104 protein-coding genes, 3 tRNA genes, 1 pseudogene and 4 riboswitches (2 of these 112 running past the window's edge) are annotated in these 113955 nt (G+C 72.6%); of the genes and pseudogenes, 76 read left to right on the top strand and 32 right to left on the bottom strand.

The features are described 5' to 3' along the window. A protein-coding gene (locus JOD49_RS09030; RefSeq protein ID WP_307822462.1) for a phosphoribosylaminoimidazolesuccinocarboxamide synthase crosses the window boundary here: on the top strand, nt 1–713 show its 3' portion. The gene continues 247 nt to the left of window position 1, outside the view; only the last 713 of its 960 coding nucleotides appear in the window; its start codon lies off the left edge, out of view; it ends in the stop codon at nt 711–713. Here the strand turns inward: JOD49_RS09030 and JOD49_RS09025 are convergent. Then, entirely contained in the window at nt 691–1050 is a 360-nt protein-coding gene (locus tag JOD49_RS09025) for an HNH endonuclease signature motif containing protein (RefSeq protein ID WP_205306892.1), read from the bottom strand. The two genes, JOD49_RS09030 and JOD49_RS09025, sit on opposite strands and share 23 nt — an antisense overlap. Nucleotides 1051–1146: 96 nt before the next feature. On the opposite strand from JOD49_RS09025, the gene JOD49_RS09020 reads away from it, so the two are divergent. The 5 genes from JOD49_RS09020 (at nt 1147) to JOD49_RS09000 (ending at nt 3898) form a co-directional block, all read left to right on the top strand. Next, a complete protein-coding gene (locus JOD49_RS09020; RefSeq protein WP_239525180.1) occupies nt 1147–1545 on the top strand; it encodes a PadR family transcriptional regulator in 399 nt (132 codons plus the stop codon). Further along, nucleotides 1545–2168 carry a hypothetical protein gene (locus tag JOD49_RS09015; protein WP_205306891.1) on the top strand — a complete coding sequence of 208 codons (624 nt, stop codon included), beginning with the start codon at nt 1545–1547 and terminating at the stop codon, nt 2166–2168. Before JOD49_RS09020 ends, JOD49_RS09015 begins: the two co-directional genes overlap by 1 nt. Nucleotides 2169–2460: 292 nt before the next feature. Further along, a complete protein-coding gene (gene purS / locus JOD49_RS09010) occupies nt 2461–2733 on the top strand; it encodes a phosphoribosylformylglycinamidine synthase subunit PurS (RefSeq protein ID WP_030151045.1) in 273 nt (90 codons plus the stop codon). Then, complete coding sequence (gene purQ, locus JOD49_RS09005) at nt 2733–3461, top strand: phosphoribosylformylglycinamidine synthase subunit PurQ (protein ID WP_205306890.1); 729 nt, start codon at nt 2733–2735, stop codon at nt 3459–3461. Before purS ends, purQ begins: the two co-directional genes overlap by 1 nt. A 155-nt stretch (nt 3462–3616) precedes the next feature. Then, nucleotides 3617–3898 carry a hypothetical protein gene (locus JOD49_RS09000; protein ID WP_205306889.1) on the top strand — a complete coding sequence of 94 codons (282 nt, stop codon included), beginning with the start codon at nt 3617–3619 and terminating at the stop codon, nt 3896–3898. 24 nt (nt 3899–3922) lie between these two features. Here the strand turns inward: JOD49_RS09000 and JOD49_RS08995 are convergent, their stop codons facing one another. The 5 genes from JOD49_RS08995 to JOD49_RS08975 form a co-directional block, all read right to left on the bottom strand. After that, the gene (locus tag JOD49_RS08995; RefSeq protein WP_307822461.1) at nt 3923–4594 is read right to left on the bottom strand and encodes a DUF1345 domain-containing protein; all 672 of its coding nucleotides are present in this window, start codon (nt 4592–4594) and stop codon (nt 3923–3925) included. A 64-nt stretch (nt 4595–4658) separates the two neighbouring features. Next, complete coding sequence (locus JOD49_RS08990) at nt 4659–5447, bottom strand: MBL fold metallo-hydrolase (protein WP_307822683.1); 789 nt, start codon at nt 5445–5447, stop codon at nt 4659–4661. A 67-nt stretch (nt 5448–5514) separates the two neighbouring features. After that, nucleotides 5515–6564, bottom strand: coding sequence for an LLM class flavin-dependent oxidoreductase (locus JOD49_RS08985; RefSeq protein ID WP_205306888.1), 1050 nt, complete (start codon nt 6562–6564; stop codon nt 5515–5517). Nucleotides 6565–6681: 117 nt separating this feature from the next. Continuing rightward, nucleotides 6682–7938, bottom strand: a complete 1257-nt coding sequence (locus JOD49_RS08980) for an O-succinylhomoserine sulfhydrylase (protein WP_239526158.1) — start codon at nt 7936–7938, stop codon at nt 6682–6684. A gap of 23 nt (nt 7939–7961) precedes the next feature. Continuing rightward, nucleotides 7962–8426: a rhodanese-like domain-containing protein gene (locus JOD49_RS08975; RefSeq protein ID WP_205306887.1), complete on the bottom strand. Its 465-nt coding sequence runs from the start codon at nt 8424–8426 to the stop codon at nt 7962–7964. Nucleotides 8427–8432: 6 nt separating this feature from the next. Then, nucleotides 8433–8525, bottom strand: a riboswitch (SAM riboswitch). 73 nt (nt 8526–8598) lie between these two features. Here JOD49_RS08975 and JOD49_RS08970 point away from each other — a divergent pair. The 3 genes from JOD49_RS08970 (at nt 8599) to JOD49_RS08960 (ending at nt 12026) form a co-directional block, all read left to right on the top strand. Continuing rightward, entirely contained in the window at nt 8599–9468 is an 870-nt protein-coding gene (locus JOD49_RS08970; RefSeq protein ID WP_205306886.1) for a phosphotransferase enzyme family protein, read from the top strand. Nucleotides 9469–9572: 104 nt separating this feature from the next. Beyond that, a riboswitch (SAM riboswitch) is annotated at nt 9573–9687 on the top strand. 41 nt (nt 9688–9728) lie between these two features. Beyond that, nucleotides 9729–11129: an aminotransferase class V-fold PLP-dependent enzyme gene (locus JOD49_RS08965; RefSeq protein ID WP_205306885.1), complete on the top strand. Its 1401-nt coding sequence runs from the start codon at nt 9729–9731 to the stop codon at nt 11127–11129. Between the two features lie 81 nt (nt 11130–11210). Then, complete coding sequence (locus tag JOD49_RS08960; protein WP_307822460.1) at nt 11211–12026, top strand: GNAT family N-acetyltransferase; 816 nt, start codon at nt 11211–11213, stop codon at nt 12024–12026. A gap of 84 nt (nt 12027–12110) precedes the next feature. On the opposite strand, the gene JOD49_RS08955 is transcribed toward JOD49_RS08960, so the two are convergent. After that, complete coding sequence (locus tag JOD49_RS08955; RefSeq protein ID WP_205306883.1) at nt 12111–12287, bottom strand: CsbD family protein; 177 nt, start codon at nt 12285–12287, stop codon at nt 12111–12113. 124 nt (nt 12288–12411) lie between these two features. Between JOD49_RS08955 and JOD49_RS08950 the strand changes: the two genes are divergently transcribed. The 4 genes from JOD49_RS08950 (at nt 12412) to JOD49_RS08935 (ending at nt 17499) form a co-directional block, all read left to right on the top strand. Further along, the gene (locus tag JOD49_RS08950; RefSeq protein WP_205306882.1) at nt 12412–13017 is read left to right on the top strand and encodes a GNAT family N-acetyltransferase; all 606 of its coding nucleotides are present in this window, start codon (nt 12412–12414) and stop codon (nt 13015–13017) included. A 180-nt stretch (nt 13018–13197) separates the two neighbouring features. Then, nucleotides 13198–14691, top strand: a complete 1494-nt coding sequence (locus JOD49_RS08945) for a peptide MFS transporter (RefSeq protein WP_205306881.1) — start codon at nt 13198–13200, stop codon at nt 14689–14691. Nucleotides 14692–14779: 88 nt separating this feature from the next. Then, nucleotides 14780–16960 carry a CocE/NonD family hydrolase gene (locus JOD49_RS08940; protein ID WP_205306880.1) on the top strand — a complete coding sequence of 727 codons (2181 nt, stop codon included), beginning with the start codon at nt 14780–14782 and terminating at the stop codon, nt 16958–16960. Between the two features lie 92 nt (nt 16961–17052). Next, nucleotides 17053–17499 (top strand): hypothetical protein, encoded by a 447-nt coding sequence (locus JOD49_RS08935; protein WP_205306879.1) that lies wholly within the window; start codon nt 17053–17055, stop codon nt 17497–17499. A 98-nt stretch (nt 17500–17597) separates the two neighbouring features. On the opposite strand, the gene JOD49_RS08930 is transcribed toward JOD49_RS08935, so the two are convergent. From JOD49_RS08930 to JOD49_RS08920, 3 genes are read right to left on the bottom strand one after another with little or no spacing between them, the layout of a single operon-like run. Then, nucleotides 17598–18566 carry a MaoC/PaaZ C-terminal domain-containing protein gene (locus tag JOD49_RS08930; protein WP_205306878.1) on the bottom strand — a complete coding sequence of 323 codons (969 nt, stop codon included), beginning with the start codon at nt 18564–18566 and terminating at the stop codon, nt 17598–17600. Continuing rightward, nucleotides 18563–19915, bottom strand: a complete 1353-nt coding sequence (locus JOD49_RS08925) for a 3-oxoacyl-ACP reductase (RefSeq protein WP_205306877.1) — start codon at nt 19913–19915, stop codon at nt 18563–18565. The genes JOD49_RS08930 and JOD49_RS08925 overlap by 4 nt, the downstream gene beginning before the upstream one ends. An 11-nt stretch (nt 19916–19926) precedes the next feature. Further along, nucleotides 19927–21381 (bottom strand): acetyl-CoA C-acetyltransferase, encoded by a 1455-nt coding sequence (locus JOD49_RS08920; RefSeq protein ID WP_205306876.1) that lies wholly within the window; start codon nt 21379–21381, stop codon nt 19927–19929. Nucleotides 21382–21704: 323 nt separating this feature from the next. Between JOD49_RS08920 and JOD49_RS08915 the strand changes: the two genes are divergently transcribed. The 4 genes from JOD49_RS08915 (at nt 21705) to JOD49_RS08900 (ending at nt 27014) form a co-directional block, all read left to right on the top strand. Further along, nucleotides 21705–22391 (top strand): TetR/AcrR family transcriptional regulator, encoded by a 687-nt coding sequence (locus tag JOD49_RS08915; protein ID WP_307822459.1) that lies wholly within the window; start codon nt 21705–21707, stop codon nt 22389–22391. 38 nt (nt 22392–22429) lie between these two features. Then, nucleotides 22430–24613 carry an acyl-CoA dehydrogenase family protein gene (locus tag JOD49_RS08910; RefSeq protein ID WP_205306874.1) on the top strand — a complete coding sequence of 728 codons (2184 nt, stop codon included), beginning with the start codon at nt 22430–22432 and terminating at the stop codon, nt 24611–24613. A gap of 422 nt (nt 24614–25035) precedes the next feature. Next, complete coding sequence (locus JOD49_RS08905; protein ID WP_205306873.1) at nt 25036–25737, top strand: GNAT family N-acetyltransferase; 702 nt, start codon at nt 25036–25038, stop codon at nt 25735–25737. A gap of 287 nt (nt 25738–26024) precedes the next feature. Further along, complete coding sequence (locus JOD49_RS08900; protein ID WP_239525178.1) at nt 26025–27014, top strand: PLP-dependent cysteine synthase family protein; 990 nt, start codon at nt 26025–26027, stop codon at nt 27012–27014. Nucleotides 27015–27057: 43 nt separating this feature from the next. Here JOD49_RS08900 and JOD49_RS20715 read toward each other — a convergent pair whose 3' ends face one another. Continuing rightward, the gene (locus JOD49_RS20715; RefSeq protein ID WP_205306871.1) at nt 27058–28065 is read right to left on the bottom strand and encodes a DUF2599 domain-containing protein; all 1008 of its coding nucleotides are present in this window, start codon (nt 28063–28065) and stop codon (nt 27058–27060) included. A gap of 208 nt (nt 28066–28273) precedes the next feature. On the opposite strand from JOD49_RS20715, the gene purL reads away from it, so the two are divergent. The 5 genes from purL to JOD49_RS08870 all read left to right on the top strand — a co-directional run bounded on the left by purL (nt 28274) and on the right by JOD49_RS08870 (nt 34526). Next, nucleotides 28274–30649 (top strand): phosphoribosylformylglycinamidine synthase subunit PurL, encoded by a 2376-nt coding sequence (gene purL, locus JOD49_RS08890; RefSeq protein ID WP_205306870.1) that lies wholly within the window; start codon nt 28274–28276, stop codon nt 30647–30649. A gap of 351 nt (nt 30650–31000) precedes the next feature. Further along, nucleotides 31001–32086, top strand: a complete 1086-nt coding sequence (locus JOD49_RS08885; RefSeq protein WP_205306869.1) for an endonuclease/exonuclease/phosphatase family protein — start codon at nt 31001–31003, stop codon at nt 32084–32086. A gap of 11 nt (nt 32087–32097) precedes the next feature. Then, nucleotides 32098–33087, top strand: coding sequence for an endonuclease/exonuclease/phosphatase family protein (locus JOD49_RS08880; protein WP_205306868.1), 990 nt, complete (start codon nt 32098–32100; stop codon nt 33085–33087). A 9-nt stretch (nt 33088–33096) separates the two neighbouring features. Next, entirely contained in the window at nt 33097–33456 is a 360-nt protein-coding gene (locus JOD49_RS08875) for a hypothetical protein (protein WP_205306866.1), read from the top strand. Between the two features lie 65 nt (nt 33457–33521). Further along, nucleotides 33522–34526 carry a hypothetical protein gene (locus JOD49_RS08870; protein ID WP_205306864.1) on the top strand — a complete coding sequence of 335 codons (1005 nt, stop codon included), beginning with the start codon at nt 33522–33524 and terminating at the stop codon, nt 34524–34526. Between the two features lie 153 nt (nt 34527–34679). Here the strand turns inward: JOD49_RS08870 and JOD49_RS08865 are convergent, their stop codons facing one another. Continuing rightward, the gene (locus JOD49_RS08865; protein ID WP_205306863.1) at nt 34680–34895 is read right to left on the bottom strand and encodes a helix-hairpin-helix domain-containing protein; all 216 of its coding nucleotides are present in this window, start codon (nt 34893–34895) and stop codon (nt 34680–34682) included. 146 nt (nt 34896–35041) lie between these two features. Here JOD49_RS08865 and JOD49_RS08860 point away from each other — a divergent pair, with 146 nt between their 5' ends. Beyond that, nucleotides 35042–36022, top strand: coding sequence for a hypothetical protein (locus JOD49_RS08860; protein ID WP_205306861.1), 981 nt, complete (start codon nt 35042–35044; stop codon nt 36020–36022). Nucleotides 36023–36058: 36 nt separating this feature from the next. Here JOD49_RS08860 and JOD49_RS08855 read toward each other — a convergent pair whose 3' ends face one another. Beyond that, complete coding sequence (locus JOD49_RS08855) at nt 36059–37690, bottom strand: ATP-dependent DNA ligase (RefSeq protein ID WP_205306859.1); 1632 nt, start codon at nt 37688–37690, stop codon at nt 36059–36061. A gap of 119 nt (nt 37691–37809) precedes the next feature. Here JOD49_RS08855 and JOD49_RS08850 point away from each other — a divergent pair, with 119 nt between their 5' ends. From JOD49_RS08850 to JOD49_RS08755, 20 genes are all read left to right on the top strand, one after another. Beyond that, entirely contained in the window at nt 37810–38604 is a 795-nt protein-coding gene (locus tag JOD49_RS08850) for a 3-hydroxyacyl-CoA dehydrogenase (protein ID WP_205306857.1), read from the top strand. Between the two features lie 583 nt (nt 38605–39187). Next, entirely contained in the window at nt 39188–40468 is a 1281-nt protein-coding gene (locus JOD49_RS08845) for an LLM class flavin-dependent oxidoreductase (RefSeq protein WP_205306856.1), read from the top strand. 12 nt (nt 40469–40480) lie between these two features. Then, nucleotides 40481–41899, top strand: a complete 1419-nt coding sequence (locus JOD49_RS08840) for an NtaA/DmoA family FMN-dependent monooxygenase (protein WP_205306855.1) — start codon at nt 40481–40483, stop codon at nt 41897–41899. A 40-nt stretch (nt 41900–41939) separates the two neighbouring features. Further along, complete coding sequence (locus JOD49_RS08835) at nt 41940–42905, top strand: DUF1684 domain-containing protein (RefSeq protein ID WP_205306854.1); 966 nt, start codon at nt 41940–41942, stop codon at nt 42903–42905. Further along, nucleotides 42902–43513, top strand: a complete 612-nt coding sequence (locus JOD49_RS08830; protein WP_205306853.1) for a GNAT family N-acetyltransferase — start codon at nt 42902–42904, stop codon at nt 43511–43513. The genes JOD49_RS08835 and JOD49_RS08830 overlap by 4 nt, the downstream gene beginning before the upstream one ends. Before the next feature lie 75 nt (nt 43514–43588). Next, nucleotides 43589–44728 (top strand): amino acid ABC transporter permease, encoded by a 1140-nt coding sequence (locus JOD49_RS08825; protein WP_205306852.1) that lies wholly within the window; start codon nt 43589–43591, stop codon nt 44726–44728. Next, complete coding sequence (locus tag JOD49_RS08820) at nt 44725–45540, top strand: amino acid ABC transporter ATP-binding protein (RefSeq protein ID WP_205306851.1); 816 nt, start codon at nt 44725–44727, stop codon at nt 45538–45540. Before JOD49_RS08825 ends, JOD49_RS08820 begins: the two co-directional genes overlap by 4 nt. Before the next feature lie 74 nt (nt 45541–45614). Beyond that, nucleotides 45615–46676 carry an ABC transporter substrate-binding protein gene (locus tag JOD49_RS08815; RefSeq protein ID WP_205306849.1) on the top strand — a complete coding sequence of 354 codons (1062 nt, stop codon included), beginning with the start codon at nt 45615–45617 and terminating at the stop codon, nt 46674–46676. Nucleotides 46677–46766: 90 nt separating this feature from the next. Further along, the gene (locus tag JOD49_RS08810) at nt 46767–47960 is read left to right on the top strand and encodes an FAD-dependent oxidoreductase (RefSeq protein WP_205306847.1); all 1194 of its coding nucleotides are present in this window, start codon (nt 46767–46769) and stop codon (nt 47958–47960) included. A 61-nt stretch (nt 47961–48021) separates the two neighbouring features. Next, nucleotides 48022–48906, top strand: coding sequence for an NADPH-dependent oxidoreductase (locus JOD49_RS08805; protein ID WP_205306845.1), 885 nt, complete (start codon nt 48022–48024; stop codon nt 48904–48906). Between the two features lie 99 nt (nt 48907–49005). After that, nucleotides 49006–50280 carry an LLM class flavin-dependent oxidoreductase gene (locus JOD49_RS08800; RefSeq protein WP_205306843.1) on the top strand — a complete coding sequence of 425 codons (1275 nt, stop codon included), beginning with the start codon at nt 49006–49008 and terminating at the stop codon, nt 50278–50280. 92 nt (nt 50281–50372) lie between these two features. Then, the gene (locus JOD49_RS08795; RefSeq protein ID WP_205306842.1) at nt 50373–50762 is read left to right on the top strand and encodes a rhodanese-like domain-containing protein; all 390 of its coding nucleotides are present in this window, start codon (nt 50373–50375) and stop codon (nt 50760–50762) included. After that, nucleotides 50759–51409, top strand: coding sequence for a GNAT family N-acetyltransferase (locus tag JOD49_RS08790; protein ID WP_205306840.1), 651 nt, complete (start codon nt 50759–50761; stop codon nt 51407–51409). The genes JOD49_RS08795 and JOD49_RS08790 overlap by 4 nt, the downstream gene beginning before the upstream one ends. A gap of 32 nt (nt 51410–51441) precedes the next feature. Then, nucleotides 51442–52557: an LLM class flavin-dependent oxidoreductase gene (locus JOD49_RS08785; protein ID WP_205306838.1), complete on the top strand. Its 1116-nt coding sequence runs from the start codon at nt 51442–51444 to the stop codon at nt 52555–52557. A gap of 118 nt (nt 52558–52675) precedes the next feature. Next, nucleotides 52676–53773: an LLM class flavin-dependent oxidoreductase gene (locus tag JOD49_RS08780; RefSeq protein ID WP_205306837.1), complete on the top strand. Its 1098-nt coding sequence runs from the start codon at nt 52676–52678 to the stop codon at nt 53771–53773. 126 nt (nt 53774–53899) lie between these two features. Beyond that, entirely contained in the window at nt 53900–54316 is a 417-nt protein-coding gene (locus tag JOD49_RS08775) for a hypothetical protein (RefSeq protein WP_239525177.1), read from the top strand. A 93-nt stretch (nt 54317–54409) separates the two neighbouring features. Next, nucleotides 54410–54522, top strand: a riboswitch (SAM riboswitch). A gap of 37 nt (nt 54523–54559) precedes the next feature. After that, on the top strand, nt 54560–55447 hold the full coding sequence (locus JOD49_RS08770) for a MetQ/NlpA family ABC transporter substrate-binding protein (protein ID WP_205306836.1): 888 nt from the start codon (nt 54560–54562) through the stop codon (nt 55445–55447). Next, nucleotides 55447–56841, top strand: coding sequence for an NtaA/DmoA family FMN-dependent monooxygenase (locus tag JOD49_RS08765; RefSeq protein WP_205306835.1), 1395 nt, complete (start codon nt 55447–55449; stop codon nt 56839–56841). The genes JOD49_RS08770 and JOD49_RS08765 overlap by 1 nt, the downstream gene beginning before the upstream one ends. A gap of 10 nt (nt 56842–56851) precedes the next feature. After that, the gene (locus JOD49_RS08760) at nt 56852–57628 is read left to right on the top strand and encodes a methionine ABC transporter ATP-binding protein (protein WP_205306834.1); all 777 of its coding nucleotides are present in this window, start codon (nt 56852–56854) and stop codon (nt 57626–57628) included. Next, nucleotides 57628–58296, top strand: a complete 669-nt coding sequence (locus JOD49_RS08755; protein WP_205306833.1) for a methionine ABC transporter permease — start codon at nt 57628–57630, stop codon at nt 58294–58296. The genes JOD49_RS08760 and JOD49_RS08755 overlap by 1 nt, the downstream gene beginning before the upstream one ends. 102 nt (nt 58297–58398) lie before the next feature. On the opposite strand, the gene JOD49_RS08750 is transcribed toward JOD49_RS08755, so the two are convergent. Further along, nucleotides 58399–58965 carry a flavin reductase family protein gene (locus tag JOD49_RS08750; RefSeq protein WP_205306832.1) on the bottom strand — a complete coding sequence of 189 codons (567 nt, stop codon included), beginning with the start codon at nt 58963–58965 and terminating at the stop codon, nt 58399–58401. Further along, nucleotides 58962–59591 (bottom strand): NAD(P)H-dependent oxidoreductase, encoded by a 630-nt coding sequence (locus tag JOD49_RS08745; RefSeq protein ID WP_205306830.1) that lies wholly within the window; start codon nt 59589–59591, stop codon nt 58962–58964. Before JOD49_RS08745 ends, JOD49_RS08750 begins: the two co-directional genes overlap by 4 nt. A 20-nt stretch (nt 59592–59611) precedes the next feature. Next, a riboswitch (SAM riboswitch) is annotated at nt 59612–59721 on the bottom strand. A gap of 296 nt (nt 59722–60017) precedes the next feature. Between JOD49_RS08745 and gdhA the strand changes: the two genes are divergently transcribed. From gdhA to JOD49_RS08690, 12 genes and pseudogenes are all read left to right on the top strand, one after another. Next, nucleotides 60018–61355: an NADP-specific glutamate dehydrogenase gene (gdhA, locus tag JOD49_RS08740; RefSeq protein ID WP_205306828.1), complete on the top strand. Its 1338-nt coding sequence runs from the start codon at nt 60018–60020 to the stop codon at nt 61353–61355. A 385-nt stretch (nt 61356–61740) separates the two neighbouring features. Then, on the top strand, nt 61741–62499 hold the full coding sequence (locus JOD49_RS08735; RefSeq protein ID WP_205306826.1) for a copper homeostasis protein CutC: 759 nt from the start codon (nt 61741–61743) through the stop codon (nt 62497–62499). A 302-nt stretch (nt 62500–62801) separates the two neighbouring features. Further along, a complete protein-coding gene (locus JOD49_RS08730; protein WP_307822458.1) occupies nt 62802–64475 on the top strand; it encodes an ABC transporter substrate-binding protein in 1674 nt (557 codons plus the stop codon). Nucleotides 64476–64521: 46 nt separating this feature from the next. Further along, on the top strand, nt 64522–65514 hold the full coding sequence (locus JOD49_RS08725) for an ABC transporter permease (RefSeq protein WP_205306825.1): 993 nt from the start codon (nt 64522–64524) through the stop codon (nt 65512–65514). Then, the gene (locus tag JOD49_RS08720; RefSeq protein ID WP_205306823.1) at nt 65507–66655 is read left to right on the top strand and encodes an ABC transporter permease; all 1149 of its coding nucleotides are present in this window, start codon (nt 65507–65509) and stop codon (nt 66653–66655) included. The genes JOD49_RS08725 and JOD49_RS08720 overlap by 8 nt, the downstream gene beginning before the upstream one ends. Continuing rightward, nucleotides 66652–67563 (top strand): ABC transporter ATP-binding protein, encoded by a 912-nt coding sequence (locus JOD49_RS08715; RefSeq protein WP_205306821.1) that lies wholly within the window; start codon nt 66652–66654, stop codon nt 67561–67563. The genes JOD49_RS08720 and JOD49_RS08715 overlap by 4 nt, the downstream gene beginning before the upstream one ends. Nucleotides 67564–67646: 83 nt before the next feature. Further along, nucleotides 67647–68090: pseudogene (locus JOD49_RS20935) on the top strand (ATP-binding cassette domain-containing protein); the annotation flags it as partial. 15 nt (nt 68091–68105) lie between these two features. Next, complete coding sequence (locus JOD49_RS20930) at nt 68106–68450, top strand: ABC transporter ATP-binding protein (RefSeq protein ID WP_425566329.1); 345 nt, start codon at nt 68106–68108, stop codon at nt 68448–68450. 263 nt (nt 68451–68713) lie between these two features. Next, nucleotides 68714–70279, top strand: coding sequence for an RNB domain-containing ribonuclease (locus JOD49_RS08705; RefSeq protein ID WP_205306817.1), 1566 nt, complete (start codon nt 68714–68716; stop codon nt 70277–70279). Nucleotides 70280–70314: 35 nt separating this feature from the next. After that, entirely contained in the window at nt 70315–70692 is a 378-nt protein-coding gene (locus tag JOD49_RS08700) for a sterol carrier family protein (protein ID WP_205306815.1), read from the top strand. A 366-nt stretch (nt 70693–71058) separates the two neighbouring features. Then, entirely contained in the window at nt 71059–75765 is a 4707-nt protein-coding gene (locus JOD49_RS08695) for an ExeM/NucH family extracellular endonuclease (protein ID WP_205306813.1), read from the top strand. A 198-nt stretch (nt 75766–75963) separates the two neighbouring features. Then, nucleotides 75964–76407: a hypothetical protein gene (locus JOD49_RS08690; RefSeq protein WP_205306812.1), complete on the top strand. Its 444-nt coding sequence runs from the start codon at nt 75964–75966 to the stop codon at nt 76405–76407. Between the two features lie 27 nt (nt 76408–76434). Here the strand turns inward: JOD49_RS08690 and JOD49_RS08685 are convergent, their stop codons facing one another. Continuing rightward, nucleotides 76435–77793, bottom strand: coding sequence for a hypothetical protein (locus tag JOD49_RS08685; protein WP_205306811.1), 1359 nt, complete (start codon nt 77791–77793; stop codon nt 76435–76437). A 117-nt stretch (nt 77794–77910) separates the two neighbouring features. Here JOD49_RS08685 and purF point away from each other — a divergent pair, with 117 nt between their 5' ends. Then, nucleotides 77911–79458 carry an amidophosphoribosyltransferase gene (gene purF / locus JOD49_RS08680; protein ID WP_205306810.1) on the top strand — a complete coding sequence of 516 codons (1548 nt, stop codon included), beginning with the start codon at nt 77911–77913 and terminating at the stop codon, nt 79456–79458. Nucleotides 79459–79511: 53 nt separating this feature from the next. Continuing rightward, entirely contained in the window at nt 79512–80630 is a 1119-nt protein-coding gene (gene purM, locus JOD49_RS08675) for a phosphoribosylformylglycinamidine cyclo-ligase (RefSeq protein ID WP_205306809.1), read from the top strand. Nucleotides 80631–80799: 169 nt separating this feature from the next. Here purM and JOD49_RS08670 read toward each other — a convergent pair whose 3' ends face one another. Beyond that, complete coding sequence (locus tag JOD49_RS08670) at nt 80800–81012, bottom strand: DUF3073 domain-containing protein (protein ID WP_191792005.1); 213 nt, start codon at nt 81010–81012, stop codon at nt 80800–80802. Between the two features lie 446 nt (nt 81013–81458). On the opposite strand from JOD49_RS08670, the gene JOD49_RS08665 reads away from it, so the two are divergent. After that, on the top strand, nt 81459–81671 hold the full coding sequence (locus JOD49_RS08665) for a BldC family transcriptional regulator (protein ID WP_030151000.1): 213 nt from the start codon (nt 81459–81461) through the stop codon (nt 81669–81671). Nucleotides 81672–81933: 262 nt separating this feature from the next. Here JOD49_RS08665 and JOD49_RS08660 read toward each other — a convergent pair whose 3' ends face one another. The 5 genes from JOD49_RS08660 to JOD49_RS08640 form a co-directional block, all read right to left on the bottom strand. Beyond that, nucleotides 81934–82236, bottom strand: a complete 303-nt coding sequence (locus tag JOD49_RS08660; RefSeq protein WP_205306808.1) for a DUF3618 domain-containing protein — start codon at nt 82234–82236, stop codon at nt 81934–81936. Beyond that, nucleotides 82233–82655: a phage holin family protein gene (locus JOD49_RS08655; RefSeq protein WP_205306807.1), complete on the bottom strand. Its 423-nt coding sequence runs from the start codon at nt 82653–82655 to the stop codon at nt 82233–82235. The genes JOD49_RS08660 and JOD49_RS08655 overlap by 4 nt, the downstream gene beginning before the upstream one ends. A 382-nt stretch (nt 82656–83037) precedes the next feature. Further along, nucleotides 83038–83110, bottom strand: a tRNA-Phe gene (locus tag JOD49_RS08650). 45 nt (nt 83111–83155) lie between these two features. Further along, nucleotides 83156–83229, bottom strand: a tRNA-Asp gene (locus JOD49_RS08645). A gap of 88 nt (nt 83230–83317) precedes the next feature. Then, nucleotides 83318–83390, bottom strand: a tRNA-Glu gene (locus JOD49_RS08640). A 158-nt stretch (nt 83391–83548) separates the two neighbouring features. On the opposite strand from JOD49_RS08640, the gene JOD49_RS08635 reads away from it, so the two are divergent. The 9 genes from JOD49_RS08635 to JOD49_RS08595 all read left to right on the top strand — a co-directional run bounded on the left by JOD49_RS08635 (nt 83549) and on the right by JOD49_RS08595 (nt 90793). Beyond that, entirely contained in the window at nt 83549–83893 is a 345-nt protein-coding gene (locus JOD49_RS08635; RefSeq protein WP_191792004.1) for a metallopeptidase family protein, read from the top strand. A 32-nt stretch (nt 83894–83925) separates the two neighbouring features. Next, the gene (locus JOD49_RS08630) at nt 83926–84339 is read left to right on the top strand and encodes an ArsR/SmtB family transcription factor (protein WP_239525174.1); all 414 of its coding nucleotides are present in this window, start codon (nt 83926–83928) and stop codon (nt 84337–84339) included. Then, nucleotides 84336–85256: a cation diffusion facilitator family transporter gene (locus tag JOD49_RS08625; RefSeq protein ID WP_205306805.1), complete on the top strand. Its 921-nt coding sequence runs from the start codon at nt 84336–84338 to the stop codon at nt 85254–85256. Before JOD49_RS08630 ends, JOD49_RS08625 begins: the two co-directional genes overlap by 4 nt. Before the next feature lie 66 nt (nt 85257–85322). Next, nucleotides 85323–86306: a UDP-glucose 4-epimerase GalE gene (galE, locus tag JOD49_RS08620; RefSeq protein ID WP_205306804.1), complete on the top strand. Its 984-nt coding sequence runs from the start codon at nt 85323–85325 to the stop codon at nt 86304–86306. 177 nt (nt 86307–86483) lie between these two features. After that, complete coding sequence (locus tag JOD49_RS08615) at nt 86484–87413, top strand: phytoene/squalene synthase family protein (RefSeq protein WP_205306802.1); 930 nt, start codon at nt 86484–86486, stop codon at nt 87411–87413. A 17-nt stretch (nt 87414–87430) separates the two neighbouring features. Continuing rightward, the gene (crtI, locus tag JOD49_RS08610; RefSeq protein ID WP_205308889.1) at nt 87431–89164 is read left to right on the top strand and encodes a phytoene desaturase family protein; all 1734 of its coding nucleotides are present in this window, start codon (nt 87431–87433) and stop codon (nt 89162–89164) included. After that, on the top strand, nt 89161–89565 hold the full coding sequence (locus JOD49_RS08605; RefSeq protein ID WP_307822457.1) for a lycopene cyclase domain-containing protein: 405 nt from the start codon (nt 89161–89163) through the stop codon (nt 89563–89565). Before crtI ends, JOD49_RS08605 begins: the two co-directional genes overlap by 4 nt. Then, nucleotides 89562–89876: a lycopene cyclase domain-containing protein gene (locus JOD49_RS20510; protein ID WP_205306800.1), complete on the top strand. Its 315-nt coding sequence runs from the start codon at nt 89562–89564 to the stop codon at nt 89874–89876. The genes JOD49_RS08605 and JOD49_RS20510 overlap by 4 nt, the downstream gene beginning before the upstream one ends. After that, entirely contained in the window at nt 89873–90793 is a 921-nt protein-coding gene (locus JOD49_RS08595; RefSeq protein ID WP_307822456.1) for a prenyltransferase, read from the top strand. The genes JOD49_RS20510 and JOD49_RS08595 overlap by 4 nt, the downstream gene beginning before the upstream one ends. 102 nt (nt 90794–90895) lie before the next feature. Here the strand turns inward: JOD49_RS08595 and JOD49_RS20060 are convergent, their stop codons facing one another. The 3 genes from JOD49_RS20060 to JOD49_RS08580 form a co-directional block, all read right to left on the bottom strand. After that, nucleotides 90896–92224: a M15 family metallopeptidase gene (locus JOD49_RS20060; protein WP_239525173.1), complete on the bottom strand. Its 1329-nt coding sequence runs from the start codon at nt 92222–92224 to the stop codon at nt 90896–90898. 421 nt (nt 92225–92645) lie between these two features. After that, nucleotides 92646–93836, bottom strand: coding sequence for a threonine/serine exporter family protein (locus tag JOD49_RS08585; RefSeq protein WP_275589044.1), 1191 nt, complete (start codon nt 93834–93836; stop codon nt 92646–92648). A 278-nt stretch (nt 93837–94114) separates the two neighbouring features. After that, the gene (locus JOD49_RS08580; protein ID WP_205306798.1) at nt 94115–94594 is read right to left on the bottom strand and encodes a hypothetical protein; all 480 of its coding nucleotides are present in this window, start codon (nt 94592–94594) and stop codon (nt 94115–94117) included. A 155-nt stretch (nt 94595–94749) separates the two neighbouring features. Here JOD49_RS08580 and JOD49_RS08575 point away from each other — a divergent pair, with 155 nt between their 5' ends. From JOD49_RS08575 to JOD49_RS08560, 4 genes are all read left to right on the top strand, one after another. Then, nucleotides 94750–95109, top strand: coding sequence for an iron chaperone (locus JOD49_RS08575; RefSeq protein ID WP_205306797.1), 360 nt, complete (start codon nt 94750–94752; stop codon nt 95107–95109). Between the two features lie 140 nt (nt 95110–95249). After that, nucleotides 95250–95846 (top strand): antibiotic biosynthesis monooxygenase, encoded by a 597-nt coding sequence (locus tag JOD49_RS08570; RefSeq protein WP_205306796.1) that lies wholly within the window; start codon nt 95250–95252, stop codon nt 95844–95846. 104 nt (nt 95847–95950) lie between these two features. Next, nucleotides 95951–97630 carry a mechanosensitive ion channel domain-containing protein gene (locus JOD49_RS08565; protein WP_205306795.1) on the top strand — a complete coding sequence of 560 codons (1680 nt, stop codon included), beginning with the start codon at nt 95951–95953 and terminating at the stop codon, nt 97628–97630. Nucleotides 97631–97780: 150 nt separating this feature from the next. After that, the gene (locus tag JOD49_RS08560; protein ID WP_205306794.1) at nt 97781–98926 is read left to right on the top strand and encodes a VanZ family protein; all 1146 of its coding nucleotides are present in this window, start codon (nt 97781–97783) and stop codon (nt 98924–98926) included. 67 nt (nt 98927–98993) lie between these two features. Here JOD49_RS08560 and JOD49_RS08555 read toward each other — a convergent pair whose 3' ends face one another. The 5 genes from JOD49_RS08555 to JOD49_RS08535 form a co-directional block, all read right to left on the bottom strand. Next, a complete protein-coding gene (locus JOD49_RS08555) occupies nt 98994–102140 on the bottom strand; it encodes a right-handed parallel beta-helix repeat-containing protein (protein WP_205306793.1) in 3147 nt (1048 codons plus the stop codon). 256 nt (nt 102141–102396) lie between these two features. Continuing rightward, nucleotides 102397–103134, bottom strand: a complete 738-nt coding sequence (locus JOD49_RS08550; protein WP_205306792.1) for a glycerophosphodiester phosphodiesterase — start codon at nt 103132–103134, stop codon at nt 102397–102399. Continuing rightward, a complete protein-coding gene (locus tag JOD49_RS08545; protein WP_307822455.1) occupies nt 103131–104495 on the bottom strand; it encodes an ABC transporter substrate-binding protein in 1365 nt (454 codons plus the stop codon). The genes JOD49_RS08550 and JOD49_RS08545 overlap by 4 nt, the downstream gene beginning before the upstream one ends. A gap of 66 nt (nt 104496–104561) precedes the next feature. Beyond that, the gene (locus tag JOD49_RS08540) at nt 104562–105557 is read right to left on the bottom strand and encodes a carbohydrate ABC transporter permease (protein ID WP_205306791.1); all 996 of its coding nucleotides are present in this window, start codon (nt 105555–105557) and stop codon (nt 104562–104564) included. Then, on the bottom strand, nt 105554–106531 hold the full coding sequence (locus JOD49_RS08535; protein ID WP_205306790.1) for a carbohydrate ABC transporter permease: 978 nt from the start codon (nt 106529–106531) through the stop codon (nt 105554–105556). Before JOD49_RS08535 ends, JOD49_RS08540 begins: the two co-directional genes overlap by 4 nt. Nucleotides 106532–106987: 456 nt before the next feature. On the opposite strand from JOD49_RS08535, the gene JOD49_RS08530 reads away from it, so the two are divergent. After that, the gene (locus tag JOD49_RS08530; protein WP_205306789.1) at nt 106988–107752 is read left to right on the top strand and encodes a hypothetical protein; all 765 of its coding nucleotides are present in this window, start codon (nt 106988–106990) and stop codon (nt 107750–107752) included. Nucleotides 107753–108017: 265 nt separating this feature from the next. Continuing rightward, the gene (locus tag JOD49_RS08525; RefSeq protein WP_205308884.1) at nt 108018–109400 is read left to right on the top strand and encodes an FAD-dependent oxidoreductase; all 1383 of its coding nucleotides are present in this window, start codon (nt 108018–108020) and stop codon (nt 109398–109400) included. Nucleotides 109401–109500: 100 nt separating this feature from the next. Here JOD49_RS08525 and JOD49_RS08520 read toward each other — a convergent pair whose 3' ends face one another. Both JOD49_RS08520 and JOD49_RS08515 read right to left on the bottom strand, forming a co-directional pair. Then, entirely contained in the window at nt 109501–110088 is a 588-nt protein-coding gene (locus JOD49_RS08520) for a TIGR03086 family metal-binding protein (protein WP_205306788.1), read from the bottom strand. Further along, complete coding sequence (locus tag JOD49_RS08515) at nt 110085–110459, bottom strand: VOC family protein (RefSeq protein WP_205306787.1); 375 nt, start codon at nt 110457–110459, stop codon at nt 110085–110087. The genes JOD49_RS08520 and JOD49_RS08515 overlap by 4 nt, the downstream gene beginning before the upstream one ends. A gap of 224 nt (nt 110460–110683) precedes the next feature. On the opposite strand from JOD49_RS08515, the gene JOD49_RS08510 reads away from it, so the two are divergent. The 3 genes from JOD49_RS08510 to JOD49_RS08500 form a co-directional block, all read left to right on the top strand. After that, nucleotides 110684–112090 (top strand): FAD-binding oxidoreductase, encoded by a 1407-nt coding sequence (locus JOD49_RS08510; protein WP_205306786.1) that lies wholly within the window; start codon nt 110684–110686, stop codon nt 112088–112090. Between the two features lie 70 nt (nt 112091–112160). Further along, nucleotides 112161–113828, top strand: a complete 1668-nt coding sequence (locus tag JOD49_RS08505) for an ABC transporter substrate-binding protein (protein ID WP_307822454.1) — start codon at nt 112161–112163, stop codon at nt 113826–113828. Between the two features lie 76 nt (nt 113829–113904). After that, a protein-coding gene (locus JOD49_RS08500) for an ABC transporter permease (protein WP_205306785.1) crosses the window boundary here: on the top strand, nt 113905–113955 show its 5' end (the start). Its footprint extends 1020 nt past the window's final position; the window shows 51 of its 1071 coding nt (coding positions 1–51); it begins with the start codon at nt 113905–113907; its stop codon lies beyond the right edge, outside the window.

The raw sequence follows: 113955 nt of genomic DNA, 5'->3' as shown, positions 1-113955 counted from the left end.
ACAAGCTCGCGGACCTGGTCCCGAACCACGTCGTCAGCACCGAGGCCAGCGCGATGCCGGGCGACGGCCTGGTGCCCGACGTCGTCGCGGGCCGTGCCATGATCTGCCGCCGCCTCGAGATGTTCCCGGTCGAGTGCGTGGCCCGCGGGTACCTCACGGGCTCGGGTCTCGTCGAGTACCGCGTGGACCGTACGGTGTGCGGGGTTCCGCTGCCCGAGGGGCTCGTCGACGGGTCGCGCCTGCCCGAGGCGATCTTCACGCCCGCCGCCAAGGCCGAGGTGGGGGAGCACGACGAGAACGTGTCGTTCGAGGTCGTCGCGGGGACCATCGGGCTCGACGCCGCGACCCGCCTGCGCGACCTGACGCTCGCGGTCTACTCGCGCGCCGAGGAGATCGCGCGCGAGCGCGGCGTGATCCTCGCCGACACCAAGCTCGAGTTCGGGATCGACCCCGTCACGGGCGAGACCGTCCTGGGCGACGAGGTGCTGACCCCCGACTCCTCGCGCTTCTGGCCCGCCGACCAGTGGCAGCCCGGGCGCTCGCAGCCGAGCTTCGACAAGCAGTACGTCCGGGACTGGCTCGCCTCCGACACCTCGGGCTGGGACCGTGCGTCCGACGTGCCGCCGCCCTCGCTGCCCGTGGACGTCGTCGAGCGCACGCGCGACCGCTACCTCGAGGCCTACGAGCGGATCACGGGCGAGTCCCTGTTCTGAGCGCGGAGCTCGCTGGGGAGCCGAGGCGCTCGCGGACGTAGCGGTGGCCGGTCGGTGACGTCCAGCGGACCGTGCCGTCCACCGCGAGCTCCGGTCGCCAGCCGGAGCGTGCCCGGACCACGTGGTGGTGCCGGCACAGGGAGATGAGGTCCTCGGGCCGGACGTCGGGCTCGGGGGCGTCCGGCTCTCGCGGCGCAGGGCGGGCCACGTGGTCGAGGTCGCACCGGAAGGCGGGCACCGAGCACCCCGGGAACGTGCACGTGCGGTCCCGCGAGAGCACGGCGGCGATCACCAGGACCCCTGGCCCGGGGCGGGCTGCGAGCGACGGATCGAACATGTGTTCGATCGTAGGCGAGGCCTCCGACACGGCCTGCTTCGAGGGCTCCGGTGCGTCTCGGTTGCCCGATGGGTCGTTGCACGATATATATCGACCATGCCTACAGCGACGAGCGGCCCGGCCGGCGGGAAGTCCTTCCGTATGACCGAGCAGGCCTACCTGATCCTGCTGTCCCTCACCCCCGAGCCGCTGCACGGCTACGCCGTCATCCAGGCCGTCGCCGGGCTCTCCGACGGCGCCACGGCCCTCGGCGCCGGCACGCTGTACGGCAACCTCGACCGGCTCTCGGGTGCAGGCCTCGTCGAGCCCGCAGGTGAGGAGGTCGTCGACGGTCGCCTCCGGCGCTACTACCGGATCACCGACGACGGCCGCCACGCCGCCGAGCAGGAGACCGACAGGCTCCGCGCGCTCGCCGCTCGGGCGCAGAAGGCACTCGAGCAGCGCGGCACGGCGCCGCGCCCGACGTCGGGCAGGCTCGCCGGAGGGCTGGCCTGATGCGCCGCCGCGACCTGACGACCGACGAACGCTTCGAACGGTCGGCGCGCTTCTGGGCGCGCGCCTACCCCCGCCGCTGGCGCGAGGTCCACGGCGACGAGCTCCTCGCGGTCCAGCAGGACGTCGCGCTCGCAGTGGCCGAGGCGACCGGTGCGCCCGTGCCCGACCGGCTGAGCGCCGACGAGGTCCGTGGCCTGCTGCGCGCGGGGTGGGGACTGCGGTGGCGTGAGCGCCCGCCGCTGTGGCGGTGGGTGCTGTACCGGTTCGGCCTCAGGCTGCCCGCGGAGTACTGGTGGTGGGTCGCGGACGACATCCGGGGAGCGCTCTACTCGGTGCGGGACGCCGCGTGGACGCTGCTCCTGATCTACAGCCCTTTGCTCGCGGTGCTCACGGGGTACGCGTGGGTCACGGGACGGCCTCTTGCTGACCTCTGGCCCACGTTCCTCACGACGTGGTACTTCTGGGCCTTCGTCACCGCCGTCGTGGTCACGTCGGGGACGCTGTTCCGCGAGCGCCGGACTCGGACCGCCTGGTACCGCCACGTGGTCTACGGCAACGTGCCCGAGCCGATGCGGCTCACGCCCGGCTCACCCGACCCCCGGGCCGCCGAGCCCACCTCCTGAGGTGAGCTCCGCCGTCGGCCAGGAAGATCCCCGCGGTCGAGAACGAGGTTGCGGTCGTTCTGCACGTCAGAACGACCGCAACCTCGTTCTCGGCACCCAGGCGCTCAGGAAGCGCCGCACCGACCGACGCCTGAGACGCGGCCCGGGCCCGTGCGGGGCCCGGGTAAACTGGCCCCGGAATCCCCACCCACCGAGATCCGTGCGACCTCGTCGCCGCCCTCGCGGCGCGCCCCGAGCCTCGTGCGGACCTGTCCGAGCCGAGCCGGCCGGACCAACTTCCCGAGGAGCTCCTGTGGGACGCGTAGTCGTCGAGGTCATGCCCAAGCCCGAGATCCTGGACCCGCAGGGCAAGGCCGTCGTCGGGGCGCTCCCGCGCCTGGGCTTCACCCAGTTCACGGGCGTGCGCCAGGGCAAGCGGTTCGAGCTCGAGGTCGAGGGCGACGTCACGCCCGAGGTCCTCGCCGCTGCCCGCGAGGCCGGCGAGAAGGTCCTGTCGAACCCGGTCATCGAGGACGTCGTCCTCGTCGCCGAGCTCACGGCCGAGCTGGGCGGGGAGAGCGCCTGATGAGCGCCCCCGCAGCGACCGGCCTGGCCACGGCCCGGATCGGTGTCATCACGTTCCCCGGCACGCTCGACGACCGCGACGCGGCGCGCGCGGTGCGCCTGGCCGGCGGCGAGCCCGTGTCCCTGTGGCACGCGGACGCGGACCTGCACGGGGTCGACGCGGTCGTGCTCCCGGGCGGGTTCTCGTACGGCGACTACCTGCGCGCCGGGGCGATCAGCCGCTTCGCGCCCGTCATGGACTCGCTCGTCGACGCGGCCAAGGGCGGCCTGCCCGTCCTGGGCATCTGCAACGGCTTCCAGATCCTCACCGAGGCGCACCTGCTGCCCGGCTCGATGATCAAGAACGACCACCTCGCGTTTATCTGCCGCGAGCAGACCATGGTCGTCGAGAACGCCGACACCGCCTGGACGCGCGACTACACCGCGGGCCAGCGCATCACGGTGCCGCTCAAGAACCAGGACGGCCAGTTCGTCGCCGACGAGCGCACGCTCGACGAGCTCGAGGCCGAGGGTCGCGTCGTCTTCCGCTACGAGGGCTGGAACCCCAACGGTTCGCGCCGCAACATCGCGGGCATCTCGAACGCGGCGGGCAACGTCGTGGGCCTCATGCCGCACCCCGAGCACGCGGTCGAGGCCGGCTTCGGCCCCGCGAACGAGTCCGGCCCGCGCGCGGGCACGGACGGGCTGGGCTTCTTCACCTCGGTGCTCAGCACGCTCGTCCAGGGCTGAGCGCCCGTCGCCCCGCGCGACGCCCGCACTGCCCGAAGCACGTCACTGCCCGACGGCGGCGCTCACCTCCCGAGGTGAGCGCCGCCGTCGGGCAGTGACGTACCGGGCCCGGACATCACCCGCCGCCCGGAGGCCCGACCGGTTACCCTGGTCCGGTGCTCACCCTCTTGTCCGGTTCCTCCGTGTTCGGCGCCCACCTGATCGACTGCGTCGCCTGGATGACCGGGATGCTCGGCGCGGCGCCGGGTCGGGTGGGGGCCATCGGCTCGCGCGTCGAGGCCGTCGTCGCGGACTGGGGCTGGTTCGGCCCGACGGGCGAGATGACCGAGCGCATCGCGTACACCCCGCTGCGGGTCGTGCTCGCGCTCGTCCTCGTCCTGGCGGTCGCGGCGGTCGCAGCGCTCGTGTCGAGCCTCGTGACCCGCCGGAGCCGGTGACCCGGTACGCGTGAGGCGTGGCGCTCAGAGCCCCGCGACCAGGTTGACGACCGCGCCGATGATCACCGTCCCGAACAGGTAGGACAGCAGGGCGTGGGCCAGCGTCGTCCGGCGAATCTCGCCCGACGTCACGTTGGTGTCCGAGATCGCGAAGCTCATCCCGACCGTGAACGCCACGTACATGAAGTCGAGGTAGCGCGGTGGTTCGACCTGGTTGAAGTCGATGCCGCCGTCGGTGCCCGTGTAGTACTGCCGCGCGTACGCCAGCCCGAACAGGGTGTGGACCGCGGCCCACGAGATCGCGATGCTCGCCACGGCGAAGACCGCCGCGAGCGCCTGCTCCCGCTTGTCGTCGGGCGAGGCCAGCAGCAGCAGCCCGACCCCGACAAGGCTCACGACCGACGCCGCCAGGATGAACAGGTGCGTGACCCGACGTGAGGGTTCCTCGCGCGTGGCGTGGCTCGCGGTCACCCGGGCGTCCATGGGGGCGATGACGAGCCACGTCCACGCGATGAACAGCAGGGCCGCGACGCTCCACCCCGCGAGGAACGCGAACCTCGGGTAGCCCCGCGAGCCGAGCCAGCTCCCGACGGCCACCCCGACCAGCGCCCCGGCTCCCAGGCGCCACCCGGGGCCGGCGCCGAGCCGGTCGCGGGGGACGGGGCCGGTGGGGAGGTCCGGGTGGGAGGGCGTCACGCGGTCAGTCAACCACCGGCCGCGCGGCCCGGCGCGTCGGCCGGTCCCGTCCGGGACACGGCCGCTACCCGCCCGCGGCGAGGTACCGGAGCTGGGCCCGGACGCTCTGCCGGGCTGCGGGAAGCACACCGGGCGCGACGTCGCCGTAGACCGCAGCGGTCACGTCGTCGACGAGCTCCTCCGTCACGGGGACGACGGCCTGGTCCCCGAGCACCGCCCGCACCTGCGCGAGGCGGTCCAGCCGGTGCTCGCGGTACGCGCGCACCACGGCCGACAGGTCGCCCAGCTGCGGGCCGTGCGCGGGCAGGACCCTCGCGGCACCGAACGACTCGAGCACGTCGAGGGTCGTGAGGTAGTCGCGGAGCGATCCGTCGGGCTCGGAGAGGACAGTGGTGCCGCGGCCCAGGACGGTGTCTCCGGTGAGCACGCTGCCGTGCGGGCCGTCGTCGGGGAGGTGGAAGCTCGTCGAGTCGCCCGTGTGCCCGGGCGTCGCGAGCACCTCGATCCGCAGGCCGGCCGCGTGGATCGTCTCACCGCCGCGGAGCGGCGCTGCCTCGCGGGAGCCGGCCGGGTGGCAGTGGGCCGGGTCGGCGGCGCGGACCGGTGCCCCCGTGAGCTCGGCGAAGCGTGCCGCCCCTGCGATGTGGTCCGCGTGGCGGTGCGTGATCAGGACGAGCTCGACGCGCGGACCGGCGGCCAGCGCGGTGAGGTGAGCGACGTCGTCGGGCCCGGGGTCGACGACCACGCGCGTGCGCGCCCCCGGGGCGGCCAGGACGTAGGACCTGGTCCCGTCGAGCGTCATGGGACCGGGGTTGGGGGCGAGCAGCACCGAGGCCAGGTCCGTGACCCCCACGGGTACGCCCGACGGCGCCGCACCGGCGGGCGGGCCGGTGCGGTCGTGGCTCGGTGGGGTCACGGGATCAGTCGTCGAGCGCGGCTGCGAGCAGCTCGAGCGTCTGCGTGCGCCCGGGCGTCGCGTCGAGCGACTCGTCGGCCCGCGACGCCGCGACGGGCACGACCATGACCTCGTCGACGCCGTGCCGGGCGGCCAGCTCGCGCACGCGACGGGCCGCGGCCTGGGGCTCGTCGACGATCCAGCGGTCGAGCATCTCGTCGGCCATCTGGGACGTGAGCCCGTCGAGCGGCGTGGACGCCGCGTCCTCGACCGTCTCCTGGGCGCCCAGCGGCTTGCCCGAGCGCAGGCGGGCCATCATGCGCGCCTGCGGCAACGCCCGGGCGCGGGCCTCGTCGAGCGTCGGGGCGACCGACACGTTGACCGTCAGGAACGTCTCCGGCGCCGGGTGCTCGGGCGACGGGCGGTAGCCGTCGCGGTAGAGCGCGAGGATCTCGTCGATGCCGGCGCCCGAGAAGTGGTTGGCGAACACGTACGGCATCCCGAGCTCGGCCGCCAGGCGCGCCGAGTAGTCGCTCGACCCGAGCAGCCAGACGGTCGGCACGGACTCGGCGGCCGGGGTCGCGTGGACGTCGTAGACCTGACCGGTCGTGAGACGGACCGAGGCTCCCTCTGCACTCATGAGCGAGCGGATGTCCTGGACGTGCTGGGGGAAGCGGTCGACGTCGGACGTCGGGCCGCTGCTGCGCAGCAGGGCGGTGACGACCGGGTCGCTGCCGGGCGCGCGCCCGATGCCCAGGTCGATGCGCCCCGGGGCCATGGCCTCCAGGACCGCGAACTGCTCGGCGACCACGAGCGGCGCGTGGTTGGGCAGCATGACGCCTCCCGACCCGACACGGATCCGCTCGGTCACCGCGGCGGCCGCCGAGATCATGACGGGCGGTGCCGACGCCGCGACCGCGGGCATGTTGTGGTGCTCGGCGAACCAGTAGCGCGTGAAGCCGAGGCGGTCGGCGAGGCGCACGAGGTCCAGGGAGGCGGCGATGGCCTGGGCGGAGGACTGTCCCGAGCGGACGGGGACGAGGTCGAGGACGGAGAGGCGCGGCGAGGTAGTCATCGCCTGGTGCAACCCCGGGATACGCCCGGGGTATTCCTGGCCGTCGTGCCGCTGAGTGCGGAGTACTTGTCGTCGTCCGGCAGGTTTCACGACAAGTACTCCGCACTCAGCGGACGGTCAGTGGCGCAGCGCCTGCTCGACGTCCTCGATGAGGTCGAGCGGGTCCTCGAGGCCGATCGACAGGCGCACGGTCGTCTCCGCGATCCCGACGGCGGCACGCCCGTCCGGACCCAGCTTGCGGTGCGTCGTGGTCGCCGGGTGCGTGATGAGCGACTTGGCGTCGCCCAGGTTGTTCGAGATGTCCACGACCCGCAGGGCGTCGAGGAACTGGAACGTGCGCTTCTTGAGAAGCTCGGGGTCGGTGCGCGGGTCGTCGGCGCCCGGCACGTCGAGGTTGAACGTCACGACCGTCCCGCCACCGCTCTGCTGGGCCTTGGCGAGCTCGACCTGCGGGTGCGAGGCCAGGAACGGGTAGCGCACGGCCGTGACGCCGGGCAGGTCCTCGAGGGCGGTCGCGACCTGGAGGGCCGAGGCGTTCTGCGCCTTGACGCGCACCGAGAGGGTCTCGAGCCCCTTGACCAGGACCCACGCGTTGAACGCGCTGAGCGACGGGCCGGTGTTGCGGATGAAGGTCTGGACCGGTCCCTTGACGTACTCCTCGGAACCCAGGATCGCGCCGCCGAGCACGCGCCCCTGCCCGTCGATGTGCTTGGTCGCCGAGTACACGACGACGTCGGCGCCGAGCTCGAGCGGCTTCTGCAGCACGGGGGTCGCGAACACGTTGTCGAGCACGACGACCGCGCCTGCGGCGTGCGCGAGGTCGCTCACGCGGCGCACGTCGATCACGTCCTGCATGGGGTTGGACGGGGTCTCGAAGAAGACGACGTCCGCAGGGGTCGACAGCGCCTCCTCCCACTGCGACAGCACGTGGCCGTCGACGTAGTCGGTGCGCACGCCCCACTTGGCGAAGATCTCGTCGAAGATGACGAGCGACGAGCCGAAGAGCGCGCGGGCGGCGACGATGCGCGACCCGGCGCCGACCAGCGCCGCGAGCGAGGTGAAGACCGCCGACATGCCGGACGCCGTGGCGTAGCAGGCCTCGGCGCCCTCGATGAGGCGCAGCCGCTCCTCGAACGTGTGCACGGTCGGGTTGCCGTAGCGCGAGTAGATGAAGCGGTCGACCTCGCCCGTGAACGCGGCCTCCGCCTCCGCGGCGCTCCCGTAGACGTAGCCCTGCGTGAGGAAGAGCGCCTCGCTCGTCTCCTCGAAGTTGGAGCGGGCGTGGCCGCCGCGCACCGCGAGCGTGTCGGGACGGGCCGAGCGGGGCAGCGGGCCGCGGCCCGAGCCGCCAGGGACGCCGGCAGGGATGCGCAGGACGCCGTCCCCGTGCGCGGCGCTCACGACTGCTTCCAGGGGAGACCGGCTGCGCGCCAGCCGTCCGACCCGCGGTGGCCGGCGCCGTCGAGCGCTCCCTCGAAGCCCTCGAGGACGTTGTACGCGGGACCCAGCCCCGCGGCGGTGGCAGCCTTGGCGGCGCCGATCGAGCGGGCTCCCGAGCGGCACAGGAAGACGACCGGACGCTCAGGGCTCACCCCGGCCGCGGTGAGCTCCGCGACGAACGCCGGGTTGGGGCGGCCCGTGACGTCGACCCACTGGGCCAGGACGGGCTCGCGGCCGGTCGAGGCCAGGTCGGGGACCCCGACGAAGCGCCACTCGGCGTCGGTGCGCACGTCCACGAGGACGACGCTCGGGTCGCCCTGGAGAAGGGTCCACGCCTGCTGGGGCGTGATGTCGCCGGCGTAGCCGTCGGCGGGCCGGGCGTCGGGGACCGGGGCAGCGGTCGCGCGGTCAGGGACACTCATGGTGATCCTCCATCGGTCGTGGCGGTAGCACCCTCGCCCGTTGCCGGGGGGTTGCTGCGGCGTCATCGTGCCAAGTCACTCAGCCGCTCTGGATGGTTGCGTCGGATCGTACGCCACCGTGCCCACAAGATGGAACGGTCGTCTCGCAGGGTGGTCGGGTAGGTTCCTGCGCATGAGCCATCTCCCCGAACCGGACCGCGAGGTAGAGGACTCCCGTCGAGACGGAGGACCAGGGGCCTCTACCTCGACGCAAGCCCTCTACCCCGAGGCGCCCGACCAGGCCGAGGAGCCCCTGGCCGGGGGGAACTCGACGACGGTCGTGCGGCGCGGCGACACCGTCCGCCGGACCGCAGGTCCCTGGACGCCCACGATCCAGGCGCTCCTGCGGCACCTGCGAGCACAGGGCGTCACCGGGGTGCCCGAGCCGCTCGGGACGGACGAGCAGGGGCGCGAGGTGCTGTCCTTCCTCCCCGGTGACGTCGCGCACTACCCGCTGCCCGAGTGGGTCTGGGACGAGTCGGTGCTCCGGGACGCGGGCGCGCTGCTGCGGCGCGTGCACGACGCGAGCGTCGGGTTCCTCGACACACGCACCGCGGCGCCCGTCTGGCAGACCGCACCGCACGAGCCCGCCGAGGTCGTGTGCCACAACGACGTCGCCCCGTACAACATGGTCTTCCGCGACGGAACCCTCGTGGGGCTCATCGACTTCGACACCGCGAGCCCCGGCCCCCGGATCTGGGACCTGGCCTACCTCGGCTACCGGCTCGCGCCCCTCGTGGCGGACGCAGGGGACTCGGAGGGGAGCGACGTCGTCGGGCGGCTGGACTCGTTGGCACGACTCGACGTGCTGGTCGCCGCCTACGGGATGCCGTACTCGCGACGTGAGGTCCTGACCACCGTGGTCGCGCGGCTCCACGAGCTCGCGGCGTTCACGGACGAGCGGGCGTCCGTGACCGGACGCGACGACTTCCGGGAGCACGCCGCCATGTACCGGGCCGATGCGCGTTACATCGCGGCGCTCGCAGCGACCGCGCGCACCTGACCTCCTGACCTACCCGCGCTGCTGAGAGACCGCCGTGCCCATCATCCGAGACGCCGTGCCCACCGGTTGACATGCTCCGGGCGCCTCGACCATCCTGGACACCAGGTCATGAGTGCCAGCGCAAAGCCCCGGTTTGCTGGCCGGCAACCCTCCTCCGCGGTGGGGTGCCCCGGGTGACGACCAGGTCCCTCTCTACCTGGAGGGGGGCAAGCGCGGAGGGGCCGGCAGGGCGAACTCCGACGACCACCGGAGGACGTGCCATGAGCGCACACGCAGTCATCGAAGCCCCCATCTCGTGTGCCGTGCTGCCCGTCGTGGGCAGCGACACCCTGGTCCCCCTCGTCGACGGGCGCAGCGTCCCGTACGCGAACCTCGACGTCGCGGCCTCGGCCCCGGCGCTCCAGGTCGTGGCCGACCGGGTCAACGAGGTCCTGCCGCTGTACGCGAGCGTGCACCGCGGCGCGGGCTACCTCTCCCAGGTGTCGACGGCCCTCTACGAGGCCGCTCGCCAGACGATCGGCGCGTTCGTCGGCGCGCGCGAGGACGACGTCACGATCGTCACGCGCAACACCACGGACTCGCTCAACCTCCTCGCGGGCTGCGTCCCGGCCCAGGCCGACGGCTCGCCGGGCCGCGTGCTCGTCCTCGACGTCGAGCACCACGCGAACCTCCTGCCCTGGCAGCGCACGGGGGGCGCCACGGTCCTGGTCGGCGGTGCGACGGTCGCCGAGACCCTGTCCGGGCTGCGTGCCGAGCTGTCGCGCTTCCCGTACGCGCTCGTCGCGATCACGGGGGCCTCGAACGTCACGGGCGAGTCGCTGCCGCTCGCCGAGGTCGTGGCCGCGGCGCACGACGCCGGTGCGCGCGTCCTGCTCGACGGCGCCCAGCTCGTCCCGCACCGCGGCGTCTCGCTCGCCGCGAGCGACGTGGACTACGTCGCCTTCTCGGGGCACAAGACCTACGCGCCGTTCGGTGCGGGCGCTCTCGTGGGGCGCCGCGACTGGCTCGACTCCGGCACGCCCTACCTCGCCGGTGGCGGCGCGGTGCGCAACGTGACGCTCGACGGCACCACGTGGCAGAGCGCCCCGGCGCGGCACGAGGCCGGGTCGCCCAACGTGATCGGCGCGGTCGCGCTCGCCTCGGCGTGCGACGCGCTCGCGGCGCTCGAGCCCGGCGAGCTCGTCGCGCACGAGACCGAGCTGCGGGCCCGGCTCGTCGCGGGGCTCGAGGCGATCGACGGCGTGCGCGTCGTCCGCGCCTGGGCCGACGCCGTGGATCCTGTGGGGGTCGTGACCTTCTCGGTCGACGGCTCCGACGCGGGGCTCGTCGCGGCCTACCTGTCGGCCGAGCATGGCATCGGCGTGCGCGACGGCCGCTTCTGCGCGCACCCGCTCCTGGCCCGGCTGGGCTTCCCGGCCGGGGCGATCAGGGCGTCGATCGGGGTCGGCACGACGGGCGAGGAGATCGAGCGTCTCGTCACCGCGCTGCGCACCTGGGTGAGCGAGGGGGCCACGGCCCGGTACGAGGTCGTGGACGGCTGCTGGGTCGTGAGCGACGACCCGCGTCCGCTCCTGCAGGTCGCGGGCCTCTCGGGCCTGTTCGCGACGGCCGCGGCGGGCAACATCACGGCCGCCGTCGGCTGCGGACCCGCCCCCGCCTGAGTAGCCTCTGACCTGCGCAGACGCTGCCCGAACCCCAACGTTCACCAGCGCGTCACCCGCCCGTTCACAGTCGACCGCTCCGTGGTCTTGGCGGCGACGCCTGCGTGTGTTCTGATATGCGCTGTGCAGCACGATGTCCACCTAGAAGGCCACGGGTTCCGCCTCGAACCCCTGGCTGTCGCGCACGCCGGTGCGCTGGCCCAGATCGTCGATCCGTCGATGTGGGCAGGCATGAGTACGACCCTCCCCGAGGGGGAGGTCGGGATGGTGAACTTCATCGAGGACACCCGCGCCACCCGCGCCCTGACGGCCTTCGCGGTCGTCGACGCGGGCTCGGGTCTCGTGGTGGGGAGCACCGCTTTCCGTGACCTGTCGCTCGACGACAGGCGCGTGGAGATCGGGCGGACCTTCTACGCCCGCTCCACGTGGGGGAGCCTCGTCAACCCGGTCTCGAAATGGTTGCTGCTCCGACATGCGTTCGAGTCGTGGGACGTGCACCGCGTGGGGTTCCGGGTCGACGCGCGCAACGCGCGCTCGCTCGCCGCGATGCGTCGCCTCGGCGCGTACGAGGAGGGTGTCATGCGCGGCCATCGCACGGCTCCCGACGGGACGCGCGCGGACTCGGTGTGCTTCTCGATCCTGGCGCACGAGTGGGCGGGCGTCGAGCTCGGCCTGCTCGCGCGGATCACGAGCCCGCGCATCGTGCCCGTGATCGGTCTGGTCGAGCCCGCGGGGCCGCCCGCGGTCGGCGTGCCCGTGGGCCCGCCGTTCCTCACCGTGGTGCCACCGGTCGGTGAGGAGTCGTTCGCGGGGACCCTCGGCTTCGAGGCCACGGGTGCCGCCGGTCCGGCCGACCTCACCGCGGTCGCCGACCTGCCCCCGGTCATCGCGCTCTGACCTGCCCGCTCGTCGTCCACCCCGTCCACAGCACCGCCCCGGGACCCTGCAGGGTCCCGGGGCGGTCTTCGTCTGCGGGCGGACTCAGTCCTTCTTGAAGGCGTCCTTGACGTCGTCGCCGGCCTGCTTGACGTTGGCCTTCGCCTGGTCGGCGTGGCCCTCGGCCTCGAGGCGCTCGTTACCGGTCGCCTTGCCGGCACCTTCCTTGACCTTGCCCTTGGCCTCCTCGGCCGCGTGCTTCGCCTTGTCTCCCAGTCCCATGGGGGTTCCTCCCTCGGTGTTGGTGGGTGCTACCTGTCGACCGTAGGCAGGGCTCCCGGTGACTCGCATCTCGGAGGACGGGCGGTCCACGAGACCTTCACAACTGGTCGGGCAGGATGCCCGCATGGAGAACGACGTCGTCCTGGAAGGGTTCGGGCTGCGGCTCGAGCCGCTCGCCGAGGAGCACGCGCAGGCGCTCGGCGCGTTCGTCGACGACGCCCTGTGGGCGGGGATGTCGTCGCCCACGCCGCGCGGTACGCCCGCGATGTCCGCCTACGTGGGCGAGGCGGTGGCGGCGCCGGGGCGCCTGGCGTGGGCCGTCGTCGGGCCGGCTGCTCCCGGCGAGGGGCCCGACGGCGCCACGTCCGTCCGCGGCAGCACCTCGCTCTACGAGTGGTCGCCCGCGCAGCGGCGCGTCGAGCTGGGCTCGACCTTCTACGACCGGCCGTGGTGGGGCGGCGTGACCAACCCGGTGTGCAAGTACCTGCTGCTGCGGCACGCGTTCGAGGTGCTCGACGTCGAGCGCGTGGCGCTGCGTGCCGACGCGCGCAACGCGCGCTCGATCGCCGCGATCCAGCGGCTCGGTGCGGTGCCCGAGGGGGTGCTGCGCAGCCACCGGGTCGCGCCCGACGGCTCGCGCGGGGACACCGCCTACTTCTCGGTCCTGTCCGACGAGTGGCTGACCGTGCGGGACGGCCTGCTGACCCGGATCGCGGACCTGACGCGCTGACCCCGAGAACCCGGCGGTGTCGAACCCGGGGCTGGTCCGGCGACGTGGCCAGGTCGCCTGACCGACCTCGGGCTCGACATCCACGGGCCGGCGTCCCTGTGGCCACGTGACCCGATCCTCCTTAGGTTGGAAGGATGCCTGCGCGGACCTGCGACGGGCCGACCGATCGCTGGAGGGTTGTTGACGACCGAGGACGCACGACCGGCAGACCCCGCGGCAGACCCGGACGACCGGGCCTTCTTCGGGCACCCCCGAGGTCTGTCGACCCTGTTCGGCCTCGAGGTCTGGGAGCGGTTCTCCTTCCTCGGGATGCAGGCGATCCTCGTCCTGTTCTTCACCGCGTCGGTCGCCGACGACGGGCTCGGGATGGCGGCGGGCCCCGCGGCCTCGATCGCGGCCGGCTACGGGACCATGGTCTACCTGGTCTCGGTCGGCGGCGGGTGGATCGCTGACCGGGTCCTGGGCTCGTACCGCGCGGTCCTGTGGGGCGGGATCCTCATCGCGTGCGGGCACTACACCATGGCGGTCCCCGCCGAGCTCTCGACCTGGCTCGGGCTGGTCCTCATCAGCCTGGGCACGGGCCTGCTCAAGCCCAACGTGTCGACCCTCGTGGGCAAGCTCTACTCGACCACCGACGAGCGCCGCGACGCCGGGTTCGCGCTCTACTACATGGGCATCAACGTCGGGGCGTTCTTCGGTCCCCTCGTGACGGGCTGGCTCGGCGCCGACGTGGGGTGGCACTGGGGGTTCTCGGCCGCCGCGATCGGCATGACCGCGGGAGTGGTCCAGTACGTCGTGGGCCGCAAGCACGTCCCCGGGCACGGGCGCGGCCCCGAGGCGCCGCTGCCGCCGGCCGTGATGCGCCGGACCCTGTGGATCCTGGGAGGGGTCGCGGCCGGGGTGGTGCTCCTCGCCGTCGGGCTCGCGCTCGTGGGGCGGCTCAGCATCGCGGGCGTCGTCGACGTGCTGACGGTGATCGCGATGGCCGCGCCCATCGCCTACTTCACGGTCATGTTCCGCAGCCCTCGGGTCACGGGTGAGGAGCGCGGTCGGCTGCGACCGTTCCTCGTGCTGTGGTTCGCGTCGGTCGCGTTCAACTTCGTGCTCTTCCAGGCGTACAGCGTCCTGATCCTGCTGGCCGACCAGCACGTCGAGCGCACGATCTTCGGGTGGGAGGCACCGGCCGCCTGGTTCAGCTCGTTCCTCGGCGGCGTCGAGGTGCTCGTCGCGCCCGTGGTCGCGGCCCTGTGGACCTGGCTCGGCCCCCGGCAGCCGCACGCGTCCAAGAAGATCGCGATCGGCGCGCTCCTCGGCGGGCTGTCCTACCTGATCCTCGTGCCCGCGGTGACGGGGCAGAGCGGCGACTGGAAGATCGCCGTGTGGTGGCTCCTGGCCTCGCTCCTCCTGCTGGGCCTCGGTGACGTGCTGCTCCAGACGACGGGCCTGTCCGCGACGACCAAGCTCGCCCCCGCGGCCTTCTCGAGCCAGTCGATGGCCGTGTGGTTCCTGTCGATCGCGCTCGCGAACGGTATCCAGGCGCAGACCGTCCGGTTCTACGGCGAGATCCCCGACGGCCTCTACTTCACGCTCAACGGGGCCGTGGCCGTGCTCGTCGCGGTCGTCGTCCTGATCCTCTCGCCCTGGATGAAGCGGACCATGCATCCCGTCCACTGAGGGGCGCGACCCGCGCCACCGGCGTCGCCGGACGACCACCACCCGACCGATCGCACCACCCGCACCACCCAGCACCGGAGGAACGACCATGCGGTACGTGACCGAGCTCCCGTTCGAGACCACGGTCGAGGACCACTGGATACCCCTCGCCGACGGCACGCGCCTCGCCGCGCGCGTGTGGCGACCCGTCGACCCCGCGCCGGTCCCCGCGATCCTGGAGTACCTGCCCTACCGGCTGTCCGACTGGACCGCCCCGCGCGACGCGCAGCGCCACCCGTACTACGCGGGCCACGGGTACGCGTCGGTGCGCGTCGACCTCCGCGGCAGCGGGAACTCGGACGGCCACCAGGACGACGAGTACTCGCCGACCGAGCTCGCCGACGGTGTCGCGGTCGTCGAGTGGCTCGCGGCGCAGGAGTGGTGCAGCGGCAGGGTCGGGATGTTCGGCATCTCGTGGGGCGGGTTCAACGCCCTGCAGGTCGCGGCCCTCGCGCCCGAGGCGCTGCGCGCGATCGTCACGGTCTGCTCGACCGACGACCGGTACGACAACGACGTGCACTACACGGGCGGATCGGTCCTCGCCGTCGACATGCACGCGTGGGCCGCGACCATGCTCGCGTTCTGCTCCCGGCCCCCGGACCCGGCCGTCGTGGGCGACCGGTGGAAGGAGCAGTGGCTCGACCGCCTCGAGCACACCGAGCCGTTCGTCCACACCTGGCTCGACCACCAGACGCGCGACGACTACTGGCGCCACGGCAGCGTGATCGAGGACTACTCGGCGATCAAGGCCGCGGTGCTCGCGGTCGGCGGGTGGAACGACCCCTACCGCGACACGGTCCTGCGGCTCGTCGCCGCGGGGGACCAGGCGGCCGACGGCGACCGTGCTCTGGGTGGTCCGGTCCGGGGCATCGTCGGTCCCTGGTCGCACCAGTACCCCGACCGGGGCCTGCCGCCCGGCCCCTCGATCGGCTTCCTGCAGGAGACCCTGCGCTGGTGGGACCACTTCCTCAAGGACGAGGACACGGGCGCGCTCGACGAACCGGCGCTGCGCGCCTGGGTCACCGAGTCCGTGCCGCCCGCCACGGTCTACGACGAGCTGCCCGGCCGCTGGGTCGGGGAGGAGCGGTGGCCGTCTCCGCACGTCCGGCCGACGGTCCTCCCGCTCGCGGGAGCGCCGGGTGGAACGGACGACACCGACACCGACGACGCAGCGGTCGCCCCCGTGCTGCGCACGACCGCCCCGCTCGTCACGCACCTGCCCGCCCACCCGGGCCCAGCGAGCGGTGGGCCGGCCGCCCCCGCGGACGTGCCGCCGTCGTGCCTCGTGGCCTCTCCCCAGCACACCGGGATCGACGCGGGCCGCTTCTTCCCGTTCGGCAACGACGCGGACCTGCCGCCCGACCAGCGCGAGGAGGACGGGCGGTCCGTGTGCTTCGACTCGGCCCCGCTCACCCAGCGGCTCGAGATCCTGGGGCGAGCACGGGTCCGCCTGCGCCTGTCGTGCGCGGGCGACAAGGGCCAGGTCGTGGCGCGGCTGTGCGACGTGGGTCCTGACGGCTCCTCGACGCTCGTGACCCGTGGCGTGGTCAACCTGTCGGCCCGCGAGGGACGCGACCGCGTGGTCCCCTGGGAACCCGGCACGACGCACGACGTGACGTTCGAGCTCAGCGGCGTGGGGTACGCGCTCGCGCCGGGGCACCGGCTCCGGCTCGCGCTCTCGTCGGCCTACTGGCCGTGGGTGTGGCCGCAGCCGGGCGGTGCGGCGCTCGCGGTCGCGCCCGCGGGCAGCTCGCTCGAGCTTCCCGTGCACGACGGCGCAGCTCCCGGCGGGCACCCGGTCGTCACCTTCGAGGAGCCCGAGCAGGCGCCCCCGCTCGGTGTCGTCTACCCGGAGGCCGCGGACCAGCGGCCCGAGCGGCGCGTCGTGCGCGACGTCGCGGCCGACGAGTGGCTCCTGGAGGTCGACCCGAGGTACGGCGGGACGCGCATCTACCCCGACGGCCTCGAGTTCACCGAGGACGCGCTCGAGCGCTACTGGATCGGGCGCGACCCGCTGAGCGCGCGCACGCGCTCCGACTGGAGCGTGCGGCTGCGTCGGCCCGGGGCGACGCCGGCCGACCTCGCGTGGGACGCGAGCATCGTGACGCGCTCGGAGATCACGTGCGACGCCGAGTTCTTCCACACCGACGACGAGGTCGTGGCGCGCGACGGCGAGGACGTGGTGTTCGAACGTCGGTGGCGGCGCAGCATCCGCCGCACGGCAGGCTGACCACGGGCACCTTGGCGGCGAGATGCCCGAGGCACTAGGTTCATCGTCGCCGACCCCGACGTGGGGGTCGCCGGACGAGAGCAGGACCCGCCGTGTACGACTACCCGCCCACCCAGGACGCACCCGTCAAGCGCATCATCCCGGACGACTTCCGCAAGGCCGCCACGTCGCTCAGGACCTTGGGATGGCTAGGGATCGTCGGCGGTGTGCTGAGCGTGCTGCTGCTGTTCTCCCTGCTCGGTGACTCGCCGGACGCGATGCTCCTCCTCGCGGTCTCGATCGGAGTCGTGACCGTCGGTCTCGCCTTCTCGGCGGTGTACCTCGTCCTGGCGCCCAAGGTGGCCGCAGGCAGCGCGACGGCGCGGACGGTCGCGCTCTGGGTCGCCGGGATCGGCATCGGGTTGCGCGTCCTGGGGATGTTCGACGGGAGCTTCGCGCTCCTGCCGTTCCTGGTCGACGTCCTGGTCCTCGGGCTGGGGATCAAGGTGCTCGTGCAGCTCTGCTCGGCCGACGTGCGGTCGTTCCTCGCGGGACGCTGAGGCGTTCGTCGCCGAGAAGTGAGTAGATGCCCCTGATCCGACCCGATCAGGGGCATCTACTCACTTCTCGGCGTCGGCGTCGGCGGCGTCAGCCAGACTCAGCGCGGCGTGACCGTCCCGCTGAAGTGCCGCTTGCCGCTCTTCCCGTGCCACCCCACGTACGTGAACCCGCCCGGGTGGGCGCCGTCGTCGGGCGTGCGGGTGATCGCGACCTGGACCGTGCCCGGGATCAGGACCGGCTTCTCGAACTCGACCGTCCAGTCGTAGACGTCGCCGCGCGCGGCGCCGACCTCGGCCAGCGCGCGGGCCGCCGTGTACATGCCGTGCGCGATGGTCCGCGGGAAGCCGAACGCCTTGGCGCCCAGGGGCGAGGTGTGGATGGGGTTGCGGTCGCCGGAGACCGCACCGTAGGCGCGCCCGGTCCCGCCGCCGAGCTCCCAGCGCGCGGTCGGGAGCGGTGGCACGAAGTCCTCGCGGGGGGCCTCGTCGGTCCGCTGGGCGGGTGCCCCCTGCGCCGGCGGCAGCCGGAACCCCTTGGCCAGGTACGTCGAGACGCCGCGGTACGCGAGCTCGCCGCCCGTGCTCACCTCGGTCACGAGGTCCACCTGGACCCCGCGCCGGTGCGCGCGCAGGTTCTGGGCCGTGGCCCGTACCTCGAGCACGTCGCCGACCCGCACGGGCCGGTGCACCGAGACCGCGTTCGACACGTGCACCAGGCCGAGCAGCGGCAGCGGGAAGTCGCGGCGGACCATGAGCGCGGTCGCGAGCGGGAACGCGAGCACGTGCAGGTAGCCCGCGGGCAGGGTGTCGTCGACGCGCTCGCCGACCAGCCGCTGGTACGCGGTCAGGTGCTCGGTCACGCCTGCGGTCGGGACGTCGGCGACGCGGTAGACGACGTCCGGCAGGACGACGTCGCGCGGCCCGGGCAGGACGCGCCCCACGGGGGAGCGCGTCACGGCGATCCGGCCCGACGACGCCACGCCCCTCGCGTAGAGGCCGCCGAGCCCCGGCAGCGCGGGGAGCGTGACGAGACGCGGGTTGGTGCCCTCGTGCGCGGCGGCCGTCACGCGCCCACCAGGCTCTGGCCGCACACGCGCAGCACCTGGCCGTTGACGCCGGCCGCGGCGGGGGACGCGAGGAACGAGATCGCCTCGGCGACGTCGATCGGCTGGCCGCCCTGCTGGAGCGAGGAGACGCGGCGGGCCATCTCGCGCTGGACGAGCGGGATGGACGCCGTCATGTCGGTCTCGATGAACCCCGGCGCGACCGCGTTGGCCGACCCGCCCAGCGGGGCCAGGAGGCGGGCGGTCGCGCGCGTGTGCCCGATGACCCCGGCCTTGGAGGCGCCGTAGTTCGTCTGGCCGCGGTTGCCCGCGATGCCGCTCGTCGAGGCGAGCGAGACGATGTGCGGGGCCTCGGAGAAGCCGTTCGCGCCCAGCAGGTACTCGTTGATCCGCAGCTGCGAGAGCAGGTTGACCGCGATCACGGCGTCCCACTTGTCGGGGGACATGTTGGCGAGGAGCTTGTCACGCAGGATCCCGGCGTTGTGGACCAGGATGTGCAGGCCGCCGTGGCGGGTCCGGGCGTGCTCGAGGATGCGGGCTCCTGCGTCCTCGGCCGTCACGTCGAGCTGCAGGGCCGTGCCCTTGATCTCGTTGGCGACCTTCGCGAGGGACTCGCCCGCGGCGGGGACGTCGACCACGACGACCGTCGCGCCGTCGCGTGCGAGCGTGCGGGCGATGGCCGCGCCGATCCCCCGCGCGGCCCCCGTCACGACCGCGACGCGGCCAGCGAGGGGACGGTCCCAGTCGGTCGTGGTCTCGGTCGCCGCCGGGCCCACGTGCAGGAGCTGCCCGTCGACGAACGCCGAGCTGCCCGAGAGGAAGAACCGCAGCGTGGCCAGGGCCGACGTGGAGTCGGGAGCCGCGCCCTGCGTGAGCTGGACGCCGTTGGCCGTGGCGCCTGCGCGCAGCTCCTTGGCGAGCGAGCGCAGGAACCCGTCGACGCCCTGGCGGGTCGCCGCGAGCAGCGGGGTGTCGTCGTCGGCCGGCGCGCGCGAGATCGTCACGACGCGCCCGCCCGGCGCGAGGCGGCGCAGGTTCGCGCCGAGCTCGAGCACGGGGGCCGAGAAGTCCGCCGGGCTGGTGGCGCCCGTCAGGACGACCACGATCGCGCCCCAGCGGGTCTCCCCGTCGCCGGCGTTCTGCCGGACGTCGAGGTCCCACCCGAGCAGGGCCTGCGCGACGGCGTTCGTGTCCTGGGCCGAGCCGGGCTCGCCGATCACGAGCACCGGGCCCGGTACGAGCGGGTCGCCCGGGCGGTAGCGGCGCAGGACCGCGGGCCGGGGCAGACCGAGCTTCTTCGCGAGGGTCTTGGTGAAGCCGGAGTTCACGGCGGACAGGTACTTGTCGGTCATGGTGGGCTCCCTCAGCTCTCGGTGGTGGTCGTGGCCGGGCTCGCGGCGCTCTCGAGGATCGCGGCGAGGCCCAGGCCGCCGGCCGCGCAGATCGAGATGAGCGCACGGGCCGGGCGGCCCGTCTCGCGCGCCTTGTCGGCCACGAGCTTCGCAGCCGTCGCGACGATGCGCCCGCCGGTCGCGGCGAACGGGTGCCCCGCGGCGAGCGACGAGCCGTGGACGTTCAGACGAGAGCGGTCGATCGACCCGAACGCGCCGTCGAGGCCGAGCTCGGTGCGGCAGTAGTCGTCGTCCTCCCACGCGGCGAGCGTCGTCAGGACGGTCGAGGCGAAGGCCTCGTGGATCTCGTAGAAGTCGAAGTCCTCGAGCGCCAGGCCGTTGCGGGCGAGCAGGCGGGGGACCGCGTGCGCCGGAGCCATGAGCAGACCCTCGTGGCCGTGCACGAAGTCGACCGCGGCGGACTCCGCGTCGACCACGCGGGCGAGGACGGGCAGGTCGTGCTCGGCGGCCCACTCGCGCGAGCCGAGCAGGACCACCGAGGCGCCGTCGGTCAGGGGGGTCGAGTTGCCGGCGGTCATGGTAGGCAGGGCGGGGCCTGCCGCCGCCGCCCCGTGCGTGGGCGCGCTCGGCGTGAGGTGCTTGCCGAAGACGGGCTTGAGCGACGCGAGCTTCTCGGCCGACGAGTCGGCGCGCATGTTCTGGTCCTGCGTGAGGCCGCGGAACGGCGTCACGAGGTCGTCGAAGAACCCTGCCTTCCACGCGGCGGCGAGGTTCAGGTGGCTGTTCAGGGCGACCTCGTCCTGCGCTTCGCGGGCGATGCCCCAGGCCGCTGTCGTGATCGCCTGGTGCTCGCCCATCGACAGCCCCGTGCGGGGCTCGCCCGTGCTGGGCGTCGACGGCGCCAGGTCACCCGGGCGCACGGCGGCGAAGGCCTTGAGGCGAGCGCCCAGGGTCTTGGCGTGGCTGGCCTTGAGGAGCGCCTTGCGCAGCCCTTCGCTCACGGCGATGGGCGCGTCGGACACGGTGTCGGAGCCGCCCGCGACGCCCGACTCGATCTGGCCGAGCCGGATCTTGTTGGACACGGTCACCACGGCCTCGAGGCCTGTCGCGCACGCCTGCTGGAGGTCGAACGCGGGGGTCTGCGGCGAGAGCGACGAGCCGAGGACGGACTCGCGGACCAGGTTGAAGTCGCGCGAGTGCTTGAGCACCGCGCCGCCGACGACCTCGCCCAGCCGCTCGCCCTGGAGCCCGTAGCGCGCGACGAGCCCTTCGAGGGCGGCCGTGAACATGTCCTGGTTGCTGGCGCCCGTGTACTTCCCGCCCGCGCGGGCGAACGGGATGCGGTTGCCGCCCAGGACGTAGGCGTCGCGGAGGGCGGGAGTGCGCCCGGGCTGCTCGACGGTCTGCGCGTCCGGCCGCTCGTCGGTTCCGGGGGTGGTGGTCTGGGGTGTCTTCGGGGTGGCCACTTCGCCTGCTCTCTCTCGCGTCGTTGCTGAGGGTGGGGACCGCGGGCGCGATCCACGCGGTGTCCAAGACCCACAGTACCTGATACTCTCAGTACCGTGAGGTGGGTCACACCCCTCGCTCCCTGCGCCCCGGCGGTCCCCGCCTCGAGGGGGCGCCGCCCGGCCGGCCACTCGCGGACCGCCGGACGGACGACCAGGGACGACACCGACGTCGGGCACCACTGGAGGACTGCGTGATCAACGGCGACACGAACGGACGAGCCGGGAGACCCCGCACTGCCGTGCTCTCTCGCGACCCCGGACGCACCGCACCCCCCGCCCCCGTGACCGACGGACGCTCGACCCGCTGGGACGACCACCGCGCCCTCCGTCGCGCCGAGCTCGTGCACGCGGCCCGCAAGGCCGTCCACAAGGGCGGCCCCGGAGTGTCCATGGACGAGATCGCGGCGGCCTCCGGCACGTCCAAGTCGATCATCTACCGCTACTTCGAGGACAAGACGGGGCTGCAGATCGCGATCGGCGCCTCGGTCGTCGGGCAGATGCACGACGCGCTGACCCAGGCCGCGGAGTCCGCCGAGACCCCGCGCCGCGCGCTGCGCGCCATGGTCGGTGTCTACCTCGAGATGATCGCGAGCTCGCCCAACGTCTACTACTTCGTGACCCGCACGGGCGCGATCGCGGGCACCGACGGCACGGCCCGCACCGCCTCCGCGCCCCTCGCGGCGTTCCTCGACTCCGTGACCCAGCTCGTCGCCCAGCCCTTCACGCGCGCGACCGACGTGAGCCCCGCCGACGCCGCCGCGTGGGCCGCGGGCGCCGTCGGGTTCGTGCGCGGCGCCGGCGAGTGGTGGCTCGGCAACCACGACGGCCCCGACGCGCCCGACCGCGACGAGCTCACCGAGCGCGTCGCCGCCTGGCTGTGGGGCGGCCCCGTCGGGGTCATGGCCCGCAGCCGGGGCGCGGCGACGGCCTCGGACGACACCGCCACCCCCTCGACCGACGACCTCTGAACCTCTCTCATGGCTACCACCGGCACACAGGAGTCCCGATGACCACCACCTCAGACCGCACCACCGCCCGCGACACCCGCGGCGACGGCGCAGCCACCTCCACGTCGATCCCCGCCGCAGGCGTCACACCCCCGATGCCCGCGGACGAGGTCCGCATCGACGTGGCCGACCTCTCCCACCAGCTCCTGGGCCGCTGGGCGGACCTGCGCGCCAAGGCTCGCGCGACCGCGGGCGAGGAACGCTTCCACCGCATCGAGGGACTCTCGCTCACCGAGCACCGCGAGCGCGTCATGGACCAGGTCAAGGCGCTCGTCGAGATCGGGCAGGTGCACCGCGGGTTCCCCACGCGGCTCGGCGGGCAGGACGACGCGGGCGGCAACCTCGCCGGGTTCGAGGAGCTCGTCGCCGCCGACCCCTCGCTCCAGATCAAGGCGGGCGTCCAGTGGGGGCTGTTCGCGTCGGCGATCCTGCACCTCGGCACGCCCGAGCAGCAGGACCGCCTGCTGCCGGGCGCGATGGACGCCTCCGTCCCCGGCGCGTTCGCCATGACCGAGACGGGCCACGGCTCGGACGTCGCCTCGATCGCGACGACCGCGACCTACGACGTCGCGACGCAGGAGTTCGTCGTCCACACCCCGTTCCGCGGGGCGTGGAAGGACTACCTCGGCAACGCGGCCGTCAACGGGACCGCGGCGGTCATCTTCGCGCAGCTCGTGACGAACGGCGTCAACCACGGCGTCCACGCGTTCTACGCGCCCATCCGGGAGACCGCTGCTGACGGAGGGGCCGGTGCTTTTCTGCCCGGCGTCGGCGGGGAGGACGACGGGCTCAAGGGCGGGCTCAACGGCATCGACAACGGCCGCCTGCACTTCACGCACGTGCGCGTCCCGCGCGAGAACCTCCTGGCCCGCTACGGCCAGGTCGCCGAGGACGGCACGTACACCTCGCCGATCGACAGCCCCGGGCGCCGCTTCTTCACGATGCTCGGCTCGCTCGTCCAGGGGCGCGTATCGCTCGACGGCGCCGCGATCACCGCGTCGAAGCTGGGCCTCGCCACGGCCGTCACCTACGGCAACCAGCGCCGCCAGTTCAACGGCGCCTCGGCCGTCGAGGAGGTCGTGATCCTCGACTACGGCACGCACCAGCGCCGCCTGATCCCGCGCATCGCGCAGACGTACGCGATGCACTTCGCGCACGACCGCCTGCTCGACCTGTTCGACACCGTGTTCTCGGGCGAGAACGACACCCCCGAGTCGCGCGAGGACCTCGAGACCATGGCGGCCTCGCTCAAGCCGATGAGCACGTGGTTCGCGCTCGACACGCTCCAGGAGGCACGCGAGGCCTGCGGCGGCGCCGGGTTCCTCACCGAGAACCGGCTCACGAGCCTGCGCGCCGACCTGGACGTGTACGTGACGTTCGAGGGCGACAACACGGTCCTGCTCCAGCTCGTCGCCAAGCGGCTCCTGGCCGACTACGGCAAGGAGTTCAAGGACATCACGCCCGGGCAGATGGCCCGGTTCGTCGTCGAGCAGGCAGCAAGCGCCGCACTGCACCGCACGCCGCTCAAGCGCGCCGCGCAGACCCTCGCGGACGTGGGCGACCCGCGCCGCGCCGTCGGGCACCTCAAGGACGTCGGCAACCAGCGCGACCTGCTGACCGACCGCGTCGAGACCATGGTCGCCGAGGTCGCCGCGGCCCTGCGCCCGGCGCAGAAGGCCACTCCCGAGAAGGCCGCCGAGCTCTTCAACGCGCACCAGCACGAGCTCATCGAGATGGCCAGGGCGCACGCCGACCTGCTGCACTGGGAGGCGTTCACGCAGGCCCTCGACACGATCGAGGACGCGGGCACGCGACAGGTCCTCACGTGGGTGCGCGACCTGTTCGGGCTCACGACCATCGAGCGCAACCTCGCGTGGTACCTCATCAACGGGCGCCTGTCGGCGCAGCGCGCGCGCACCGTCAGCGGGTACGTGGACCGCCTCGTCGCCCGCCTGCGCCCGCACGCGCAGGACCTCGTCGACGCCTGGGGCTACGGCCCCGAGCACCTGCGCGCCAAGATCGCGTCGGGCGCCGAGCAGGTCCGTCAGGACGAGGCCCGCGAGTACTACCGGCAGCTGCGCGCGAGCGGCGACGAGCCCGTGAGCGAGAAGTCGATCAAGGCCCGCGAGAAGGCCGCGGCGAAGGCGGCGGCCCGCGGCGGTTCGAAGATCGCGAGGCGCTGACGCCGTCTCGGTGCCGTCTCGGCGCCGAGCATGCGGTTGGCGTCGGAATCGCGGTGATTCCGGACGACAACCGCATGGTCAAGCAACGACAACCGCATGTTCGGCCCGGCTACGGGCGCACGAACGACCTCGGACCGACGGCGGAGCGGTACCGCCACCGAGGGAACCCGGGACCCGCCCGCCCGACCTGACGACCACCAGCCGTCAGGTCGGGCCGGCGGGTCCTGTCGTACGTCCGGGCGCTCGGCCCGTCCCGTCGCACCGGTCGCGGCGCGTCGTGCGTCGTCGGCCCGACGGCGGGCCCCACCCGCGTGCGCCGGTCGCCCTGGTCGGCGCCCGCGCGACCGCCCGCGTCTGCGGGGTGGCGCGGGCAGGGGGGCACACCTGTTGACGCACCCCGGCCACCCGGCCAGGATGCTCCGATGGCACCCGACCCCGACGCCCCGGCAGGACCCGCCCTCGCACACCCGACGCGCACCGAGCTCTGGCCTCCGTCCGGCCTGCGCGTCGTCTCGGGGGACCTCGAGCTGCGTCACCTCGACGAGGACCTCCTGTACCGGCTCGCGGCAGTGGGCGGCGAGGGCATCCACGACGAGGGGTTCATGCCCTTCGCGTTCCCGTGGTCGCGCGGTTCGGCGGTCGAGGTCGGCCGCAGCATCCTGGCCTACCAGTGGGGTGCGGCGTCGCGGATCGCGCCCGCGTCCTGGGCGATCGAGCTGGCCGTGGTCCGCGACGGCGAGGTGCTGGGCGTGCAGGCGCTCACGGCGTCGGACTTCGTGGTGACCCGCACGGCGGAGTCGGGCTCGTGGCTGGGCCGCCGGTTCCAGGGGGCCGGCGTCGGCACGCTCGCGCGGCTCATGATCCTCGAGCTCCTCTTCACGGGACTCGACGCCCGGACGGCCACGACGTCGGCCTGGGAGGACAACGCTCCCTCCCACGGTGTCACTCGCAAGCTCGGCTACCGGCGCAACGGCGCGGAGACGCTCGCCCGAGAGGGCAAGCCGGCGGTCAACGTCCGGTACCGCCTCGACCGGGAGGACTGGGACGAGCGCCCGGAGGCGTTGCGCCCCGAGGTGACGCTCCACGGCGTCGGACCGGTCAGGGAGATGCTGGGCCTCCACTAGGGCCCGTCTCCCAACCCTTGGCTGAGGCAGGGCGGCAGACTCGTGGCCGTGGGTCGGTCCCGGGTGACACGTCCTAGGAGCCACCGGGGCACGCGGTCGGACCCGGCCGATCCCCGACGCCGACCGTAGGTCTGGCACCATGCCCGGCACCGAGGCCGGGGCGTCACATCCGCCCGCATCGCGAGACGTCCGACCCCAGGTCTCGACGCCGGGTCGTGCGGGGTGTGTGGTGCGGTTCCGACATGGTGCGCGACCCGCGTGCCGCACCGCCCGCGAAGGAGCCGCACATGCCCGCCCTCGTCAGCACCTTGACCGACCTCATCGGAGACACGCCCCTGCTCGAGCTCGCCCGCTACGGCCGCAACCGCGGTCTCGGCGCCCGCATCCTCGGCAAGATCGAGCTCCTCAACCCGGTCGGCAGCGTCAAGGACCGCATCGCCTGGGGGATCGTCCGTGACGCCGAGGAACGTGGCCTGCTGGGTCCCGGAGGCTCGATCGTCGACCTCACGAGCGGCAACACGGGGATCGCGCTCGCGGCCATCGCGGCGTCCCGGGGGTATCGGAGCACGTTCTACGTCGGTGACAACGTGAGCCCCGACAAGCTCGCGCTGATCCACGCGTTCGGCGCCGAGATCGTCCTCGTGGAGAACGAGTTCTTCCTGGATCCCGAGGCGCTGGACACGTTGCGCGAGCGCGCGGCGACCGAGCACCCCGAGGCGTACTTCACCGACCAGCTCGCGAACCCGGCCAACCCGCGCGTGCACTACGCGACCACGGGTCCGGAGATCTGGGCCGCGACGGGCGGCGAGGTCGACGTCCTGGTGGGCGGAGTGGGGACGGGTGGGACGCTGTCGGGGGCGGGGCGCTACCTCAAGGAGCGTCGGCCGGGGCTGCGGGTCGTGGTCGCCGAGCCGGGGCTCGGGTCGATCCCGTCGGAGGAGAACCTGTACCCGCGCGAGATCGACGGTGTCCACAAGATCACCGAGGCCGAGCCGCAGCAGATCCCCGCGAACTTCGACCAGAGCATCGCGGACGAGTTCATCGCGGTCGAGACCGAGGACGCGTTCGCCACGAGCCGTGCGCTCGCGCGCGAGGAGGGGCTGCTCGCGGGCACGTCGTCCGGGGCCATCGTGCTGGCCGCGACGCGAGTTGCCGAGCGTCCCGAGAACGCGGGCAGGACGATCGTGGCGATCCTGCCGGACTCGGCCGAGCGGTACCTGTCGGCGGGCATCTTCGACGCACCCTTGGGAACGCCGGAGGCCGCGTTGATCGGTTGAGCAGGTCCCGTCGGGGGTGGGCGCCGAGGGGTGGGCCTGCGGGTCAGGTCGGGTTGCAGCGCGCAGCGGCCGTCGCGAGGAACCCGACGTCGGGGCGCCACGGCTCCAGGTTCCACGTCTTCTTGTCCGTCGCGCCCAGGGTGTGGCAGTCGAACTGGTCGCGCATCGTCGTGGAGTCCGCCTCGGGCTCGTCCGTGACGAGCTGCGCCCACGCGGTCGCCTCGCCCACGAGGCCCGACTGCCGCGCCCACGGCGTCGGGTCCACGGCGAGCGAGCGCCCGCCCTCACGGTTCCCCCAGGTCGCGCTGCGCACGCCCTGTGCGCCGAGCCACGTGGTCACGGTCCAGGTCTCCGTGGCCGCGACCGGGCTGCCCGACGGCGTCGCCCCCGTGGCCTGCACGCGTACCTCCGCGCGGGTCGGCACCACGACGACGACCCCCGAACGGCCGGCCGCCCCGGACGCGTCCGTCGCCTGCGGCGCCGAGAAGCCGCCGAGCGGTGCACCTGCGGCGTCGAGGACGCTGACGCTCCCGTCGCTGTTGCGGACCAGGGAGCCGTCGGCGGGGGAGACGAGGTCGATCGTCGCCGGGGCCGAGGCGGCCGCCACGTCCGTGCCGTCGGCCGGGGCGTCGGTCGTGCCGTCGCCGGCCGACGTCGGCTCGGCACGGACCACGAACGCGACCCGGCTCGATCCGTCCTCGTCCGGGGTGACCGTGACCGGCGTCGTGGGGGAGGACCCGCCGCCAGGGCCACCGACCGCACCACCCTCGTCGCCGACCCCGTTCCCGGCCGCGGCCGTGTCGTCACCCGCGGCCGCCACCGGCACCGACAGCACCAGCTCGATCCCGTCGGCCGTGAGCGTCTGCGTCGTCACGGGCTGCTCGGTCGGGGTCGCCGGGCCGCCCGACGCGGCCCCCTCGGAAGCCGCGGACGTGGGCTGGACGGGGGCGACGCCGTCGGGCAGGGAACACCCCGTCAGCAGGACGGCCAGGACCGTGCCCACCACCGCGAGGGTCGCGCGCGGGCGAGGGAGACGAACGAGGGAGGTCACCGAGCGAGGCTATCGCCGCTCGCCGAGGGGGCCGTACCCCGCCGCCCGCGTGCCCGGGAACCGTCCGCCGCGCGCGTCCGTGGACGCCCGACCCCACCGCTCCCGACCGCCGGTAAACTGGCCGCACCTGTGCAGCCCCGTGCCGGTCGCCTCCCCGATGACTCGCTCGTCGAAACGCGCCGGCTGGCACGCCACCCCGAGGGATTCGATGACCGCCCCCAGCAACGCCCCGACGCCCGACGCCGCAGCGACCTCCGAGCACCGGCCGCACCTCGACACGGTCGAGCACGCCGCAGCCACCCCCGACGAGGCGCAGCCCTTCGCGGAGCTCGGCCTCAAGCCGGACGAGTACCAGCGCATCCGCGACATCCTCGGGCGGCGCCCCACGGCCGCCGAGCTCGCGATGTACTCCGTCATGTGGTCGGAGCACTGCTCGTACAAGTCGTCCAAGGTGCACCTGAGCACGTTCGGCAAGAAGACGACCGACGAGATGAAGAAGCACCTCCTCGTCGGCATCGGCGAGAACGCGGGCGTCGTCGACATCGGCGACGGCTGGGCCGTGACGTTCAAGGTCGAGTCCCACAACCACCCGAGCTTCGTCGAGCCCTACCAGGGTGCTGCGACGGGCGTCGGCGGGATCGTCCGCGACATCATCTCGATGGGCGCGCGTCCCGTGGCCGTCATGGACCAGCTCCGCTTCGGCGCGGTCGACCACCCGGACACGGCGCGCGTCGTGCACGGCGTCGTCTCGGGCGTCGGCGGCTACGGCAACTCGCTGGGCCTGCCGAACATCGGCGGCGAGCTCGTGTTCGACTCCTCGTACCAGGGCAACCCGCTCGTCAACGCGCTGTGCATCGGCGTGCTGCGCCACGAGGACATCCACCTCGCCAACGCCTCGGGCGTCGGCAACAAGGTCGTCCTGTTCGGCGCGCGCACGGGCGGCGACGGCATCGGTGGTGCCTCGATCCTCGCGTCCGAGACCTTCGAGGACGGAGTGCCCGCCAAGCGCCCCTCGGTCCAGGTGGGTGACCCCTTCATGGAGAAGGTCCTCATCGAGTGCTGCCTCGAGCTGTACGCGGCGCGCGTCGTCGAGGGCATCCAGGACCTCGGTGCGGCCGGCATCTCGTGCGCCACCTCCGAGCTCGCCTCGAACGGTGACGGCGGCATGCACGTCGAGCTCGACTCGGTCCTGCTGCGCGACCCGTCGCTCAACGCGGGCGAGATCCTCATGTCGGAGTCGCAAGAGCGCATGATGGCGGTCGTCGCGCCCGACAAGCTCGACGAGTTCCTCGCGATCACGGGCAAGTGGGACGTCGAGACCTCGGTCATCGGCGAGGTCACCGGTACCGGCCGCCTCACGATCGACCACCAGGGTGAGCGCATCGTCGACGTCGACCCCAAGTCGGTCGCCCACGAGGGCCCCACGTACCACCGCCCCTACGCGCGCCCCACGTGGATGGACGGGCTCAACGCGGACACCGTGGTTGCCGCCGCGCTAGCCCGCCCCGAGACGGCCGCCGAGCTCCGCGCGACCGCGCTGCGCCTGCTCGGCTCGCCCAACCTCGCGTCGAAGGAGTGGGTCACCAACCAGTACGACCGCTTCGTCCAGGGCAACACGGCCCTCGCCCAGCCCGACGACGGCGGCGTGATCCGCGTCGACGAGACCACGGGCCTCGGGGTCGCGCTCGCGACCGACGCCAACGGTCGCTACGCCAAGCTCGACCCGCGCACGGGCGCCCAGCTCGCGCTCGCCGAGGCGTACCGCAACGTCGCCACGACGGGCGCCCGCCCGCTCGCCATCACCGACTGCCTCAACTTCGGCTCGCCCGAGGACCCCGACTCCATGTGGCAGCTCGTCGAGGCCATCGAGGGGCTCGCCGACGCGTGCCAGACCCTCGGCGTCCCCGTCACGGGCGGCAACGTCTCGCTCTACAACGGCACAGGCGAGCCCGGGCAGATCGACTCGTCGATCCACCCGACGCCCGTCGTCGGCGTCCTCGGCGTGCTCGACGACGTCGCGCACGCCACCGGGTCCGGCTGGCGCGAGGCCGGGGAAGCCATCTACCTCCTCGGCACGACCCGCCCCGAGCTCGACGGTTCGGCCTGGGCCGACGTCGTCCACCAGCACCTCGGCGGCGTGCCCCCGCAGGTCGACCTCGCGGCCGAGCGCGCACTGGCCGAGGTGCTCGTCAACGCGAGCCGTGACGACCTGGTCTCCGCCGCGCACGACCTCTCCGAGGGTGGCCTGGTCCAGGGTCTCCTCGAGGCGTCGCTGCGCTTCGGCACCGGCGCCAAGGTCTCGATCGACGCTCTCGCGGCCCGCGACGGCGTGACCCCGTTCGAGGCACTGTTCTCCGAGTCCACGGCCCGCGCGCTCGTCGCCGTGCCGCGCGGTGAGGAGACCAAGCTGGTCGACGCGTGCGTCGCTCGCGGTGTGCCCGTCCTCAAGATCGGCGAGACCGGCACCGAGCCCGCCGAGGTCGCCGAGACCGGTGAGTCGCTCGAGATCGAGGGCATCTTCACGATCCCGCTCAGCGAGGCCGACCAGGTGTTCCGCGCGACGCTGCCGGGGATCTTCGGCTGATTCGCTGCTGAGCCTCCGACGGGGCGGGGTGCGCGAGGTCTTCCTCGGGCGCCCCGCCCCGTCGGCGTTCGCGATGCGGCTAGCTGGGGTCTGGAACCGTCCCGGACCCCAGCTGGCCGCATCTCGCGAACGTCGTGAGGCCCAACCCGGTGCGGCGGCTCGCCGAGATCGGGCTTGTTGTCAGTCGCGGGCCGCCTGGCCGACAACGGGCAGCATCTCGGAGGCCGACGACGCCCGCCCCAGGGCATCGCGGCCGCGTTCACAGGATCCCTCCGCGCGCTGCACCGGGTCTGCCCGTCGCCAGGGACCGACCGGCCCAGAACCGTGCGAACCGGTCGATAGGGTCGCTGCATGACAGGGGACAGCAGCGCCGCGGGGGAGATCGGCGCCTCGGAGGCCGAGCCACCGGCCGCCTCGTCCGTCACCCCACCTCCCGCACCCGCCACCCCGCCCGACGGCGCCCCCGCCCCGGCGAGCCGACGTCGCCCGGGTGGGCGCGCCGTCGGGCTGGGGCTGTGGGTCCTGGGCGGGATGGTCCTGGCCATGACGCTCGTGCGCGCCGTCCCGTACGACGGCGTCACGCCCCTCGCGCAGGTCGTCGGGGTCACGCCGTGGGTCGTCCCGCTCGCGCTGCTCGTGGCCGCGGCGGCCCTGGTCCTGCGGCGTCGGCTGCTCGCGATCCTGTGCGCGGTCGCGCTCGTGGCGCAGGTTGCGTGGGTCGGGCCGTTCTTCGTGCCCGGCGCGGGCATCGAGGCGGGTGCCCAGGGGACGCTGCGGGTCCTGACCGTCAACGCGTACTTCGGGCAGGCGGACGCCGCCGCGGTGGTGCAGATGGTCCACGAGCAGGACGCGGACGTGCTCGCGGTCGTCGAGCTCACGGCCGACTTCCACGACCGGCTCGAAGCCGCTGGGATCGAGACGGTCATGCCGCACCACGTCGACACCAAGGTGGGCACGGGGTCGCCCGGGAGCGGCCTGTGGAGCCGGACAGTGCTCTCCGACCCCGACACCAGCGAGTGGAGCACGTTCGCCATGCCCGCAGCCACGGTCGACGTGGACGGCACGCCCGTGCGTGTGACCGCGGTCCACCCCGTCCCGCCGCTGCCCGAGATCACGGGCGTGTGGCACCAGGAGATGGCCGACCTCGCCCGGCGCGCGCACGACGAGCCCCTGGCCCAGGTGCTGCTGGGCGACTTCAACGCGACGTACGACCACGCGTCGTTCCGCGCCGTCCTGGGCGACCGGTTCCACGACGCGACGCGCACCGCCGGGCACGGCCTGAACCTGTCGTGGCCCGTGGGGGAGCGGGTCCCGACGTTTCTCGACCTCGATCACGTCGTGGTCGACGAGGGCATGCGGGTCGACGACCTCTCGTCGCTCGTGGTCCCGGGTTCCGACCACCGCGCGCTCGCGGTGACGGTGCAGGTGGCGCCGTGAGCGTCCCCGTCGTGACCGCTGAGAGCCCGCCGTCGAAGGCCCGGCGTGCGGGAGCCGTCGCGTGGACGGTCGTGCTGTCGCTGTGCCTCGTGGGGGTGGGCGTGCTCACGCTCGCGCGCGCCCTGGGGGTCGACGGCGTCACGCCCCTCGTGCAGCTCGTGTCGCTCACGCCGTGGGTCGCCCTCGCGGCGCTCGTGGTGCTGCTGCTCTCGTTGAGCAGGCGGCGGTGGGTGCTGAGCGCGGTCGCGGGCGTGCTCGTCGTCGCGCACGCGGTGTGGCTCGTGCCGTTCTTCGTCCCAGGCCCGGGTATCGAGCCGGGTGCGGACGGGACGCTGCGCGTCATGGCGACGAACGCCCTCTACGGGCGCGCCGACGCGCGAGCCGTGGTCGAGGCCGTGCGCGAGCAGAAGGTCGACCTGCTGAGCGTCGTCGAGCTGAGCGACGAGTTCGCGGCAGCTCTCGTGGAGGCCGGGATCGAGGACGTGCTGCCGTACTCGTGGACACGGACCCACCCCACCGAAGAGGCGGCGGGCGGTGGCCTGTGGAGCGCGACCCCGTTGTCCGACGAGCGCGAGGGAGTGGCGAGCCGCTTCCGCCAGCCGAGCGCCGTCGTCGGGGTGGACGGGACGCCCGTGCGGGTCACGGCCGTGCACCCGCACCCGCCCACTCCCGGCGAGGTCGACCTGTGGGCGGACGACCTCGCGCTGCTGCGCGGCGCGGCGCACGCCGACCCCACGGCGCAGATCCTGCTCGGCGACTTCAACGCGACCGTCGACCACTCGGCGTTCCGCGACCTCCTGGGCGACCGCTTCGCCGACGCGACCCGCCTCGCGGGGCACGGTCTGCACCTGTCGTGGCCCGCCGACCGCCGCTACCCGCCGCTCGTGGACCTGGACCACGTGGTCGTCGACGCGGGCATGCGGGTCGACGACGTGGGGTCGGTCGCGATCCCGGGCACCGATCACCTGGCGATCCTGGCGACGGTCCAGGTCAGGCCCTAGGTTGGTGGCATGAGCGACGACGAGACCGCCACCACGTACGAGTCGCGGCTGCGCGACCTCCTGGAGCACCGCATGGAGTCGGGTCGTTCCCTGGCCGAGCGGGCCGAGCAGGTCGCGGCCGCGAAGTCGGCGCTCGAGGAGGCCGAGCGCGAGTACGCCACGGCGTTCGCCGACGCGCTCGCCGCGGGCTGGACCGAGGCCGAGCTGCGCAAGGTCTTCAAGTCCCTCGGGGTCCCGGTGCCGACGCGCCCGCGCCGCAGCAAGAGCACGGGCGTCAAGGCGCAGCCGCCGGTGCCCAAGCCGCCCGTCGTGACGGCGCTCGCCCGCCGCCACGACGACACCGAGGTCATCGACGTGATCACGGCCTGAGGGCCGCTCACCCCGGGGGCCCCGGCTACGCTGTCGCGGACCCCGGCCTACGTGAGGATGCCCTGATGGCGCTGTTCGGCTCGCTGTTCCGCAAGAAGTCCGACCCGTCCACGTGGGACGAGCTGTGGACGGTGCTCGCTGCGTACGGCGTGCGCGTGACGCCGTCGAGCACGCAGGCCTGGCTCCGGGCCGCAGCCACCATGGACCCCAAGATGCTCGCGAAGGCCAAGGACCAGCTCGAGCGGGCCTACGACCTGCTCGACACCGAGGCCGCCGCGCGCTTCGCGGGCGAGATCCCGTTCACGGGTCCGGACCGGCCGTTCGCGCGCCGCCGCTTCCTGCGCACGGTCGACGCCGTGATCGTGGCCGGTCCCGACGCCGTCGCGCGGGTCGTGGCCGACCCGTCGTACCTGCGGTCCTACGACTCGTCGCCCGCTGTCGCGCCGTACGAGACCCCCGACCCCGAGGGCTACCTTGCCGACCGGTGGGACGTCGAGAGGTGGAAGGACCCGCTGAACCGCATGATCTGGAAGGACGTGCTCGTGAGCCTCGGCACGCGGCGCGAGAAGTCCTGGCCGAGCCTCGCGGGGGATCCCGCGGCCCAGATGTTCCACCTCGATCCCGAGTACGGGTGGGTCGACGTCGACGCGTCGTCGATCGCCGCGGAGCAGGGTGCGCCGGTCGAGGCCCGCGACGGGTGGACCGGAGCCGGGATCGAGGCGAGCAGGCGGCTGCACGCGGCCCTCGGGCGCCCCCTCGAACGACCTGACGTGCTGGGGCTCGTCGCGGTCGTCGTGCTGTCGCAGGCCGAGTGGGACGACGAGGCCGAGGACGGGGACGAGGACGACGTGCGCGAGGGCGTCCTGAACGTCGGGATCGACCGGTCCGCGACCGAGCTCGACATCGCGCTCTCCGACGCGGAGTGCGCGATCACGGACCAGTCCGAGCGGGTCGCGCTGCTGGTCCGCCGTGCCGCGCACGCGCTCCTGGCGTTCGACCTGCCGTTCACCGGGGCGCAGGCCGCGGCGCTCGGCGAGCTGGCGGGACCCCGGGAGAGTGCGAGGCGCTGACGTGGCCCGGCACGAGATCGGTGACGACGGCGACGGGTTCGTGCCGAGGAGGTTCGGCTCAGCGGGATCCCGTCCCGCTGGGCGAACGCTGATCCCGCGCCGCCGACCTCGCTCCGCGGACACCCGGTCGCCGGCCGCGATCGCGACCCCGCGTCACCCCTCCCGGAACCTCGACCCCCGCTCGGCGAGCTCCTCGCCCAGGATGCGGATCGCCCGGGGCCCGACGCCGTGGATCGCGAGCAGCTCCTTGGCGGTCGCGCGCGTGAGGTCCTCGTAGCGCGTGTACCCGTGGTGGGCGAGCTCGCGCGTCGCGACCTTGCCGATGCGGGGCGTGAGGTCGCTGGGCGGGACGGCGGCGCGGTCGGTCATGGTGGTGCGTCCTCTCGGCTGGCCCGCGAGCGGGTGTGAGCTCCCAGCATCACCGAAGGGCGGTCTCGCCCGCGACCTCGCCCGGAGCTCCGTGCGTCGCGGACCGCTAGGCTCACCGGACCTGCCCGACGAACGACGGAGCTCTCATGTCCTTGCTCGCCCCTCTGCTCGGCAGGGCCTCTGCCGACCCGTCGCGCTGGACGACCCTGTGGGAGGTGCTCGCCCCGTACGGGGGGCGGGTGACGCCGTCGGGCATCGAGTCCTGGCAGCGGGCCGCCGGCCGCATGGACGCCGAGTCGCTGCGCAGGGCCGACAAGCAGCTCACCGAGGCGTACGTGCTGCTCGACACCGAGGCGCACGCCCGCGTCGTGGGCTACGTCGCTCGGGACGCCGTGTTCGCTCGGCGTCGCTTCGTGCGCACCCTGGACGCCGTGATCGTCGCCGGCCCCGAGGCCGTCGCTCGTGTGGCCGCGGACCCCTCGGCGCTGCGGTCCTACGACACCGTCCCGGTGCGCGAGCCCTACTCCGAGCCCGTGGTGCCCGTCGAGACGCTCGGGACCCGGATCGCCGCCGCGGCGGCGCGGAAGGGCATCCGTCGTACGTGGAACAACGAGGCGGTCGGGATGCTGGACCGCAGGCGCAGCAAGCAGTGGCCGAGCAGACCCGCGAGCACGGCCTGGCGCGACCCCGAGATCGGATGGCTCCACGTCGACGCGAGCACGCTGTGCGCGGACGACGGTCCCGAGGGCGAGGACGGGGAGAGGAGCTGGTACGCCGCCGGATCCGTCGCTGCGGGCCGCCTCTTCCGCGCGCTCCACGGCGTCGCGGGCGACGGGTTCGGCGACCAGCGGCCACGGCACCTGCGGGACGTCGAGATCGAGATCGACCTGATCCGCGACGAGGAAGGGAGTGACGACGCCGACCCGCAGGACGAGACGTCGTGCATCAACGACGAGGGCGTCTACCTGACGAGCTTCGTGCACCCCGAGGACGCGAGGATCGAGGAGTTCGACGCTCGGGTCGAGCTGCTCACCCGACACACGGCAGGAGCCCTCGCACACGCGGCCCTGGGATTCCCACCGGCCGAGATCGCGATCCTCCAGCGGGTCGCGACGAGCGGCGTCTGACGTGAGCCGCTCCGTCGCGGGCCGCGACGGAGGAGGTCACGCCAGCGCCCTGACCGTCTCGAGGGTGTCCGCCTCGTCGGCGGTCTTGTCGTCGCGGTAGCGCAGCACGCGCGCGAACCGCAGCGCGAGCCCGCCCGGGTAGCGCGTGGACCGCTGGAGCCCGTCGAACGCGATCTCGACGACCTGCTCGGGCCGCACGTGCACCACGTGGTCGCTGCGCGAGGTCTCGAGCGCGAGGAACCGCTCGGTCTGCCAGCGCAGCATCTCGTCGGTCATGCCCTTGAACGTCTTGCCGAGCATCACGAACCCGCCCTGGGGGTCCCGCGCGCCCAGGTGGATGTTGGACAGCAGACCCGTCCGGCGCCCCGACCCCCACTCGACCGCGAGCACCACGAGGTCGAGCGTGTGTCGCGGCTTGACCTTGACCCACCCTGCGCCGCGGCGCCCGGCCGCGTACGGCGCGTCGAGCAACTTCACGACCACGCCCTCCTGCCCCTCGCGCACGGCCTCGGCGAAGAACTCCTCGGCCGCACCGGGGGAGGAGGTCCGCAGGCGACGGACCGTGAACGACTCCGCGACCCGGTCGAGCACGTCGAGCCGTTCGTGCAGCGGGGCGTCGATCAGGTCGTCGCCGTCGGCGTGCAGCACGTCGAAGAAGTACGGGCGGAGCGCGAGCGCCCCTGCGAGCGCGGTCTCGCTCGCCTCGCCGCCCGGGCCGGGGGCGTCGCTCCCGCCGTCCGCTCCGGGAGCCTCGCGCGTGGCCGAGCGTGCGGCCGTCTCCTGGAACGGCCGGGCCACCCCGTCCGGCCCGACGACGAGGGCCTCGCCGTCGAGCACGAACCGCTCCGAGGCCAGGGAACGTGCGGCCGCGACGATCTCCGGGACGCGCGAGGTGATGTCGTCGAGCGAGCGCGTGAACACCCGCACCTCGGTGCCGTCGCGGTGCACCTGGATGCGGATGCCGTCGAGCTTCACGTCGACCGACACCCGGTGTCCCGGGTCGTCCGCGGTAGGGGAGGCGCCGAGCTTGTCGAACGCCGCCGCCACGTCGGGGGCCGACTGCGCGAGCATGGGCCGCACGGGGCGACCGACCTCGAGGCCGAAGCCGGCCAGGGCGGTGAGCGCCGCCGTCGGGCCTGACGCCTCGAGGGCCGCGCGGGCGACCGGGCCCGTGGCCCCGCGCAGCATGACCGCTCGCCGCACCGCGTCGACCGGGACGCCCGCGGCCTCGGCGACCGCGTCCACGACCAGCGCGTCGAGCGCGCCCTGCCGCAGGTCTCCCGCGACCAGGCCGCGCAGGAACGACTGCTCGCGCTCGGTCGCCGCCGCGAACAGCGCAGTCGCCGCCGCGGACCGAGCGGTGTCCGAGCCCGGACCCGCGAGCGCCGCCATCTCCTCGAACGTCGCGTCGACCGCCGCGACCGAGAGCGTCGGGGACGCGGCGGGCGGCGGCAGGGAGCGCAGCGATGCCCAGCCGAGTCCCGTGCGGCGCTGCCGCAGCTCGCCCGCGAGGTAGGACACGACGATCTCGACGTCGTCACCGGGCACGCCTGCCTCTCCGTGCGACGCGGCCCGGCGCAGCAGGTCGGCCAGCGCCGCACGCTTGGCGAGGCGCGAACGGGTGGCGGCGACGGCGTCGGACGTGGCGGCGACCTCGGCGAGCAGCATGTCTCATCCTCGCGCCACCCCGCCCGACCCGCTCGGCCAGCCCGACGGCGGTACCCGGCCCTGCGGACCTCCTCGTCCCCGGGCTACGCTGCCCACGACCGTCGACGAAGGAGTGGGACGTGGAGATCGCGGGCAAGGTCGCGCTGGTGACCGGTGGGGCCTCGGGCCTGGGGCGGGCGACCGTCGAGGAGCTGGTCGGCGCGGGGGCGCGCGTCGTGGTCGCGGACCTGCCGGGCTCGCCCGGACAGGCGCTCGCGGACGCCCTGGGCGACGCGGTCCGGTTCGTGCCGACCGACGTGACGAGCGAGGACGACGTGTCCCGCGCCCTCGACGCGGCCACCGAGCTGGGGGGGCTGCACGTCGCGGTGAGCTGCGCGGGGATCGTGCTCGCGCGGCGCGTGCTCGGCAAGGGCGGTGTGCATGACCTCGCCGCGTTCCAGAAGGTCGTGACCGTGAACCTGGTCGGGACGTTCAACGTCGCGCGGCTCGCGGCCGAGCGCATGGTCGCGCTGGGGGGTGCCGGTGGTGACGGGGGCGGGGAGGCGCGCGACGAGCCCGAGGAACGGGGCGTGATCGTGAACACCGCGTCGGTCGCGGCGTTCGACGGCCAGGTGGGCCAGACCGCCTACGCGGCGTCGAAGGGGGCCGTCGCCGCGATGACCCTGCCGCTCGCGCGTGACCTCGCCGACAAGCGCATCCGGGTCATGACCGTCGCGCCCGGCATCTTCAGCACGCCCATGATGGCGTCCCTGCCCCCCGAGGCTCAGGACTCGCTCGCGGGCCAGGTGCCGCACCCGCGCCGGCTCGGCCGCCCCGAGGAGTTCGCGCGCCTGGTGCGGGCGATCGTCGAGAACCCCATGCTCAACGGCGAGGTGATCCGCCTCGACGGCGCGATCCGGATGGCGCCGCGCTGATCCTCGTCCGCTGAGTGCGGAGTAGTTGCTGTGGATCGCCGGTGATGACGACAAATACTCCGCACTCAGCGGAAGGTGGTGTCCGTTTCGGACGGGTTCCCGTCTCAATCTCTACTGATTCGGTCCAGAATGCGGACGGTTGGCCCAAGTCGTTGACACACCCAGGGCCCGGGCATACATTCCGGGCCATCGGCAGACGCCCCGTCCGCCGCACCGCAGCACGACGACCCGAGGAGGACCCGTGGACACCAGCACCGCGCTCGTCCTCGTGACGGCCACGTCGGCCCCCGCACGTCGAATGTGTTGTTCCCCCGGGCGCCCCGTCGTCCCGGGCCGCGTCTGTTGTTGAGCCTGCGCTCCGCCTGACGCCTCCCGAGCCGAGCCGGCTCGTCCCTGAACCGCCCCGCCCGTGACCGGGTCGCCGCGGCATGCCGATCGACGGCCGGCCACGGTGCCACCGACCACCGCGCCGGGCGGTCCACCCGCTGCACCCTGTTCGCGCGACCCGTCGCGGCTGTCCGTCGACCCCTGCGACAGCCCCTCCTCGCGACCCCGCACCCGACCTCCCGGAGTGGAACGACCCATGCCTGACTCGAACCTGACGCCACTGTTCGCCCCCACCTCGCAGCCCGCTGCCCAGTCCGACGAGCAGGCCGCGAGCCGGCCCGTCGAGGACGACCTCGACACGCTCGCCAGCATCGACGACCTGCTCGACGAGCGCCCGCGCCGCTCGGTGCACCTCGGCATCGACCTGTCCGACGCCGGCGCGCGAGCGGGGGCGTGGCGAGCCGTGGGATCGCAGTCACCGCAGCTCTTCGACGCGCACCGGCTGCAGGAGCTCGTCGCGACCGCCCAGCGCGGCGTGCTCGACTTCGCGCTGTTCGACGACACGTTCTCGCTCCAGCCCACGCGCAACACGACGCTCCGCGGCCGGCTCGACGCCGCGCTCGTGGCCTCGCGGCTGGCCCCCCGCTCGACGGGCATCGGCCTCGTCGCGACCGTCGACACCACGCACACCGAGCCCTTCCACGTCTCCAAGGCGATCGCGACGATCGACCACGTGAGCACCGGCCGGGCGGCCTGGCAGGTGGGCTGGTCGACGAGCGAGGCCGCCGCGGCGCTCTTCGGCCGCAAGGACGCGCAGAGCCCCGCGGACGCGATCGCCGAGGCCGAGGAGGCCATCGAGGTCGTGAGCCGCCTCTGGGACAGCTGGGAGGACGACGCCGAGATCCGCGACGTCCCCTCGGGCCGGTTCATCGACCGCGACAAGGTGCACTACGTCGACTACGACGGCGTCCGCTTCGCCGTGAAGGGGCCCTCCATCACGCCCCGCTCACCCCAGGCGCAGCCCCCGGTCGTCGTGCGCGCGGACTCCGCCGAGGCACTGGCCCTCGCAGGCCGTCGCGCCGACGTCGTGCGCGTACGGGCCACGACGCTCGACGGTGCGAAGGCGCTGCGCGACCAGGTGCGTGCCGCCGCCGCGGACGCGGGCCGGGACCCCGACGACCTGCGCGTCCTGGTCGACCTGTACGCCGTGATCGGGCAGGACCGGGCCAGCGCGCAGGCGCGGCTCGACCTGCTCGAGGGGCTCGAGGGCATCACGTGGGACACCGACTCGCTCACGCACGTCGGCACGGCCCGCGACCTCGCCGAACTGGTCGAGGAGTGGTTCGACGCCGGCGCGGCCGACGGGTTCACGATCCGTCCGTCCTCGCTGCGCACCGACCTCGACGCCCTCGTCGACGGCGTCGTGCCCTTGCTCCAGGAGGCCCGTGTCTTCCGGTCGGCCTACCCCGGCACGACCTTGCGGGACACCCTGGGGCTCGCACGCCCCGCCAACCGCTACGCCGCTGCGATCGCCTGAGGAACCCCCACCATGACGCACCCCACCCCCGACTCGACCCGTTCGCGCGACGGCCGTCCCCGCAAGCAGATCCACCTGGGCGCGCACTTCCCGGGAGTCAACAACACGACCGTATGGAGCGACCCGGCCTCCGGCAGCCAGATCGACTTCGCGTCGTTCGAGTACCTCGCGCGCCGGGCCGAGGTCGCGAAGCTCGACTTCTTCTTCCTCGCCGAGGGCCTGCGCCTGCGTGAGCACAAGGGGCAGATCCACGACCTCGACGTGGTCGGCCGCCCCGACACGCTCCCGGTCCTGGCCGCGCTCGCCGCGGTCACCGACCGCCTGGGCCTCGCGGGTACGGTCAACACGACGTTCAACGAGCCCTACGAGCTGGCCCGCCAGTTCGCGACGCTCGACCTCCTGTCGGGTGGCCGCGCGGCCTGGAACCTGGTCACGAGCCCCGACGCCTTCACGGGTGCCAACTTCCGTCGCGGCGGGTTCCTGCCCTACGAGGAGCGGTACGAGCGCGCGGGCGAGCTCGTCGCCCTGGCCCGCCGGCTCTGGGACTCGTGGGCCGACGAGGCCGTGGACGACGACGAGGTCGAGCGGGCGGGGGCCGTCCGACCGTTCGCGCACCAGGGCAGGCACTTCGACGTGGCGGGACGCTTCGAGACCCCCCGCGGGCCCCAGGGGCACCCCGTCCTGTTCCAGGCGGGCGATTCGGCCGACGGTCGCGACTTCGCCGCCGCGACGGCCGACGTGATCTTCTCCGCGCACTCGGCGTTCGAGGACGGCCAGGCGTTCTACGCCGACGTGAAGTCCCGCCTCGCGGCCCACGGTCGCGACCGCGACTCGCTCAAGATCCTCCCCGCGACGGTCGTCGTCCTGGGGGACACGGCCGAGGAGGCCGCCGAGCGGGCGCGGGAGATCCGGCTCCAGCAGGTCCCCGGCCGGACCGCCATCGCGTTCCTCGAGCAGGTCTGGGGTCGGGACCTCACGGCGTACGACCCCGAGGGGCCGCTGCCCGACGTCGAGCCCGACCTCGACCACCTGAACATCACGCGCGGCCGCGTCCGGCACATCAAGGACCCCGCGCCCGTCGTCGCGGCGTGGCGCGAGAAGGCCGCGGCCAACGGCTGGTCCATCCGGGACCTCGTGATCGAGGTGTCGGGCCGCGGCGGGTTCGTCGGCACGGCCCAGCAGGTCGCCGACGACATCGACCGCCACGTGCAGGAGGACGCGTCGGACGGCTTCATCCTCGTGCCGCACCTGACCCCGGCCGGCCTCGACGACGTGTTCGACCAGGTCGTGCCGCTGCTCCAGGAGCGTGGCTCGTTCCGCACCGAGTACACGGGCACGACGCTCCGGGACCACCTGGGGCTGGCGCGCCCCGAGGCGGGCACGGGCATCCCCGCCCGTGCCCCCTCCGGCGCCGCGGCGCACTCCGCCTGACCCGTCCCGACACCGTCCGACACCAGCCCGAAGGAGCATCATGACGACGAGCACCACGTCCCCGACAGGCGTCACCACGCGCGGCCGCCACACGGCGTCCGCACCGACGGGCACGCCCGCCGAGCCGTCCGACGGCTCGGCGACGAGCGCCGCCGTCGCCGCGTGGTCGGCGTGGCACGCCGAGCGTGAGCGCACCCTGCGCGAGCAGCACGGCTGGCTCACGCTCACCACGCTGCACTGGGTCCCGGAGTCCCCGACGGCCTTCCCGGGCCTGCCCGGCCAGTGGTGGTCGGACACGGACGGCGTGCACCTGCGGGCAGCGGCGGCCGACGCGATCGTCCCGGCCGGCGGCCAGGACGTGCTGCGCGGCACGCACGTGCAGGACGTCGCGGAGGGCGCCTCGACGTTCGTCGCGACCTTCGTGCCCGACGGCGTCGACCCGGCCTCGCCCGTCGCGGTCGAGCTCGTGCGGCGCACCGGAAGGTACGGGCTGCGCGTGCGTGACCCCCGGGCTCGCACCCGGGTCGCGTTCGAGGGGGTCCCGACCTTCGACTACGACCCGTCATGGGTCCTCGACGCACCGGTGCGCTGGTACGACGCCCCGGTCGCCGAGGTCGTGGGCGGGGCGCAGCCCGGCCTCGAGCACCACGTCCAGGTCGTGGGCGAGGTCGACGTCGCGCGCGACGGCCTGACCACGACGCTGCGGCTCACGGGCACGCCCGGCGGCAGCACGAGCCTGCTGTTCACCGACCCGGCCCCCGGTATCGCGGACTGGCGGGTGCTGTTCGTCGACCGTGCGACGGCCGGTGGGTCCGGGACCGATGTGGCCGAGACGTCGGACGACGAGACCACGGCCGGCCCGGACGCCGCCCGCACGCTGCGCCTCGACCTGAACCGGACGCTCAACCTGCCCTACGCCTTCACCGACTTCGGCACGTGCCCGCGCCCGGTCGACGGCAACGTCCTGCCGTTCTCGGTCGAGGCGGGGGAGAAGGCCCCCCGATGAGCGCGCTCACCACGGCGGTCACGACCCGCTCCGTGCACCTGCACGACCCGCTCGTGCGGCCCCTCCTCGACGAGCTCGCCCACGAGTACGCGTCGCGCTACCGCAGCCTGCTCGACGAGGAAGAGCTCCGCGCCGAGATGGAGCACTACCCGGCCGCCGACTTCGCGGCCCCCGACGGCGAGCTCGTGCTGCTCCTCGCGGACGGCGAGCCGGTCGCCGGTGGGGCGTTCCGCCGTCGGGCAGAACCGGAGGTCGGCGACCCTGCGCGCCGGACCCTGCCCGGCGCCGGGCCGTACGCCCAGGGCGGGACCCACGACGCCGACGGCACCCCCGTCGTGCGGACCGCCGAGCTCAAGCGCATCTGGACCCACTCGGCCCACCGGCGGCGCGGGCTCGCCCGCCAGGTCCTCGTCGAGCTCGAGCAGCGTGCGGCCGCGCGCGGCTACACGCGGATCTACCTGACGACCGGCCCCCGCCAGCCCGAGGCCGCGGGTCTGTATCTCGGCGCGGGGTACACCCCGCTGTTCGACGTGACGCGCGACCCCGAGGAGATCGGGCCCCTGGCGTTCGAGAAGTGGCTCTGTCCGGACGTGTCAGAACCAGCGTGACCCCGAGGTCACGCTCGCTCTGACACGGCACGCCGCCCCGTCCGCCCCTCCCTTCTCACCCGCCCGAGGTCTGCCATGAGCACCCTGTCCCTGCCGCAGGACGAGTCCCGCCAGCTCGTCCCACCCCCCGGATCGCTGCCCGACCCACCCGGCACCGCGACGCTCGCGTCGGCGACCACCGCCGCGGGCGGAGCGGACGCGACGACGCGCTGGGAGGACCTCAAGGTCGTCCCGGCCCGCCACCCGGGCCGCTGGGTCGCGACCGCCGGCGTCGCCGTCCTGCTCGCGATGGTCATCAGCTCGCTCGTGACCAACCCCAGGTGGGAGTGGACGATCGTCGCGCAGTACCTGACGTGGCCCTCGGTGCTGAACGGACTGTGGGGGACCATCCGGCTCACCGCGGTCGCCGCGGTCATCGGGTTCGGGCTCGGGACCGTCCTCGCGCTCATGCGCCTGTCCCGGTCGCCGCTGCTCCAGGCCGTGTCGTCGGCCTACACGTGGGTGTTCCGCTCGGTGCCGCTGATCCTGCAGCTCCTGCTCTGGTACAACCTGGCCTACCTCTACCCGACGCTCTCGCTCGGCATCCCGTTCGGGCCGGGCTTCCTCGAGTTCGGGACCCTCGACGTGATCGACAAGTTCGGTGCCGCGATCCTGGGCCTGGGTCTGTCGCAGGCCGCGTACTCCTCGGAGATCGTGCGCGCCGGGATCCTCTCGGTCGACCAGGGCCAGCACGAGGCCGCGGCCTCGCTGGGCATCCCGCGCTCGCGCCAGACGCTGCGCATCGTGCTGCCGCAGGCCATGCGGACCATCGTGCCGACGTCGGTCAACGAGATCATCGGCCTCGTCAAGGGCACCTCGGTCGTGTACGTCCTCGCGTACGGCGAGCTGTTCTACACGATCGGCGTGATCTACGGCCGCAACCAGCGCGTCGTCCCGCTGCTCATGGTCGCGGCCATCTGGTACCTCATCATCACGACGGTCCTGACGATCGCGCAGTACTACGTCGAGCGGCACTACGCCAAGGGCGCCGTCCGCACGCTGCCCCCGACCCCGGTCCAGCGCGTCCGGTGGACGCTCCAGGTCGCGTGGTCCCGGGTCACCGGACGCCCCGCGCCCGCCCACCTGCCGCCCGCCTACGCGGCGCGCGCCGCCGTCGGCCGCGGCCACCTGACACGGACCGGCGCGACCGACCACCACACCGGAGGTGCCGCATGACCGCCACGACCACGCGTCCCGCGGCCGAACCGGCCAGCCCGGCCGCGACGCCCCTGGGCCTCGTCGAGGTCCGCGGCGTGCACAAGTCCTACGGCACCCTCGAGGTGCTCGCGGGCATCGACCTCGTGGTCCGCCCGGGTGAGGTGACCGTGATCCTCGGCCCGTCCGGTTCGGGGAAGTCGACGCTGCTGCGCGTCATCAACCACCTGGAGAAGGTCGACCGCGGGTTCGTCGCGGTCGACGGCGACCTCATCGGGTACTCCCGCAAGGGGGACACCCTGCGCGAGCTCAAGGAGAAGGACATCCTCGTCCAGCGCACCCGGATCGGGTTCGTGTTCCAGAGCTTCAACCTCTTCCCGCACCTCACGGCCCTCGAGAACGTCGTCGAGGCGCCCGTCTCGGCCCAGGGGCGGCCGCGCGCCGAGGTCGAGGCCGAGGCGCGCGAGCTCCTGGCCCGGGTCGGCCTCGCCGACAAGGTCGACGCCCGCCCGCGCCAGCTCTCGGGCGGGCAGCAGCAGCGCGTGGCGATCGCCCGTGCGCTGGCCACCCGCCCGCGCGTGCTGCTGTTCGACGAACCGACGTCGGCACTCGACCCGGAGCTCGTCGGCGAGGTGCTCGACGTCATCAAGGACCTCGCGCACGGCGGCACGACCATGGTCGTCGTCACGCACGAGATCGGCTTCGCCCGCGAGGTCGCCGACACGGTCGTGTTCATGGACGCGGGCCGCATCGTCGAGCAGGGCCCGCCCGGCCAGGTCCTCGACGCCCCGCGCCACGACCGGACCAGGGCGTTCCTCGACAAGGTCCTGTGACGTCTCGGCACGTCCGCTGCCCGGTGCGTGCCACCCACCCCACCGCACTCCCACCCACCACGAAAGAGAACACGATGTCCCTGCACACCTCCGGCGCGACCGTCCGCTCCTCCGCGGCGTCCCGCACCGGTCGCCGCCCCTCCCGCCTCTCCCACCGCGCGGTCGCCGCGGTCGCGACCCTGCCGCTCCTCGCGCTGCTCGCGGCGTGCGCGACGAGCGCCGACGCCGAGCCGGGCACGGCCGACAACGAGAAGGCCGCCGAGGCGGCCGGGCTCGTGATCGACACCTCGCCCGACCAGGAGTTCATCCACACGACCGCCTCGCCCGAGGCGATCGCGCTCCTGCCCGCGGACGTCAAGGCCGCGGGCGTGCTCAAGGTCTCCACGACCGCGGGCGGGCTGCCTCCGCTCGGCTTCCTCGCGGACGACGACAAGACGCCCATCGGCAACGAGCCCAACATCGCGGTCCTCGTGGCCGACGCCCTGGGGCTCGAGCTCGAGCTCGAGGTCAAGGCGTGGGCCGACTGGCCGCTCGCGCTGCAGTCCGGGGACGTCGACGCCGTGATCTCGAACGTGACCGTGACCGAGGAGCGCAAGGAGCTGTACGACTTCTCGTCCTACCGCAACGACCAGCTCGGCTGGCTCTCGGGTGCGTCGAACGACAAGGTGCCCGCGATCAAGGAGGCCAAGGACATCGCGGGCCTCACGGTGGGCGTCGGGTCGGGCACCAACCAGGAGAAGATCCTGCTCGCCTGGAACGAGGAGAACGTGGCCGCGGGCCTCGACCCCGTCAAGGGCGGGGAGCCCGAGTACTACGAGGACTACAAGGACGCGCTGCTCGCGGTCGCGTCGGGTCGCCTCGACGTGTACGTCGGGCCCAACGCGAGCCTCGCGTACAGCGCCGCGACCGCGCCCGACCAGTACAAGGTCGTCGGCACGCTCAACGGCGGCTGGCCCGCGACCGCGCAGATCGCCGTCGCGACCCTCAAGGGCAGCGAGCTGGCCCCGGCCGTGACCGCGGCGATCAACCACGCGATCGAGGACGGCAGCTACGCGGAGCTCCTCGAGCACTGGGGCCTGGAGGACGAGGCGATCCCTACCTCGGAGACCAACCCGCCCGGGCTGCCCAAGCCCTGACCCCGGACGACCGTCCGGCCCGCGGGGCTCCTCCTGGGACCCGCGGGCCGGCGGCACCGATCCACTCCTCCGCGAAAGAGAGCCAGCCAGATGACCGAGCACGTGTCGCACGTCGTCGTCGGCGGTGGCGTCATGGGGTCCGCCGCGGCGTGGCAGCTCGCGCGCGCGGGGCACGACGTCGTCCTGCTCGAACGCTTCGAGCCCGGCCACGCGAACGGCGCCTCGCACGGCGCGTCGCGCATCTACCGCACGACGTACTCCCAGCCTGCGTACCTCGACCTCGCGCAGGAGGCGTTCGGCCTGTGGCGCGAGCTCGAGCGCGACGCCGGCCTGCGCGCGGACGCGGTCCTCACGCTGACGGGTGGCGTGAGCCACGGGTTCCCACGGCGCACCGAGATCGGGGACGCGTTCGTCGAGCGCGGCATCCCGCACGAGTGGCTGCGGCCCGAGGAGGCCGCCGAGCGTTGGCCGGGCCTGCGGTTCGAGGGCGACGTGCTGCACGAGACCGCGACGGCCGGCCGCGTCCACGCCGACCGTGCGGTCGGGGCCTTCCAGTCCGCGGCCCGCGCGCACGGTGCCGACGTCCGCCACGGCGTCCACGTCCGCCACGTGCACCCGGGACCGGGCTCGGTGCGCGTCGTCACGGACCGGGGCGACCTGGTCGCGGGCACGGTCGTGGTGGCCGTGGGTGCGTGGAGCGCGGGCCTGCTGGGGGAGGCGTTCCCCGAGCCCGACGGCGCCGCGCCCCTCCCGTCCCTCGTCGTCACCCAGGAGCAGCCCGCGCACTTCGCGCTCGCCCCGGGTGCACCGGCGGAGGGCACCTGGCCGGCGTTCACGCACGCCCCCGCCGAGCCGCACGCGTGGCCCAGCGGCGTCTACGGGCTCGCGACCCCGGGCGAGGGGATCAAGGTCGGCTTCCACGGCGTCGGGCCGCGCACCGACCCCGACCGGCGGACCTTCCGGCCCGAGCCCGGGCAGCTCGCCCAGCTCCAGGACTACGTCCGGACGTGGGTGCCGGGCGCCGACGCGGACCGGCTCGTGCCCGTCTCGTGCACGTACACCACGACCCCGGACCACGACTTCGTGCTCGACCGCGTGGGCCGCGTCGTGATCGCCGCGGGGTTCTCGGGGCACGGCTTCAAGTTCGCGCCGTCGATCGGGCGCGTCCTGGCAGGGCTGGCCCGCGAGGACCCGGACACGTCGCCCGAGGCCGCGGACCGCCTGTTCTCCCTGGCCCGCTTCGCACGCGGTCCCGTGGCGCAGGTCCCCGGCCGGGCGGGCTGACCGGCCGACCCTCCTGCGACACCGACCACCTCGATCCGCTCCGACCCACCGAAAGGCCACCATGTCGACCACGACCGACCTCGACGCCCTCGCCGAGACCGCGCCCGCCGACCCCGCTCCCTCCGAGGCGGCCCCCGCGACGGGCTCGCCCCTGGCCGAGCGCTACGGCGCCGACCAGGCCGTCCTCCTCGCTCCGCCCACCGAGACGATCGACGGGATCCTGCGGCACCGTACGGTGCGCGCCTACCTCCCCGACCCGCTCGACGAGTCGGTCCTGCCGACGCTCGTCGCAGCCGCGCAGTCGGCCCCGACGTCGTCCAACATGCAGTTCTGGAGCGTCGTCGCGGTGACCGACCCGGAGCGCAAGGACCGGCTCGCGGCGCTCGCGGGCGGTCAGGAGCACATCCGGCAGGCGCCGCTCCTGCTCGTGTGGCTCGCGGACCTGGCGCGTGCGCGCGCGATCGGCGAGGCGCACGGCACCTCCCTCGAGGGGACCGACTACCTGGACTCGACGGTCGTGGCGTTCGTCGACGCGGCCCTCGCGGCGCAGAACGCGGTCGTCGCCGCGGAGTCGCTGGGGCTCGGGACCGTGTACATCGGCGCGCTGCGTCACCACCCCGAGCAGGTCGCCGACGAGCTCGGCCTGCCCGCGGGCACCGTCGCGGTGGTGGGGCTCGTCGTCGGGCACCCGGACCCGGCGGGAGGCGAGCGGGTCAAGCCGCGGCTGCCGCAGGCCGCGGTGCTGCACCACGAGACGTACGACCTCGACGCCCAGGCCGAGCACGTCGACGCCTACGAGGACGTCATCGCGCCGTTCTACCGCGACGAGGGGCTGACGGAGAGCTGGCGGCGCCGCGTGGTCGACCGGCTCGCGATCCCCGGCCCCCAGCGCGGCCACGCGCACCTGCACTCGGCGCTCGCGGCGCGCGGCCTGCCGTCCCGCTGACCCACCTCCTGCTGAGTGCGGAGCAGATGTCGTCAGATCGGGCGATCGACGACAACTACTCCGCACCCAGCGCCCCACCGACTCACAGAGGACCTTTCGATGACCACCTCCGACCTCCCGGCCACCCACCAGCCCCGGGTCCCGCTGTCGATCCTCGACCTCGCGGTCGTGAGCGAGGGGGCGACAGGCGCCCAGGCCCTGCGCGACACGCTCGACACCGCGATCCGCGCGGACGCGCTCGGCTACCGCCGCATCTGGTTCGCCGAGCACCACCTGTCCCCGGGCGTCGCGTCGGCGTCCCCCGCAGTCCTCGCGGCCCTCGTCGCGGAGCGCACGCCGCGCATCCGGGTGGGATCGGGGGCCGTGCTGCTGAGCACCACGAGCCCGTTGATCGCGGCCGAGCAGTTCGGGACCGTCGCGGCCCTGCACCCGGGCCGGGTGGACCTGGGACTGGGCCGGGCGTTCACGCCGCCGCCCGCCAGGGGTGCGCAGAGCGCGGGCGGCGAGGCCCCGCCGTCGGGCACGGGAGAGGCGCCGCCCGCAGCGCAGGTACCGCCCGCCCCCGCCCGGCCGGCCGGGCCGCGCGTGGTCGACGGGCTCCTGGTCCCCGCGGCACCTGGCGTCGACTTCTCCGACTCCGCGCTGCGTGAGCGGCTGCTCGCGCAGAAGGAGGTCGTGGGCGCGAGCCGGACCCCGGGGGAGTTCCGCGCCGAGCTCGAGCTGGTCCTGGGGCTGCGCGCCGGGACGTTCACCGACGGCGCGGGCACCGCGTGGACGAGCCCGCCCGTCGAGGGCGCGGCGTTCGACCTGTTCGTCCTCGCGTCGAGCGGTGGGATCAGCGCACGTGTCGCGGGCGAGCTCGGGCTGCCGCTCGCCGCGAACTACCACGTGGGCCCGTCCGCGACCCTCGACACGATCGCGGCGTACCGGGCGGCGTTCCGGCCGGGGGTGCTCGACCACCCGTACGTCGTGGTCTCGGCCGACGTCCTGGTCGCGGACAGCGACGCCGAGGCCCGCCGGATCGGCGAGCCCTTCACGGCCTGGGTCCTGTCGATCCGTCGCGGCGCCGGCGGTGCGATCGCCTACCCGGCGCCCGGCACGTCGCCCGCGTGGGAGGACCTGACCGACGCCGACCGGGCCGCCGTCCAGGACCGGGTCGACACGCGGTTCGTCGGGTCGCCCGAGACCGTCGTCGAGCGCCTCGAGACCCTGGCCCGCGTGACCGGGGCCGACGAGATCGTCGTCACGACCGCCGCCCACGACCCCGCCGACCGGGCCCGCTCGTTCGAGCTGCTGGCCCAGCACTGGGGTCTGCGGGCGGCTGCGGTCGAACCTGCCGTCGCGGCCGCCCGCGAACCAGCCCTCGCGAGGTAGAGGGATCCCGTCGAGGTAGAGGGCTCCAGCCCTCTACCTCGACGCCAGCCCTCTACCTCGGCACCCGCCACCCATCACACCCAGGAGACGACATGACCCAGCACCAGCCCCTCCTCGCCCCGGCCACCGACGCGGGGGCCCGCGTCGCCGACGGCGCCTTCCTGATCGACGTCCGCAGCGACGGGGGGCGCGCTGCGGCGGGCACCATCCCGGGCGCCACGATCACGGACCGCGACGACCTCGACGCGATCTTCGGCTCCGCGTCGGCCCCCGCGGTGTCGCTCGACACCCCGGTCGTCGTGGTCTGCGGCTCCGAGCGCGGCTCGGGCCCGGTCGCCGAGGCCCTCGCGGCACGCGGCTACACGAACGTCACGCACGTCGAGGGCGGCTTCCCCGCCTGGCGCGACGCCGGGCTCCCGGCCTCCCCGGGGACGGGAGCGACGCCGTCGGGCCCGCACGAGCCCGTCCGGCAGCGCGCATGAGCGCGCCCACCACGGCACGGCCGCACGCGGACAGCACGCCCGACGACGCCGCTCACCCGGGCGAGCGGACCCACCGGGGAGCGGGGTCACCCCGGGAGGGTGCCGGGGTGACCGTGCGGCTCGTGACCCCCGCCGAGCACGAGGCCGTCGCCGACCTGCTCGACGCGGCGTACGGGCACGAGTACTCGATCTCGGAGTCGTACCGCGCCGTGCTGCGCGACGTCGCGAGCCGCGCGGCCGAGCACGACGTGTGGGTCGCCGTCGACGAGACGGGTGCGCTGCTCGGCACCGTCGCGACACCCCTGCCCGGCCGGCACATCTCGCCCCTGGCCCTCGACGGGGAGCTCGACTTCCGGCTGCTCGGCGTCGCGCCCGCCGCCCGCGGCCGGGGGATCGGGACGACGCTCACGCTGCACGTCCTCGACGTGGCCCGCGCGCAGGGGGCGCAGCGGGTCGTCATGAACTCCGGGCCGCAGATGGTCCGCGCGCACCGCCTCTACGCGGCCCTCGGGTTCCGGCGCCTGCCCGAGCGCGAGACCCGTGTGATCGAGGGCGAGGGCGGCGGCCGTCTGCACGCGTACGGACTGGAGCTCGCCCCGGCGCCGCCCTCGCCGGGACGGCAGCACTCCCCGTCCGACCCCACCTGACCCGAACCCACCCCTCACCCCCGGAGAACACCATGCCCGTCGAGTTCCTCGGCATCGCGACCACGAGCGACGCCTCCGAGACCACCGACCGTACGACCGCACCGTTCGACAAGCAGTACCTCGAGCGCATCGTGCGCGCCCACGAGGACAACGGCTGGACCCGCGTCCTGTTCGCCTACGGGTCGAGCGGGCCCGAGCCGTCGGCGCTCGCGGCCTGGACCGCAGCCCGCCTCGACTCGGTCGAGCTGCTGCTCGCGCACCGGCCCAACGTCTCCTACCCGACGTTCGCGGCCAAGTCGTTCGCGACGCTCGACCAGCTCTCCGAGGGGCGCCTGTCCGTCCACTTCATCACGGGCGGCAACGACCACGAGCAGGGGCGCGAGGGCGACACGCTCACCAAGGACGAGCGCTACGCCCGTACCCAGGAGTACATCCAGATCGTCAAGAAGGCCTGGTCGAGCGCCGAGCCGTTCGACCACCACGGGACGTTCTACGACCTCGACGACTTCGTGCTGGACGCCAAGCCGTTCGAGGGACGCACGCCGACCATCTCGTTCGGTGGTTCCTCGGACGCGGCGTTCACGGTCGGTGCGGCCGAGGCCGACATCTACGCGGTGTGGGGCGAGCCGCTCGACCGCACGGCCGAGCAGATCCAGCGGGTGCACGCCGAGGCGGCTGCCGCCGGCCGTTCCACGCCGCCGCGCATCCACGCCGCGTTCCGGCCGATCATCGGGGCCACCGAGGAGCTGGCCTGGGAGAAGGCGCACGGCATCCTGGAGCGGATCGAGGCCCGCAAGGCGGCGGGCGGCGGGGTGCTGAGCCGTCGTCACCCGATCGACAAGCCCGAGAACGCGGGCTCGCAGCGCCTCCTGGAGATCGCCGCGCAGGGCGACCGGTTCGACACGGCCCTGTGGACCGCGACGGCCAAGGCCACCGGGGGAGCGGGCAACTCGAACGCCCTCGTGGGGACGCCCGAGACCGTCGCGCAGGCGCTGCTCGCCTACTACGACCTCGGCGTCCGCATCATCTCGGCGCGCGGCTACGACCTGCTCGACGACGCGACCGACTTCGGCCGCTACGTCATCCCGATCGTGCGCGAGGAGGTCGCCAAGCGCGACGCCGAGGCCGCGCAGACCCAGGCGGCCTGAACCCCATCCCCACTCCCTCCGCGAGATAGAGGGCTCTGGTCGAGGTAGAGGTCTGGAGCCCTCTACCTCGACCAGAGCCCTCTACCTCGGCACGACCCCCACCCCCTTAGGAGCCACCGTGCGTTTCCAGGTCCTCGACATCGTCTTCAACCCTCCCCACCCCGTCACGGGCCGGGCCGTCCCCGCGGCCGACCGGCTCGAGCGCGTCGTCGAGACCGCGGTGCTCGCCGAGGAGCTCGGCCTCGACGCGTTCGCGGTCGGCGAGCGGCACGCGGGCGACGTGCTGTCGTCGTCTCCCACCGTGATCCTCGGGGCGATCGCCGCGCGGACGTCACGCATCCTGCTGAGCACGGGCGTGACCGTGCTGTCCCTGCTCGACCCGATCCGCGTCGCCGAGGACTACGCGACGATCGACCAGCTCAGCCGCGGCCGGTTCGAGATGGTGATCGGCAAGGGCAACGAGGCGCTGCAGTACCCGCTGCTCGGGCTCGACCTCGCCAAGCAGTACGAGTACCTCGAGGAGAACTACGAGCTCCTCCGGCTGCTCCTGAGCGGCGAGGAGGTCGACTGGGAGGGCCGTCACCGCCCGGACCTGCAGGGTGCCACGACCCTGCCGCGCCCGTACGACGGTGCGTTCCGGATCTGGCACGGCTCGGCGACGTCGACGTTCTCGGTCGAGCTCGCAGCGCGGTGGGGTGACCCGATCGTGAGCGCCAACGCGCTCCAGCCCCGGGAGAACTACCAGGTGCTGATCGACCACTACCGCGACCGGTACGCGGCAGCCGGGCACGACCCGGCGTACGGGTTCGTCGGCTCGGGGTCCGGGGGCCTCTTCCTCGCCGACACGACCGAGCAGGCGATCGAGGAGTTCCGCCCCATCTACGAGGGAGCGGTCGCGCGCGCGGACCTGCGGAAGTACGACCCCGCGGCGGTCGGCAAGGTCACGAGCTTCCGGACCATCGAGGAGGCCGTCGAGCGCGGCCCGGCCCTCGTGGGTTCGCCCGAGCGCGTCGCCGAGAAGATCCTCGACTACCACCAGAGCTACGGGCACGACCTCCAGTCGGTCTCGATCAACCACCTCCTGGAGCCGGCCCGGCAGGACGACGTGCTGAGGCGGTTCGCGGAGGAGGTCGTGCCGCTGGTCCGGGCCGAGGTCAAGACCGACCTCTGGGGGCCCGCCGACGTGCGGCGCGCCAAGGGCTTCACGGCGCGGTAGGGCGCCCGGCCAGGGTGCCGGTCAGGCAGCGCCGGCACCCTGGCGGAGCGCTCCCGCAGGTCCTAGGCTGGACGTGTCCTGCGAGTGCGTGCGCGGCGCGCACGGACACGGAAGAAGGCTCCGACGATGTGGCTCCTCGTGATCTCCGGTGCGGTGGGCGCGGCCGTGGTCGCCGCTCTCGCCTGGTTCACGGTGCGCCTCGACCGGCCTCCCGCCGATGCCCTCCCACCCCTCGGACCGCACCGGACCACGCTGCGTGAGCGGCGCCGTCGGGCACCGGATCCCCTCGTCGCGCTCGCGGTCCAGATCCGTCTCGGGAGGCTCGCCGACGAGCTGCGGGCGGTCGAGGCCGACCCGGGCGTGTACGCCCGCGCACACCACTACCTCGCCGCGCAGGGCGCGTACGACGCGCTGCTGCGGGAGGCGTGCCGGCTCAGCGGTCTCGAGGTCGACACGGACCCGCTCGCCGCGGGCCTGCGCAGCGACGAGGACGAACGGCTGCGCGAGGAGCTCGAGCTCAGCTCCCGCGGCTGGACCTGGTAGCGCGCGCCGCACCGTCGCTCGACGGGTCTCACCTGTCGATACGGGCACCACTCGTTCTTGACCCTTTTGGTGCAGATGCCTACGTTCGGGCGCGGTCACGAGATCCACCGTCTGGCTCGGCAGGTGGATCAGCAACCCTCGCGTCGTGGTGGGGTGCTCCCGAGCAAGACCTGGCGGCCGTCGTCCGACGGCCGCAAGCACCGAGTCCCCTCTTCGCGGGACCACTGCCTCCAGGAGACACCCATGCCCGGCACCACCGATCGTCGCCCGCCCCGGCTGACGACCGCAGCGCTCGCCGTCACCGCGGCCCTCGCCCTCGCGGCGTGCGCCACACACTCGTCCGCCGCGGACCCGGACGACGACAAGAACGTCAAGATCCTCTTCGCCACCAACGCCGACTTCGCGATCCCGGTCATCACGGACAAGCTCGAGGCCAAGGGCTACACGGTCGACGCCTCGAGCATCACCGACTTCCAGGCGGCCGCCGGTGCCGTGGCCAACGGCGAGGCGGACTACCACGTGGGTACGCACACGGTCTACCTCCTGTCGCAGACCGAGAAGACGGGTGCGGACATCGTGCCCGCCTTCTACACGGCGCTCGCTCCGGCCGGGTTCTACTCCACGAAGGTCGACTCCTTGGCGGCCCTGCCGGACGGAGCCGTCGTCGGCATCCCGAACGAGCCGTCCAACGTGGGGCGGGCGCTCACCATCCTGGCCGAGGCAGGAGTCATCGAGCTCGGACCGACGGTCTCGTCCGTCTACACCTCGGTCAAGGACATCTCGTCCAACCCGAAGAACCTCGACTTCCGGGAGCTGGACGCCACCCTCATCGCCAAGACGCTCGCCGACCTGGACATCGGCTTCCTGTACAGCAGCGGCGCGAAGAACAACGGCTTCACGCCGGGCGAGGACGCGCTCGCGCTCGACGACATCGCCACGTCCCGGCCGTACACGATCATCGCGGCGACCCGGTCCGAGCTGCTCGACTCCCAGACGACGAAGGACCTCGAGGAGGCGTACCACTCCGAGGAGTACAGGCAGGCGGACCTGGAGTTCAACGGGGGCATCGGCTTCTACCCGTGGGAGTACGACCCCACCGAGGACATCGCGACGTGGAAGCAGGCCGGCTGATGGCCACCGCGGGGAGCCGGCGCCCCAGGCTCGTCCTCAACTTCGTCCTGCGCGTGCAGGGATCGCACGGTGCGGGCTGGCGGCACCGGTCCAGCGAGATCGAACGGGTCCCGACGCTCGACTACTACGCCGACCTGGCGCGCACGGCCGAACGTGGCGTCTTCGACAGCCTGTTCCTCACCGACACCCTCGCGGCGTCGGCCAACCCCGAGGACGCGCTGCAGTGGCCGCTCGACCCGGTCACGATCCTCGGTGCGGTGGCGGCGCGGACCACGCACATCGGGCTGATCGGGACCCACAGCACCACGTTCAACGTCCCGTTCAACACCGCGCGTCAGTTCGCGTCGCTCGATCACGTCAGCGGTGGCCGGGCGGGCTGGAACGTGGTGACGTCCTCGACGGACCTCGCCGCACCCAACTACGGTCTCGACGTGCTCCCCGAGCACGACGAGCGCTACCGGCGGGCGGCCGAGTACCTCGACGTGACCATCGACCTGTGGAACGCGTGGCGGGCCGACGCCGTGGTGGCGGACCGCGCGGCCGACCGGCTGGTCGACACCGACGGGATCCGGGCCGTCAACCACCAGGGGACGTACTTCTCGGTGCGCGGCCCGCTCAACGTCCCGCGAAGCCCGCAGGCCGTGCCGCTGCTCGCGCAGGCGGGGAGCTCGGAGTCCGGGCGCGACCTCGCGGCCCGGTACGCGGACCTCGTCTACGTCCAGCAGAACGACCTCGACGAGGCCGTGAGGTTCCGTACCGACGTCCGGTCGCGAGCGGCCGCGTACGGACGGCGTCCCGGTGCGGTGGTCGTCGCTCCCGGCCTCATCCCGTTCATCGGGCGGTCCGTCCGTGAGGCCCAGGAGCTGCAGCACGAGCTGCTCGACCTGCACGGCACCGACAGGTTGCTCGAACGGGTGTCCACGGTGATCGACCGCTCTCTCGACGGCTACGCCCTCGACGGACCGTTCCCCGTGGACCTCGTGTCCGACGCCCGGGACACGGGGCAGAGCAAGTCCCTCGCCTACCGCATCGCGGAGTACACCTCGACCGGCACCTACACCCTGCGGGAGGTCCTGGCCTGGGTGGACTCGGGCTCGTTCCACCGCACGATCGTGGGGACGCCCGAGGACGTGGCCGACGGCATCCAGCACTGGTTCGAACGCGGAGCCCTCGACGGGGTGAGCGTCATCCCGCCGGTCCTGCCTCGCTCGTTCGAGCAGTTCGTCGACGAGGTCGTCCCGATCCTCCAGCGTCGCGGGCTCACCGAGTCCTCCTACGGGGAGGGGACGCTGAGGGACAGGCTGGGCCTGCCCGCGCCGGTGTCGGACGAGAGCCGTTTCACGGGACACTTCGACACCCTGCCCAGCGTCTCGCAGCACGTGCCCACGGCGTGAGGGGGCGACGATGATCTCCTACCGGAACGTCGACAAGACCTTTCACGTGCACGGTGACGAGGTGCACGCGCTCGACGACGTCTCGTTCGACGTCGCCACCGGGGGCGTGCAGGGCATCATCGGGTTCAGCGGTGCCGGGAAGTCGACCCTCCTGCGGACGACGAACCTCCTGGAACGCCCCGACGCGGGCACGGTGAGCGTCGACGGGGTCGACATCACGGCCCTGGACCGGCGGGGGCTGCGGGAGTTCCGGCGGAGCATCGGCATGGTGTTCCAGCACTTCAACCTCCTTGCGCAGGCGACCGTCCACGACAACGTGGGGTTCGCCCTCGAGGTCGCGGGGGTCCCCCGGAGAGCTCGGCGCCGGCGGATCGAGGAGTGCCTGGCGATCCTCGACATCGAGGACAAGGCACGCGACTACCCGGCGTCGTTGTCGGGCGGTCAGAAGCAGCGCGTGGGGATCGCCAGGGCTCTCGCGAACTCGCCCCGGGTCCTGCTCTGCGACGAGCCGACCTCCGCGGTCGACCCGGAGACGACGGGGACGATCCTGTCCTACCTCCAGCGCGTCAACGTCGAGCTGGGGATCACGATCGTGCTCGTGACGCACGAGATGAACGTCGTCCGGGCGATCTGCGACGACGTCGTGGTCATGGAGGCGGGACGGGTCGTCGAGCGCTTCGACCCTCGCGTCGAGGACCATCTCCCGACGAGCAGGATCGGGCGCTTCCTCGTGGACGACAGGATCCGCCTCGACGGGACACGCGCGGTCGAGGGGGTGAGGGTCTGATGGAGAACGTCGTCGCGGCCTTCCCGGACCTCCTGGTGGCCCTCGGGCAGACGCTGTACATGCTCGCGATCTGCTGGCCCGTGGGGATCGTCCTCGGGCTCACCGTGGCCGTGCTCCTGCGCGTCACGAGCGCGGACGGCCTGCGCCCGCACCGGGCGTGGTTCGCGGTCCTCAACGGGATCGTGAACCTCGGGCGCTCGGTGCCGTTCCTCCTGCTGGCGGTCCTCATGGTCCCGGTCACGCGCCTGATCGTCGGGACGGCGATCGGCACGACGGCCGCGACGGTCCCGCTCGTGGTCAGTGCCGTGCCCTACTTCGCACGCCTCGCCGAGCAGAGCCTCCTCGCCGCCGACAGGGGGTCGATCGAGGCGGCCGAGGCGTTGGGCGCGGGCAGGTTGCGGATCGTCTTCCGGGTCCTTCTCCGCGAGTCGTTCCCGCTGCTCGTGAACGCGTCGATCATCCTCCTGGTCGCGTTCGTGTCGTACACGACGATCGTGGGGATCGTCGGCGGGGGCGGGGTCGGTGACTTCGCGATCCGGTACGGCTACAACCTGTTCCAGACGGACGTCATGGTGTTCTCGGTGGCCGTGATCGTCCTGCTCGTCCAGGTGTTCCAGGTGGTCGGCAATCGGCTCGTGCGCAGGTGGGACCACCGCATCGTCCGGTAGCCCGGCAGTCCGGCGCCCCCGTGCCCGGCGCGCGCCGGGCACAGGTGAGGGGCCCGACGGCGGTGCGAACCGCCGTCGGGCCCCTCACCCGGATCGTGGGGCTCAGAGAGCCGAGTGGTCCCCGATCCGGTGGTAGGACCGGTCGTGGTAGACGAGCGGCGTCGCGCCTGCCCGGGTCCCCGACGCGAGTGCGCGCAGCGAGACCAGGTAGCTGTCGCCCACGGGCGTGCGCTGGATGATGCGGCCGCGCACCCAGGACAGCGCGCCGTCGATCACGGGCTCCCCGGACTCGAGAGGGGACCAGCCGCCGGCCGCGAAGCGGTCGGTCCCGCTCGTCGCGAAGCGTGCCGACACGTCGTCCTGGTCGGCGGCCAGGAAGTTGACCGTGACCGTGCGGGCCGCCGAGATCGCGGGCCACGACGACGACGTCGACGCGAGCGAGAACGCGAGCAGCGGCGGCGCGGCCGAGACCGAGATGACCGACGTCGCCGTGAAGCCCACGGGGCGGCCCTCGTGCTCGAGCGCGATCACCGCGACGCCCGCGGGGTGCTGCCGGAACACCGCCTTGTAGGCGTCGGGGCTGAGCTGCGGCTCGTCCTGCTCGTGGAGCAGGGCCTCGAGTCCGGCGAGGCCCGCGACGTCGGGGCGGGTCGTGGGGTCGGCGGTCATCGGGTCACCTCGGCGAGCTCGGGGGTGGACGTGTCCTGCCCGACGGCGTCGCTCGCCGCCCGCCGCAAGGGCCCTCCCGCGTGGTCGAGCCAGGCGTCGACGGCGGTCGTGAGGTCGGCCTCGTCGAGCCGGGAGTCCAGGAGGGTGAGCGTCCGTGCGGGGACGGTCGCGCCGAGCTCGACGAGGAGCGGGCGCAGGTGCACCTCGCCCGCGAGGGCGTGCGCGGGGTTGCCCGACACCACGACGGGGACGGCGACGACCCCGGCCAGGCCGTCCGGGCCGTAGAGGTCGAGGAACGCCTTGAGCAGCCCGGTGTACGAGCCCTTGTAGACCGGTGTCGCGACGACCAGCACCGCGGCGCTCGCGGCGGTCTCGCGCGCGGCGTCGGCCCGCGGGTGCTCGGGGGCGAGGATCTCGGTGGCGAGGTCGGCCAGGTCGATCGTGGTCGGGGCGGGCTCGGGCGCGTCGGCCGGGGCGAGGCCCAGGTGGTCGGCGACGCGGGCCGCGACCGTCCGGGCGGCCGACAGGGTCCGCGACCCGGGCCGCGGGTTGCCGACCAGGGTCACCACGGCCGGTCGCGGGGGGCCTGGCTCGGCGGGGTGGGGTGCTGCAGGGTGCTGGGTCATCGCTTCCTCACTGTCGTCGTGCTGCACGCTTGCCGCGTCGTGCCGGCGCGGCCAGGTCATCTCCCGGAGCACCCCGTCGTGAAGGGGTTGCTGACCAGCGAGCCGGGGCTTGGTGCTGGTGCTCGTGACCTCTGGGTAGGGGTATAACCCCGGCCGGGGGAATCTGCACCGATCAGGTCGAGAATTCTCAGAGGGTGGACGGAGGTTTCGTTCCGGGGGCCCGGACCTCGGGGCACGGCGCACGGCCCGGTGCGGTGGCGGGTGCGGTGGTCGACGCCCGGACGGGGAGCCCGACTGTTGCCCCGGGCACGGGCAACGTCCCAGGTCGTGAGCCTGCTGTCTCCCAGAGTGGGACGGAAGTACGGCGGAGTTTACGAGTACGTAACCTGGTGCGGTTCAAAGCCCTGCCCTGCCGAGGAGCACTCCATGGATAGTCGTCTGCAGTCCGTCTTCGACGAGGTCCTCGCCCGCAACCCTGGTGAGGTCGAGTTCCACCAGGCGGTTCGCGAGGTCTTCGACTCGCTCGGGCCGGTGCTCCAGAAGAACCCCCAGTACGTCGACGCCGCCGTGCTCGAGCGCATCTGCGAGCCCGAGCGCCAGATCATCTTCCGCGTGCCGTGGGTCGACGACAAGAACCGCGTGCAGATCAACCGCGGCTTCCGCGTCGAGTTCAACTCGGCCCTCGGCCCGTACAAGGGCGGTCTGCGCTTCCACCCGTCGGTCTACCTGGGCATCGTCAAGTTCCTCGGGTTCGAGCAGATCTTCAAGAACTCGCTCACCGGCATGCCCATCGGCGGCGGCAAGGGCGGGTCGGACTTCGACCCGCGCGGCAAGTCAGACGGCGAGGTCATGCGCTTCTGCCAGTCGTTCATGACCGAGCTCTACCGCCACATCGGTGAGTACACCGACGTCCCGGCCGGCGACATCGGCGTGGGTGGTCGCGAGATCGGCTACCTGTTCGGCCAGTACAAGCGCATCACCAACCGCTACGAGTCCGGCGTCCTCACGGGCAAGGGCATCAGCTGGGGCGGGTCGCTCGTGCGCACCGAGGCCACGGGGTACGGCACGGTCTTCTTCGCCGACCACATGCTGCGCACCAAGGGCCAGAGCTTCGACGGCCAGCGCGTCGTCGTGTCCGGCTCGGGGAACGTCGCGACCTACGCGATCCAGAAGGCCCAGCAGCTCGGGGCGAACGTCGTGTCGTTCTCCGACTCGTCGGGATACGTGGTCGACGAGGCCGGCGTGGACGTCGAGCTGCTCCGCCAGATCAAGGAGGTCGAGCGCGGACGCGTGGCCGACTACGTCGAGCGTCGCCCCGGCGCACGCCTCGTCACGGGGGGCAGCATCTGGGACGTCCCCGCGACCGTCGCCCTGCCGTGCGCCACGCAGAACGAGCTCACCGAGCAGGACGCCAAGCAGCTCGTCGCGAACGGTGTCCTCGCGGTCGCCGAGGGCGCCAACATGCCCACCACGCCCGGGGCCGTGTCGTTGCTCCTGGACGCGGGCGTGCTCTTCGCCCCGGGCAAGGCCGCGAACGCCGGTGGCGTCGCCACCTCGGCCCTCGAGATGCAGCAGAACGCCTCGCGCGACGCGTGGACGTTCGAGCACACCGAGAAGCGCCTCGCGCACATCATGGAGGGCATCCACACGCGCTGCGAGGAGACCGCCGACGAGTACGGCGAGCCCGGCAACTACGTCCTCGGGGCCAACATCGCTGGCTTCACCAAGGTGGCCGACGCGATGATCGCCCAGGGCGTCATCTGACGGACCGCCAGGGCCCTCGGCCCTGACCGATCGACGGGAGCGGTGCGCTCCGCGTGTCACGTGACCCGCGGAGGGCACCGCTCCCGTCGGCGTGCGTGGCGGGGCGATCGCCGAGTGCGCCGTCCCGGTCGACGAGAGACGTCGCGCGACGGCCCGAGCCGCGCGCCGGGCAGGGAGACCTGGCCCGACGACGGGGCGCACGCTGCGCCGTCGGGCCGGGTCGCGGGCGCTCGCCGTCGCGGCGCCCCGACCCCTCGGCCGCAGGTCCCGGCCACAGGGTCGGCGAGGGTCCGGGCGTGCTCGCGCCCGCGAGGTCGGCGGGACTACGCTGACCGCTGACCCGGTGCGCTGCGGTGCGCCGCCCCGACCCAAGGAGCATCCCCACATGGCACGCGAGGTCGCCCTCGAGATCGCAGTCCAGGACACCGACGGCGTGCGGGTCGCCGCGCTGGTCGGCGCACAGCGCGTCGAGCTGTGCGCGGCGCTGGGTGCGACGGGCGGGCTGACGCCGAGCATCGGGCTCGTCGAGGCGGCGGTCGCTGCCGCGGTCGAGGCGGCGGGTGACGCCGCGCCCGTCGAGGTGCATCCCCTGATCCGCCCACGCCCGGGCGGGTTCGTGTTCAGCGCGGCCGAGCTCGACGTGCAGGTCAGGGACGTCCGGGCCGCTGTCACGGCGGGGGCGTCCGGTGTCGTGATCGGCGCGCTCACGGCGGACGGTCTGGTCGACGCGGACGCGGTGCGGGCCCTGGTCGCCGCCGCGGACGGGCGCGAGGTGACGTTCCACCGGGCGATCGACGTGGTCGAGGACGTCACGGCGGCGCTCGACCTCCTCGCGGGCCTGGGTGTCTCCCGCGTCCTGACCTCGGGCGGCGCCCCGAGCAGCATCGACGGGGTGGAGCGGCTGGGGCAGATGGCACGGCACGTCGCCGGACGCGTGCAGGTCCAGGCGGGCGGGGGAGTGCGCCCGCAGGACGTGGAGGCGCTCGTCGGCGCCGGGGTGGACGCGGTCCACCTCTCGGCCAAGCGCACGCTGTCCGACGACGGCGGGCCCGGCGGCGGGGGAGGGGCCGGCTACGAGGTGACGGACCTGGACGTCGCGCGCGCGGCACGGGCCGCGGTCGACGCGGCGGTCGCGAGCCTCTAGGGGGCCATCCGTCGGGAGCGTTCCCACGGCGGTCGGGCGGGCACGACCGTGTCCGTCGGGCCGCCGCGTTGTGTCCTGCACACCGACGGGGCATCGGGGCACCCTGCCGGAATCCGCAGGATCTAGCCGTTCGTGAGGGTCCAGAGGTCGGCGAGATTTCATTTAGGTAACTTTCCTGTTGTATTGGTCGGAACCTCGTCCTCGATTCGTTAGTGTTCCTGCCACGAGCTCGCACGGTGGCGAGCGGCCGATCAGCGTGACGACGCGTTGACGACTCGAGAGGACCAATGATGATTCGAAGCGTGGCGCGCAAGCGCCTGCTCACGGCGGTTGCCCTGGTGACCGGTGTGACGATGTTCGCGGCCGGCTGCTCCAGCTCCGGGAGCGAGAAGGGCGACGGCGGGAACGGTGGGGACGGTCGCGTCCTCAACGTCTGGGCCGGGACCCAGACGCCGGTCGTGGCGAACTTCAACCCTTACGCTCCGAACCCGCTCCACGCGGCCAACGGCGCGATCTACGAGCCGCTCTTCCACTACAACAAGGCGAAGGCCGGCCCCCCGGAGCCCCGCCTGGGCGACACGTTCGAGTGGTCGGAGGACGGCCTGTCGCTGACCATCTCGATCCGCGAGGGCGTCACGTGGACCGACGGCAAGCCGTTCACGGTCGAGGACGTCGTCTTCTCCTTCACCAACGACGCAGCGAAGAGCCCTTTCCTGGAGTCGGCGGAGAAGGTCGACGACACGTCGGTCAAGCTGACCTTCAACTCGCCGCAGTTCACCGGTGAGGTCCAGTTCCTCGGGACGACGCTGATGGTCCCCGAGCACCTGTGGAAGGACGTCGCCGACAAGGCGACCTGGGCCAACGAGGCTCCCGTCGGCACGGGACCGTTCAAGTTCGACGCCATCACGGACGCGAGCTACACGGTCGTCGCGAACGAGGACTACTGGGACGGCGCCCCCAAGGTCAAGAAGGTCCGCTACCTGGGCATCGACGAGAACCAGAGCGCCGAGAACCTCCTGACCACGGGCAAGGTCGACTGGGCAGCGATGTTCGTCCCGGACCCCGAGCGCATCACGGGCCCGGGCCGGCTCTCGATGGTCAACACCCCTCAGGACCCGACCGTCCTGTACACGTGCTCCACCACGGCGCAGGGCTGCACCGGGCCGCAGACGGACGTCGCCGTCCGCCAGGCGCTCGACCTGCTCGTGGACCGTACCGAGATCAACGAGAAGGCGTTCGCCGGACAGGCCGCCACGATCTCGCCCACGTTCGCCCTCCTCGGTCGTGACGACCGCTGGATCTCGCCCGACGTCGACGCCGAGAGCCCGCAGACGGCGGACCCGGCCGCAGCCGCCAAGGTGCTCGAGGACGCCGGCTACACCAAGGGCGCCGACGGCATCTACGAGAAGGCCGGCCAGAAGGTCGAGCTGTCCCTCATCACGGTCGCAGGCTGGACCGACTACAACACCGTCGGTGACCTGGTCGCCTCCGCAGCCGGAGACGCCGGCATCAAGGTGACGCACGAGCAGGTGACGCAGCCGGAGATGTCCGAGATGCGCGTCGCCGGCAGCTTCCAGCTCATGGTCGGTGGCATCACGGGCCCGTCGCTCGACGACCCGTTCCAGATCTACCGTCAGTGGCTGTCCACCGACTACACGAAGCCCGTGGGCACCGCGCTCGAGTCCGGTGACTTCAACTTCGCTCGCTACTCCAACCCCGTGCTCGACGCAGCCGTCGCCGAGGCCGCCGCCACGAACGACGAGGCCGCCAAGCAGGCCGCCTACGCCACGATCCAGAAGGAGCTCGTCCGCGACCTCCCCTACATCCCGATCGTCGTGAACGCGAGCCAGACCTTCATGGACACCAAGGACTTCACGGGCTGGCCCACCGACGACAACCTGTACGCCTTCCCGCCGTCGTGGAGCACGGTCTCGCTCGGCGTCGTCCTCTCGAAGCTCGAGCCGGTCACCAGCTGATGCCGTCTCGCCGAAGAGGAGCGTCGATCAACGAGGAGACAGCACGATGAGGTTTTTCGCCCGGCGGATCACGTTCTACCTGATCACCCTGTGGGCCGCCATCTCCCTGAACTTCGCCATCCCGAAAATGATGCCCGGCGACCCGAAGCAGCTCTTCATGGAGAAGCTGATGAGGAAGGGCGTCGAGATCACCCCCGGGATGCAGAAGAGCATCGACCTCCTCTTCGGTGAGGACGACAGCAGTCTGTGGGACCAGTACGTGTCCTACCTGAACAACATCCTTCACGGGGACCTGGGCGTCTCGACGACGTTCTTCCCCAAGCCCGTGACGGAGCTGATCGCCACCGCGTTGCCGTGGACGCTCGGGCTGATGGGCATCGCGACCATCATCTCGTTCATCCTCGGCATCGCCGGAGGAGCCTGGGTGGGCTGGAAGCGAGGGACCTGGGTCGACCACGTCATCCCCGCCTCGACCCTCCTCCAGGCCCTGCCGTACTTCTGGCTCGCCCTCATCCTGATCTCGACGTTCGCCGTGAAGCTCGAGTGGTTCCCGGTGATCGGGGGCTACGACATCTTCGGCTTCGACTACGGGCCCGAGTGGTCGTGGGCGTTCGTGGGGAGCGTGATCTACCACGGCACCCTGCCGGCGTTGACGATCATCATCTCGTCCGTGGGCGGTTGGCTCCTGGGCATGCGCAACATGATGGTCGCGACGCTCTCCGAGGACTACATCACCACGGCCGAGGCCAAGGGGCTGCGCCCCATGCGGATCGCCCGGACCTACGCGTCCCGCAACGCAGCACTCCCGTCGATCGCAGGGTTCGGCATCTCGCTCGGCTTCGTGGTCGCCGGATCCGTGGTCATGGAGGAGGTCTTCTCCTACCCCGGGCTCGGCAAGCTGTTGACCGACGCGGTCCGGGAGAACGACTACGCACTCATGCAGGGAGTGTTCCTGGTGATCACGGTCGCCGTCCTGGCGGCCAACTTCCTCATGGACATGATCTATGGCTTCATCGACCCGAGGACGCGCAATGCCTGACGACGACATCCGCGACGCCGAGATCGTGACCCCCGCTGTCGACGCCGCCCCGGCGGCATCGGTCGTGGTCGACGGTCTTCCGCCTCAGCAACGCACCCCGGGCGTCGTGCCGGACGTTCCTCCCACGACGCCGGACCAGTTCGTGAAGACCTCCGACGACGGTGCGCCCCCTCCCAAGCGCGGACTGCGCGCGATGCTCCCGCCGTTCTCGGGCAAGCTGCTCATCGGCCTGATCCTGACGCTCGGCATCATGGCGTTCGCCATCGTGGCACCACTCCTGAGCCAGGACCCGCGCTACCTCAAGAACCCGTCCAGGCTCCCTCCGAGCTCCGAGCACCTCCTCGGGACCACCGCGAGCGGCGCCGACATCTTCGCCCAGCTGGCGCACGGGGGCATGGGCTCGCTCATGGTCGGCCTCCTCGCCGGGATCATCGCGGTCGTCCTGTCGCTGTTCTTCGGAGTCGTCTCGGGATACTCGGGCGGGTGGACCAACGACGTCCTGTCGTTCGTCACGAACGTCATGCTCGTGATTCCCGGGCTTCCTCTGATCATCGTCATCTCGGCGTACCTCGAGAGCCGCTCGCTCGCCGTCATCGCCCTCGTCCTCGGCCTGACGGGCTGGGCCGGAGGCGCCGTCGTCCTGCGGTCGCAGGCCAAGTCGCTGCGCTCCAGGGACTACGTCTCGGCAGCGCGCGTCGCGGGGGAGAAGTCCGGACGGATCATCCTGGTCGAGATCCTGCCGAACCTGCTCCCGCTGCTCACGGCCCAGTTCCTCGGCGCGGTCCTGCTGGCGATCCTCGGCGAGGCGGGGTTGTCCTACCTGGGTCTCGGCCCGTCGGGCTCGATCACCTGGGGAACCATGCTCAGCGAGGCACGCGCTCAGAACGCGTTCCTCGACGGCAGCTGGTGGTGGTACGTGCCGCCGGGCCTCCTGATCGCGCTCTTCGGCTGCGGTCTGGCCCTGCTGAACTTCAGCATCGACGAGATCATCAACCCGCGGCTGCGCAGCGCGCCCGCCGCGGTCAAGAGCGTGCGGGTCGCACGGAAGAACCGGCGAGAAGGCACGACCCCGGGTTCGACGTCCTCCACGCAGGCGCCGGTCGACGCATCGGCCCGAGACGACGAGAAGGTGAACGCATGAGTGCCGTGTCCACGAAGCCTGCGGGGGACGCCGGCGTCGGGCCGGGAGCCGTGCCCGTGCTGACCGCGCGCAACGTCTCGATCGAGTACCAGGTCACTCCTGTGGTCAAGGCCGTCAAGGACGTGTCGCTCACCCTGCACCGCGGGGAGATCCTGGGACTCGCCGGCGAGTCGGGCTGCGGCAAGACGACGCTGGCCTACGGGCTCAACCAGCTCCTCAAGCCCCCCGCGCTGCGGACCTCGGGCGAGATCGTGCTGCACGACAAGGACGGCTACGACATCGACGTGGCGGCCCTGTCGGGAGATGCCCTCCGAGCGTTCCGCTGGGACAAGATCTCGATGGTCTTCCAGGGCGCCATGAACTCGCTCAACCCGGTCATCAGCGTCAAGGCCCAGCTGTTCGACGTCTTCGACACCCACCGCCCGGGGATGTCCAAGAAGGAGAAGCTGACACGCAGCCGGGAGCTCCTCGAGCTCGTCGGGGTGGACCCGAACCGCCTGAACAGCTTCGCCCACGAGCTGTCGGGCGGCATGCGCCAGCGCGTCATGATCGCCATGGCCCTGGCGCTCAACCCCCAGGTCATGATCATGGACGAACCGACGACGGCACTCGACGTGGTGGTCCAGCGCGGCATCATCCGCGAGATCATGCGCCTGCGGGAACAGCTCGACTTCGCGGTCGTCTTCATCACCCACGACCTGCCGATGCTCCTCGAGATCAGCGACCGGATCGCCGTCATGCTCCAGGGGGAGATTGTCGAGCTGAACTCCTCGGAACAGATCTACGAAGAACCGCAGCACGAGTACACACGCAAGCTCCTCGCCTCGTTCCCGAGCCTCACGGGTGAGCGGGGTGCGTTCGTCCGGACTGGCTCGGGCACCGGCGACGACACGGAAGAGGTGGCCTGATGGGCACGCTCGAGGTCCGCAACCTCACCAAGGACTTCACCGTGCGCAGCGGACTGAAGAAGACCAGGCTGCGCGCGGCCGACGACATCTCCTTCACGCTCGAACCCGGCAAGACGATCGCGATCGTGGGCGAGTCCGGGTCGGGCAAGTCGACCGTCGCGCGCATGATCGCCAAGCTCGAGACGCCGTCGTCGGGCCAGATCCTGCTCGACGGGACGCCGAGCGCGCACCGCGGGGCCTCCCTGGCCACGTACCGGCACGACGTCCAGATGGTCTTCCAGGACCCGTTCGCCTCGCTCAACCCCTTCCACTCGATCCGGCACCACCTCGAACGGCCGCTGCGCATCCACAAGATCGCGAAGACACAGGCCGACGTGGACGTCGCGGTCGAAGAGCTCCTGACCCGTGTGAACCTCACTCCGGCATCGGCGTTCGCGGAGAAGCGGCCCCACGAGATGTCGGGAGGCCAGCGCCAGCGTGTGGCCATCGCGCGTGCTCTCGCTCCCGGGGCGAGGTTCCTCATCGCCGACGAGCCCGTGTCCATGCTCGACGTGTCGATCCGCCTCGGCGTGCTCAACCTGCTGGCCCGTCTGCAGCGCGAGGAGAACCTCGGGGTCCTCTACATCACGCACGACCTCGCGACCGCTCGTCACTTCTCCGACGAGATCATCGTGATGTTCCGTGGCAGCATCGTGGAGCGGGGACCGTCGGACGACGTGATCCTCAACCCGCAGCACGAGTACACCAAGCTCCTCCTCGCGGCGGCACCCGACCCGAAGAACCAGGGAAGGTTGCGCGAGGAGGTGCGCCAGGAGCTCGCATCGTCGTCGGCAGCCTCGGGGGATGCCGCCGCGGTGCGCGACCGCTTCGGCACGGCCGACCTCTGAGGGAGGCCGCGACGAGCGGTGTCGGCGCGAGCAGGCGACCGACGAGTGAGTGACGGTCCCGGGTCCACGACCCGGGACCGTCGCTCGTTGGTCACCGGCCGTGCCGGGCGCCTGCTGCCCAGCGTCCGCGCGCGGAGCGACCAGGGGATCCCGCAGGGACGGGATGCTGCCCCTGTTCGGTGCGTCGAGGTGACCTGCGCCCCGAGCGGTTCTCTCGGGCGGCCACCTGTCCGCAGGCCCGACGACCGCCTACAGTCGGGGACGTGCCCTCCCGGAACCTGCGCGTCGCGCCCGCCACCGCCCCCGTCCTGCCCGCGGTCGACCCCGTCCTGTCCGCGCTCGCCTCGCTGCGTGCCGAGATGGAGATCCCCGCGGAGTTCCCCCGGCCGGTCCTCGACGAGGCGTCCGAGGCCGCGCGACGGGACGTCTCCGGCGGTCGGAGGGACCTGCGCGACGTCCCGTTCGTGACGATCGATCCGCCCGGCTCGATGGACCTCGACCAGGCGGTCCATCTCGAGCGTGCGCCCGGCGGCTATCTCGTGCGGTACGCGATCGCCGACCTCGCTCCCTTCGTGACTCCGGGTGGACCTCTCGACGCCGAGGTGAACGAGCGGGGCATGACGCTCTACGGTCCTGACGAGCGCACTCCCCTGCACCCTGCGGTGCTGTCGGAGGCCGCTGCGAGCCTCCTGCCGGACGCGGTCCGGGCTGCCGCCGTCTGGCACGTGACGCTCGACGAGCGCGGCGAGATCGCCGACGCCCGGGTCGAGCGGGCGCTCGTGCGCAGCACCGCGCGACTGACGTACGCGGAGGTCCAGGCACGGCTCGACGCCGGGGACGCGGGGCAGATGCTCGACCTGCTGCGGGAGGTCGGCCTGCTGCGCGAGGCGCGCGAGCGCGAGCGTGGCGGGGTGTCCCTCAACGTGCCCGAGCAGGACGTCGTGGCGCACGAGGACGGGTCGTTCGGGCTCGAGTTCCGCTCGACGTTGCCCGTCGAGGGGTGGAACGCGCAGATCTCGCTGCTGACGGGCATCGCGGCGGCCCGGATCATGCGGTCGGGAGGGGTGGGGATCTTCCGGACCCTCCCGGCCGCGGACCCGCGCGACCTCGCGCGCCTGCGCCGTACCGCGGGCGCGCTCGGCATCGACTGGCCCCAGCACCTGTCCTACGGCGAGCTGCTCGCGACCCTCGACTCGGCCACGTCGCGGCACGCTGCCTTCCTCAACGAGGCGACGTCGCTCTTCCGTGGGGCGTCGTACGCGCCGTTCGGCGGCACGGGTCAGCCGGCCGGCGCGCCCGACGACGTCGCGCACGCCGCGATCGCGGCCGAGTACGCGCACGTGACCGCGCCGCTGCGCCGCCTGGTCGACCGCTACGGGACCGAGATCTGCCTGGCGCTGTGCGCGAGGCAGGATGTTCCGACCTGGGTGCGCGACGCCCTGCCGGGGTTGCCGCGCACCATGGCCCGGACGGGCCAGCGCGCCGGGTCGTACGAGCGGGCGAGCGTCGACGTCGTCGAGGCCGCGCTGCTCGCGGGTCGGGTCGGGGAGATGTTCGACGCCGTGGTCGTCGACGTCGAGAACGACGAGGAGCGACGCCGCCGGGCGGCCAAGGGCGCGGAGAAGGCCGCGCGGGCGGGCGGCGGGTCGACGTCGGCGGGGCCGGACGCACCGGACGGGCCCGGCGTGGTGCGTGGCCAGGTCGTGATCGTCGAGCCTGCGGTCCGCGCGAGCGTCGAGGGGGTCGACCTGCCGCTGGGCGACCCCGTCCGGGTCCGGCTGCTCGAGGCGTCGATCGAGCGTCGCCGGGTCGACTTCGAGCTCGCCTGAGGGGCGCTCGGCGACGAGCACGGGAGGATGTACCCATGCCTCCTCGTCGCCGCACCGACCCGGCCGTCGGCCGCACCGCTCTCGCCGCCTGGCAGGACGGAGCCGCCGGACGCCCCGAGGTCACGACCGCCGTCCGCTTCACGCTCGAGGAGCTGGCCGAGGTCGCGCCCGGCCACGCGGTCGAGGTCCGGGTGCCCCCGTACGGCGCGGTCCAGGCCGTCGAGGGCCCGCGACACACGCGCGGGACCCCGCCCAACGTGGTCGAGACCGACCCCGAGACGTGGCTCGGCCTCGTCACCGGTGCGGTCGAGTGGGCGGAGGCCGTGGCGGACGGGCGCATCAGCGCCTCGGGGGAGCGGTCCGACATCTCGGCCCTGCTGCCGTTGCAGGCCGCTCGTCGCCGCGACCGGTAGGTCGCCCTCGGCGTGCCGGGCCGTCGCCCACGGCGCTCCTGCCCGTAGCCGTCGGCGTGCGGACCGTTCCGGTGCGCAGTGTCCGCTGGGTGAGATAGCGTGCGAGGCGAACGGGCGACGGTGCCCGTCGACCGGTCCGCGCACGACGACGTCGCGCACCCCGGCCGCAGGGTGCCGTCCGCCTGGGGGACGTGGTCGTTCGACCGGTGGAGACCGGCCGGACACCGCGTGTTCATCAGCCTGCTGTTGGATTCCAGAGCCTGCACCCGCGCCACCCGCGCCGAGGCGGGCGCGCCGGGAACCCGGCCACGACACGAAGGAGTCAGCGTGATCGGTAGTCACCATCAGTCCCGACGCAGGAGAGGTGTGGTCGCGGCCACCCTGTCCGCGTCGCTCGTCGCCACGGCGGCGCTCAGCACGGTCGCCGCGGGGACGGCATCTGCTGCGGTCGACGGTTCGTCCGTCGTCATCAACGAGGCGTACCTCAACGGCGGGAGCGCCAACGCGCCCTACCTGAACAAGTTCGTCGAGCTCTACAACCCCACGGCTGCGGACATCGACCTCACCGGCTGGTCGGTCCAGTACCGGTCCGCGACGGGCACGGGGGCCTCGAACGGCGTCGTCCCGCTCACGGGCACGATCAAGGCGGGCGGCTACTACCTGGTGCAGGGAGCGTCGAACGGCGCCAACGGCGCCGCGCTCCCGACGCCCGACGCGACGGGGACCATCGCGCCGCAGGGGCAGAACGGGACGCTCGCGCTGGTCAGGTCGGCCTCGGCGATCACGATCACGCCCGGCTCCGTCGTGGGCAACGCGCAGGTCGTGGACCTCCTGGGCTACGGCACGTCCAACACGTTCGAGACCGCGGCGGCCCCTGCCGGCACGGCCAACACCGTGCCCGGCTCGCTCAACCGCGCGGCCGGCGCCGACACGGACGACAACTCCAAGGACTTCGCGGTCAGCAGCACCGTGACCCCGCAGAACAGCGGTGGCGGCTCGGGCCCCGGCCCGGACCCCGAGCCCGGCACGGCCAGGACCATCGCCGAGATCCAGGGCACGGGCGACGCGAGCCCCTTCGTGGGCCAGACCGTCACCACGCGCGGCGTCGTGACCGCCACCTACCCCTCGGGCGGCTTCGACGGCCTCTACATCCAGACCGCCGGTTCGGGCGGCGACCTCGACCTCGCGACGCACACCGCGTCGGACGGCCTGTTCGTGTACTCGAAGGCCGCGGCGACGGCGCTGCAGGTCGGCCAGCACGTCGAGGTCACGGGGGTCGTCTCGGAGTACTTCGGGCTCACGCAGGTCACCCCTGCGGCGACCGGCTGGAAGGTCCTGACGGACCCGGCCGAGGTCGTCAAGCCCGCGAACGTCGCGTACCCCGCGACCGCTGCGGACCGCGAGAAGCTCGAGGGCATGCTCGTCCAGCCGGCCGGTGACTACGTCGTCGCCGACAACTACGACACGAACTACTACGGTTCGGTCGTCCTGGCGAGCGGCACGGAGCCGCTGCGGCAGCCCACGTCGGTCGGGCGCCCGGGCAGCGCGGAGGCCGCGGCCGCGGTCGCCGACGCGAACGCCCGCCGGATCAACCTCGACGACGGCGCGACGACGAACTTCAACAACGCGGCCAACAAGGCCAAGCCGCTGCCGTACCTGACCGGTGGTGCACCGGTGCGCGTCGGCGCGCTCGCGACGTTCACGTCGCCCGTGGTCCTCGACTACCGGTTCGACGGCTGGAACTTCCAGCCCGTCACCGAGCTGACCCCGGCCAACGCGGCCGCGGTCCAGCCCGCGACGTTCGCGAACACCCGCACGGACGCTCCGGAGGCGGTGGGCGGCGACGTGACCGTGGCGGCGTTCAACGTCCTGAACTACTTCACGACGACGGGCGACCAGGTCAGCGGGTGCCAGTTCTACACGGACCGCGAGGGCAACCCGATCACGGTCCGCACGGGCTGCGACGCCCGCGGTGCCGCGAACGCGGCGAACCTGCAGCGCCAGGAGACCAAGATCGTCGCGGCGATCAACGCCCTCGACGCAGACGTCGTCTCCATCCAGGAGATCGAGAACTCGAAGGTGTTCGGCAAGAACCGCGACGCCGCGCTGTCCACCCTCACGGACCGGCTCAACGCCGCGGCCGGCGCCGGGACCTGGGCGTTCGTGCCCTCCCCGGCCGCGCTGCCCGCGTCGGAGGACGTCATCCGCACGGCGTTCATCTACCGCCCGGCGGCCGTCGAGACCGTGGGGGCCTCGGTCATCCACGACGTCGCGGCCTTCGACAACGCGCGTGAGCCGCTCGCCCAGACCTTCCGGGTCGCCGGCGGAGAGCCCTCGACGGACTTCGTCGTCATCGCGAACCACTTCAAGTCCAAGGGCTCCGGCTCGGGGGCGGACGCCGACCAGGGCGACGGGCAGGGTGCCTCGAACGCCTCGCGCGTCAAGCAGGCCACCGCGCTCGCGACGTTCGCCGACCAGGTGTCGACGGCTGCGGGCACGGACAAGGTCCTGCTCGCGGGCGACTTCAACTCCTACGCCCAGGAGGACCCGATCAAGGTCCTCACGGACGCGGGCTACGTCGACCTGGGACCGACCACGGGCAAGGAGACCTACCTGTTCGACGGCCTCGTCGGCTCGCTCGACCACGTGCTCGCCTCGCCCGGTGCCGCCGCTGCGGTGACGGACACCGACATCTGGAACATCAACTCGGTCGAGCCCATCGCGAACGAGTACAGCCGATTCAACTACAACGTCTCGAACCTGTACGACACCACGGCGTTCCGCTCGTCCGACCACGACCCGATCGTCGTCGGCCTCGAGCTGGGCGGCGAGGAGCCGGGCGGGGTCAAGGAGCTCGACCTGCTCGCGATCAACGACTTCCACGGTCGCATCGACGCGAACACCGTCGCGTTCGCCGGGACCGTGGAGCAGCTGCGCGCCGCCAACCCGGCGGGTACCGCGTTCCTCTCGGTCGGTGACAACATCGGCGCCTCGCTCTTCGCGTCGGCGCTGCAGGACGACCAGCCGACGATCGACGTGCTCAACGCCCTGGACCTGTCCGCCTCCGCGGTGGGCAACCACGAGTTCGACAAGGGCTTCGCGGACCTGACGGGACGCGTGAGCGACGCGGCCGACTGGTCCTACCTGGGCGCCAACGTCTACGCCAAGGGCACCACGAACCCGGCGCTGCCGGAGTACGCGGTGATCGACGTCGACGGCGTCAAGGTCGGCGTGATCGGCGCCGTGACCGAGGAGACCCCGACGCTCGTGACCCCCTCCGGGGTCGCGGACCTCGACTTCGGCGACCCCGTCGAGGCCGTGAACCGTGTCGCCGCGCAGCTGCGCGACGGCGACGCCGCGAACGGTGAGGCCGACCTGCTGGTCGCGCTCTACCACGAGGGTGCGAGCGCCGGGACGCCCGACGGCTCGACGCTCGAGCAGGAGCTCGCCCACCAGGGCGCGTTCGAGCAGATCGTCAACGACACGGACGCCCGCGTCTCGGCGATCTTCACGGGCCACACGCACAAGCAGTACGCGTGGGAGGCGCCGATCCCCGGCACCGACCGGACCCGTCCGGTCCTGCAGACCGGCAGCTACGGCGAGAACATCGGGCACGTGAGCCTGACGTTCGACACCGCGACCGACCTGGTCACCGACTACTCGGTCGAGAACGTCAAGCGCACCACGACGCCTGCCGCCGAGCTCGTCGCGACGTACCCGCGCGTGGCCGAGGTCAAGACGATCGTCGACGCGGCGCTCGCGCAGGCCGAGGTCATCGGCGCCCAGCCGGTCGGCTCGGTCACGGCGGACATCACGACCGCCTACCTGGGTGGCTCGTACGTGAACGGCACGTACACGGGCTCGGGCCCGCTGCCGTCCACGGGGCGTGACGACCGTGCCTCGGAGTCGACGCTCGGGAACCTCGTCGCGACCTCGCTGCGCGACACGCTGGCCGACCCGGCCCGCGGCGGCGCCGACTTCGGGGTCGTCAACCCGGGTGGTCTGCGCAACGAGCTCTACCACGGCGCGGACGGCGTCATCACGTACGCCGAGGCCAACGCGGTCCTGCCGTTCGTCAACAACCTGTGGACCGTGTCCCTCACGGGCGCGCAGGTCGAGACGATGCTCGAGCAGCAGTGGCAGACCAACGCGGACGGCACACGCCCCTCGCGTCCGTACCTGGCCCTGGGCCTGTCGGACAACGTCAGCTACACCGCGAAGACCGCGGACGTGAACGCCACCCCGGGTGACAACATCACGTCGGTCGTCATCAACGGCGAGCCGCTCGACCCGGCCAAGACGTACCGGGTCGCGACGTTCTCGTTCCTCGCGACCGGTGGTGACAACTTCCGGGTCTTCTCGCAGGGCACGGACGCGCGCGACTCGGGTCTGATCGACCGGGACGCGTGGATCTCCTACCTGCAGACCCACCCGGACCTCGCCCCCGACTTCGCCCGCCGTGGTGTGGTCGCGGACGGACTGGGCACGGTCACCGCAGGTGAGTCCGTCACGGCGGCGGTCTCTCGTCTGAACCTGACGTCGCTCGGCAGCCCGGCCAACACGGGCGTCTCGGCGTACCTCGTGCCTGCGGGCACGGCGTTCGACCCGGCGAACCCGGGGACGGCCGTGGCCACGGGTACGGTCACGAACGGCGCCGCGAGCCTCGAGGTGCCGGTCCCGGCGGAGACCGCGGGCGGCGAGTACGGCGTGTACGTCGTGGCCGCCCCGAGCGGTACGGTCACGCGCCTGGCCCTCACGGTCGAGGGTGCGGACCTGCCCGACGTCGTCCTGGACGACGTGACCGCGAAGGCCCAGTGCGTGGGCGGCCGTGTGCAGCTCTCGGTCAAGGCCGTCAACGGCGAGACGCTCCCGATCGACGTGCGCTACACGACCGCGTACGGGGAGAAGAAGTTCACCAAGCTGGCGCCGGGCAAGATCGCGGCCCAGACGTTCAACACCCGCGCCACGTCCGTGCCGGCCGGCACGGTACGCGTCGCGGCGTACAAGTGGCAGGACGGTCAGGGCTTCTACGAGGCCTTCGACGTGGCCTACCCGGCGGTCACGTGCGGCTGACGTGCTGATCGCCTGAGCACCTGAGGAACCGTCGGGCCTGCTTCTCCTGCTGGGGGAGCAGGCCCGACGGCGTCTCGCGCCCAGGGCGCGCGGGTGCGGTGGGTGCGGCGCACGGGTCGGTGACTTCGCGGTGGACGGCGACCGGGGCGCCTGGGGCGGCACAGGGGTTTCCCAGTCCTACCGGGTAGTCTCGGCCGCGTGAGCCCCAGTACCCCCACCCCCGACGTCAACGAGACCCCGAACGGCCTCGACGCCACCGTGCCGTCGGAGCCCGGCACGGCCGCCGCGCAGGCGGCCCCCGTCCCGCAGTCCACGCAGGCTGCCCCGGACGCCGCCCCCACCGAGACCGGTGACGCGAACGACGACGGTGTCCGCGGTGACGAGGTCGAGATCGAGTCGGTCATCGACCCCACGTCGATCCGTCGCGCGCCCCGGTACAAGGCGTTCTTCACGACGGGCGCCGTCGTCGGGATCGTCGTGGGGCTGTGCCTCGGGATCACGTGGTTGGGTTCCCCCGAGTCGCGCGGCGTCCTCAAGCCCGGCGTCTACCTCACGGTCGTGGTCCTGGGGACGACCACTCTCACGACTCTCGTCGCGGGTGCGCTCGCGATCTGGGCGGACAGGCGCAGCCTGCGCCGCTGACGTCCTCGATGCCGTCGCCGCGACTCGTCAGGAGCCCGCGGTGGTCGGCGCGGGATCGTCCGGGTGCCATGTCCCACGGAGCAGCTGACGGAACCGCCTCCCGGTCGGCATGCCTGCGGTCAGTGCGACGGTCCCGAGGAGCGCGAGGGCGAGCGACGCCGCGCCCGTGGTCTCGATCGTGCCGCGGTAGGTCGTCAGGGGGTGCGCCGGGTCGTTCGTGACCTGGAGCAGCGCCAGGACGGCCGGGGCGGCGACGGTCGCGAGTCCGAGGACCAGGACGCCTCCTGCCCAGAGCAGGGGTGGGCCGTCGAGGTGTCGTCGCAGGAACGCGTCGTCGGGCCGCCAGGTGCCGGCGTCCTCGGCCCGGGCGTGCCTGCGCAACGTGCTGCGTTCCCGGGCCCTCACCACGGTGGTCGCCGCGAGGGCGAGCAGGAGCACCGCTGCTCCGGTCAGCGCGAGCACGGCTCCTGACGTGATGATCACGTCGATCGCGCTCTCGCCCTTCTCGTCGTAGAACCGGGTGTCGGCGTTCCGCCCCGGCTGCCGGAGGAAGACGGCGACGAACCCCACGACGGGCGCCGCGCCGAGCAGGACGCCGCCGATGACGGTCAAGGGCTTCTGGGATCTGGACGTCAGGCGGTGCAGCCGACCGAGTTCGATCGTGCGTTCGGCGGACGGGCGGAGCTGTTCCTCGGTACGCACGGCAGCACGGACGACCCTGTCGTTCCATGCCTGCCGCGGACGGTCCGACACGCGCGCCCACGCCCGACGTCCGCGTCCCTTCAGGGCCGAGAGCGTGAACCCGACGAGCGCGGCCAGCAGGGCCGCGCCCGCGAGGACCACGAGCCCGGTCGTCACCATGCCGCTCGCGAAGATCATGACGGGGGCGACCATCAGGACGGCGAGCCCGACGACGACCAAGAGGGCGACGCACAGCCCGACGAGCGGTGCCGTCGGGGTGACGTCGTCGCCGAGCGCCCGAGCGCGCACGCTGCGCACCGGCACCTGCTCGGGGGCCGTGCCCGCGAGCCGGTCGAGCCGGCGCCCGAGGAGAGTGCGCGACGCGGCGCTCGACAGGGCGTACAGGACTCCGCCGATGGCGAGCACCGCGCTCACGTACGCGATCGAGGCCCGGCTGACCGGGTCGAGGTGCTGGTCGCGCCAGACGTCCGGAAAGCCCTCCTCGAGGGTGAGCCAGGCACCGAGGAGGACCAGGAACCCGAGCCCGGCCGAGGTCATCACGGTCCGCGCGACCGTCAGCATGCCGTCCGCGAGGACCTGAGGGCCGCTCGGCGCAGGCTCGACGAGCCGGAGGGCGCTCGTCGGGACGGGGCGCCCCAGCACTGCGATCGTGCGGCCCGGGGAGATGTCGGAGGTGTCGGTCACTGCGTGAGGGTAGCGACCACCGCGAGGCACGTACAGGTGCGCGGGGCCGTCGGGGCGCGCGGTCCACCCCCTGGTCGCGACTTCGGGCAGCCCGGGACCGTATGGGACACTGGAGCCGTGGCCCCCCGCGGAGATGGACTTCTCAACCACGACCTCATGCCCGGCGAGAAAGGCCCCCAGGACGCTTGTGGCGTCTTCGGTGTCTGGGCGCCCGGCGAAGAGGTCGCCAAGCTTGCCTACTTCGGTCTGTACTCGTTGCAGCACCGCGGTCAGGAGTCGGCCGGGATCGCGACCAGCAATGGTGAGCAGATCCTCGTCTACAAGGACATGGGACTCGTCTCCCAGGTCTTCGACGAGACGGCCCTCAACGCCCTGACGGGGCACATCGCCGTCGGGCACTGCCGGTACTCCACCACGGGTGGTGTGACCTGGGAGAACGCCCAGCCGACGCTGGGTGCGACGTCCTCCGGGACGGTCGCCCTGGGGCACAACGGCAACCTGACGAACTCCGCCGAGCTCGTGAACCTCGTCGCGGAACGCTACGGTGCGCAGCGCCGGGGTGAGCTGGCCCGCGGCAACACGACCGACACGGCCCTCATCACCGCGCTGTTCGCGGGCGACGGCGACCACTCGCTCGAGGACACCGCGATGGAGGTCCTCCCGAGGCTCCGCGGCGCCTTCAGCCTCGTCTTCATGGACGAGAAGACGCTCTACGCGGCGCGCGACCCGCAGGGCGTGCGCCCGCTCGTCCTGGGTCGCCTCGAGCGCGGCTGGGTCGTCGCGAGCGAGACCCCGGCCCTGGACATCGTGGGCGCCTCGTTCGTCCGCGAGGTCGAGCCGGGCGAGCTCATCGCGATCGACGGCGACGGCCTGCGCTCGCAGAGGTTCGCCCCGGTCGAGCGTGCGGGCTGCGTCTTCGAGTACGTCTACCTGGCCCGCCCGGACACCTCGATCAACGGCCGCTCGGTGCACGCCGCGCGCGTCGAGATGGGCCGCCAGCTCGCCCGCGAGCACGGCATCGACGCGGACCTCGTGATCCCGGTCCCCGAGTCCGGCACGCCGGCCGCGGTCGGCTACGCCCAGGAGTCCGGCATCCCGTTCGGCCAGGGCCTGACCAAGAACGCCTACGTCGGGCGCACGTTCATCCAGCCGTCGGACACGCTGCGCCAGCTCGGCATCCGGCTCAAGCTGAACCCGCTGCGCGACGTCATCAGGGGCAAGCGTCTCGTCGTCGTCGACGACTCGATCGTGCGCGGCAACACCCAGCGCGCCCTGATCCGCATGCTGCGCGAGGCGGGGGCCGCCGAGGTCCACGTCCGCATCAGCTCCCCGCCGGTCAAGTGGCCGTGCTTCTACGGCATCGACTTCGCGTCGCGCGCCGAGCTCATCGCCAACGGCCTGTCGCCCGAGGAGGTGGGCGCCTCGCTGGGCGCCGACACCCTCGGGTACATCTCCGAGGAGGGGATGATCGCGGCGACCGAGCAGTCCGCCTCCCAGCTCTGCACGGCCTGCTTCACCGGGAAGTACCCCATCGAGCTGCCCCCGGACGACCAGCTCGGCAAGCACCTGCTCGAGCAGGCCGAGCTGCCGCTGGGTGCGCCGGAGGACGGGCTGCGCAACCTCTCCGTGGGAGTCGGCGGCGGGACCGCCCTCGACCACCCCTGACCCCGTACGACGTACGCCCTACCGGGCGCGCCGCAACCACCAGGAGTTCATTCGTGTCTGAAGGTCTCACGTACGCCGCAGCCGGTGTCGACACCGAGGCGGGCGACAAGGCCGTCGAGCTGATGAAGGACGCCGTACGCCGCACGCACGGCCCGCAGGTCCTCGGGGGAGTGGGCGGGTTCGCCGGGCTCTACGACTTCAGCGAGGTCGCGACCTACACCAAGCCCCTGCTGGCCACCTCGACCGACGGCGTGGGGACCAAGGTCGCGATCGCGCAGGCCATGGACGTCCACGACACCATCGGTTTCGACCTCGTGGGCATGGTCGTCGACGACATCGTCGTGGTGGGGGCCAAGCCGCTCTTCATGACGGACTACATCGCGTGCGGCAAGGTCGTGCCCGAGCGCATCGCAGGCATCGTCCGCGGGATCGCGGCGGCCTGCGAGGTCGCCGGCACGGCCCTCGTCGGCGGGGAGACGGCCGAGCACCCGGGCCTCCTGGGCGAGGACGAGTACGACGTCGCGGGCGCCGCGACGGGCGTCGTCGAGGCCGACCGTCTGCTGGGCCCCGAGCGTGTGCGCGAGGGCGACGTCCTCATCGCGCTGGGTTCGTCGGGCCTGCACTCGAACGGCTACTCCCTGGTCCGCGCGGTCGTGAAGCACGCGGGCTGGGAGCTCGACCGCGAGGTCGAGGAGTTCGGTCGGACGCTCGGCGAGGAGCTGCTCGAGCCCACGCGCGTGTACGCGAGCGACTGCCTGGCTCTGGCGCACGACGACGCCGCGCAGGTGCACGCGTTCACGCACGTCACGGGTGGCGGGCTCGCCGCGAACCTGGCCCGCGTGCTGCCGGCCGGCCTGGTCGGGACGGTCGACCGCGGCTCGTGGGAGGTCCCCCCGGTCTTCACCGTGGTCCGGGACCTCGGGAACGTGCCTCGTCGGGACCTGGAGAACACGCTCAACCTCGGCGTGGGCATGGTCGCGATCGTGGGGGCCGACGGCGCCGACGCCGCCCTGGCCCGATGCGCCGAGCTGGGGCTCACGGCCTGGGTCCTGGGTACCGTGAGCGCGCTCGACCCGACCGCGACCTCTGCTGCCGGTGGGGACGACCTGGTGGTCGGTACCAAGGGTGTGCACGCGGGAGCCGTGCGCCTGACGGGTGACTACCGCAACTGACGCCACGACGAAGGCGCGTCCTGCGTCCCAGCCCGGAGGCTTGGGACGCAGGACGCGCCTTCGTCGAACGAGGAAAAGTCGCGGGTAGGTCGTCGACGGACGTACTCGCGATCTGTCGACTCACGGACCGCCTGGGGCCCGAAGGTCGCAGGAAGGAGGTGAGGTCGAGTCAGCGATCGTCGGACCAGCCGGCGAACGGCTGGTCGTACTCTCCGCTGTTGTCCTCGGAAGACCTCGCTCCGTAGCGAGGATCTGTCGCGAGATCCGTGTGGCTGTGACCAGTGAGCTCTTGTTCGAGAGCTTGGTAGTTCGTCTCGGGGCTGTAGTACTTCAGCGCACGAGCGACCTTGGTCTGCTTAGCCTTCTGACGGCCGCGGCCCATGGCTCCGACCCCCTCAACGTAGAAGCGGGGCGGCAACGTACTCGACGTGCGGCCCCGGGAGTGTGTTTCGTCTGTTCAGAGTCCAACGGTACATGGTCCGGATGCATTCCAGCCACTCAGGTCCCCCGAACGGGTGCCTTGTCACACTGTCTCCACACAACGACGGGTCGAGCGAGGGTCGATGGGGCCCGCCCGGCGGGGCGCGAGGGGTGGGCGACCGGGTCGCAGGAGTGGTCCGAAGGGTGTCGCGGGCGAGGGGGGAGCGTCGCGCGACACGCCCGGATCTCGGTCCGAAACACCTGTACCACCCATACCCCGTCTAATTCACCCTGTCCGCCAAGTCGCCCAAAATCCTCATGCTGCGACAATAGAAGGGCTAGCGCAGTGCTGTCGTCGCGTTCCGACGTCACCGTCGGACCAGCCAGTCGCTAGGAGGAGGTGCAGTGATGTCCGTCCATGGAGAGTCCGAAGTTCTGCTCACACCGGCCGAGGTCGCGAGCCTGTTCCGCGTCGATCCCAAGACCGTCACTCGCTGGGCCAAGGCCGGCAAGCTGTCGTCGATCCGGACCCTCGGGGGGCATCGTCGCTATCGCGAGTCCGAGGTTCGCGCACTCCTGGGTGCGGCGAGCGAGAACGCCGAGGGCGTCGACAAGGGCTGACCGACGGCGCGGTGGTCGTCCCTGCGCCCAGCCTTCGCCGTCGGGCCGTTGAGGAGCCCCGGGACCTGTTTCCCGGCGCTCCCCGTCGTGTACCGACCTTGATCTTCTTCACGACCAGCCGAAAGCCCGGCGCCTGTGGCGCCGGGCTCGGTCGTTCCTGGTGACATCTGACGGCATCTGCCGGCACCTGACGGCACCCGATGGCAGAGCGGCCCGATTGCGACCGGGCCGGTTGCTCGGCCCGGTCGCCGGGGCGGGTTTGTCAGGAGCGGCGCCGGAGGATCGCCGCGGCGACGAGCGCGACCGTCGCCACGGCACCGCCGATGAGGATCTTGACGTTCCGTGCTCGTGCGGGATCGTGCTCGGGGAGCCCGCCACCCGTGAAGAAGCTGCCGGTGTCCGCTGCGGCCTGCTTGGTCTGGTGCGCGACGTTCGCCGCCTGGGTGCGAGGATCGAGGCGCGTGGTCAGCTCGTCGATCGTGCTCGCGAGCTCGGACCGGGTCCGGGCGATCTCGGCTTCCAGCTCGGCCTGGGTGGGCTCGGCCTTCGTCGGTTCGGTGCTCACGGGCGCAGTCCTTCCTTCACGGTGGCGACGTCTTCCTTGATGCCGGCGATGGCCACGTCCGGGGTCGGGGGCATCCCCTTCTTGAGCTGCTTGCTGCCGACGAACGCGAGGGTGCCTGCGAGGAGGAACAGCACGACTCCGACGATGAGGGCCGCGAGCCACAGCGGCACGGCGTGGGCGAGCCCGACCATCGCGGAGTGCAGGAGGAAGCCCAGCCCGTAGAGCGAGAGCACACCGGCGACGACGAACATGCCGATCCCGATGCCCGAGCGCGCGGCCTTGGTCGTCAGCTCCTTCTTGGCGAGCGCGATCTCGGTCCGGACCAGGCGCGTGGCCTGCTCGGACATCTGCTCGACGAGCTTGCCGATCGACGGCTTCGGGTTCGGGGGAGGGGGCTGTCCGTCGTCCCAGTCGCTCATGGTGGTCACCTTCCTGGCGCTCCGGTCGGGGCGCTCGTGCGCGCGGGGTTGCCCGCGCCCTGAAGAGTCGTTTCTTCATGTCCCACTCAACCGGTCAACCGGCCCGAGGGCAATTCCGCGCGCCGGGCGTGCGAGAGGTCGTCCGATGTGCTCCCTGGGTGCGGGGCCCGCGCCCGCCCGAGAAGGGTTCGGGTGTCACGGCCCGTGCCGCCCGTCTCGGGTGCGGTGACCGTCTCGTCGGGCAGGCCGCGCGCAGGGGTACGACGGCGCCGCTCTCGCCCGAGATCGGGGGCCGGGCGGGGGGCCGAGTCGGGGCCGAGCGCCGGCTCCGGGGAACGACGAAGCCCCACCTCGTGGGAAACGAGGTGGGGCTTCGTGGGGGTGGCTCCGACCGGCGTCGATCCGGTGACCTTTCGATTTTCAGTCGAACGCTCTACCAACTGAGCTACAGAGCCTTGACACGAAAGCCCGGTCGTGATGACCGGGCAGTCGCTGTCGAGCGACCCTGACGGGACTTGAACCCGCGACCTCCGCCGTGACAGGGCGGCGCGCTAACCAACTGCGCTACAGGGCCTTGCGTGAGTTTCTCCCGGCCTGCGCCGTTCGAACCTCGAGAATCGTATCTTACTGCCGGGCGAATCCGTTAATCGGATCCTTCCGAGTACCCCCAACGGGATTCGAACCCGTGCTACCGCCGTGAAAGGGCGGCGTCCTAGGCCGCTAAACGATGGGGGCCTAGTTTCCTGGAGACCCGTACCGCCTGCGGGGCACGAGTCGCCGAGAGACCTCCGTCAGCATACGGGGAACCGGGTGCGTGGTGCAAAACGCCGTGCGACCAGGGTTCGGCGGGCGGTGGTGCGGGGTGCGCGGGGGAGGATGGTCCCGTGGTGGAGATGACGCGCGAGGACTTCGAGGACGCGGTGCGCGATGCGCTGGACGAGATCCCGGAGGAGCTGGCGGAGCAGATGGACAACGTGGTCGTCCTGGTCGAGGACGACGCGCCCGTCGACGACCCCGAGCTGCTGGGGTTGTACGAGGGGGTCCCGCTGACCGAGCGCGACCTCATGTGGGCGGCGGGGGCGCTCCCGGACCGGATCACGATCTTCCGCAACCCCACGCTCGCGATCTGCGAGACGCGGGAGGAGGTCGTGGAGGAGGTCGTGGTCACGGTCGTCCACGAGATCGCGCACCACTTCGGGATCGACGACGACAGGCTGCACGAGCTGGGGTGGGCCTAGCATTCATCGCCGATGAGCGATAACATCGTTATATGACGATGAAAAGGGAGACGAGCGCCCGTACGCACCTGCGGGCGCGCCGACCTGCCACCGACGGTCTCGGCGAGCAGCCGGCGGCCGAGCATCCGCAGCAACCGTGCACGCCGCCCGTCGTCGGGCACGACCACACCGCGGTCGCGCGCCTGCTGCACGCCCTCGCCGAGCCGCACCGCCTCTCCGTGGTGCACCTCCTCGCCGTCGCCGAGCACCGCGTGGTCGACCTGACCCGCGAGCTCGGGCTCGCACAGTCCACGGTGTCCGCGCACCTGGCGACGCTCCGCGAGGCGGGGCTCGTCGAGACGCGGCGCGAGGGGCGCTCGTCCTGGTACCGCCTCGCACGGCCCGAGGTCGCGCACATCCTGGCCGACGCCGAGAGGATCGTCGACGTCACGAGGGGCGCCCGATGAGCGGCCACTCGCACTCCCACGGCGCGACGACCGCGACGGGCGCGCACCGCCGTCGGCTCGTGATCGTCCTGTGCATCACGCTCGGCGTGATGGCGCTCGAGGTCGTGGGTGCGCTGGTCTCCGGGTCGCTCGCGCTCCTCGCCGACGCCGGGCACATGCTCACCGACGCGAGCGGGATCGGGATCGCGCTCTTCGCGAGCTGGCTCGCGACGCGTCCCGCCTCCGCGACCCGGACCTTCGGCTGGCAGCGCGCCGAGATCCTCGCCGCGCTGACCAACGCCCTGATCCTCGGCACGGTAGCGGTGCTCGCGATCGTCGAGGGCGTCTCGCGGTTCCGGGCTCCGGACCCCGAGATCCAGGCGGGGCTGATGATCGGGGTCGCGATCGTCGGGCTGGTCGCGAACGCGATCGGCCTGCGACTGCTGTCCGCGGGTCAGGCGGAGAGCCTCAACGTCCGGGGTGCCTACCTCGAGGTGCTCGGCGACCTGCTCGGGTCTGTCGCGGTGATCGTCGCGGGCATCCTGGTGGCGGTCGGGTTCCCGGGGGCCGACGGGCTGGCGTCCGTCGCGATCGGGCTCCTGATCCTGCCGCGGGCGTTCATGCTGCTGCGCGAGGTCGCGGCCGTGCTCCTCGAGTCGACTCCCGCCGGTGTGGACCTCGAGAAGGTCCGCACCCACATGGAGGGCACTCCCGGTGTGGTGGGCGTGCACGACCTGCACGCCTGGACCATCACCTCGGGCGTGCCCGTCATGTCGGCCCACGTCGTCGTCGAGGAGGATCTTCTCGAGCGGGGCGGGGGGACCGAGGTGCTGCGGCGACTCAAGGAGTGCCTGGGCGGACACTTCGACGTCGACCACTGCACGTTCCAGATCGAGCCGCCGTCGATGCAGGCGACCGAGGCGTCGGTCCACCACTGACCGTCGGGCGTCTCGCAGGAGAGGGGTCCGTCGAGGAGGGCTGCCTGGGCGATCTACGCTCCTCCCATGACGATTCTGGTGACAGGCGGAGCGGGGTTCATCGGTGCGCACGTGGTGCGCCTGCTGCAGGAGAGAGGAGAGCGGGTCGTCGTCGTGGACGACCTGAGCACCGGCCAGGAGGAGCGTGTCGGGGGTGCGCCGCTCGTGCGTCTCGACGTGTCGAGCGCCGAGGCGGTCGACGTGCTGACCCGGACCATCGTCGAGCACGAGGTCAGCGCCGTGGTCCACTTCGCGGCTCGCAAGCAGATCGGCGAGTCGGTCGAGAAGCCCGTCTGGTACTACCAGCAGAACGTCGGCGGGTTCACGAACCTCGTCGCCGCGATGGAGGCCACCGGGGTCCACCGTCTGGTCTTCTCGTCGTCGGCGGCGACGTACGGCATGCCCTCGGTCTCCCTCGTCGAGGAGAAGCTGCACGCCGACCCCATCAACCCGTACGGCGAGACCAAGCTCGTCGGCGAGTGGCTCGGGCGGGCGGCCGCCCGGTCGTGGGGGCTGCGGTTCGTGGCCCTGCGCTACTTCAACGTCGCCGGCGCCGGGTGGCCCGACCTCGGTGACCAGACGCTCCTCAACCTCGTCCCGATGGTCCTCGACCGTCTGGAGCGGGGTGAGCGCCCCCGGGTCTTCGGTGACGACTACCCGACGCCCGACGGCACCTGCATCCGGGACTACCTGCACGTCATGGACCTCGCCGAGGCGCACCTCGTGGCTCTCGCCTACCTGGACGAGGACGAGCGGGGCTACGACGTGTTCAACGTGGGAACCGGGGTGGGGGCCTCGGTCCGCGAGGTCATCGACGAGATCGGCCGGGTGTCCGGCCTCGACGTGACCCCGGACGTCTTCCCGCGCCGTCCCGGTGACCCGCCGCAGCTCGTCGCCTCGCCCGAGCGCATCAACACGGTCCTGGGCTGGAGCGGTTCGCAGGGTCTCGAGGAGATCATCTCCTCGGCCTGGGAGGCGTGGCAGACAGGTCCTCGTCGCATCGAGGTCTAGGACCACGAGCAGCCGAAAGGGTCTCCTCGCCTCGCGCGAGGGGGCCCTTTCGCGTGTCCGGCGCTGACATCCCGTCAGATCCTCAGTATGCTGAGCAAATTACTCAGCACGCTGAGGATGAAGGGGTGTGCCATGTCCGGAGCGCCCGGGATGCCAACGGGCCGAGCGTCCGAGACCATGACAGGGGAGGCCCTCGTGTCGCAGATGCTGTACGACCGCACCGCCGCTCGCGCCAGCCGGGCGGTCCTGACGGGGTACTCGACGTCCTTCGGGCTCGGGTCCCGCCTGCTGGGCAGCTCCGCGCGCCGCGACATCGACGCGGTCTACGGACTCGTCCGAGTGGCCGACGAGGTCGTCGACACCCGCCGGGGAGCAGGCGCCGACGAGCTGCTGACGGGCCTCGAGCAGGAGACCGCCCGCGCGCTGGCCAGCGGGTACTCGACCAACCTCGTCGTCCACTCCTTCGCGCGCACGGCGCGCCGCACGGGGATCGGCCACGCGGAGATCGACCCGTTCTTCGCGTCGATGCGCATGGACCTCACGGTCCAGGTGCACGACAAGGCCAGCTACGAGCAGTACGTCCACGGTTCGGCCGAGGTCGTGGGGCTGATGTGCCTCGCGGTGTTCCTCAACGCGGGGCGCCGGCCCGGGGAGCCCCTCGTCCGCGCCGACGCGGCCGTGGTGCGCGGCGCGCAGGGCCTGGGCGCCGCGTTCCAGAAGATCAACTTCCTGCGCGACCTGCGCACGGACCACGAGGAGCTGGGCCGCAGCTACTTCCCCGGCATCACTCCCGTCGATCTCACCCAGGACGACGTCGACGCGATCCTCGCCGAGATCAGCAGCGACCTCGCCGCCGCGCGGGCCGCGCTCCCGTCGCTCCCGCGTCGAGCCCGGATGGCGGTCGCCGCGACCCTCGCGCTCTACGACTCCCTGCTCGGACGGCTCGCGGCCACCGCGCCCGAGGACCTGCTCCGCGCCCGGGTGCGCGTCCCCGACCCCGTCAAGCTCGTCGTCGCCGCGCGCGCCGTGGCACGCGAGTCGCTCCGCCGAGACGTGCCCGGGGCCCGTCGTTCCGACCGCTTCGCCGATCCCCGAGGAGTTCTGTGACCGTCGCACCGACCGAGATGCCGCACGTCGTGGTCGTGGGCGGGGGGATCGGCGGCCTGGCCACGGCCGCGCTCCTGGCTCGAGGTGGTGCGCGCGTCACGCTGCTCGAACGCCACGAGCGGGTCGGGGGGCGTGCGGGAACGCTCGACCTCGACGGGTTCCGGTTCGACACCGGCCCGTCCTGGTACTTCATGCCCGAGGTCTTCGAGCACTGGTTCGCGCTCCTGGGCGAGCGCGTCCAGGACCACCTCGACCTGGTCCCGCTCGACCCGTCGTACCGGGTCTTCTTCGAGCGAGCATCGTCGTCCGAGCGGCCCGACGGCGCCACGGACGTCCCGCAGGCACGTACCGTCCTCGACGTCACCCGCGACCCGGAGGCCAACTGGGCGCGCTTCGACGCGCTCTCGCCGGGTGACGGCGAGCGCATGCGGGCCTACGCCGAGGAGTCGAGCGAGGCCTACCGCCTCGCCCTGGACCACTTCCTCTACACGACGTTCGAGCGCCCCGACCGGGCGATCGACGGCGCGGTCCTGCGGCGGCTCCCGCGGCTCGCGGCCCTGCTGGGACGCTCCCTCGCGGACCGGGTCGAGCGCCGCGTACGGGACCCGCGCCTGCGTCAGGTCCTGGGCTACCACGCGGTCTTCCTCGGTTCGTCGCCCTACCGGGTGCCCGCGCTGTACTCGCTCATGAGTCACCTCGACCTGGTCGAGGGGGTACGTTTCCCGCGCGGCGGGATGTACACGATCATCGAGGCCATGGAGAAGCTGGCCCGCTCGGAGGGCGTGACGATCCGGACGGGGAGCGACGTCGTCGGGATCGAGGTCGCGCCGCACGCTCCCACGCCCGACGGCGGAGCCTCGCCCCGCGCACGGACCGGTAGGTCCCGGCGACGCCCCCGTGGCGTCGCGACCGGGGTGCGGCTGAGCACGGGCGAGGTCGTGCCCGCTGATGTCGTGGTGTCCGGCGCGGACCTCCACCACACGCAGACCGCGCTCCTGCCCCCCGCCTACGCCGACCTGCCCGCAACCGCGTGGGACGACCGCGGACCCGGGATCTCGGCGCTGCTGATCCTCGCCGGCGTCCGCGGGGAGCTGCCCGAGCTCGCTCACCACTCGCTCTTCTTCACCGAGGACTGGCGGGGCAACTTCGCCGACGTCCTGGGCGACGCGGCCGACAGCCCCGTGGACTCGTTGCGGGTCCCGACCCCGGCCTCGCTCTACGTCTCGCGGACCTCGGCGACCGACGACGCGACGATCGACCACCCCGCTGCGCCTCCCGGCCACGAGAACCTCTTCGTCCTGGTGCCGTTCCCCGCGGACCCGGCGCTCGGCGGCTCGGCCGCGTCGCAGGCCGGGCTCGAGGAGCTCGCCGACGGCTACCTCGACCAGATCGGCGCCTGGGCCGGCATCGAGGACCTGCGCGGACGCGTCGTGACCCGGCGGGTCCTGGGTCCCGCGCACTTCGCGACCGAGTTCTCGTCCTGGCGCGGGACGGCCCTCGGGATGGAGCACACGCTCGCGCAGAGCGCGATGTTCCGCCCGCCGGGCGCCTCGCGCAAGGTCAGCAACCTCTACTACACGGGAGCGGGCACGGCCCCCGGCGTCGGGCTGCCCATGTGCCTCATCAGCGCCGAGCTCGTCGCCAAGCGGCTCCTCGGCGAGACCTCGTCCAAGCCCCTCCCGACACCCCTGCGTCCCGGCTTCCTCGCGGCGAGCCGCCGTCCCGAGCGGCTCCGAGGCGGTGCCGCGTGATCGGCTTCGCGTACCTCGGGGCGCTCCTGGTCTCGCTCGCCGGGCTCGCGGTGCTCGACCGCCGGTTCAGGCTGGCGTTCTGGGCCGACCCGGCCAGGACCGCGATCACGCTCGTGGTGGGCGTGGTGTTCTTCCTCGCGTGGGACGTCGCCGGGCTCGCCCTCGGCATCTTCGCGCGGGGCGACTCGCCCCACATGACCGGGCTCCAGCTCGCCCCCGAGCTGCCCGTCGAGGAAGCCGTGTTCCTCACGCTGCTCTGCTACAACACGCTGCTGGTCTGGCGGTTCCTCGACCTGCGGGTGCGGGAGCGCGCAGCCCGGCGGGCGGACGGTGGTGCCACGAGAGCGGACGAGGCACCCGCGCGCGCCACCGACGGCCCGACGGCGGGGGGCAGCGCGTGACCAACATCGTCCTCAACCTCGTCGTGCTCGCGCTCGTCGCGGCTGTCACCGCGTGGACGCTCCGGCGTCACCGGGCGGGGCCGCTGTGGTGGACGGCCGCGGTCATGGTGGTCCTGACGCTCGTGTTCGACACGATCATGATCGCCGTCGGGCTCTACGCCTACGCGCCGGACAAGATCCTCGGGATCTACCTCGCCGGGGCTCCGCTCGAGGACTTCGCCTACCCGCTCGCCGCGGTGATGCTGCTGCCCGCGGTCTGGACCTGGGTCGGCGACGGCCGACGACGCCGGCACGCGGGAGGGCAGTCGTGACGACGGTGGACGCCGGACCGGGGGCTGCGCCGGGGCCGCTCGTCGTGCTCCGGGAGATCGTCGCCGCCTCGCGCCCGTTCTCCTGGATCAACACCGCGTACCCCTTCGCGGCGGGGTACCTCGTCGCCACGGGAGGACGCCTCGACGCCGCGCTCGTCGTCGGGACGCTCTACTTCCTGATCCCGTACAACCTGCTCATGTACGGGATCAACGACGTGTTCGACTACGCGTCGGACCTGCGCAACCCGCGCAAGGGCGGGATCGAGGGTGCGCTCGCCGACCCGGCGACCGCACGAGCGACCCATCGACGCATCCTGTGGGCGTGCGTCGTGGTGAACGTCCCGTTCCTCGCGTGGCTGGCGGTCCAGGGCGACCTGGCCGCGAACCTCACGCTCGCCGCCGTGGTCTTCCTCGTCGTGGCCTACTCGGCGCCCGTGCTGCGCTTCAAGGAACGCCCGTTCGTCGACTCGTTCACCTCGGCCATGCACTTCGTGGGTCCGCTGCTCTACGCGCTCGTGCTCGTCGGGGCGGACCTGGGCGCGCGCACCGTGTGGCCCGTGCTCGCAGCGTTCGTGCTGTGGGGGGCTGCGTCGCACGCGTTCGGCGCCGTGCAGGACGTGCAGGCCGACCGAGCGGGTGGGATCGGTTCGGTCGCGACCGTGATCGGGGCGCACCGGACCGTCGTCGTCGCAGCGACCGCCTACCTCGTGGCCGCGGTGCTGCTCGCGCTGCTCCCGTGGCCGGGGTGGCTCGCCGCGCTGCTGCCGCTGCCCTACCTGGTCAACGTCGTCTCGTTCTGGTCGGTCGACGACGAGGACTGCGAGCGCGCGAACACCGGCTGGCGGCGCTTCCTCTGGCTCAACCTGGTGACGGGGTTCCTCGTGACGATGCTCCTCATCGGCGCTACCTGGGGCTGATCGACCCGGACCGTGCCCGGGCGACCTCGGTCGGTAGCACGTCGACGGCCGCCGTCCCTCGCGGGACGGCGGCCGTCGACGTGTGCAGGGCGGGCCACAGGCTCAGTACGTCGTGCCGTACTCCCAGTGCCACGCCTCGGGCTTGGAGCCGCCCTGGCGTGCCCACTCCGGGTTGTCCCAGCCGTACGCGGGGGCGTTCGCGCGCATCCAGGCGTACTGGGCGCTGCCGAAGCTGCTGATGCCACCGCCCAGGTCGAGCGCCTGTGCCATGCCGTGGTTCGACGTGCCCGGAGCCGCCGCGAGGAAGCCCTTCGACGCCTTGACCGCGACCTGCGAGCCGTAGGAGCGGTAGGACGACGTCACCGAGATGTCGGTGCCGAACGCCGCGCGGTAGGCCACGTTGAGCTGTTCGAGCTGGTAGGCCGCGTCGCAGCGCACGAGCTGGCCGGGGGCGAAGCTCGGCGAGCACAGGACGCTCTCGGGGATGGTGCCGTTCGAGTACCCCGCGGTGCTGTTCGCCCACACCGCGAGCTGGGCCGCCATGGCCGCGCGCTCGGCGGCCTGCTGGGCGGCGACCTCCTCGGCCGTCGGCGGTCCGGGCTCGACCGAGACCGTCACGGCCGTGGTGTCGAGCAGCGCCCGCAGCGCCTCGGTCGTGGCACCGATCTCGGCGATCGTCGGGGCGACCTGGGCCTGGCCGGCCGGTGCCGCCGCCGGGGTCTCCGCCGTGGCGGCGGGTGCGGGGGCCTCGGCCGCGGGGACCTCGGCAGCAGGGTCTGCCGGCGCGTCGACCGCGGTGGCCGCTGCGTCGGCGGGTGCGTCCTCGGGCGTCGCCGGGTCCGCGCTGAGGGACTCGCGGCCCTCGGTGCCTGCTCGGCTGGCGCGGAACGTGTCGCGGCCGTCGAGAGCGGCGTCCTCCCCGGAGGCGTCGAGGGTCGGAGCGGAGTGCAGCGATACGCCGGTGTCGAGCGTCGTGCGGGTCGCTGCGTCGGCGGACACGGTCGTCTGCCCCGAGCCGGCCTCGTCGGCACCCTCGTCCGCAGCATCGGCGGGGGTCGCGGCGCTCAGGAGCTGGCGGAGCTGGTCGCGGGTCGCGGTGATCTGCGCGAGCTGCTCGGGCGTCAGGGAGGACGTGCCCTCGCTCGCCAGGTACTCGGCGCGCACGAGCTCGGCGCTCGCCGCCTCGAGGGCGGCCTGCTCCTCGGGGGTCGAGGCGCTCGCGCCGGCGACGCTGGTCACCGTCGCGGCCGTCGTCCCGGCCTCTGCCGAGGCGACCTGAGCGGTCGTGGGGGTGGTGACGAGGCTGGCGGCGCCGGCCGTGGTGGTCACGGCGACCGCGGCGAGGGCCGCCGCGATCGCGAAGGGGGAGCGGCGGCGCAGGGAACGCCCGGGGAGGGTCGCGGCGAAGCGACGCTGGGAGTGCTTCCCCATCAGCGGCCCCCTCTCGCGCCGGTGGCGGTGAGGTCGGCAGCGCCGAGGAGGGTGGCACGTGTGCGGTCGTCGGTGCCCGGGAGCGGGCGGCGCCGTGCAGGCGCGGCAGAGCTGAGCGGTGCAGTTGTCACGGTGTTCCGATGTTCCGTTCGTCGGGCCGAGGCCGGGACCGCGTGCGCACTGCGGCTGTCGAGCGGGTGCTCGACGCCGTACCGTGCCGTCGCGGTGACGGGGATCGTGCTGGGGCCTCAGCGGCCTGAGTCGCGGCGCGTCCGGATGACGTGGGTGCCGCGTGCGCCGACAGACGGGATGCGAGGACGGTCCTCGGTGCCTGCCAACTCGTTCCATCTTCAACTACGTTTGTGAGCGGTCTGGCCTTGCGGAGCAAGGATCCGCTGGCGATGGTGTGCCGGGTCCGGGCCTATTCGGTGAAGAAGGTACGACCGACGCGTCTCGCGTCGCGAGTCAGCGCCGTACCCACCAGCATGCCCAACGCGATCGCGAAGACGGCGACGACGGCGTTCGCGATGTCGGACACCGAGCCCGTGTCCCCTGCCACGAGCTCCGACAGCCCCAGGAAGCTCAGGGCGCCCGGCACCAGGAGCCAGAAGGCCGGGAGCGTCGTGATGATGGCCGGGGGACCGGTGCGGGTCCGTTCGACGAGCGTCGCGAGCGGCACGATCACGAGCGCGCCGAAGAAACCGGAGATCTCCGGGGCGATGTAGGACCCCACGAGCTGGGCCGCGTACGCCGCGAACAGGACCACGAGCACCCAGGGCAGGCTCCGGCGCGGGGTCGAGGAGAAGAACATCTGCCCGACGCCCACGAGCACGACCCCGATCCACGGGGCCCACCACCCCATCCGCTCGCCGCCGTGCCCGGCGACCAGGTCACCAGCGACCGCCGCACCTGCCACGACGCCGAACACGAGCAGCAGGAGCTGGGCGATCCCGTAGAGGAGCCGGCTCGCGCCCGAGACGATCTGGTTGCTCGTGAGCTCGATCGCCGCGACGGTCAGGACCGACCCGGGCAGGAAGCTGATGAGCGGCGGGACCAGGACCTGCAGCGGGCTGTCACCGAGCCAGGGGTGCACGACCTGGATCGCCAGGACCGTCACGAGGAAGGCCGCGACGACGGGCAGGGCTGTGCTGAGCGTGGGCCAGCGTGCGGCGAGCCACCGCAGCACCCCGACGCCGAGCCCGAGCACCAGGAAGACGGGCAGCAGATCCAGGGTCGGGTTGAGGATCAGCCCGAAGCCCAGCGTCAGGATCGCGTGCCCGACGATCGTGAGCACGGCACCGAACCGGGCCGGCTGGCGCCGGATCGTGCGCAGTTCGGCGCGGGCGTCGGCGAGCTCGATCGTCTGGGTCCGGAGCTTGCGGATCACCGCGTAGAGCGCGCCGATCTGATCCAGGTTGAGCCCGCTGCCCGCGGCGTCGGTGAAGTCCGTGACGACGCCGGAGGCCGTCTGGACGCGGATGAAGACGCACGTCGGCAGCACCAGGGTCTGCACGGTGTGGGCGCCGTGCAGGTCGGCGACCTGCTTGAGCACGTCCTGCGCGTCGTTGACCGACTGTCCCGAGTCGAGCATCGCCCGGCCGAGCGTGCGCAGCAGCGGGACGAGGTCCGGGGAGATCTCCGGGACGTCCGGCTCGTCGTCGGGAGCGGCCTCGTTGCCGAGTGCCTGCAGGACGCGACGGAACGCCGACGGGGCGCTGCGGAGCCCCGCGAGCAGCGGGAACCGGTGCCGGGACGGGTGGTCGCTCGTCGCCGCCGGGGGGCCCTCGGGGTCCGGGGGACGGGACGAGGTGTCGCTCGGGCCCGTCGCGGGTACGCCGTCGGGTGGCGGCGTCTCGTCGACGGGCGCGTCGGAGGGGCGGCCCTCGGCGGTCAGGTCGCCACCCCGCGTCCGTTCCCGGAGCCCGGCGAGGGCGGGGGGCCCTCCGAGGGGCCCGACGACGCCGCGACCAGGTGCAGGAGAGCCTCGCCGTAGGCGTCGGCCGGGTCGTGGGCGCGGAACGCGACCTTGCGCCCCGCGAGCTCGATCTCGACGAGGTAGGCGGGGGCGTCGTCGTCCTCGACGAAACGCTGGAGCCAGCGGAAGGTCCCACCGAGCAGGGCGCGGAGCTGGGGTTCGAGCGGGTGCCAGAGCGCGTCCTCGAGAGCGACCGAGTCGAGCGCCCACTCGGTCGTGCCGTTGAAGCCGAGGATCACGCCGGTGTCGAACTCGTGGGGCTCGATCGTCATGTCGCTGACCGTGAAGAGGTCGCCCGTGGGGCCGGTCGCCAGGAGCCGGAAGCGGTCGCCGGACTCGGGGTGCCAGCGCACTCCCGCCTCGCGCAGGGCGAGGGCCAGGTCCCAGGAGATCATCTCGTCAGTATGGGCGGGCGAGCGTGACCGTGCCCCTCGAGGGGCACGGCAGGTGCCCGCGAGGGACGCTCCCGCAGGCCCTTCACCCGATCGCGCGAGACAGTAGGAGGTGGGAACCCCCGCAGCCCGCGGGGACCGACCACGGGGAGGCCGGCATGACCGGGACGTTCGCGACCGTCGACGAGTACATCGGCTCCTTCCCGCCCGAGACCCAGGCGGTCCTGCAGGAGATGCGCCGGACGATCCACCGGGTCGTGCCCGACGCCGGCGAGAAGATCAGCTACCAGATCCCGGCCGTGACGGTCCGGGGCAGGGTGGTCGTGTACTTCGCGGGGTGGAAGCACCACGTGAGCCTGTACCCGGTGCTCGACGGCGACGAGGACTTCGAAAGGCTCGTCGCCCCGTACCGCGCCTCGAAGGGGACTCTCAAGTTCATGCTGTCCGAGCCCGTCCCGTACGGCGTGATCGAGACGGTCTCACGCCACCTGCTCGACCAGCACGGCGCCTCGACGTAGCGCGGTCGCGCGCACGGGGCGGAACCCGGGCACCCCGGGAGGGGTCCGGGACGCGCGGGAGCGCCCACCTGTCGGGACGTGCCGTCCCACGACGGCCGGGTCGTCACACCCCGGAAACGTCGGCGTCGTGTACTCGCCCCATGACCCTTCCTCCCACGGGCACGGCCGGGCGATCCCCGGACCGACCCGTCACCGTCTCCGTCCACCGCCGTATCCACCCCGACCTGGTCCCGGACGCGACGCGATGGGTCCAGGCAGGGGTCAACATGGCCAACACCTACCCGGGCTTCCTCGGGTCGGGCTGGGTGCGCGCCGCGAAGGACTCGCACGACTGGCACATGCTCTACCGCTTCGCCGACGAGGCGACGCTCGACGCGTGGGACTCCTCGCCCGAGCGCGTCGCGTGGCTCCAGGAGGGGCAGGGGCTCGTGGAGGAGCAGCGGGTCGAGCGCCGCACGGGCATCGAGGGGTGGTTCGACGTCCCGGCGCGGGTCGACGAGCCGCAGGTCAGCGGCGAGCGGCCGCCGGCCCGGTGGAAGCAGTCGGTGAGCATCTGGCTGGGGTTCTTCCCCGTGAATCTCGCGTTCACGCTCCTCATGTCCTGGGCGGTCCCGAGCTTCGGCGACCTGCCCGTGCTCCCGAGGGTGCTCGTGACGACGCTCGTGCTGACCCCGATCATGACGTACGCCGTCCTGCCGTGGGTGACTCGCCGTCTGGCACCGTGGCTGGCGCGCTGAGACGGTCCGGCCGCGCGGGCGACGGCGCGCCGAAGCCGTCCCCGACGGCGCCCTGCCCAGCGCCTGTCCAGGCGACTTCCAGCGTCCGGCCATAGCGTGGACGGATGGACGAGGAGATCGAGAACGCGACGGACGTCGCTCTGACCCTGGCCGCCGTCGCGGGAGCGTTGGTGGCCGCGTTCGTGGTGGGCACGATCATCTCGGCGGTCGTGAACCGCCTCGGACGGCGCAGCGAGCTCGCACGGGACATCTCCCGGCGCCTGCGCCGCCCGGACCGTGCGGTGCTCATGATCGTCGCGGTGTGGATCGCGGTGCGGGTCACGACGGACCCGTCGGTGAGCTGGCGCCCTGCAGTCGAGCACGCGCTCCTGATCGCACTCATCGCGGCGGGCGCGTGGTGGGTGGGGGCGCTCGCGTTCGTGCTCGAGGACAGCGCGCTCAAGCGCTTCCGGGTCGACGTGGTCGACAACCGGCACGCGCGGCGCATCCGTACGCAGATCATCGTGGTGCGTCGTCTGACGGTCGCGATCATCGTCATCTGCGCGATCGCGGCCGTGCTTCTGACGTTCCCTGCGGCGCGCGCCGCGGGCGCGAGCATCCTCGCGTCGGCCGGTGTCATCTCGATCGTCGCGGGCCTCGCGGCCCAGACGTCGCTCGCGAACGTGTTCGCGGGCATGCAGATCGCGTTCACGGACGGGATCCGGGTCGACGACGTCGTGGTCCTCGAGGGCGAGTGGGGGCGGATCGAGGAGATCACCATGACGTACGTCGTGGTGCACCTGTGGGACGACCGGCGCCTCATCATGCCGTGCACCTACTTCACGACGACGCCCTTCCAGAACTGGACCAGGCGCGCCGCCGACCTGCTCGGCACGGTCGAGCTCGACCTGGACTTCCGGGTGCCGTTCGGTGCCATGCGCGCCGAGCTCAAGCGGCTCCTCGCGCACACCGACCTGTGGGACCAGCGCGTGGGCATCCTCCAGGTGACCGACGCGATCAACGGCGTGGTCAGGGTGCGGGCGCTCGTGAGCGCGCGCGACGCCCCGACCCTGTTCGACCTGCGCTGCTTCGTGCGCGAGGGGCTCGTCGAGTGGCTCCAGCGGTCGAGCGCCGACTCGCTGCCCCGCACACGCTTCGAGGGCGTCGAGGAAGGGCGCATCAGCGAGGAACCCGACGTCGCGCCCGGGGTCGCGGCCCAGCCCGCGACTCCCGAACCAGCGCCCGAGGCGCAGCTCCCGCCCGCGATCCCCGTCGGACCCGGCATCCCCGGGCAGCCGCCGTTGTCGACGCGCCAGGCGACGCGGCGCGTCTCGGTGCGCGACCAGTCCCGCGTGATCGGGCGGATCAGCGCCCCCGAGGACGTCGTCGAGACGCGGGTCATGACCCCGGCCGAGGCGGCGCTCGCGGCGGCGGACGGGCCGGTCCGGACCGGTGGGCGGGGCGACGCGTACGGCGCGGACGAGACGGACCGTACGGAGGAGGTCGGTCCCGAGGACCTGCCCGGCGGCGCGTCCGAGTCGGCCTTCTTCAGTGGCACGGCCGAGGGGCGGGAGCGCTCCAAGGCGTTCGCCGGCCCGGGCCAGGAGGTCATCGACGAGCGCGAGGAGACGGCCGAGCGGAACCGGGTCGAGGACGAGCGCGACGCGGCGGCCTCGCAGGACGACGCCGACGAGCGGGACCGGGACCACGCGGGCGCGCGCACCGCCGAGCGGGACCGCCCCGGCGACCGCGACCTGGGGCGCGGCGAGTCGCAGGGCGACGCCGGTCACGACGGGGACGCCTGACGCCTGACGCATCCGCCCGTCGGCGGTGACGCGCCGACCCGCCGACGGCGACCGACCCACCACCCCGCACGGGCCCTCGGCCGCCCCGCCGTGACGCACACGACCCGGCTCCACCGCGCCGCGCCGGGCGGCCCTGGTTAGGGTCTCGTCGTGAGCAGGTGGACCTGGCCCGCGTACGTGGGCGTGATCGGCGGGGTCGTCGTCTTCGTGATGTTCCTGCTGCCGATCGTGGTCTGGCAGTACCGCCGGTACGGGCGGCTGAGCTGGCCCCGCCTGCTCGGGTCGGCGGCGGTCGCGGTCTACGGCGTCGCGCTCGTGGCGTACACGCTCCTGCCGCTGCCGTCGGGCGACCTCGCGCTGTGGTGCGCGCAGCACGGGTTCTCGGGGCCGCAGCTCGACCCGTTCCAGTTCGTCGAGGACATCCGTCGGGACACCGCGGGGATGAGCGCGGCGGCGCGCCTGCGCAGCCCGGCCGTGCTCCAGACGGTGTTCAACGTGGTGCTGTTCGTCCCGTGGGGAGTGCTCGTGCGGCGCTTCTTCGGGTGGCGCCTGCCGCTCACGGTGCTGTCCGCGTTCGCGGCGTCGCTGCTCATCGAGACGACGCAGGGCACGGGCATCTTCGGTCTCATCCCGTGCTCGTACCGCCTGGCCGATGTCGACGACCTCCTGACGAACACCCTGGGCGGGTTGGTCGGTGCGCTCATCGCGCCGGTGGTCCTGCGGTGGATGCCGCGCTCGACCGACCTCGCGACCGAGCGGGGCGTGCCGCGCCGGGTCACGGTGTGGCGGCGGTGGCTGGGGATGCTGCTCGACGCGTTCCTGGTGTCGGTCACCGGGACGGCGCTGGTCCTGTTCTACCGGGTGGCGCTCGTCGCGCTGGGGCAGGACGTCCCGGTCGAGGCGGGTGCGGTCGACGTCGTGCTCGGTGCCGTCGTGCCCGTGGTCCTGGTCCTTCTCGTGCCGCCGTTCCTGGGGAGCGGGGCGTCGTGGGGTCAGCGGGCGATGTGGCTCGAGCCGCGCTGGACGGCGGACGCGGCCGAGGGCGCGGTCGGTGCGGACGGCCTGGGCCGGGGGACGACGGCCCGGCGTGTGGTGCGCGGCTCCACGTCGGGCGGCCTGTGGGGCGTGTGCCTGATCCTGGCGGAGGTCCCGGGTGGTGGCCTCCTGCCCGACGTCGCAGCGCCCCTCGGTTCTCTCGTCGCCGTCGTGGCGGTCGTCTCGGTCCTGTGCACGCGTGACCGGCGCGGGCTGTCGGGGGTCGTGTCGGGGGCCCGGATGGTCGACGCGCGGGGCTGAGCGCGACGGACCCGAACGCCGAGAAGTGAGTACACGCCCCTGAATCACGAGATGCAGGGGCGTGTACTCACTTCTCGGCGAGGCGCTGCGGCCGGCGCGACAGGGTCGTGACAGCGATTCCGGTGCCAAGCAGGAGGAGCGCGGCGAGAGCAGCGAGGGCCGCGTCCGCCCCGGTGGTGGGGAGCGTGCTCGCGCCGCCTCGTCCGGGCACCGTGTCGCCCACGGTCGACCACACGCCCTGGGCGTCGTTGTCGGTCGGGGAGGTATCGGTGTCCGTGTCGATCGTGGGCACGACGAGGGGGCTGAACCGTTCCACGACCGGGTCCACGAAGCCGTCCTCGTCGAGGTCGGTGTCCGGGGCGGGGGTCACGTAGGCGACGTCGCGCATGCTGCCCGCACCGGGGGCAGGGGCGATCACGCGTGCGGTCACGGTCAGCGGCGGCCCGTCGGCATCGACAGGAAGGTCGCCCGTGGCGGTCGCCGTGGTCCCGTCGACCGTGTAGCCGTCGCCCGACATCGAGACGAGCGTGGCGCCGTCGGGCAGGAGCTGGGTGACCGTCCACCCGGCCGGGGCGACGCGCGGGCCGGCGTTGTGCGGGGTCAGCGTCCAGGTGACCAGGTCGCCCGCGCGCCGGACGGCGTCGGGGTCCACGGCGAGGGCCTGCGTGAGGGACAGGTCGATGCAGCTCATCGGGTAGAGCACGGGAGCCTCGGTGAGCTCGTGCACCTCGGCGCCGCCGCCGTCGTAGTACGAGACGCCGTCGAGGAAGCCCGTGGCCCGGCACGCCGACCCCCAGTCGTTGGGGGTGCCGTGGTCCCGGGCGTCCACGGCGACCGGGCCGTCGACCGGCAGCGCGCGGGCGAGGGCAGGTGCGGAGTCCTCGCCGACGACCGCGTTCGCGTACGTGCGGATCGCCGCGCTGGCCGCCGGGAACGAGTTGCCCGTGACGAGCACGTCGTCGCGCAGCGTCCGCCGGGCGGCCTCGGGCGACCCGGGGTCCGCCGTGCCGACCTGGATCCAGGTGCCCCCACCGGTGAACGCGTTGCCCGTGACCCGCACGTCGGACGACGAGTACGAGTCCGGGAGCGCGCCGTCGGCCCACGACGGGGCGACGCTGATCGCGGCGAGCCCGTCGCCGCCCGTCTGGGAGATCGTGTTGTCGGCGACGAGGAGGTCGTGAGCCGGGCCGGCGGACACGACGTCGGGCTGGCCGCTCACGGTGTTGCGCACGACCTGCACACCGGTCGTGCCCTGGAGCACGCGGATCCCGCCGTCGTTGTCGGTCATGGTGCTGTCGTGCACGGCGATGTCGTGGCTGATCCCGTTCGCGGGGGTCGTGACGACGAAGAGCCCCACCCCGGAGTTGCCCGTGAACGTCGTCGCGCTGACGTCGAGGTTCGCGACGCTGCGCCCGTACACCCCGTACTCGACGAGGTTCGCGACGGTCGCGTTCGTCACGGTCGACCCGTCGGTCGCGGAGTAGAAGAACCCGTACGACCCGGCGTCGATCGAGGAGCGGTCGACGTCGACGTCCTGCGACCCGTAGGCGCGCAGGATCGCGGCTCCCGTGACCGAGGTCGGCCCCTCGTGCCCCGTCACGGTGATGTCCTGGGCCGTGACCCCGATCGACTGGTGGATGACGAGCGCGGCGCCCGTGAGGTTCGCGGTGACGCGGGTGATCGTCGCGTTGCGCGCGCCCAGCAGGTACACGCCGCTCGACGCGTCGGGCGCTCCGACCACGTCGATGTCCGAGATCGAGATGTCCACGCGGTCCGAGGTGGCTTCGTCGAAGTTGGACTGCGCCCCGATCGCGTAGAGGAACCCCGTGGCGGACACGTCCGAGACCGTGACGCGTCCGGCGTTGACGAGGTTGATGCCGGTGCCGGTGGGCCCCCAGGTGCCGGCGTCGAGCACCGCGCCCGTGACCACGGCGTTCTGGGTCGAGCCGAGGGTGATGCCGCCCAGGGCGGTGATGGTGGGGTCGGTGATCGTCGGGCCCGCGCCCGTGTTCGCCGCGCTCGTGGTGATGCCGTACGTCGCGCTCGTGATCGTCGGGCGCTCGATCACGACCCCGGTGGCGAGCAGCGTGAGGATGCCCGTCGAGGGAGTAGAGGGGGTCGGGGGATTCGGGGAGGAGAGGTCTGGCAGCCTGATCCGGGCGTCCGAGACTCTCGCACCGGTCGTCGCGCCGAGCGAGATGCCCTCCCGGGTGCTCTCTTCGACGACCGCGCCCGTGATCGTGGGGCCGGTGCGAGTGTTCGCCGGAGCCGTACCGATCCCGCGGGCGAAGCCGGTCACGGTGACCGCGTCGACCAGTGCGCCGGAGGAGTTCGACAGGTCGATGCCGGTGCCCACGCTGCTCGGCGTGCTGGTCACGCTGACGCCCGACACGCTCGGCGTGGTCGTCGTGCCCAGCGAGATGCCCGACGTCGAGGCGCTGATCGTGCCACCGGAGACCACGACGCCGCCGGCGGTCGAGGCCGCGGTCGCGGTGATGCCCGTGGCGACGCCGACGATCCGGGCTCCCGTGATCCTCGCGGCCCCCGTCGTGAGGTTGACCCCGAACGACGAGACCGCGTTCGCGCCGTCCATGTCCAGGCCGTCGATCACGACGCCCGTCACGTTCGCGCCGAGCTGGACCCCCGTGGGGCGGGCCACCGGGGTGGGGTTACGGATCGTGAGGTTGGACAGCACGACGTCCGACGCGGTGACCGAGACGATCGCGCCCGTGTTGGCCGCACCGATCGTGACGTCGTCGTCGAGCGTCAGGCCGCCTCCGCTGACCGTGAAGCGGGTGTAGAGCGTCGAGGCGCTGCTGCTGTCGAGCGTCACGGCCCGCGGGACGGTGATCGTGCCGGTGAACGCGTAGTCGTTCGGGTCGAACGAGACCGTGGCACCGGCCGGGGCGGCGTTGATCGCCGCCTGGAGCGTGAGCAGGGCGGGGGTGCCCGGGCGCTGGTCCGGCGTGCCGACCCAGGCCACCGGCAGGGTGTTGGCGTTCGGCACGACGCCGGGGGCCGTCGGGGGCACCTCGACGACGGTCTCGTCCGGGACGGCTGCCGGCCCCTCGAGGCCGTCCGGCGTCGTCGGGTCGGCGGGCGGCGGCGGGTCGCCGGTGTCGACGGTGTCGGGCGGCGAGGCGGCCAGCGCGGGCGCTGTCACGGGGGCGCCGGCGACCACGCCGACGCCGAGCAGGGCGGCGACGCCGATCACCGCGGTGGCTCTTCGCCACCGGTGGGTGTCGTCTCGTCCGTCCCTCGCTGTGCGCATGCCGGCCCCCGGGTCCGTCGCGTGCGGTCGGCAGTGGCCGCTCCGTCATCGTGTGCCGAGACCAGGCGACCGGCAACCGGGCGGACGCGTGCTCACGGTCCGCCGAGAAGTGAGGAGATGCCCCCGGATCGCACGATCCAGGGGCATCTACTCACTTCTCGGCGGGGCCGCGGCGGGGCGCGCGGGGCAGCGGGCGGGATCAGCGTCCCGCGAGCCACCCCCGGAGGCGGTCGGGGCGGTCGGTGATGACCGCGTCGACGCCGGCCACGAGCGCCAAGGTCCACTGTGCGGGCTCGTCGAGGGTCCACACCTGCACCTCGAGGCCGTCGCCCTGGAGCTCGTCGACCAGTCCGGGGCGCTCGACCAGCAGGTGTCCTGCCGGGTTGCACGTCATGACGCCCAGCTCCGCGCAGGTCGCGAGCAGGTCGTCGGAGTACTCACCGACGAGGAGGCCGCGGCGCAGGTCCGGGGCCACCTTCGCCAGCGCCGCGACCGTCGAGGGCCAGAAGCTCTGCCCGATCACGCGGTCGGTGAGCCCGGCGCGCTGGACGGGCTCGGTGACCTTGCGGACGTCGTCGGGACCCCAGTCGCCCTTGACCTCCACCAGGAGGTCGATGCCCGGGTGCGTGACGAGGAAGTCCACGACCTCCGCGAACGTCGGGACGCGCTGCCCGGCGTAGGCAGGGGCGAACCACGAGCCCGCGTCCACGGCGCGGACGTCCGCGAGCGTGAGCGCGTCGACCCGGCCGGTCCCGTCCGTCGTCGCGTCCAGGGTGTCGTCGTGGATCACGACGACCTCGCCGTCCGCGGTGAGCTGGACGTCGATCTCGATGCTGTCCGCTCCCGCGCGCCACGCGGCCTCGAACGCCGCGAGCGTGTTCTGCGGCGCGACGGACGAGTTCCCCCGGTGCGCGACGACCCGGAACGCGCGCGTCACAGGTAGGGCTCCACGTTCTCCTGGTACGCCTTCTCGAGGCGCGGCGTGATCGACGCGAACGCCTCGGCGGCGGGAGTGCCCTTGAGGACGATCTGCTCGATCCCGTCGGTGAGGATCTGGTCCCCGCCGGGCACGAACACCCGGACCCAGTCCTGCGAGCGGGACTTCTCGGCGAGCTGGTCGACCGCCGTGCGGAACTGCGGCGTGGCCGCGTAGATGCTGCTCATGGTCTCTCCCTCGACCGCGGACGTGCGCACCGGCATGTACCCGGTGTTCTGGGAGAAGTATGCGGTGTTCTCCGGGTCCGTGATGAAGGCGAGGAACATGGCCGCGGCGAGCTGCTGCTCGGGCGTGCGCGAGGCCGGGATGGCCAGGCCCGTGCCGCCCGTGGGCGTCCCGGAGCCCGACGGCCCGTCGGGCAGGTAGGCCGTGCCGAGCTCGAACGACGCGGCGTCGAGCAGGCCCGTGAGGCTGCCCGTGGACCCGATGGTCGAGGCGAAGATGCCCGCGGCGAAGTCGGCCCCGGCGTCGGTCCCGACGCCCGCGACCTTCGACCCGTGGAACAGGTCGTGCAGGAAGTCGCCCGCGGCCAGGGCCTGCGGGGTGTCGAGCGTGACCGTGAACTCGTCGCTGTACTGCCCGCCCTGGCCCCACAGCATGTTCTCGAACCACCAGGCGGCCCACGAGGTGCCCGTCGCGAGGCCGAGCGGGGCGCCGTCGGCCGGGACCTGGGCGCGCAGGGCGGGGGCCCACTCGGCGAGCTCGGCCCACGTCGCGGGACCGCGGTCCGGCAGGCCCGCAGCGGCCCACATGGTCTTGTTGTAGTAGAAGAGCGGCGTCGAGCGCGCGTACGGCACGGCCCAGTGCTTCTGCCCGTACGCGTAGTCGCCGTACAGCGTCGGGTTGTAGTCGGCGACGTCGACGTCGAGGTGCGCGAACACGTCGTCGAGCGGCAGGACCTGGCCGTTGACGTAGTAGCGGAACCACCACACGTCGCTCGCGATGACGAGGTCGGGCAGGTTGTTCGACGACGACGCGGCCTGGAAGCGCTGCGCGACCTCGTCGTACCCGGCGCCCGCGGTCACGAGCTTGACCGCGATGTCGGGGTGCTTCGCGGTGAAGCGGCGGATCAGCTCCTCCTCGATGGCCTTGGAGGCGCCGGGGTGGTTGCTCCACCACGTGATCTGCGAGGCGGGCTTGATCGTCGACCAGTCGGTGCCCGCGGAGGCGGACGGGGCGGACGTGCCGCCGACGGTCGGTCCCGCGCACGCGGCGAGGGAGAGGGCGAGGGCGCCGAGGCCGCCGAGGCGCAGCACGTCGCGTCGCGACGGGGTCCACTGGGCGGGCAGGGGCTGGTTCACGTGATGCTCCTTGGGGTGGGGAACAGCGATCCGGCAGGCGCCGGGGGACAGGGGAGGACCGGCGTGTCAGCCGGTCACGGCTCCGGCGGTGAGCCCGGCGACGAGCCGGCGCTGGAGGAACAGGAAGACGATCAGGATCGGGAGGGTCACGAGCACGGTCGCGGCCATCAGGACGCCCCAGTTGTTCATGCCGTCGACGCTCTGCAGGAGCGTGAGGCCGACGGGGAGCGTCATCTTCTCGGCGTCGTCGGTCACGAGGAACGGCCACAGGTAGTCGTTCCACTCGGCGACGACGGACACGAGCGCGACGGCCGCGATGGTGGGGTAGGACAGCGGCACGACGAAGCGCCACAGCTTGCGCCAGTGGCCCGCGCCGTCGAGCTCGGCGGCCTCGAGGATCGAGATCGGCAGCGACAGGAAGTGCTGACGGAACAGGAAGGTCCCGAACGCGCTCGCCAGGCCCGGCACGAGGATGCCCTGGTAGGTGTTGAGCCACCCGAGCTGGGCGACGAGCGTGTAGTTGGGGATGATCGTGATCTGCTGCGGGATGAGCAGCGTGAACAGGACCAGGACGAAGACCGCGCGCTTGAACGGGACGTCGAGGAACACGAGCGCGTACGCGCAGCACAGGCCGAGCAGCAGCTTGAGCGTCGAGCCGACGACCGTCAGGCCCACGCTGTTGAGGAACAGCTGCCCGACGGGGATGCTCTGCGTCGTCTGGACGTAGTTCGCGAGGTCGAGGTTCTGCGGGAGCCACTGGAGCGGGATCGAGTACAGCTCGTCGGGGCGCTTGAAGCTCGCGAGCACCATCCACACGAGCGGCAGCGCCATGACGACGGTCGCGACCAGCAGGGTCGCGTACGAGCCCAGGTACAGGGGCCGACGACGGCGCGTGCGTTCCGGCGGTCGGCCGCCGGTCGGGCGGTGGCCGGCACCGACGGGGGCCGGTGGTGCGTCCACGGGTGGTCCGGCGTGCTGAGCGCTGGGCGCGCCCGAGGCTGCGGTCGAGGACTGGTGCGGCGCGGGGGCCGGGGACTCTCGCACCGGGTTCTGGACGCTCATGCGTAGTGCACCTTCTTCTCGACGAAGCGCAGCTGGACGACCGTGACGACCAGCAGCAGGAGGAACAGGATCGTCGCGACGGCCGACGCGTAGCCGGCGCGGCCGGTCACGAAGCCCTCCTCGTAGATCTGGTACATGAGCGTCGTGGTCGAGCCGAGCGGCCCGCCCTTGGTCATGGCCTGGATGATGTCGAACGACTGGAGCGAGCTCAGCAGCGTCGTGACCGTGAGGAAGAAGGTCGTGGGTGCGAGCAGCGGCAGGACGATCGAGCGGAACGTGCGGGCCGAGGACGCGCCGTCGAGGGCTGCTGCCTGCTTGAGCTCGAGCGGGACGGCCTGGAGACCGGCCAGGAAGATCAGGGCGACGTACCCGACGTTCTTCCACAGGTAGACGACGATGATCATGACGAGCGCCCAGGGCGAGGTCGTGTACCAGTCGGGGGACTCGAGCCCGATCGCGCGCAGGCCCGCCGAGAGCAGGCCGTAGCGCGGGTCGAAGATGAACAGCCACAGCATGCCGACCGCGACGCCCGACAGCACGTAGGGCGCGAACACCACGGTCCGCGCGAACCCGCGGCCCTTCAGGCGGCGGTTCAGCAGCAGGGCCAGGCCCAGGCCCAGGATCAGCGAGCCACCCACGGTCGCGACCGTGAAGACGCCCGTCGTGACCATGACGTCGGCCGTCGTCGGGTCCTGGAACCACTCGACGTAGTTGCCGAGGCCGACCGAGCGGGCCGTGGGCGAGCCCATGTTCCACTGCAGGGTCGAGTAGTAGAAGCTCTGCAGCAGCGGGCGGTAGACGAACACGAGCAGCAGGACCACGTTGGGCCCCGCGAGCAGCAGGAACGCGAGCCAGGTGCGCAGGGCCCGTGGGGTGGGGCGCGTGAAGCGGGACCGGGCCGCCGGGGCCCGTCCGGGGATCGTCCGACGGCGTGCGGGTGGCGCGGGGCGCACAGGGGATGACACGGAGGTCATGGGGTGGGGCTCCAGTCACGAGCGGGTGGACGCCGTCACCCTAGGAGGGCGAAGTGACCGGAAAGTGGCGTGAGCGGCCCGGTTCCCCGAACGTTCCCGAGGCGTTCACCGGGGCATCGACACGAGGTCATCGGGGACCCGTGGTGGCCACCTGTGAGCTGCTCGGGGCGGGGGCCACGCGGCTCGGGGCGTGCGGCGCGAGCGACGAGACCCTCGCGCAGCCGGACGGGGAACTCTCGCGGGGGAGTGTTCGCTGAGCGGGCACCGGTCCCGCTCGGCGAGCACGGATCCCGGTGGGCCGAACCTGCTCGGCAGGTGTCCTGCGTCGCCCGGCGTGGCGCCGAGATGCGGGCCATCGCCTTCCGGTCATGACGACGCACGAGACGCACGGTGGGACGTCACCGACGGCCTAGCATGGGCGGTCCGGCTCCTGCCGGACCGACGACGAGGTGAGCGATGACGCACGAACCACAGGACCTGCGGAACATCAACGTGGGGCGCGGCACCGGCTTCACGGTGGCCCTGTTCGTCCGCGACCGTCTGGCGCTGCCCGTGGCCGACGACGTTCCGGCGCTCGTCCCCCGCATCGAGGTCGAGGCGTTGCCGGGGGACGAGTCGGCGGCGCTCGCGGCGGAGTGGCGCGAGTGGTGGGACCGGCTGACCGAGGTGCCCACCGGGCGCGACGTCAGGCCCACGTCGGAGCGGCTGGCGACGGTGTTCGACGCCGTCGTGGACGAGGCGCGGGCGTGGGCCGAGCAGACGGTGCGACCGAACTTCTTCTTCTCGGAGGACGATCTCCCCGACGGCTACGTCCCGGAGCCGATCGGCGACCCGGACGTCCCGGTGGTCTACGACATCGAGCTCGTTCCCGTGGGCGGCGCGTGGCACCGGGACCTCGGCCCGCACCGGCTGCTCGTCAGCGTCCAGACATGGGAGGACCCGGCGGTGATGGACGCGCTCCTGAGGCCGCGGATCGAGCGGCTGCAGAGCCGGGCCAGCGCTGCACCCCGAAGGGCCCCTCAGGTGTGGCACCTGACGGTCGACGGTCAGGAGTTCACGGTCACCGACAGGCCCCACGAACCCGGGAGCTACGACTTCTCCTGGCGGAACGGGCCGATCGAGGGATATGGGTTCTCGATCGGTAGCTCGAGGGGAGAGCCGATGACCGAGGACGACCTGCGACGGGAGATCCGAGGCTTCGTCGAGGGCTACGAGCCCTGACGGTTCGCGGACCCGTCCGGGCTTCCCGAGTCCTCAGGGGCAGACGGCAGCGGTGCTGCCTTACCGTCACCGGGGCGGCGCTTGCACTCACGGACAGGTCGATGATCAGTTGACGGTCACGCACGGCCGTCCCCAGGGTCCTCCCCGCCGCTTCCACCGTGCACCTTGACCTCAACCCTGGTTGAGGACGTACCGTCGAAGGGTGCGGCTGCCGACCCCGGCGTGGACCGCCTCTCCCCTCCTCGACCGGAAGGCGTTCTTTCCTGTGAGCAGCTCTCGTCCGTTGCGTGTCGCCATTGTTGGCGCTGGTCCTGCTGGTATCTATGCGGCGGACATTCTGTCGAAGACGGACGTCGAGGTGAGTATCGACCTGTTCGAGCGTCTTCCTGCGCCGTTCGGGTTGGTGCGGTACGGGGTGGCTCCGGATCATCCGCGGATCAAGCAGATCATCGTGGCGTTGCACAAGGTGTTGGCGCGTGGTGATGTGCGCCTGCTCGCCAATGTCGAGTACGGGGTGGATCTGAAGCTGGATGATCTGCGGCAGTTCTATGACGCGGTGATCTTCTCGACGGGCTCGATCCGGGATGCGGCGTTGGCGATCGAGGGGATCGATCTGCCGGGTTCGTTCGGTGCGGCCGATTTCGTGTCGTGGTACGACGGTCACCCGGACGTGCCGCGCACGTGGCCGCTCGAGGCTCGGCAGGTCGCGGTGCTGGGGGCGGGGAACGTGGCGCTGGACGTGGCGCGGGTGCTGGCCAAGCATGCTGATGATCTTCTGCCGACGGAGATCCCGGAGAACGTGTACCAGGGGTTGAAGGAGTCGCCGGTGACGGACGTGCACGTGTTCGCGCGTCGTGGTCCGGCGCAGGCGAAGTTCTCCCCGCTGGAGCTGCGCGAGCTGGGGCACGTGCCGGACGTGGACGTGATCGTGTATCCGGAGGACTTCGAGTTCGACGAGGGGTCGATGGCGGCGATCAACTCCTCGAACCAGACGAAGCAGGTCGTCAAGACGTTGACGGACTGGACGTTGAAGGACCCGTCGGAGTTCACGGCTTCGCGGCGGTTGCACCTGCATTTCCTGCATGCGCCGGTCGCGGTGCTGGGGGATGGCAAGGTCGAGGGGTTGCGCACGGAGCGGACGCGGTTGAACGGGGACGGGACCGTCAGCGGGACGGGGGAGTTTGTCGAGTGGCCGGTGCAGGCGGTCTACCGCGCGGTGGGGTACTTCGGGTCGCCGTTGCCCGAGATCCCGTTCGACGATCTCAAGGGTGTGATTCCCAACCGTGAGGGTCGGGTGATCGACATCGATGGTGCGCAGATCCCGGGGGTGTATGCCACGGGGTGGATCAAGCGTGGCCCGGTCGGGCTGATCGGGCACACCAAGTCCGACGCGTCCGAGACCGTCCGCCACCTCGTCGAGGACCTCGCCGACTCCCGCACGGCCGCCCACCCCGAGCCGGAGAGCATCGTGGAGTTCCTGACCGAGCGCGGGGTCGACGTCGTCCAGTGGGCCGACTGGGAGGTCCTGGACGCCCACGAGCGCACCCTGGGGGAGCCGCACGGGCGCGAGCGCGTCAAGGTCGTGCCCCGCGAGGACATGATCCGCATCGCCCGCCGCCAGACCGAGGCAGCCACCGGCACGCACTGACCCGCCGAGCGACGCACCACCCGCACACCACGCACCACGCGACGGCGCCCCGCCCTACCCGGGCCGGGCGCCGTCGTCGTCCCTGAGGAGCCCGCCCCTCTCAGGTCTGACGCCCTGCCAGGGCGAGCAGCCTCGTGAGGTCGGGCGCGTCGTCGGGCACGGGGAGCGGGCCCGCGAACAGGCGGCTCGCCGCGAACATGCCCTTGCGACGCCGGGCGTAGCCCAGGACGAACGCCACGAGCTCCGACCCGAGGTCCGCGTCGACGCCGATGCCCTGGGCCAGGTCCCACGCGTGCACCGTGAGGTCGAACGTCATCTGGTGCGCGTACTCGGTCGCCGGGGCGTCGCCGTACGACAGGTGCACCACCCGGTCCAGGGCGCCGGGGACCAGGAACGCCTCGCGCGACTGGGTCGACGCGTCGATCCACGCGTCGATCGGGTCGTCGCCCAGGACGTCGCCGTCGAACACCGACCCCACGTCCTCGACCGTTCGCCCTGCGAGCAGCTCGGGCGCCCAGAGCTGTTCCGAGACCAGGTGGTTGACGAGGTCGTGGACGGTCCACTCGTCGTCGGGCGTGGGCAGGTCCCACTGGTCGTCCTGGACCCGCCGGACCAGGTGGTCGAACGCCCCGATGGCGTCGCCGTGCGCCGCCAGGAGGTGCTCGTGCGACGAGACCGCGGTGCTCACGGGTTGCTCAGGATCGCGAGGACGTTGCGCGCCGGGTCCTTGAACCAGGCGATCGCCGGGCCCTCGGGGCCGCGGGCGATGCCCTTGTCGTCCTGGTCGAACCCCACGTAGCGCTCGAACTCGACGCCCTTCGCGACGAGCTCGTCGACGGCTGCCTCGACGTCGTCGACCCCGAAGTTGAGGACCGTGAACGACGCCGCGACGTGGTTCTTCTTGGGGTAGACGAACACGTGCCCGCCCGACCCGAGGCGCAGGTCCAGGCCCATGGGGGTCTGGTCGACCTCGATGCCCACGACGTCGGCGTAGAACGCCCGCGCGGCGTCCAGGTCGTTCACCGAGAAGCTGCTGAATGCGTTGCTCGTCGAGACCATCGGGTGCTCCTTGTCCACGGCAGATCCACAGAGGGGTGGCGTCGTCGGCGCCTCTTCCACGATGGCACGGAACGCCGACGGTGACGAGGGGAGGTAACACCGGCCGCGACGGGGCGACGTTACGTGCGCCTGCATCCTGAGACGAACCGTCCCGCCCCTTGAAAGGCGACGGTGTGTCCGTAGGGTCACGGCCACCCGACGACCCGACCTACGGAGACCCGATCATGACCCTCATCGAGGCGCTGGCTCGTGAGCACCCAGGGATCACGGTGCTCCCGGCGTCCACCCGGACCGCCGCCTACCTGCACGACGCCGGCACCCGGGCCGCGGCCGCCGGGCACGATGGTCCGACCGTGGCACTCCCGACCACCCCGCACGAGGTCCAGGCGCTCGTCCGGACCGCGGCGTCGCTCGGCGTGCAGGTCGTGCCCCGTGGGGCCGGGACCGGGCTGTCCGGAGGGGCGTCCGCGCGGCCCGACCAGCTCGTGATCTCGACCGAGCGGCTGCGCCGCATCGTGGAGGTCGCGCCGCTCGACGAGCTCGCCGTCGTGGAGCCGGGCGTCCTCAACGCCGACCTCAACACGCACCTCGCACCGTACGGCCTGTTCTACGCGCCCGACCCGGCGAGCCACGAGATCTCGACGCTCGGCGGGAACATCGCCACGAACGCCGGCGGCCTGCGGTGCGCCAAGTACGGGGTCACGCGCGAGTCCGTGCTGGCGCTCGACGTGGTGCTGGCCGACGGGAGCCTGATCTCGGTCGGGCAGCGTTCCGTCAAGGGAGTCACGGGCCTGGACCTCGTCTCGCTGTTCGTCGGCTCGGAGGGCGTGCTGGGGATCGTCGTGGGCGCGACCCTGCGTCTGCACCCCGTCCCGGTCGCACGGCGCACCCTCACCGCGTTCTTCCCGAGCACGCCCGACGGCGCCCGCGCGCTCGCCGCGATCACCGCGACCCCCGTGCGACCGGCGATCGTGGAGTTCCTCGACGAACCCACCCTGCGCGACATCGACCGGGCCTCCGGCTCGGACCTGCGCACGCGGGGCGCGTCCCTCGTCCTCGTGGAGATCGACGGGTACGGGATCGACGAGCAGGAGCGGGACCTGACCGCGGCGCTGGTCGCCGTCGGCGGGACCGTCCGGGCCGAGACCGCCGAGGACGCGCAGCGGCTCTGGGAGCTGCGTCGCTCGGGTCGCGGGTTCGGCCAGGGCGTCCCGCGCTGGCTCGTCGGCGAGGACATCGCCGTCCCGCGCTCGGCCCTGCCCGACGTGTACGCCTACTTCTCCGAGATCGAGGCACGCTACGGCGTCGACGTGTCCGCGGTCGCCCACGCGGGCGACGGCAACCTGCACCCCGTGGTCTCCCGCCTGATCAGCCCGGGCGCAGACCCCGCGGTCCTGCCCGACGACCTGATCGACGCCGCGACCGACCTCGTGCGCTTCGCCCTGTCCCGCGGCGGGACCGTGTCCGGCGAGCACGGCATCGGGTCGACCAAGCTCGACTGGGCCGGGCTCGAGCTCGGTGAACGCACCGTCCAGGCACAACGCGCGATCAAGCACGCCCTCGACCCGGACGACCTGCTCAACCCCGGCAAGGCGATCCCCCGGGCCGACGCGTACGCGAGCGCCCCATGAACCCCACCGTCCCTCCCGTGCGGCCGACCGGCCCCGCGCCAGACCTGACCCACCTCAGGAGGTCACTCCCGTGAACCGCACCCAGACCGCCCACCGCCTGTGGGCGCTGACCCGGACCGCGCGCCTCGCCGTCGTCGCGGGGACCGCTGCCGCACTGCTCGCCGCGTGCGCGACGGGAGGAGCCGGAGCCTCGCCGGGCGAGTCCTCCAGCCCCCGGCAGGGTGGGGACATCACCGTGCTCATCAACAACTTCGACGCCGGCTGGGCACCGAGCAAGAGCGCGATCTCCAGCTACGAGGGCAACGTGTGGGGGCACATCACCGACAAGCTCGTCTACGTGGACCCCGAGGGGAACATCAGCCCCTGGGTCGCCGAGAGCTGGGAGGAGAGCGACGACGCGCGCGAGTTCACGCTCCACCTCAAGGAGGGCGTGACCTTCTCCGACGGCAGCCCGCTCGACGCCGCCGCGGTCGTCGCCAACATCGACAGCTGGGCCACGGGGGACCCCGAACGCGGGATCACCCGGATCGGCCTCTTTCCCTCCGCGTCCTACGACCGTTCGGAGGCGGTCGACGCGACGACCGTCAAGGTGCACTTCACGCAGCCGACGCTCGGCTTCATCGCCACGCTCGGCTATCACGGCTCGATACTGCTCGCCCCGGCAAGCATCGGCCTCAGCCTCGAGGAGCAGGGTGACCTGCTCCGGCAGACCGGCAGCGGACCGTTCGTCGTCGAGTCGTGGGCCGAGGGCGACAGCGTCGTGCTGACCCGGCGCGACGACTACGCGTGGGGTCCCGAGGCGCTGGGGCACACGGGGGCGGCCTACCTCGACTCGGTCACCTACAAGATCGTCAAGGAGGACTCGCTGCGCTCGTCGGCCGTCCAGTCCCACCAGGCCGACGTCGCGTTCAACATCTCCCCGCAGGAGATCTCTGCCCTTCGCGAGAACGGCTTCGTCGTCGAGACGCCGCGCTACCTCGGGTTCGTGCACGGGTACAAGGTCAGCACGAAGGCCCCGTTCTTCGACGACGTGCGGGTGCGGCAGGCCGTGCAGCACGGTATCGACCGCAACGAGCTCCTCTCGACGGTCTACACCGAGGACTGGCTGCCCGCCGAGTCCTTCATCCAGAGCGGCGTCCCCGAGGCGGGAGACCACGCCGACCTCCTCACCTACGACCCGAAGGAGTCGGCGCGGCTGCTCGACGAGGCCGGCTGGGACGAGGGTCCTGACGGCGTCCGGGTCAAGGACGGCCAACGGCTCACGCTCACGCTCTACCCGACCCCCTACCTGAGCACCTCGCAGCCCGTCGAGGAGCTCGTCGCGCAACAGCTCACGTCGATCGGCTTCGAGGTCGAGCTGCAGAAGCTCGACGTCGCGGGATACCTGGACCGCATCAACGGCAACACGTCGGTCGCCCTGTCCAACGTGACCCGCAGCTTCATCGACGTGGGCACGGTCGCGAACGTCCTCACGAGCACCGACGGCGGCGAGGACTGGTTCGCGGTCGGCGAGAGCGACCCGACGCTCAACGCGCTCCGGGCCGGGATCGCCGACGCGGCGGACCGGGGCACGAGGGCCGAGCTCGTCGACGAGCTCGAGACGTACGTGCTCGATCAGGGCTACTTCGTGCCGCTCACCCAGATCGTCCAGCGCGTCTACCTCCAGTCGCCCGAGATCCACGGCACGACGTTCAACGGCGTCGCCTACGCCAACTACTCCACGGCCTGGCTCTCGTGACGTGCGCCGGGTCGGTGCGGGGCCGGCTCGCCGGCCCGGTCGGGAGCCTCGGCCGCGACCCGCGAGGACGGACATCGTGAACAAGCACTACGGGGGCTTCGTGGGCAGGCGCGTGGTGCAGGCCGTC

This window comes from Oerskovia jenensis (assembly GCF_016907235.1).
Taxonomy (GTDB): domain Bacteria; phylum Actinomycetota; class Actinomycetes; order Actinomycetales; family Cellulomonadaceae; genus Oerskovia; species Oerskovia jenensis.
The sequence above is the reverse complement of the archived record's forward strand: the minus strand, read 5'-3'. Positions and strand labels throughout refer to the sequence as shown.

What these genes read in the sequence shown, in the direction of transcription:
- JOD49_RS08875 (WP_205306866.1), top strand. Translation starts at nt 33,097, where the DNA reads ATGAGCGACGACGAGACCGCCACCACGTACGAGTCGCGGCTGCGCGAC.
- JOD49_RS08670 (WP_191792005.1), bottom strand. Translation starts at nt 81,012, where the DNA reads ATGGGCCGCGGCCGTCAGAAGGCTAAGCAGACCAAGGTCGCTCGTGCG.
- JOD49_RS08575 (WP_205306797.1), top strand. Translation starts at nt 94,750, where the DNA reads ATGACCGGGACGTTCGCGACCGTCGACGAGTACATCGGCTCCTTCCCG.
- JOD49_RS08530 (WP_205306789.1), top strand. Translation starts at nt 106,988, where the DNA reads ATGACGCACGAACCACAGGACCTGCGGAACATCAACGTGGGGCGCGGC.
- JOD49_RS08735 (WP_205306826.1), top strand. Translation starts at nt 61,741, where the DNA reads ATGGCACGCGAGGTCGCCCTCGAGATCGCAGTCCAGGACACCGACGGC.
- JOD49_RS08820 (WP_205306851.1), top strand. Translation starts at nt 44,725, where the DNA reads ATGACCGCCACGACCACGCGTCCCGCGGCCGAACCGGCCAGCCCGGCC.
- JOD49_RS08860 (WP_205306861.1), top strand. Translation starts at nt 35,042, where the DNA reads ATGTCCTTGCTCGCCCCTCTGCTCGGCAGGGCCTCTGCCGACCCGTCG.
- JOD49_RS09020 (WP_239525180.1), top strand. Translation starts at nt 1,147, where the DNA reads ATGCCTACAGCGACGAGCGGCCCGGCCGGCGGGAAGTCCTTCCGTATG.
- JOD49_RS08635 (WP_191792004.1), top strand. Translation starts at nt 83,549, where the DNA reads ATGACGCGCGAGGACTTCGAGGACGCGGTGCGCGATGCGCTGGACGAG.
- JOD49_RS08750 (WP_205306832.1), bottom strand. Translation starts at nt 58,965, where the DNA reads ATGACCGCCGACCCCACGACCCGCCCCGACGTCGCGGGCCTCGCCGGA.
- JOD49_RS08950 (WP_205306882.1), top strand. Translation starts at nt 12,412, where the DNA reads ATGGAGAACGACGTCGTCCTGGAAGGGTTCGGGCTGCGGCTCGAGCCG.
- galE (WP_205306804.1), top strand. Translation starts at nt 85,323, where the DNA reads ATGACGATTCTGGTGACAGGCGGAGCGGGGTTCATCGGTGCGCACGTG.
- JOD49_RS20060 (WP_239525173.1), bottom strand. Translation starts at nt 92,224, where the DNA reads ATGGGGAAGCACTCCCAGCGTCGCTTCGCCGCGACCCTCCCCGGGCGT.
- JOD49_RS08765 (WP_205306835.1), top strand. Translation starts at nt 55,447, where the DNA reads ATGGCCACCGCGGGGAGCCGGCGCCCCAGGCTCGTCCTCAACTTCGTC.
- JOD49_RS08940 (WP_205306880.1), top strand. Translation starts at nt 14,780, where the DNA reads ATGCGGTACGTGACCGAGCTCCCGTTCGAGACCACGGTCGAGGACCAC.
- JOD49_RS08970 (WP_205306886.1), top strand. Translation starts at nt 8,599, where the DNA reads ATGAGCCATCTCCCCGAACCGGACCGCGAGGTAGAGGACTCCCGTCGA.
- JOD49_RS08630 (WP_239525174.1), top strand. Translation starts at nt 83,926, where the DNA reads ATGACGATGAAAAGGGAGACGAGCGCCCGTACGCACCTGCGGGCGCGC.
- JOD49_RS09025 (WP_205306892.1), bottom strand. Translation starts at nt 1,050, where the DNA reads ATGTTCGATCCGTCGCTCGCAGCCCGCCCCGGGCCAGGGGTCCTGGTG.
- JOD49_RS08570 (WP_205306796.1), top strand. Translation starts at nt 95,250, where the DNA reads ATGACCCTTCCTCCCACGGGCACGGCCGGGCGATCCCCGGACCGACCC.
- JOD49_RS08700 (WP_205306815.1), top strand. Translation starts at nt 70,315, where the DNA reads ATGCCTCCTCGTCGCCGCACCGACCCGGCCGTCGGCCGCACCGCTCTC.
- JOD49_RS08830 (WP_205306853.1), top strand. Translation starts at nt 42,902, where the DNA reads ATGAGCGCGCTCACCACGGCGGTCACGACCCGCTCCGTGCACCTGCAC.
- JOD49_RS08865 (WP_205306863.1), bottom strand. Translation starts at nt 34,895, where the DNA reads ATGACCGACCGCGCCGCCGTCCCGCCCAGCGACCTCACGCCCCGCATC.
- JOD49_RS08615 (WP_205306802.1), top strand. Translation starts at nt 86,484, where the DNA reads ATGACAGGGGAGGCCCTCGTGTCGCAGATGCTGTACGACCGCACCGCC.
- JOD49_RS08955 (WP_205306883.1), bottom strand. Translation starts at nt 12,287, where the DNA reads ATGGGACTGGGAGACAAGGCGAAGCACGCGGCCGAGGAGGCCAAGGGC.
- JOD49_RS08905 (WP_205306873.1), top strand. Translation starts at nt 25,036, where the DNA reads ATGGCACCCGACCCCGACGCCCCGGCAGGACCCGCCCTCGCACACCCG.
- JOD49_RS08625 (WP_205306805.1), top strand. Translation starts at nt 84,336, where the DNA reads ATGAGCGGCCACTCGCACTCCCACGGCGCGACGACCGCGACGGGCGCG.
- JOD49_RS08855 (WP_205306859.1), bottom strand. Translation starts at nt 37,690, where the DNA reads ATGCTGCTCGCCGAGGTCGCCGCCACGTCCGACGCCGTCGCCGCCACC.
- JOD49_RS08580 (WP_205306798.1), bottom strand. Translation starts at nt 94,594, where the DNA reads ATGATCTCCTGGGACCTGGCCCTCGCCCTGCGCGAGGCGGGAGTGCGC.
- JOD49_RS08785 (WP_205306838.1), top strand. Translation starts at nt 51,442, where the DNA reads ATGCCCGTCGAGTTCCTCGGCATCGCGACCACGAGCGACGCCTCCGAG.
- JOD49_RS08510 (WP_205306786.1), top strand. Translation starts at nt 110,684, where the DNA reads ATGACCCTCATCGAGGCGCTGGCTCGTGAGCACCCAGGGATCACGGTG.
- JOD49_RS08665 (WP_030151000.1), top strand. Translation starts at nt 81,459, where the DNA reads ATGTCCGTCCATGGAGAGTCCGAAGTTCTGCTCACACCGGCCGAGGTC.
- JOD49_RS08975 (WP_205306887.1), bottom strand. Translation starts at nt 8,426, where the DNA reads ATGAGTGTCCCTGACCGCGCGACCGCTGCCCCGGTCCCCGACGCCCGG.
- JOD49_RS08900 (WP_239525178.1), top strand. Translation starts at nt 26,025, where the DNA reads ATGCCCGCCCTCGTCAGCACCTTGACCGACCTCATCGGAGACACGCCC.
- JOD49_RS08540 (WP_205306791.1), bottom strand. Translation starts at nt 105,557, where the DNA reads ATGAGCGTCCAGAACCCGGTGCGAGAGTCCCCGGCCCCCGCGCCGCAC.
- JOD49_RS08815 (WP_205306849.1), top strand. Translation starts at nt 45,615, where the DNA reads ATGTCCCTGCACACCTCCGGCGCGACCGTCCGCTCCTCCGCGGCGTCC.
- crtI (WP_205308889.1), top strand. Translation starts at nt 87,431, where the DNA reads ATGCCGCACGTCGTGGTCGTGGGCGGGGGGATCGGCGGCCTGGCCACG.
- JOD49_RS08810 (WP_205306847.1), top strand. Translation starts at nt 46,767, where the DNA reads ATGACCGAGCACGTGTCGCACGTCGTCGTCGGCGGTGGCGTCATGGGG.
- JOD49_RS08770 (WP_205306836.1), top strand. Translation starts at nt 54,560, where the DNA reads ATGCCCGGCACCACCGATCGTCGCCCGCCCCGGCTGACGACCGCAGCG.
- JOD49_RS08885 (WP_205306869.1), top strand. Translation starts at nt 31,001, where the DNA reads ATGACAGGGGACAGCAGCGCCGCGGGGGAGATCGGCGCCTCGGAGGCC.
- gdhA (WP_205306828.1), top strand. Translation starts at nt 60,018, where the DNA reads ATGGATAGTCGTCTGCAGTCCGTCTTCGACGAGGTCCTCGCCCGCAAC.
- JOD49_RS08775 (WP_239525177.1), top strand. Translation starts at nt 53,900, where the DNA reads ATGTGGCTCCTCGTGATCTCCGGTGCGGTGGGCGCGGCCGTGGTCGCC.
- JOD49_RS08870 (WP_205306864.1), top strand. Translation starts at nt 33,522, where the DNA reads ATGGCGCTGTTCGGCTCGCTGTTCCGCAAGAAGTCCGACCCGTCCACG.
- JOD49_RS08845 (WP_205306856.1), top strand. Translation starts at nt 39,188, where the DNA reads ATGCCTGACTCGAACCTGACGCCACTGTTCGCCCCCACCTCGCAGCCC.
- JOD49_RS08795 (WP_205306842.1), top strand. Translation starts at nt 50,373, where the DNA reads ATGACCCAGCACCAGCCCCTCCTCGCCCCGGCCACCGACGCGGGGGCC.
- JOD49_RS08515 (WP_205306787.1), bottom strand. Translation starts at nt 110,459, where the DNA reads ATGGTCTCGACGAGCAACGCATTCAGCAGCTTCTCGGTGAACGACCTG.
- JOD49_RS08965 (WP_205306885.1), top strand. Translation starts at nt 9,729, where the DNA reads ATGAGCGCACACGCAGTCATCGAAGCCCCCATCTCGTGTGCCGTGCTG.
- JOD49_RS08800 (WP_205306843.1), top strand. Translation starts at nt 49,006, where the DNA reads ATGACCACCTCCGACCTCCCGGCCACCCACCAGCCCCGGGTCCCGCTG.
- JOD49_RS08925 (WP_205306877.1), bottom strand. Translation starts at nt 19,915, where the DNA reads ATGACCGACAAGTACCTGTCCGCCGTGAACTCCGGCTTCACCAAGACC.
- JOD49_RS08565 (WP_205306795.1), top strand. Translation starts at nt 95,951, where the DNA reads ATGGACGAGGAGATCGAGAACGCGACGGACGTCGCTCTGACCCTGGCC.
- JOD49_RS08825 (WP_205306852.1), top strand. Translation starts at nt 43,589, where the DNA reads ATGAGCACCCTGTCCCTGCCGCAGGACGAGTCCCGCCAGCTCGTCCCA.
- JOD49_RS08535 (WP_205306790.1), bottom strand. Translation starts at nt 106,531, where the DNA reads ATGACCTCCGTGTCATCCCCTGTGCGCCCCGCGCCACCCGCACGCCGT.
- JOD49_RS08725 (WP_205306825.1), top strand. Translation starts at nt 64,522, where the DNA reads ATGAGGTTTTTCGCCCGGCGGATCACGTTCTACCTGATCACCCTGTGG.
- JOD49_RS08720 (WP_205306823.1), top strand. Translation starts at nt 65,507, where the DNA reads ATGCCTGACGACGACATCCGCGACGCCGAGATCGTGACCCCCGCTGTC.
- JOD49_RS08755 (WP_205306833.1), top strand. Translation starts at nt 57,628, where the DNA reads ATGGAGAACGTCGTCGCGGCCTTCCCGGACCTCCTGGTGGCCCTCGGG.
- JOD49_RS08745 (WP_205306830.1), bottom strand. Translation starts at nt 59,591, where the DNA reads ATGACCCAGCACCCTGCAGCACCCCACCCCGCCGAGCCAGGCCCCCCG.
- JOD49_RS08910 (WP_205306874.1), top strand. Translation starts at nt 22,430, where the DNA reads ATGACCACCACCTCAGACCGCACCACCGCCCGCGACACCCGCGGCGAC.
- JOD49_RS20930 (WP_425566329.1), top strand. Translation starts at nt 68,106, where the DNA reads ATGCTCGACGTGTCGATCCGCCTCGGCGTGCTCAACCTGCTGGCCCGT.
- JOD49_RS08805 (WP_205306845.1), top strand. Translation starts at nt 48,022, where the DNA reads ATGTCGACCACGACCGACCTCGACGCCCTCGCCGAGACCGCGCCCGCC.
- purL (WP_205306870.1), top strand. Translation starts at nt 28,274, where the DNA reads ATGACCGCCCCCAGCAACGCCCCGACGCCCGACGCCGCAGCGACCTCC.
- purQ (WP_205306890.1), top strand. Translation starts at nt 2,733, where the DNA reads ATGAGCGCCCCCGCAGCGACCGGCCTGGCCACGGCCCGGATCGGTGTC.
- JOD49_RS08835 (WP_205306854.1), top strand. Translation starts at nt 41,940, where the DNA reads ATGACGACGAGCACCACGTCCCCGACAGGCGTCACCACGCGCGGCCGC.
- JOD49_RS08985 (WP_205306888.1), bottom strand. Translation starts at nt 6,564, where the DNA reads ATGACTACCTCGCCGCGCCTCTCCGTCCTCGACCTCGTCCCCGTCCGC.
- JOD49_RS08760 (WP_205306834.1), top strand. Translation starts at nt 56,852, where the DNA reads ATGATCTCCTACCGGAACGTCGACAAGACCTTTCACGTGCACGGTGAC.
- JOD49_RS08790 (WP_205306840.1), top strand. Translation starts at nt 50,759, where the DNA reads ATGAGCGCGCCCACCACGGCACGGCCGCACGCGGACAGCACGCCCGAC.
- JOD49_RS09015 (WP_205306891.1), top strand. Translation starts at nt 1,545, where the DNA reads ATGCGCCGCCGCGACCTGACGACCGACGAACGCTTCGAACGGTCGGCG.
- JOD49_RS08655 (WP_205306807.1), bottom strand. Translation starts at nt 82,655, where the DNA reads ATGAGCGACTGGGACGACGGACAGCCCCCTCCCCCGAACCCGAAGCCG.
- JOD49_RS08840 (WP_205306855.1), top strand. Translation starts at nt 40,481, where the DNA reads ATGACGCACCCCACCCCCGACTCGACCCGTTCGCGCGACGGCCGTCCC.
- JOD49_RS08715 (WP_205306821.1), top strand. Translation starts at nt 66,652, where the DNA reads ATGAGTGCCGTGTCCACGAAGCCTGCGGGGGACGCCGGCGTCGGGCCG.